A 94,595-nucleotide genomic window follows, 5' to 3' on the forward strand; every position below is an offset into this window, starting at 1 on the left:
TTCGGCTCGAAGGTTTCATTGTCCTTAGCGTCCGGAGCCGGAGCATCCAAATCAAATTTCACAGGTACTTCACGCGATACTGGATCAGCACCCTCAGCAGGGGTCCATGTGACCTTTACGAGCACCTCGTTTTCGCCTTCAACCTGCTTATCTGCAGGCCATTTAACTGCGCCGGTCTTAGGATCGATATCCAGCCCCAGTTTCTTAGCAGCAGCGGGATCCGCGAACTCGAAGGTTGCGCCTTCCGGCATTTCCTCGACGGCATCAGTATTAGGGTTGTCGAAAGAAGGCTTTGATTCAAGATCCTTTTCCTGAGCGGTTCCCTTAGTCTCGTCATATTTCACAACGGTCGGGTCAGCCAGGAATGAATCTGCCAGGAGGAGCGTGCCCGTACGCTTGCCCGAAGAATCGGCAGCGAATACCTGAGAAGAGTACACAGTCGGCTTGGATAGTTTCTCCGGGACTGTGAAGTCACAGGATTCCAACTCACCGAGCTCGTTAGCTGTGACAGTGCAAGTCTCACCGGTGGATTCACCGTCCGCAAACCACTCAATAGCATACTCCTGATTGGGAACCAGGCCGGTAGTCTTCGACTTCGCGGTATCGCCAGGAGCTGCGATAGAAGAAGTGTTGTCGTAATTGAAGACGTCGTGAATTGGGCGCGGGGTCAGCAACGCGAAGTTCTGGACAGAAATGTTCGCTCCAGCGAGCTCAATACCGAGGTTTCCGCCATGCGGGGGCTGGAACATGTTGTCCTGGTAATTACCCATCCATAGGTCACGATTATCACCGACTATCGGATACAAGTACATATAATCCGTGTTGATGTGGAAGTCACGCTTTAGTGAGGTGCCGTTCCACTGCGTTAGGTCAGTGTGCTTTTCGTCCTTTGCGGAGACGAGCGTGCCCCATTCTTCGTCAGTAGTTCTGTTGCCCTTTTGGGCGCGGCTTTCGCCATACAAACCAGCAAAAGGGAGGTAGAAAGAACCGTCGTCTTTTACGTAAGCTACGCGGGACTCTGCGATATGGGAGCCTTCACCGTGCTCAGCCTGATATTTGTCAACAATTTCTTTCTGGGCAACACGGAACTGTTCGCGACTGTAGTTCTTGTTTGCTTCCTTCCAAGCGTCAAATTGACGTGCTACTTCATCGTTAACATAGGAGCCTACGACCTTAACATCAGTAGCGGCACGATCTGAAGATCCCTTAAAGTATTGGTTGGAGAGTGAGCCCATGGCCTCATTGTTTTCCCACCAAACATTGCCCCGTGCGGTACCATAAAGACCACCCTCTGGCCACTTCTTATCAGCAGCCGGCGCCTCCGTCCACTCAGCTTCGGGCTTTGCAAGCCACCCATCTACGTTCGGACGTTCTTGGAATACGACCTTAGAACCGACAATTCGGTTAATGCCGGCTGTAAAGTCCCAGCTCTCCCATTTACGGGTCAGTCTGTCATGGAAGCGACCGCTGTACATGTCGCCACCGGCCGCTAAGGTGTACTTTGCAGGGTCCGGGTTTTCAGCCCAAGTGCGGACTTGGAACTTCGAATCGCCTGCCAATTTGAATTCGACCGGATTGCCCAGACCATCCTTCGGCGCCTTGGACAAGTCGAAGACGAATTTACCCTCGGAATCCGAGGTGGTGTAGTAAATAGGAGAAACCTGCCCCTTACCGTTAATATACTGCAAGAAGACCTTTACACCAGGCATGGCCTCGTCAGCTTCATTCTGGGCCTCTGGCCCTGAATCACGATCCAAGTAGACCGTTCCTTGGTAGCCCTTCTTCTGACCCCAAGTACCATCCGCTCGAATAGCAGTTGCTTCCGAAGTGCCCTGCGAATCAACGCTGCGATCCTGCGCAGATGCTGCATCCTGAGCAGCAGCAACCGGCGAGGAAGCCGGATTTACAACTGGATGAACAAACGGAGCTACGAGAGCTACAGAGAGAGCAGCGGCAGCGATAGTGGTGCCGCGACGGCGAGTTACGCCGTTAAAACTCTTCATTTTCATGAAAAGTCCTTCCTTATAAAAAATTAGGGAACATCAGAGAACAGGAGCATGCCCTCCACTCTTGGCCTGGGCGTACGAACATCTAATTTTTAGCTGAGTTCTGACTGTCCTCAATCTGTAACATTATTAAAATCAGCTACCTTTCACAACCGATACCTACATTTAATTTTATTATTGTCTCTGGTTAACATTGTATACATCTCTCAGGAACGGAAGATCTGCCTAGCCAGTGGCCCTTCGGATTGTTCGCGCCACTTAAACACGTGATAAATCAGGTAAATATCCGTCTTGGAGATCAGTACGCCTTCACTAAGCTGTCCGCCTTTTTCGCATGAAAAAAGCGTGTCTGGGGTCCAGACACGCTTTTTGTTGGGGCAATATTTACGGCGTTACTGCCCTCGCTTTTACCTAGAAGGTGAAGTCCTCATCCAGCGGGACAGAAGCACCGGTGAACTCACCGAAGCCGTCATCGCCGTAGATGGAATCGCCGTACGTCGGAATCGAGTATGCGGCGTTGCGCGCAGCTTCGGTCGGCTTGACGGAGATGTTGCGGTAGCGGGAAATACCGGTACCGGCCGGGATGAGCTTACCGATGATGACGTTCTCCTTGAGGCCGATGAGCTTATCGGAGCGCTTGTTAATAGCGGCGTCGGTAAGCACACGCGTGGTCTCCTGGAACGATGCAGCAGACAGCCAGGACTCGGTAGCCAAGGAGGCCTTGGTAATACCCATGATCTCCGAGCGCAGCTGAGCCGGCTCGCCGCCTTCTGCGACCTGGGCAGCATTGAGCTGCTTAGCCTCAGAGAGGTCGATGAGGTTACCCGGCAGCAAGTCCGTGGTACCAGCATCGATGACGGTGCCGCGGCGCAGCATCTGGCGGATGATGATCTCGATGTGCTTATCGTGGATAGCCACGCCCTGGGTACGGTACACAGCCTGCACCTCATTGATAAGGTGCTGCTCCACACCACGGCGGCCGAGAACCTCGAGCACGTCGTGCGGGTCAGCCGCACCACGCATCAGGCGGTCACCAGTCTCAACGTGGTCGCCATCCTTGAGGGAACGCTCAATCATGGCGTCCGGGTTGGACTCCATCGGGCGACGGACCTGTGCCAAGCCCTGACGCTTGGAGAGCTTCTCATAGACCACGTCATCAGAGCCGTCATCCGGGGTGATGGTCAAGGTCCAGAAGTTGCCCTCATCGGACAGCGACACGGTGCCGTCAACGGAGGCGATAGGAGCGCGGTTCTTCGGGTTACGGGCCTCGAAGAGCTCCTGAACACGCGGCAGACCGCCGGTAATATCGCCACCGACACCACCCTGGTGGAACGTACGCATAGTCAGCTGGGTACCCGGCTCACCAATGGACTGTGCAGCCACAATTCCGACAGCCTCGCCGATATCGACGAGCTGGCCGGAAGCCATGGACTTGCCGTAGCACTTGGCACACACGCCGGCCGGGGTCTGGCAGGTCAGCACGGAGCGGACCTTGACCTCGGTGACCTTAGCGTCAAGCAGCTTCTGGGTGAGCTCCTCGGTGAGGTCGGAGCCGGCCTCGGCCACAACCTCGCCGTCTTCGCCCTTGACATCCGTCGCAAGAACGCGGCCGGATGCAGAGGTCTCCCACAACTCGGAGAGAACAACCTTGTCACCGGAAACCTCGCCGATTGGGACGCGGACGCCCTGGCGGGTGCCACAGTCTTCTTCGCGGACGATGACGTCCTGGGCCACGTCCACCAGACGACGGGTGAGGTAGCCAGAGTCAGCGGTACGCAGCGCGGTATCGGCCAGGCCCTTACGGGAGCCGTGGGAGTTGTTGAAGTACTCCAGAACGGACAGACCTTCGCGGAAGGAGGTCTTAATCGGACGGGTGATGTAATCACCGTGCGAGTTCACAACCATGCCCTTCATACCGGCCAGCGTCCAGATCTGACGCATGTTACCGGCAGCACCAGACTTCACAATCATCGGAATCGGGTTGTGATCCGGGTACATGTTCTCGACGGCCTCACCGACGGTGTCTGTAGCGTCCTTCCATAGCTCAACCAGGCGATCGTAGCGCTCGCGCTCGGTCAGAGCGCCCTGCTCCCAGTACTTGCGCTCGATGCGTTCTGCTTCCTTCTCATAAGACTCAAGGATCTCGGTCTTATTCGGCAGAACCAGAACGTCAGACATGGTGATGGTCACGCCGGAACGGGTTGCCCAGTAGAAGCCGGCATCCTTCATGTTGTCCAGCACCTGGGCCACGGTGATCATCGGGTACTTATTGGCCAAGTCATTGACCACGTCACCGATGAGAACCTTATTGCCGGAGCCGCCGCCCTTACGGACCATGATGCCCTCGAGGTACGGGTAGTTCCACGGCAGCAGCTCGTTGAACATGACGCGGCCAATGGTGGTGTAGCCCATCCATGCCTGGCCCTTGGACCAGCCATCTGGGAACTGCTCTTCCTCGATCTCCTTCGGCGGGCGAAGGTGATCGATGCGGACCTTGATCGGAGCCTGCAGGCCAACGGTGCCGCGGTCATAGGCCATGAGGGCCTCAGCGTAGGAGGAGAAGACGCCGGTAGCCGGCTTGTCCTTCTCTGCCTCGCGGAAGCGACCATTGCCGCCGATCTCATCCTCGGACTTGTCCATGGTCAGGTAGTACAGGCCGGTAACCATGTCCAGACGTGGCATGGCCAGCGGCTTACCGGATGCCGGGGACAGAATGTTGTTGGACGCCAGCATCAGGACGCGGGCCTCTGCCTGCGCCTCAGCGGACAGCGGCAGGTGGACTGCCATCTGGTCGCCGTCGAAGTCGGCGTTGAACGCCTCACAAGCCAGCGGGTGCAGCTGAATAGCCTTACCCTCAACCAGCTTCGGCTCGAAGGCCTGGATACCTAGGCGGTGCAGCGTAGGTGCACGGTTGAGCATCACCGGGTGCTCGGAAATGGCCTGCTCCAGAACGTCCCACACCTCTGGGCGCTGGCGCTCAACCATGCGCTTGGCGGACTTGATGTTCTGGGCGTAGTCGTTTTCTACCAGGCGCTTCATAACGAACGGCTTGAATAGCTCGAGCGCCATGAGCTTCGGCAGACCACACTCGTGCAGTTTCAGCTGCGGACCAACGATAATAACGGAACGGCCGGAGTAGTCCACGCGCTTACCCAGCAGGTTCTGACGGAAGCGGCCCTGCTTGCCCTTGAGCAAGTCAGACAGGGACTTCAGCGGACGGTTGCCCGGACCAGTTACCGGACGGCCGCGGCGACCGTTATCGAAGAGCGCGTCCACAGACTCCTGCAGCATGCGCTTCTCGTTATTCACGATGATCTCTGGCGCACCCAGGTCAATCATGCGCTTCAGACGGTTATTGCGGTTGATCACGCGGCGGTAGAGATCGTTGAGGTCAGAGGTAGCAAAGCGGCCACCGTCCAGCTGCACCATCGGGCGCAGCTCTGGCGGGATAACCGGGATGGCATCCAGCACCATGCCGGCCGGATCGTTGCCGGAGCGCAGGAAGGCAGCAACAACCTTCAGGCGCTTGAGGGCACGCATCTTCTTCTGGCCCTTGCCGTTGTTGATGATCTCGCGCAGTTCCTCGGCCTCAGCCTCAAGGTCGAAGTTGCGGACCAGGGTCTGGATGGCTTCTGCACCCATGCCGCCGGTGAAGTAATCCTCGTAGCGGTCAACCAGCTCTTCGTAGATGGTCTCATCAATGATCATCTGCTTCGGAGCCAGCTTGATGAAGGTGTTCCAGATTTCATCCAGGCGGGCGATTTCGCGTTCGCCGCGCTCGCGGATGTGCTGCATCTCCTTATCGGCAGCGTTTTGTACCTTCTTGCGGGCATCGGCCTTGGCACCGGCTGCTTCCAGCTCAGCCAGGTCAGACTCCAGCTTGGAGGCGCGCTCGGCGATCTCGGACTCGGTATCGTCCTCAACGTCCTTCTTCTCCAGAAGCATTTCTGCTTCCAGGGTGGACTGATCGTTGTGGCGAGCCTCTTCATCCACGGAGGTGATGATATTGGCTGCGAAGTAGATGATGCGCTCGAGATCCTTCGGAGCCAGGTCCAGCAGGTAGCCCAGGCGGGAAGGAACGCCCTTGAAGTACCAGATGTGGGTCACCGGAGCGGCCAGCTCAATGTGGCCCATGCGCTCACGACGAACCTTGGACTTGGTCACCTCAACGCCACAGCGCTCACAGATGATGCCCTTGTAGCGGACGCGCTTGTACTTGCCACAAGCGCACTCCCAGTCACGGGTAGGGCCGAAGATGCGCTCGCAGAAGAGGCCGTCCTTCTCCGGCTTCAGGGTGCGGTAGTTAATGGTCTCGGGCTTTTTGACCTCGCCCTTGGACCAGCGACGAATATCGTCTGCGGTGGCCAGACCGATGCGGAGCTCGTCGAAGAGATTTACGTCAAACACGTAATGTCTCCCTTTCATCCTCGTTGTCGAGGAATTGATGGCTTTGTATGAATGGAACGTTTATGCCCTACCGCAGGGACTCACCCCGCGGTGGACCAAGAAACTAATTAGGCGATGTCAGCGGAGGAACCCTCATCGCGGGACAGGTTAATGCCAAGCGATGGGCTATCCATGTCATCGTCATCAGAGCCAGACAGCTCCATCGGCGTGCCGTCGGTGGAAAGAACTTCCACGTTCAGGCACAGGGACTGCAGCTCCTTGAGCAACACCTTGAAGGACTCAGGGATGCCCGGATCTGGAATATTGTCGCCCTTAACAATGGCTTCGTAGACCTTCACGCGGCCGACGACGTCATCGGACTTGATGGTCAGCAACTCCTGCAGGGTGTAGGCAGCGCCGTATGCCTGCATTGCCCACACCTCCATCTCGCCGAAGCGCTGGCCACCGAACTGGGCCTTACCACCCAGCGGCTGCTGGGTAATCATGGAGTAAGGACCGGTGGAACGGGCGTGAATCTTCTCATCGACCAAGTGGTGCAGCTTGAGCATGTACATGTAGCCGACAGAGATCGGGTACTTGTATGGCTCGCCCGAGCGGCCGTCGAAAAGCGTGGCCTTGCCATGCTCATCCACCAGCACATCGCCGTCGCGGTTAGGACGGGAGGAAGCCAGCAGGCGCTCAATCTCGTGGTTGGTAGCACCGTCGAAGACCGGGGTGGCGGTCAAGGAATTCGCAGGAACGTCGTACAGCTCTTCCGGCAGGGTCTTGAGCAGCTCGGCGTTCTTCGGGTCCTCGGTGTCAACCTTCCAGCCGGCATGTGCCAACCAGCCCAGGTGAACTTCCAGAACCTGGCCGATGTTCATACGACGTGGCACACCGTGGGTGTTCAGGAGGATGTCGACCGGGGTGCCGTCCTCCATGAACGGCATATCCTCTGGCGGGAGAATCTTGCCCACAACGCCCTTGTTGCCGTGGCGGCCGGCCATCTTATCGCCGTCCTGGATCTTGCGCTTCTGGGCCACGTAGACGCGAATCATCTCGTTGACGCCAGGAGCCAGATCGTCATCATCCTCGCGGGAGAAGCGAGCAACGCCAATGACCTTGCCCACCTCACCGTGCGGCACCTTCATGGAGGTATCGCGGACCTCGCGGGCCTTCTCGCCGAAGATGGCGCGCAGCAGGCGCTCCTCCGGGGTCAGCTCGGTCTCACCCTTCGGGGTGACCTTACCCACCAGGATATCGCCGGCACGAACGTCGGCACCGATGCGGATGATGCCGCGCTCGTCCAGGTCGCTCAGGACGTCCTCGGAGACGTTCGGGATCTCGCGGGTGATCTCCTCGGCGCCCAGCTTGGTATCGCGAGCATCGATCTCGTGCTCCTCGATGTGGACGGAGGTCAGGATGTCCTCTTCCACGATGCGCTGGTTGAGGATGATGGCGTCCTCGTAGTTGTGGCCTTCCCACGGCATGAAGGCAACCAGCAGGTTGCGGCCGAGGGACATCTCACCATTGTGGGTACCCGGGCCATCGGCCAGAACCTGGCCGGCCTCTACGCGCTCGCCCATGGAAACCAGCGGGGTCTGGTTGTAGTTGGTGCCCTGGTTGGTGCGCTCGAACTTACGCAGGATGTAGGTATCGCGCTGGCCTTCATCATCCATGATGGTGATGACATCAGCGGTGACGTTTTCGACCACACCGGCCTTCGGGGTGATAACAACGTCGCCAGCGTCGTAAGCAGCGCGCTGCTCCATACCGGTACCCACCAGTGGGGCCTCGGAGCGCACCAGCGGCACTGCCTGCTTCTGCATGTTCGCACCCATCAGAGCACGGTTAGCATCGTCGTGCTCCAAGAACGGAATCATGGCGGTACCCACGGAAACCATCTGGCGCGGGGATACGTCAACGTAGTCCACACCGGCGGCGTCGGTAAGTCCGATGTCGCCGTCCTTCAGGCGGACCTCAATACGCTCTCCGGTGAGGTTACCCTCTGCGTCCTGCTCTACCTCAGCCTGAGCAATAGCGAAGCGGTCCTCTTCATCGGCGGTGAGGTACTCCACCTGGTCGGTGATCTTGCCGTCCACAACCTTGCGGTACGGGGTCTCAATGAAGCCGAAAGCATTCACGCGGGCGTAGGACGCCAGCGCACCAATCAGGCCAATGTTCGGGCCCTCGGGAGTCTCAATCGGGCACATACGACCGTAGTGAGAAGCGTGAACGTCTCGCACCTCAATGCCGGCGCGCTCACGAGACAGGCCACCTGGGCCCAGCGCGGACAGGCGGCGCTTGTGGGTCAGGCCGGACAGCGAGTTGTTGTGGTCCATGAACTGGGACAGCTGCGAGGTACCGAAGAACTCGCGGATAGCAGCAGAGACCGGGCGCACGTTAATCAGGGAGGTCGGAGTGATGGACTCCGCGTCCTGGGTGGTCATGCGCTCGCGCACAACGCGCTCCATGCGGGACAGGCCGACGCGGACCTGGTTCTGGATGAGCTCACCCACGGTGCGCAGGCGACGGTTACCAAAGTGGTCGATGTCATCCGTGTGCAGGGAGATCATCTCACCGTTCGGTGCCTTCATCTCGCGCTCGCCTACGTGCAGGCGGACCAGGTACTCAAGGGTGACGGCAATGTCTTCCTCGGTCAGGGTCATCAGACCATCGTGGTCGCCGCCGAGCCCCAGCTTGCGGTTGACCTTGTAGCGGCCGACCTTAGCCAGGTCGTAACGCTTTGCACGGAAGAAGGAGTTATCCAGCAAGGACTGAGCCAGCTCGCGGGTGGGCTGCTCGCCCGGGCGCTGCTTGCGGTAAATCTCCAGCAGTGCCTCATCGGTGTTCGCTACACCGTCAGACTCCAGGGTGGACATCATGAGCTCGGAGAAGCCGAAGCGATCCCTGATCTGCTCCTCGCTCCAGCCCAGTGCCTTAAGCAGCACGGTTACCGGCTGGCGGCGCTTGCGGTCAATGCGCACGCCAACGGTGTCGCGCTTGTCGACGTCGAACTCCAACCATGCACCACGGGAAGGAATAACCTTCACGGAGTGCAGCGGACGCTCGGTGGACTTATCGATCGAGCGATCGAAGTACACGCCCGGGGAGCGCACCAACTGAGAGACGACGACGCGCTCGGTACCGTTCACGATGAACGTGCCCATATCCGTCATGATCGGGAAATCGCCGATGAAGACGGTCTGCGACTTAATCTCTTGGGTGTCGTTATTAATAAACTCTGCGGTCACGTACAGCGGCGCGGAGTAGTTGATGTCCTTTTCCTTGCACTCATCCACGGTGTTCTTCACCGGTTCAAAGCGCGGCTCCGACAAGGACAGGGACATATTGCCTGAGTAGTCCTCAATCGGCGAGAGCTCTTCGAGGATGTCCTCGAGGCCGCTCGTCACGCGGGCGTCATCGCCGCGCTCAGCCTGCTCGCGCTCGCGCCACTCCGGCGCGCCGACGAGCCAAGCAAAGGAATCAAGTTGTACGTCAAGGAGACCCGGCAGGGCGATAGGCTCGCTGATTTTTGCAAACGAGTATCGCTTCGGGGCTCCGGGGATATTGGCCACTGACTTGGTCTGGCGGGAGACTGCCAAGATGGGTCCTTCCAGCACCTCACGCGGATTGCCTGCTCGCCCTGGCCGACGAGCCGCAAAACCGCTGGTAATTCTAGCATTCGGTCTGCTGTGGAGTGTCTGGGTTCAGAATGCACAAAATCACCTTGTCAAGTCGGTTTTGCCATCACCGGCCTGAAAGGCTAAATGTGCACCGAAGATCCAGATTCCAGCGCAACGAAACAGCTTATAGGAAAAGACCTGCCATGTAAAGACACACCACTCTTGGGGCGTGTCGCTACCGCGCTAGGGGGCAAGCTCGTGCTCGCCGCGGCGCTAACGCGTCCATGCCGCGCCACTGTGCGCGACAACCACCGAGCACCCTACCACTAAAATCTCAATACACCGCAACCCCGGCGGCGATTTTGTTTTCCAGCTGCGCTTTTACCGGCTCGCCGGCACCGCGCTTCCACCGACGCGTCCGCGGTTATGGCGCGAGCGGGCATGCTTATTCTTGCCGCCAAATAGGCCGAGTGCGCCGATGATTCCGAGCAGAGTCAACAGTGCGCCGAGGCCGATGGCAACCCACCGCACGATCTCCGCTACGCGGTCGCGCGGGAAATCTGCCGCCTCTTTGAGCAGCGCCTGCTGGTCCTCTTCAGAGGTAGAGCCGTTAAAGACGAAAGCACGCTCGCGGCCCACGCCCTCGCGGTCCGCGTAGTAATCATCGATATCCATATCCATGCCCACCACGAGGCCGGTTTGTTGGTCCACGTAGAAGTCGCGGCTACCGGAGTGGGTCAGGTAGCCCTGCTCCTCGCCGCCGCCTTCCTTGGGCAGGCTGGTGGTATTGCCATCGGCCGCAAATAGCTGTGCCACGTTGGTCGGCTCAATTTCTTGGTGGTAGCGGTAGACCGTGCGGCCATCCATCGTGGTTTCTTCTTCAAAGACCGCATCGACGGCCTTGCGCAGCGTCGGGTCAAAGACCGGATAGTTGGTCTTTTCCGCATCCGCTGGGAACTTAAGCCAGTAGCCGTCCACAGTCACCGTGTCGGACGGGGTCGCAAGCGTGTGGCTCAACGTGGCCTCCCCCGCCGCCTCGCCGCTCAGACGGTCCACCGGGTAGCTCCATACCTGGGCCTGGCTCAGGTCATTGAGGCCTTCCCCCTCGCCGCGCATGCGGGTCTCACCGATGCGCACGGTGGCCTTCTCATCGTCCGAGGGCTCTTGGATATCCATGTTGATTTGGTAGGTCATGGGACCCGAATACGGCGTGGTGCCGTCCTTGGACAGCTGCTGCGAATCCGCAGAATCATCGTGCAGTGTCCACGTACTGTTTTTCAGGTTCAGCGGCAGCCGCGGGGAGTAATCCAAAAACGCCGGCGCCACAATACCGGCGGCGATGAGCGCGACGCCGAGGCCTAGGAGCAGGACGGAAAAAATGCGGGACTTGGGCAGCATGGGGGCTAATTCTACAGCCCTTGGCGGCGATTCCTTGTTTCTACAGGCCGCCCTGCCACGCCGGATTGGTTTTAGGCCGTCTGCGCATTCCAAGCGATGATGCTGCTAGTATCTGTGGTCTGCCGCGCACACCAGAGATCAAACTCTTCTTGCAGCCCCAGCCAAAACTCTGCCGAATTACCCAAATAGGCAGAAAGGCGGAGCGCCATTTCCGCACTAATCCCAATGCGCCCACGCACCAGCTTGGAAATTTGGGACCTGGAGCTAAAAATGTCCTTGGCCAAGCGGTATTGAGTCAGTCCGAGCGGCTCCAGAAATTCCTCGCGCAGGACCTCTCCAGGATGTGGAACGGGGACGATATCGGAGGACTCTTCCCCCTTATTTGCGATAGTCGATGAAGTCAACGTCCACAGCTCCTTTCCCTGTCCACCGGAAGACTACTCTCCACTGCGCATTAACACGGATGGAATAAAATCCGTCCCACTGCCCTTTCAGCCTTTCTAAGTGATTCGCTGGTGGAATCCTCAAATCGGCAAGAGAGGCTGCGCGGTCAATCATGATGAGTTTGCGGCGCAGTATTCTTCGCAGTTCAGGGGGCACGTACTTTGGCGCCTTACCATCAGTGTGAAAGCGCTCTAAGCTACCCCTCCTGAACTCAGCAACGCCATAGTGTCACACTTTGACACTATTGGCCATTGCTGTACTACCCGCATTGCGTCCGCGAGCATAAAACGAGGAAACCCCCAGCTCCCACCGCGCGCGGCGGTAAGAGTGGGGGTTTGAAAGCGTAAAGCTCAGTGAAATTACTTGAGCTCGACGGAAGCGCCAGCCTCTTCCAGCTTGGTCTTAGCAGCCTCAGCGTCGTCCTTGGAAGCGCCCTCGAGGATAGCCTTAGGAGCACCCTCGACCATTTCCTTAGCTTCCTTCAGGCCCAGGCCGGAGACGATCTCGCGAACAGCCTTAATAACGCCAATCTTCTTAGCGCCAGCGTCGGTCAGAACGACGTCGAACTCGGTCTTCTCCTCAGCGGCAGCAGCGCCGCCCTCAGCCGGAGCGCCAGCTGCAACAGCAGCAACCGGAGCAGCAGCCTCAACGTCGAATACCTCTTCAAATTCCTTAACGAACTCGGACAGTTCGATGAGGGTCATTTCCTTGAAAGCTTCAATGAGCTCGTCCTTGGTGAGCTTAGCCATGATGGCAAGTCCTTTCTGTGTTGTGTGTGCGCCGCGCGTGATTTATGCCGCGCACACGGTGTTGTAATTGTGCGTCTGTTGTGACGACTTAAGCTTCTGCTTCCTTCTTGTCCTGCAGGGCTGCGACGGTGCGTACAGCCTTGGTTGCAGGAGCGTTGAAGAGAGCGGCTGCCTTCGCCATAGAACCCTTCATAGCGCCAGCCAGCTTTGCGAGGGTGGTCTCGCGGTTGTCCAGCTTGGCGATGGCCTCAACCTGGTCGGCAGACAGTGCGTTGCCGTCCATGTAGCCACCCTTGATGATGAGTGCCTTGTTGTCATCAGCAAACTTGGTGATGACCTTCGCAGCATCCACTGCCTCGCCCTTGATGAACGCAATTGCGGTCGGGCCAGTCAGCAAATCATCAAGACCTTCGATGCCAGCTTCCTTGGCAGCGATCTTGAAAAGGGTGTTCTTGGCGACGGAGTATTCAACGTCAAAGCCCAGATCGTTACGCAGCTCCTGCAGCTGGGATACGGTCAGGCCGCGGTACTCGGTCAATACGACAGAGTTAGCGCCAGCCAGCTTCTCCTTCAGCTCTGCCAGGTCTGCAGTGTTCTTTGGGTTTGCCATTGTCTCTCGCCTCCTTCCAAAACATCTCTTTTATTATTCCGCCGGGGCCTTCCTCGCTTCGGTTGCCCGAAACAACAAAAGCCCCGTGCAAGAGCACAGGGCGCGCGACATAAGAGAATGCCGCGAATAATCGCAAAGTGTCTCCTGCGTGGGCCGCCTCCTAGGATGGAGAACCTTCGATCCAAATGGATGACCAACGGTCTTCGGTGAACTTTGACTCGGCCGCGAAGTGGCCGTTCAAACTTCGTGGAAAACACTACCTCCCCACCCGCGGTTTCTCCAAATCGCCGTGTGCTCCGCGTAGCATGGCCGCCATGACCTCCCTCATGTGGTTCCGCGATGACCTGCGCCTGCACGATAACCAGGCTCTTTCCCGCGCGGCCGAGGCCGCCTCGCTTGGCGACGCCCCCTTGGTCGCCGTCGTCCTCGACGAGCCCGCTTATCCCGGCACCCGCCCGCTGGGCGGCGCGACCACGTGGTGGCGCGAGCGTTCCCTCTATGCCCTCGCCCGCGACCTTGCCGACCACGGCGTAGAACTCATTCGCGCCGCCGGCGATGCCCGCACGGAAATCCCCCGCCTGGCCGCCGAACTGGGCGCCACCACCGTGACGTGGACCCGCCGCTACCACGGCCCGCTGCGCGAGGTCGATGCCACCGTCAAGGAAACCCTGGCCTCCCAGGGCATCACCGCGACGTCCTCGCCCGGTTTCACCTTGGTGGAGCCCTGGGAGGTCACCAATGGCCAAGGCCAGCCCTATAAGGTCTTTACTCCCTTCTCCAAGGCCGCCGCCTCCCAGGTGGCGGGAGATGAACCGGAGGGGGTGCCGGAGATGGGGGCGTCGGCAAGCAGTGCATCTGCCTGGCCCAAGCCCACCGAACCGGCATGGGCGGCATCGCTGGCCGAGCACTGGACGCCCGGCGAGGCTGGGGCGCGCGAGCGACTAGCCCAACTGGACCTGGCCAACTACGCCGAGGAACGCGATATCCCCGCGCTCAATGCCACCTCCCTACTCTCGCCCCACCTGCGCTTTGGCGAGGTCTCTCCGCGCGAGGTGTGGTTCGCCGCGGCCGAGGAGCCAGAGGCCGCAAAGTTTCATTCCGAGCTGCTGTGGCGCGACTTTGCCTGGCACCGCCTCTACCACCTACCCAATCTCGCCACCGAGAACGTGCGGGAGAAATTCGACCGCTTCGACTGGTCCTGGGACGACCCGCGGCTCAAGGACTGGCAGGCCGGCACTACGGGCATTCCGCTTGTCGACGCCGGAATGCGCGAGCTATGGGCCACCGGGTATATGCACAATCGCGTGCGCATGGTGGTCGGCTCCTTCCTCACCAAGAACCTGGGCATCCACTGGCGCCTGGGCGAAGAATGGTTCTGGGACACCTTGGTGGACGCCGATGCCGCCTCCAACCCGTTTAATTGGCAGTGGGTGGCCGGCTGCGGTGATGATGCCGCGCCCTTCTTCCGCATCTTCAACCCCGAAACGCAGGCCAAACGCTTCGACCCCGAAGGCGAGTACGTGCGCCGCTGGGCACCCGCGCTGTCTGCCCCACCCATCGTTGATCTGAAGGAGTCCCGCCAAGCCGCTCTCGATGCATACGCGGAGATCAAGGACTAAGCCGGCGGAAAAGGTGGACGTAAAGGCCTACCATGGGGCCAATGATGAGCCCCAGGATTCATTCTCAAGCGCACCCGCCCATTGGCAACACCCCGCTCATGCGAGTGGAGGCGATTAGCCCCCGGCCGGATGTCCACCTCTATCTCAAACTCGAACAATTCAACCTCGGCGGTTCTGCCAAAGACCGGACCGCCCGGGCCCTTATCCAGGCAGCCCTCGAAGCTGGCGATATCCGCCCGGGTTCGACGCTGGTGGAGTCTTCCTCCGGCAACCTGGGCATGGCGCTAGCTCGCCAAGCCCCGCTCCAGGGAATGAAGTTCCACTGCGTGGTGGACCCGCGGGTCAACGCCTCCACGGTAGCTACCATGCGGGCCTACGGCGCACACGTGGAATTGCTCGACCACCCCGATCCAGAAACCGGCGATTGGCTCACCGCCCGCCGCACCCGCGTGGCCGAGCTTTTGGAAGAGATCCCCGATTCTTTCAACCTCAACCAGTATTCCAATGAAGCCGCCTTCCACGCCCACGCGGAAGGCACCATGACTGAGATTCTGGACCAGCTCGGTCAGGCGCCCAGCCACCTGCTCGTGGCCATGAGCACCACCGGAACCCTTGGCGGCTGCGTACGCAAGCTCTCCGAGCTGGGTGCCGACACCCACACAATCGGCGTTGATGCGGAAGGCTCCGTGCTTTTTGGTGGTGAGCGTGGCACCCGCATGTTGCCCGGCTATGGCGCCGGAATCGTAACCGATCTATCCACCAAGTTTTCGCCTTCTTCCGTGGAGAGGGTTCCGGACCTCGATGCCATCGTTGCTGCCCGACAGCTCGCTCAAGCAGAGGGCCTGCTGCCTGGTGCTTCCGGCGGTGCCGTCATCGCCGCCTTCCAACGCCTCGCGCCCTCCCTACCGGCAGGGGCCGAGGTGGTTGCCGTGCTGCACGACGCCGGCCAGCCTTACCTCGACACCATTTATAACGACTCCTGGGTGTGCGAAAACTTCGACATTTCGCCCGCTGAACTCGCAGCGCGCATCGAGGGGTCGGCGCAGTGACTTCTGCTAGCCCTGCCCGCCGCATTGCCATCATTGGAGCTGGCCCGCGTGGCCTGTGGGCCGTCGAGGAACTCCTCGAGCGCGCCCGCGTTCCACTCGATGTCACCGTCTTTGACCCCTACCCCGCCGGTGCGGGCGCCGTCTACCGCCCGCAGCAGCCGCTGCAGTGGCGCCTCAACGTCAACTGCGCCACCGTCACCACTGCCCACGATAGTTTCAACGCCTGGCGCACCCGCCGCGGTGAAGACACCACCGATGCCTTCCCGCCGCGGGCCCAGGTGGGCCAATTCCTCGTCGATACCTGGTCCGCAGCAGTGCGCCGCGCGCCATCCCACGTTCGCATCCGGCACCTGCCGCACCGCGTGACCGAGGTAAGCGCCGACGGAGAAGGGTTCATGGTCGATGGCTCCCCCTTCGACGAGGTCCTAGTCTGTACCGGCCACGACCATCTCCACGCTGGGTCTTTGGCCTACGAGGCTTCTTGCGTACCGGTCACCGGTCTTTACTTCGGTGCCGATCTTCCGAGCTCCGCACGCCGGATCGGCGTACGCGGTGCCGCCTTAAGCTTCATCGATGTGTGCCTACTGTATGGCGACACCGCCGAAACCATCTACCCGGTTAGCCGCAGCGGGCGCTTCATGGAGGTAAAGCCCTCTCCGGAGGCACCGCTGCCGGAGGTGTCACCGCGGTGGCGGCAGGCCTGCGCGCATATCGACAGCGCTTCGGAGCTGCGTGAGATCCTCATCGGGGCTGCAGGCGAATTCGGTGACTTCTCAACTGCGGACCTCGCCGCCGTTATAGACGGTCAGGATTTCACTGGCGATGCCGTCACTGAGCTCGAGGCTTCCCTACGTGCGGCCGAAGGTACCGGTCCACTCACCCCGGCCGCGGCCGTAGGTGCGGCGTTTCGTGGGGTATTCCAAGACTGCGTCGATTGGCACAAGGCACATGGCCCCATACCCGGCTTCCGCGAGCTTTCACGCACCCTTGAGCGCGTGGCTTTTGGTCCGCCACCGGTCACAGCTAGGCGTCTGCTCGAGTTGATCCACTCCGGTGTGGTGAATACCGACTACCTAGGCATGCCTGGGCAGATAGATTCTTGGCGGGAAAAAGGCGGCGTGGACCTGCTTATCGACGCCACCGTTGCTCCCCAAGCCACCCCCTCCCCCTTCCACGACGTTGCTGGCGTGGTGGAAATTGGCCGGATGAATGAGCTCTCCCTGCCCGGCCATGACTCCCTTAACCGTTCCGTGCACGATGACATCCCCCGCTGGGCGGAGAAAGTAGGAAACCCATGACCACCACCCCTGTAGAACCCCTATCCGTCCACGGCACCGTCCCCTTGCGAGCCCGGTGGGAACGGTGGATGCGTGAGCTTGTCGAAAACCCGCAGCACGTCAGCGCATTGACCTCGCGCTACGGTTCGCCGGTGAACGTGTTGAATTCCGCGCCGTTGCGCCACAATGCCCAGGAGTTGCTCGATGCGGGCGCTTCCCACGGCGTGGACACCCAGGTATTTTTCGCACGCAAAGCCAATAAGGCGCTGTGTTTTGTCGATGCTGCACGCAACGCCGGGCTCGGGGTGGATGTAGCCAGCGAGAACGAGCTCCGCCAAGTGCTCGACCGCGGTGTCGCCCCAGAGCGCATCATCCTCAGTGCCGCTATCAAAACAGATGGGTTGCTCCACCTCGCGGTTTCCCGAGGCGTCACTATCTCTTGTGATTCTCTCGCCGAATCCCGCCGCATCGCCGCCATCGCGAGGGATTTAGACACCACCGCCCACGTGGCACCACGCCTCGCTCCAGATCCAAACTCCCTACCCCCCACCCGCTTCGGGGAGAGGCTGCCGGCATGGCGGCAAGCCGAGTGGCCAAAGGAACTTCGTGCTGTAGGCGTCCACGTGCACCTGCACGGCTATAGCGAAGCCGACCGCCGAACCGCCCTGGCAGAGGCAATTTCCTTGGTCGAGCACCTCCGCACATTGGGCCAGCCCGCTAGTTTCATCGATATCGGCGGGGGCGTGCCCATGAGCTACCTGGAATCCCGCGAGCAGTGGGAGAATTACCTCGAGCGCATCGCCTCCCAACGCGCTGGTACCGGTGAACCGTTCACGTGGAAAGCGGATCCGCTATCCAATACTTACCCCTTCTGGCAGGAGCCAACCCGCGGTCAGTGGCTGGACCAGCTCCTCTCTGGCGAGGTCCCCGGCTACGGCACCGCTGGCAAGGAGCTGCGCGAGCGGAACATCGCCCTACATCTTGAGCCCGGCCGCAGCTTGCTCGACGGCTGTGGAGTAATCCTCACCGAGGTGAGCTTCCTCAAGGAACGCTCTGATGGCCTACCCCTTATCGGCGTGGCGATGAATCGCACCCAGTGCCGGACCGCCGCAGATGACATCCTGCTCGACCCTCTCTTGGTACCTACGGCTGGCTCGGTAGAGGAAATCTCCCGCGAGCCACGCGCCGGCTTTGTGGTGGGCGCCTACTGCATTGAAGACGAGGTTATCCTGCGCCGCGAACTCGACTTCCCGGCTGGCATTGCCGTAGGAGATACCCTTGCCATTCCGAATACAGCCGGATATTTCATGCACATCCTCGAGTCTGCTTCGCACCAAATTCCTTTGGCGCGCAACGTCTACTTCGACGGCGGCGGGTGGGTGCCAGACGATATTGACGCCACATAACTACCGGCGGTTCACAACATAGAAAAAGGGCTTCGAGGAATTCCTCGAAGCCCTTTAGCTTTAAGCGCAGTGCGCTAAACCGATTTACTCGGTGTAGCCCTTAACCACGGAACCGTCAACCGGGATGCCCGGGCCGGAGGTGGTGGAGATGGTAGCGCGCTTGATGTAGATGCCCTTAGCGGAAGAAGGCTTCAGACGCTGGATCTCATCCATGAGGGCGCCGTAGTTCTCAGCCAGCTTCTCAGCGTCGAAGGATGCCTTGCCGATGATGGCGTGCAGGTTAGCAGCCTTATCAACGCGGAAGGAGATCTTGCCGCCCTTAACCTCAGAGATTGCCTTAGCAACGTCTGCGGTAACGGTGCCGGTCTTCGGGTTCGGCATCAGACCACGCGGGCCCAGGACGCGGGCAACGCGGCCGACCTTGGCCATCTGATCCGGGGTAGCGATTGCAACGTCGAAGTCGATGTTGCCTTCGTTGATCTGCTCGATCAGTTCAGCGGTGCCGACGATGTCAGCGCCAGCTTCCTGAGCGGCGGTAGCCTTCTCGCCCTCAGCGAAGACAGCAACGCGAACGTCCTTACCGGTGCCGTTAGGCAGGGAAACGGTGCCGCGAACCAGCTGGTCAGCCTTGCGCGGGTCAACGCCCAGACGGAAGACGACGTCAACGGTGGCGTCGAAGTTCTTGGAGGAGGTCTCCTTAGCCAGCTTGGTGGCCTCGATCGGACGGTACAGGCGGGACTTATCTACCAGTTCCGCAGCGGCCTTATAAGCCTTAGACTTGGTGCTCATTTAACAATTCCTTTTCTGGATTGGTGTGGTGTTTGGCGGGCCGTAGCTGGCCCTACCACATAAAGTTTTTACTTCTCCGGTGCGCCATCAACGGTGATGCCCATGGAGCGGGCGGTACCGGCGATGATGCGAGCGCCGTTCTCGATGTCACGTGCGTTCAGGTCCGCAAACTTGGTCTCTGCGATTTCCTTGCACTGATCCCAAGACACAGAACCGACCTTGTCGGTGTGTGGGACGCCGGAGCCCTTCTGGATGCCAGCGGCCTTCAGCAGCAGCTTAGCTGCCGGCGGGGTCTTCAGCTTGAAGTCGAAGGAACGGTCCTCGTAGACGGTGATCTCAACCGGAACCACGTTGCCACGCTGGTTCTCGGTAGCGGCGTTATAAGCCTTGCAGAACTCCATGATGTTGACGCCGTGGGCACCCAGTGCCGGGCCAACTGGCGGTGCCGGGTTAGCGGCGCCTGCCTCGATCTGCAGCTTGATGAAGCCGGATACCTTCTTCTTAGGAGCCATCGAATTACCTCTTTCCTGTGTTACCGGGATGTCCGCCACGATGAATAACGGGATCCCGTCCGGATGCTCACCTTCAGTGGGCCACCGGAGGATGAAACGTTTTCTTATACGCACGCCAAAGGCGCACGGCGTTCCAGTTTAGAACACCGTGCGCCCTGCACAAAATCACTTTTTAGGAGATGCGCTCGATCTCGGTCGGCGACAGCTCCACCGGGGTCTCGCGGCCGAAGATGGACACCAAGCCCTGCATCTTGCCGGTCTCCGGGTCGATCTCGGAAATGGTCGCGGATACGGCGGCCAGCGGTCCGGACAGGATGGTCACTGCCTCGCCCACCTCGAAGTCGTGCGCGTACTTCTTGGCCACTTCCTTCTCCGGCATATCCACAACCTGCTCGCCCTCTGCCTCGTTCGGGGCAGCATCGCCCTTGGTGGACGGCGCCTCGTTGGGCATGAGGAACTTAGCTACGTCGCGGGTCTTGACCGGGGTGGCGTTACCTTCGTTGCCCACGAAGGAGGTCACGCCCGGGGTTTCGCGGATGACGGACCATGCGGCGTCGTTAAGCTCAGCGCGAACCAGGACGTAGCCCGGCAGCAGCTTGCGCTTCACAATCTTCTTCTTGCCGTCCTTGGTCTCTAGGACCTGCTCAATAGGAACAACGACCTCGAAGATGGAATCTTCTACCTCGAGGGTCTGGGCGCGCATGTCCAGGTTGGTCTTTACCTTGTTTTCGTAGCCGGAGTAGCACTGAATGATGTACCACTGGCCCGGCTGCTTCTTCAGCTCGCGGGTAAAGGCGCGCAGGCGCTTGCGGTAGGCGGCATCCTCGGACTCGTCTTCGCCGGCCTCAGGGGCTGCACCCTCGGCTTCAGCTTCGGCCGCTGCCGGTTCCGCTGCGTTGGTGGACTCGGCGGACTCGCCTGCAGTGTCGGTGGACTCAGCCGTTCCTTCAGTTTCTTCCGCTGCCGGAGCGGCTGGGGTAGCGTCCTCTTGCTGTGCTTCTTCTACGGAGCTAGCGTGCTCTGCCGCCTGCTCCTGCACGTTGGACTGCATTGCCTCTTCCAGCGAGGTACCTACGGTTTCGACGTTGTTCTCGTCGCTCATAATCCTTACTCCAAATATTCCTCGGCGCGTTGCGTAGGACCAGCCTACCCGCCCGCGTATGGGCAAAAAGTATCCCGCCGTTCCTTGAAGCGGAAACAGCGGGATAAAAGGTTATGCAGCTATCTTACTTATCAGAGAGAACCTGCTCAACTCCGAGACCAGCCAGCGTGTCAACGCCCCAGACCAAAGCGGTCAGCACGATAAGGAACGCAAAGGTAATGAGGGTGTACTGCAGCATCTCCTTAGCGGTAGGCCACACCACCTTCTTCATCTCGGATGCAACCTCACCAGGGAAAGCGGCTACGCCGCCACCTGGGGTGTCATCGTGGTTCTTATCCTCTACGCGGACGACGTGCTTATCGGCGTAGTCCGCGGAGGACGTGGTAGCCGCACCAGAGAGCTGACGCTTACCGGTCGGGCGCGATGCACCCGAATTCTTCGGCTGCTGCTCATCGCTCACAGCTAACCCTCCTTGGGAACTAAATCTAATAGGGCGCTTAACGCGCACCTCCATAACTTTGTCAACCCTAGCAAAGCTTGCACAGCATGAAAAGCTGACCACGGCATTTGCAAGGCGTGGCCTTGACAACATGTGCGTGGGCCAAGCGCCACGAAGAAAATAGGGCATGAAGAAACCCCGCCACCTGATGCCAGATGACGGGGTTTACTGTGCAGGGGCGACAGGACTCGAACCTGCAACCTACGGTTTTGGAGACCGTTGCGCTACCAATTGCGCCACGCCCCTATTCTTTTATTCCTCAATGCCTAAGCATCAAGCGTTGAAGACCTTACCAGAGCCATAGTTCCAATCCGAAACTAGGCACAGCCGGGACTGCCTTCAGCGCGGTAATAAAAAAGCGCCCTGCGGGCGCCTTTCTTTCCCGGTAGCGATGGCGAGAATTGAACTCGCGACACAGCGATTATGAGTCGCTTGCTCTACCACTGAGCTACACCGCCATATTCACCTCGGAGGAGTTCCTTCCTCCAAACATGAATGGAGCCCCCTGACAGAATCGAACTGTCGACCTTTTCCTTACCATGGAAACGCTCTGCCGACTGAGCTAAGGGGGCACATCCTAGCGTTGAACACATCGCTATTTCGTTGTGCTCTCCGTTGCGGACTCCAATAATCTAACCTGCTTTCAACGTTTTACACAAATCGCCATGTCAGAGCGTAAAAATGCATAGTTCTTGTGGCACCTTTTCGCGCCTATTGAAGGCAGTTAGAGAAACGGCATGGCAGCCCACCCCTGCGGGCTGCTCGGCTCCGCCTCCTACCGTGCGCCGGCAGCCGTGCGAAGGCATGTGGATTGGGCAGTTGTAGGAAAAGGGGGCGTCGGCAAGCGTGGACTGGAGGCACTGAGGCTCTCCACGGTTGCTAAAAAGCTGCAAATAGTCCCATTGACTCGGGGTCCTGAGGGTTTAAGCTTGGTCTGTAAAATCCCCCTCCCCATACCAAGGAGCGAAGATATGTCCGCTACGGATATTGCCACCCCACACATCAATCCGCAGGGCGCGCCCATTGCGGAAACCATCCTCCTGCCCGGTGACCCGCTGCGCGCGAAGTTCATCGCCGAGAACTTCCTGGAAGATACCGTCCAGTTCAACGGTGTACGCAATATGCTGGGGTTTACCGGCACTTTTAACGGCAAGCCCATCTCCGTCATGGGCTCCGGCATGGGCATTCCCTCCATCGGCATCTATTCCTGGGAGCTCATCCACAACTACGGCGTAAAAAAGCTCATCCGCGTCGGTTCCATTGGCGCCATGCAGAAAGACATTGAGCTGCACGATGTCATCGTCGCTTCGTCCGCCTCCACCGATTCCAACTTCTTGAGCCAGTACAACCTGCCGGGCAGCTACGCCCCCACCGCCTCGTGGAAGCTCCTCAAGGCTTTGGTGGACCAGGCCGAAAAGCAGCAGGCCCACATCCACGTGGGCAATATTTTGAGCTCGGATATTTTCTACAACTTTGACCAAAGCGTTAACGAGCGCTGGGCGCACATGGGTGTGCTCGGCGTAGAGATGGAATCTGCAGCGCTTTATGCCACCGCGGCCGAGGCCGGCGTGGACGCGCTGGGGCTTTTCACCGTCTCCGACAACCTGGTGCACGATACCCACCTCTCCGCGGAGGAACGCCAGACCGCCTTCCGCACCATGATTGAACTCGCACTTCCACTCAACGCGCTCGACTAAAAGGAACCCCTCCCCCGTGACTTCCACCCACCCCACCGCTTCCCCGCAGGACAAGCGGCCAGGCTCCGCGGTAAACCCCAAGGTTGCCGTACCTATCCTGCTCTTTGTCTTCGTCTTCTCGCTGGTTATTGATAACGGCTTTAAGACGATGACCATGCCGATCGCCGAGGCGCTCGACATCTCCGATACCACCGCCTCCCTCCAAGCTTCCCTCGCCGGCGTGATCATCGGCATCGGCGCCGTGGTCTACGCCGCGCTGGCAGATTCCATCTCCATCCGCAAGCTCATGCTCACCGGCGTTGTCCTCATCGCCGTGGGCTCGCTTTTGGCCTTCGCCTTTTCCAGCTTCTGGCCCATGGTGCTCACCGGCCGCCTCATCCAGACCACTGGCCTTGCCGCCGCGGAGACGCTGTATGTCATTTACGTGACCAAGCACTTGAGCGAGGCCGATCAAAAGACCTACCTCGGCTTTTCCACCGCCGCCTTCCAGGCCGGCCTGCTCATCGGCGCGCTGACCTCCGGCTTTATTTCCACCTATGTCTCGTGGACGGCGATGTTCCTCATCCCGCTCATCCTCATCCTGGCCATCCCGCCGATTATCAAGCTGGTGCCGGAAGATGCGGCCGTGGAGGGCCACCTCGACGCCCTGGGCCTGTTTTTCATCGCGGTCTTCGCCACCGGCCTGACCATGTTTATGCAGGAATTCAACTGGGCATGGCTCATCTTCGCTCTCCTTGGCGTCGTAGGCTTCATCATCCACATCGGCCGCGCCAAGCACCCCGTGGTCACCCCGGAGTTCTTTACTAACGGCCGCTACGTGTGGACCATCCTCATGGTCTTCTTTGTCTACTCCACCCAGATGGGCTTCATCTTCCTGCTGCCGTTTGCCGCACATGACTTGCATGGCATGAACATCGATAAGGCCTCCCTGCTGATGATCCCGGGCTATATTTGCGCCATCCTCATCGGCATTTTCTCCGGCAAGATCGGTGCCGTCTTGTCCTCTCGCGCCACCATCTACACCGCCTTCGCTTTGGTTGCCGGCGCGCTGGTGGCGGCCGCGCTCTTCGTGCAGCTTCACGTTGCCGTGCTCATCCTGGCCATCGTGGCCTTTGCCTCCGGCTTTGCGCTGATGTACGCCCCGCTGGTCAACACCGCACTGCGCAATATCACCGCCGCCAAGTCCGGCATCGCCATCGGCTTTTATAACCTGACCATCAATATCGCCATCCCACTGGGCATTGCCTATACGGCAAAGCTGCAGGACCTCACCAGCTATAACACCGTGCTGTGGATCCTGGCGGCCGTCGCCGCCATCGGCATTGCCCTGTACATCGTCTCTGACCTCAAGATGGCCCGTTCCGAATCCCACCTAACCCGCTAAGGAGAACAATTATGACTTCCCGCACCGACGTTGCATCCATCATCGACCACACCCTGCTCAAGCCGGAGGCCACCCCAGAACAATTCCGCGGCTTGGTGAATGAGGCGGCCGAGCTGGGCACCTACTCCGTCTGCGTTTCCCCGTCCGCCCTGCCCATCGAGGTTCCTGATTCGCTGCATATTGCCACCGTCGTGGGCTTTCCTTCCGGTGCTGTAAAGCCGGAGATTAAGGCCGCTGAGGCAGCCCGCGCGGTTGCTGATGGCGCCGAAGAGGTAGACATGGTCATCAATATCCCGCTGGCCATCGAGGGCCGCGCCGAGGAATTGCAGGCCGAAATCCAGGCCGTGCGTGATGCTATCCCAGGCAAGGTACTCAAGGTCATCATCGAGTCTGCCGCGCTTTCCGACGACGCCATTGTCCTCGCCTGCAAGGCCGCCGCAGCCGCCCAGGCGGACTTTGTCAAGACCTCCACCGGCTTCCACCCGGCCGGCGGCGCCTCCGTACACGCCGTTAAGCTCATGCGCGAGACCGTAGGCGACAAGCTAGGCGTGAAGGCCTCTGGCGGCATCCGCACCGCCAAGGATGCCTTGGCCATGATTGAGGCCGGCGCAACCCGCCTGGGCTTGTCTTCCTCCGCCAAGATCCTCGAGGAGCTCTAAGCCATGTCAAAGGCCGCCACCGTGGATTATGACTACGCCCGCACCTGGGCCGAGCACGACCCCGATCCGGACACCGCCCGCCAGGTGATGACCTGGATTGAAGAGGGCAATACCGACGAGCTCGCCGCCGCCTTCGCCGGTCCCCTCGCCTTCGGCACCGCGGGCCTGCGCGCCGCCGTGGGCGCGGGCGAGTCCCGCATGAATCGCGCCGTGGTCATCCGCACCACCTATGGGCTAATCTCCTGGCTCAAACAGCACGTAGACACCCCAGTGGTAGCCATTGGTTGCGATGCCCGCCACGGCTCCGCGCAGTTCCAGCGCGATGCCGCACAGGTCATCTCCGCGGCCGGCGGCAAGGCCTTGGTTCTGCCAGCGCAGAACCCCACTCCGCTGACCGCCTTCACGGTCCGCTCGCTCAAGGCGGATGCCGGCATTATGGTCACTGCCTCGCATAACCCGCCGGCCGATAATGGCTACAAGGTCTACCTGGGCGGCCGCATCGCCACCGGCCCGACAGAAGGCGTACAGCTGGTTTCGCCCGCCGATGCCGAAATCGCCACCGCCATCGCCGCGGCACCCCATGCCGATGAAGTCCCGCTATCCACCGAGAACATCGCGGACGTCGATACCCGCGCCGAGTACCTCGACCGCGCCGCACAGCTCGTGGGTGCACATACCGATGTCACCATCGCGCTGACCGCCATGCACGGCGTCGGCGCCGCCTTGGGCGAAAAGCTGCTGACCCGCTGCGGGTTCCGCGTCTCCCTGGTTCCTGAGCAGGCCCAACCGGATCCTGATTTCCCTACCGTCTCCTTCCCCAACCCGGAAGAGCCTGGCGCCCTCGACTTGGGCATCCGCCACGCTGAGGAGATCGGCGCCGATATTCTTATCGCTTACGACCCCGACGCCGACCGCTGCGCCGCCGCCGTGCCCACTTCCTCTGGCACGTGGCGCCAGCTCACCGGCGATGAAACCGGCGCCCTTTTGGGCGACTATCTTGCCTGCCAGGGTGCGACAGGCAACTTCGCCAACTCGCTCGTCTCTTCCCGCCTGCTCGGGCGCATCGCCGCCCACTACGGCCTCGGCCACGAGGAGACCCTCACCGGTTTCAAGTGGATCGCCCGCACCCCGGACCTCGCCTTTGGTTATGAGGAAGCCATTGGTTTCTGCCCCGACCCCACCGCTGTCCGCGACAAGGACGGCGTCGCTACCTCCGTAGTGCTCGCCAGCCTCGCGGCCGAGTGCAAGGCCACAGGAACCACCTTGCTAGAGCGTCTAGAAGGCATCTACGCCACCGTGGGTGCCCTCTACACCCAGCCGCTGACCTTCCGCGTCGATGACCTCAGCATCATCGCCCAAGCGATGGATAAGGTCGCTTCCACCCCTCCCACTGAACTGGCTGGCTCCCCCGTAGCAAAGGTGGAGAAATTCGCCCAAGGCTCCAAGTTCTTCACCAACAACGATGACCGCGTCATCGTGCGCCCCTCCGGCACCGAGCCGAAGCTGAAATGCTACCTCGAGTCCCCCGACGCCGACCGCCTCGATGCTATTGCGGCCGACCTGCGCGCCTACTTCGGGATTTAAACCCCTCCCCGCTCCGCGCTCTCTAACTGGTCCTTCCGGGATTGCTTAGGGCCAATGAGGGTGCGGACTAGTGGGCTTGCTGCCGCCAGACCCACCGCCGCAGTACCAACTATCGATTCCGGTGGGTCAAAAAGAACGAGTATCGCCGGTATAAGGATGAGCGCGCCGAAAATGACACCTACGGTTGTAAAGAGCCGTACTTTTGATTCAAATATCGCGTACTCGAAAGATTCTGCTGTAACTTTCCTATCGAGGACAATATCTGCATGAGCGTCCTCCATAATCCGATCGCCTGCGCCCGGCTGAATGTCATTGTGCTGTTTGATTATCTGTGGATGCGGAGTTGGCCCCTGAAGCGCCCACACAGCAATTTGGTCATCAAGGTTAGAAAGCCTATTTACGCCAGGGAGCGCTCCTCCAACTGGTGGGAAATCGCTACGTTTATTTTCCGGTGCGCCCGATAACTGCGAGTCCGATTGCGCAGATGCGCTTGCTGCGCTGCCTGCGCTACTCGCTGGCTTTGAAATAGGTGAATCTCGTTTACCCCGTCCAGCATCGTTCGGATCTTCTTCATATCCCATATCCTATCGCTTAACCCCGTACCTTCATCTCTACAGTGACTTTCTGTGCCTGATGGTATGGCTACCGAGCACGCCTGTTTGTACACAGCGCCTTAGAAAGGTGTAGTTTGCTGGTCCTGAAGGCCAAAATGAGAGGAGTTAAAGATTAAAGGACCCCACCATTCATCCTTAACAGTTTTGCTAAAGATTGCAGTTGGTATTTCATCATTGCTCTGCCTCGGCTATTTCATTGGCGGTTTGAATGCGGTATACGTTGCCAAGACCCTGGCGGGATCGGATTCCACCTCATTGCCAGATATTTCTCGCAGGCTAGGAAATGGCTTTTTCTACTTCAAGCCCGTTGCCACAACATCCAGGAGTCCAATTGTTTCATGCCGATTTAGAGCACTACTTAGCCATTGTTGAGCGGGTTTATGTTGCGGTGCAGCGGAGTGGAAGGCATAAACGAGAATGTTGACATCAGGAATGATCATCGAGTACCGCCCACACAGCTTCTTTGTTGCTGAGATCAACTAGAGCCGGTCCGCCGCAATCGAAGGAGGGCAGGTTAACGGGGGTGTCTTCGGTACTGATGCGGGCTTCCTTCTTGAGGGCAGCGCGGACCGCCTCTTCGACGTATGAGCTCAAAGTGACATTGTTGGCTTTGGCTTGGATCTTCGTTTCTTCAAGGAGTTTCGGCGGGAGGTTTATCGTCGTGCGCATACCTTTAGGGTAGAAAGCATCAAGTCATCATTCAAGAGGTGCAATGATGTATCTGCCTTCAGGAAGCCGTGAAAGGTTGACTGGTGTCTTAATTCAGTGCGAGCGTCAGGATCAGTACTCCGATGGAGAATGCGAGCATGCCTAAGCAGTTGATCCAGAATGCGCTACCGAGGAAGTGGGCGCGGACATGGGCTGCTGCGGCCGCGCAGAAATAGGCGATGACTCCAATCATGGCTGTGATTCCTACGCCGGGGAACCAGAGGCCGGCAATGAGTCCTACGGCGGCGAGGCACTTGATGACAATGAGCGCCCACCACCAGTCCTTGGGGAGTTTGACGCCGCTGAGGCAGGCTTCGATGAAGGGGACTGGTTTGAGGGAGAGGGCGGCGTCGCCAAGCAGAATGGCTGCTAGTAGAAGGGAGGGCCAGGCTGGGGAAGATTCTAGGATCATTGGGTTACTCCGAATGCGGTGTTGAGGCGTTCGATCGATGAGGCGGCTTGGGATGTGAGGTGCTCGGTGTCGTAGATTCCGGCGGCCCAGCCGATGAGTAAGCCGAGGTAGACGTTGTACAGCAGGTCGGCGTACTCGGCCGCATCGGCGCTGCTGAGCCTGGTGCCGAGTCGCAGGGTGATTTCATCGGTCAGGAGCGTTTTGAGTGCGGTGAGCGCTTCGCCTTGATTGCCTTGTTGGATGAGTGCTGCGCCAAAGGCGCGGGAGAGCTCTTCGTGGCCGGTAAACATCTGGAGGAAAGGTCTCAGGACATCGAGAAGGCTATCGGATTGTCCCCGGATGTCATCGTGGAGTTCTGAAATGTGTTGGCCAATGGTGCGGATGAGCAGCGTTTGTTTGTCGCCGACTCCCATGACGGTTCCCACGCTAACGCCAGCTTCGGATGCGATAGTCCGGATGCTGGTGGTGGCGTAGCCCTGAGTGAGGAAGAGTTCGTAGGCGGTGGCTAGGACCTTGCTGACGGTGCCAGCTTTGGCGGCCGAGCGCGATGAGTGAACGTGTTCAGTGAACATGTTCAAAAGGGTAGCTCTTGATGGTTTCGAGGTCAATGACGCCGAAGTGTTGACAGTTGGCGCTAGGCCAGCGTGGGGAAGACGCGGTCGCGCAGCAGGTGTGCAAGCTCGCGGTCGGGGGCTGCTGGGTTGACCCAGGCGGTGTCGCCGATTTCGGCGGCGGCATGGGGTTCGTCGGCGGTGACGGTGCGGGTGTAGGTGAAGATGGTGCCGACGACGACCTCGCCCGGTTCGTTGGCGGCGGGAGCGTCGAAGGTGCCGAGTTTGTTGAGGCTCTCGGCGTCGAGGGTGAGGCCTACTTCTTCGGCAACTTCGCGCAGGGCGGCGTCGACAAGCGCCTCGCCCGCCTCGGGCTTGCCGCCGGGCAGTTGGTACTTGGTGGAGGACTTCTTGCGCACGGTAAGCACGTGGCCTTGTGGGTTGCGGATGACGACGGCTGCTACTTCAATCATGGCTGCTGATTGTAGGCGGCCTAGAGCAGCGGCAGGAGCACGAGGGCGAGATTGAGTGCGATGACCAGCGCGGCAAGCGTCCAGCCCACGGCCATAGACCAGGGTTTCGCGGCGAACTCACCCATGACGTCCCGGGAGCCGGCATAGCGGAAAAGCGGGATGATGGCGAAGGGGATGCCCAGGGAAAGAAGTGCCTGGCTGACCACCAGTGCCATAGTGGGGTCGACCCCGCAGCCGATGATGACCAGCGCCGGGATGAGCGTGACCAGGCGGCGGACTAGTAGGGGGACCTTGATGTGAAGCAGGCCGTCCATGATTTCGGAGCCGGCGTAGGCGCCCACTGACGTCGAGGCGAGGCCGCTGGCCAGCAGGCCGATGGCGAAGAGAACGCCGGCCAGCGGGCCGAGGTGGCTGGCAATCGCCGTGTGGGCCCCGGAGATGGTCTCTGTGCCGTCCACGCCGTAGAGGGCCGAGCCCGCCAGGACCAGCAGGCCCACGTTGACGAGCCCGGCGATGGACAGCGCCACGGCGATGTCCGCGCGGGTGCCGGCCAGCACGTGGGGGATTTCCAGGTCGGGGTAGCGCTGCTTGGTCAGGGAGGAGTGTAGGTAAATGGCGTGCGGCATGACGGTGGCGCCCAACATGGAGGCGGCCAGCAGGATGCTGTCCTTGCCCTCTAGGCGGGGGATGAGGCCGCCGGCCACGTCGGCGGGGTCGGGCGGGGCGATGGCGAGGCCGGCAAGGAAGCCGATGCAGATGACCAGGAGCAGGCCGATGACAAGCCCCTCGAACCACTGGTTCTTCTTCTGGAAGATGAGGAGAATGATGGAGACCGCGCCGATGATGAGCGCGCCCGCGAACAGGGGGAGGTTGAAGAGGAGTTGCAGGGCAATGGCGCCGCCGATGACTTCGGCGAGGTCGGTGGCCGCGGCGATGAGCTCGGCCTGGGCCCACATGCCTAGGCGCGCGCGGCGGGAGAGACGCTCGCCCATGATTTCCGGCAGGGAGCGGTGGGTGACTAGGCCCAGTTTGGCGGAGTGGTACTGGATGAACATGGCCATGAGGTTGGCCACGACGAGTACCCACACCAGGAGGTAGCCGTAGTGGGAGCCGGCGCTGATGTTGGCGGCTACGTTGCCGGGGTCGACGTAAGCCACTGCAGCAACGAAGGCGGGGCCGGTGAGGCTGATTAAGGTCTTACGCATAGGCATCTCCATACCAAAAGTTCAACTACTTGAAGTCTAGTTTTCATCGCCATATGTTCAAGCCAGGGGATCGCTGGGGTTTTCTTAGTTGTTTTCCTCGCCAGTGCTTATGCGGTGTGGCACAAGGCTAAAAGCTCCCGCACCCAGGAGCCCAGCGAGTAGATCCCGCCTCACAGCTGCAGGTACGCTTGAAACCCCGCAAGCTTTTGCTTGCGGGGTTCATTCTGTGCCAGGTAGAAGATTCGAACTTCTGAAGGCAATGCCGGCGGATTTACAGTCCGCTCCCTTTGGCCGCTCGGGCAACCTGGCATGCACTGTGTGGTGCGAGTAAGTACTTTACTACGAACCACCCTCCCACCTACAAATCGCCAGCGCATGGGGGAAGAATGGGTGGGAAAAGAGGGGGGCGTCGCCAAGCATCTAGCCCACGCGGCGCACTGTGTAATCCGCCAGTTGGCGCAGGGCCTGGCTCGCGGAGTTCTCCGGTAGCACGGCAAGCTGCTCCTCCACCGTGCGCAGGTAGGCATTGATGTCCTCCAGCGCCTTCTGACGGCCACCAGATTGGTGCAGGAGCTCGATGGCGCGCTCCACCTCGGCGTCGGAATGCAGCGGTCCAGTAAGCAGCTCACGCAGCTTGTCGCCCACTTCGCCCTCTTCCTCCAAGGCGTAGAGAACCGGCAAGGTAAAGACGCCCTCGCGCAGGTCCGTACCCGGGGTCTTACCGGACTCCTTTGGGTCAGAGAAGATATCGATGACATCGTCCACAATCTGGAAAATCATGCCGATGGCACCACCAATGCGGTGCAGAGCTGCGGCATGCTCGGCCGAGGCGCCGGAGTGGTAGGCACCCAGGTAACCAGCAGAGGCGATGAGCACCGCGGTCTTTTCACGGATAACGGCCGTGTAGTGCTCCACGGCATTGGCCTCACCCGCACCGATGGTCTCGCGCATCTGGCCGGTAACCAGCTCCTCAAAGGTATCGGCAAAGTGGCCCACGGTGTGGGTATCCAGCTCGCTCATCAGGCGGGACGCGTGCGCCAAGAGCGCATCGCCGGCGAGGATGGCCACGGAGTTATTCCACCGCGAATTGGCAGACTCCACGCCGCGGCGGCGGTCCGCCTCATCCATGACATCGTCATGATAAAGGGTGGCCACGTGCACCATCTCCACGACGGTGGCGGCCTTAACAACCTCTTCGCAGCCCGGACGCGGACCATACTCGGAGGCCAACAGCGCCATCATGGGGCGAAAGCGCTTGCCACCGGCCTGCGACAGGTGGCTGACCTTATCCTTTAAGAAGTCCTGGCCGCGGTCGATTTCACTGCGCAGCTTGTCTTCTACTGCTTTCATGCCCGCGCCAATGCGCTCATTGAGCTGCGGATCACCAAGATCCACGTGCGTGGCATGCGATTGACCGTGAGTCATTAAATAGTGTTCCTTGCAACTAAAAGCCAGAGATAATCGACTACCTACCGTAGTCCAAACTGCGCCCCTAAACACACTCGAGGGGTCGAACTCATGCAATGATAGTCCTCATGTCGGAGCAGATCGATTCCCAAACCTATGTCGAGGTCGCCATCATTGGCGCTGGGCCGGCCGGAGCCGCCGCCGCGATTCATGCCGCACGCGCCGGTTATGACACCCTCCTTATTGATTCCGCGACGTTTCCCCGCGATAAAACCTGCGGCGACGGGCTTACCCCGCGCGCGATGCACCAGCTTGCTGAGCTCGGCATTGCGGTCAACGCCTCCTACCGCAATCGCGGCCTGAAGCTGCACGGCTACGGCGGCGATGTTACCGCGCCCTGGCCGAAGACCTACCCTTCCCAGGTCGGCACGGCCCTGCCGCGCTTTCGCTTCGATGCCCTGCTTGCCGACGCCGCCCGAAAAGCCGGCGCCACCCTCCTCACCGGCACCCCCGCCACCGATCCGGTAATGGAGGGAAACCGCGTGACCTCCTTCCGCGTGGGCGAGGCCACCGTGCATGCCAAGTGGATCATCGTGGCCGATGGCGTGCGCTCTACCTTTGGCAAGAAGCTCGGCCGCACCTGGCACCGCGAGGAGGTCTATGGCATTGCCGCACGCTCCTATGCTTCCTCTACGCACGCCGATGAGCCCTGGATGCACTCCCATGTTGAGCTCAAGGACGAAGGCGGCGAGGTGCAGCCCGGCTACGGTTGGATCTTCCCGCTCGGCCCCGAGCTAGGTCAGGTCAACATCGGCCTCGGCGCGCTCTCAACCGCGCAGCGCCCAGCCAAGATCAATACCAAGAAGCTGCTCGAGTTCTACGCCGCCCAACAGCGACCCGAGTGGGGACTCGGCGAGATTGAGCACGTCACCTCTGCCCTGCTGCCCATGGGCGGCGCGGTGTCCAACGTGGCCGGCGCCAATTGGATGATCATTGGTGATGCCGCCGCCTGCATCAACCCCCTCAACGGCGAGGGCATCGATTATGGCTTGGAGACCGCCGCCCTGGCCGTAGACCTGCTCGGCCCGAAAGACTTCACCTTGGCTTGGCCTGCCGTCCTGCGCGAGCACTACGGCGAGTCCTTCCTCTTGGCCCGCACGGCCGCACGCCTGCTTACTTACCCACAGTTCCTACCGCTGGCCGGCCCACTGGCCCTGCGTGGGCCCATCGGCCGCATGCTCATGCCGGCCGCCGCGCGCCTGATGGGCAACCTCATTACTGACGATGACCGCGACCTCATCGCACGCACCTGGCGCGCCGCCGGCCGCACGGTCTCGTCCCTTCGCCGCGATACCCCCCTCTGGGATTCAACCGCGGCATAGTCCCCGCCCCCAGGAACGGGCGGAGCAGCGCCTAAGCTGGCTTTACCGCCGAGTGCAGCGCCACGATACCAAAGGTAAGGTTCTGCCAGCCGGCCTCGGCCCAACCATTGCGATTGATAACCGCGGCAAGCTCCTCCTGCCCCGGCCACGCGCGAATGGATTCCGCGAGGTAGATATAAGCCTCCGGATTAGAAGAAACCAGGCGCGCTACCGGCGGGAGCAGGCGCATCAAGTATTCCTTGTACACGGTGCCAAAAATCGGTACCACCGGGGTGGAAAATTCCGCCACCGCAAGGCGCCCGCCCGGCTTGGTCACGCGCGCCATTTCGCGCAGGCCGAGCTCAAAGTCGTGGATATTGCGCAGACCATAAGAGATGGTCACGGCATCAAAGGTGTTATCTGCAAACGGCAGCTTCATGCCATCGCCAGCCACCTTGGGCACGTCGCGCTCACGGCCGGCGGCCAGCATGCCACGGGAGAAATCACACGCCACGCACCACGCACCGGACTTGGAAAGTTCCACGGTGGACACGGCGGTACCCGCTGCGAGGTCGAGAACCTTCTCTCCCGGCTTAAGGTTCAAACGCTCGCGGGTGCGCTTGCGCCAGTGCGCGTCCTGCCCAAAGGACAGCACGGTATTGGTGAGGTCGTATTTCTCGCCCACGGCGTCAAACATGCGCGCCACATCGAAGGGCTTTTTATCCAGATCTGCCTTAGACACAAATGATCAGTCTAGGCTACGCGGGCGCCAAGGGCACGAGCCGCCCATCGCGGCAGCTCCGGACGCTGGCCCAAAATGGTTAGCGGCACCCGGCGAGTATCCTCCAATACCTCTTCGTAATAGCCCACGAGCTGCTCGCACAGTGCTTTCCACGTCTTGGAGGAAATGGACTCGCGCGCATTGTCCCGCATCTCCTGATGGATCTCCGGATTGAGCAGAGCGTCCACCGCATTGGGGAGGTCTTCCACAAAGGTCTGTACATCCAGCAGCAAGCCATTATAGCCCTCGTCGATGAGGTCTACCGGACCACCGGCCCGCGGCCCGATAGTCGGCACGCCGGAGGCCTGCGCCTCCTGGATGGACTGACAGAAGGTCTCGAACTCGCCGGCGTGGACGAAGACGTCCAAGGAAGCATAGGCGGCGGCGAGGTCTTCGCCGGACAGCGCACCGGTAAAGACGGCGCCGGGCAGCTGGGCTTCCAACAGTGGACGCTCCGGCCCATCACCCACGATGACCAGCTGAATATCCTCGCGGCCATTGAGCGCCGAAAGCCGGTGCACGCCCTTTTCCGCGGCGAGGCGACCGACAAATCCAACCACATTCTTGGTGCCGCTCGGATCCCAGCTGCGGCGCAGCTCGTCAGAGCGCTTGGACGGATGGAATAGCTCCGCGTTCACGCCGCGGCCCCAATGGCGCACATTCTTAATGTGGTGCTTTTCCAAGTCTCGGATGGTCAGCGAGGACGGTGCCAGGGTCATCTGGCAAGAGTTATGAATCGTGCGCAGCCACTCCCACACGCCATAGGCCAGCGCGGAGGCATGGTACTTGGTGGCAAAACCGGCAACATCGGTCTGGTACAACGCCACGGCGGGAACGCGCTGCTGGCGGGCGGAGAAAGCGCCAGCCGCGCCGAGTACGAAGGGGCTGGCCAGGTGGATGATATCCGGCTTGAAATCGCGCAGAGCCTCATCCACCGCCGTGGTGGGAACGCCCACCGGCAGCGAATCCACCAGCGGCACGCGCACGGTGGGCACTCGGTAGATGGGGAACCCGAGGTAGTCCGGGATTTCCTCCTGCCCCTCACGGGCGCCCGGCGCGATGACGATGGCCTCTTGGCCCGTCTCGTGCAGGTGCTCTAAAACGCGCAGCACGGAGTTGGTCACACCATTGACATTGGGGAGGAAGGATTCAGCCACGATCGCAACACGCATGCCACCATCATGGCCCATTTTCTTAAGTTTATGGTGAAGCCAGCGGAAAATCTTGGTTAATTATTTCTCCGCGCGGCGGGTAAAGAAGCTAATCAGCTTCCACATCACGGCCGCGATGAGCGTGGCAACTACCCCTACCGAGAGCGCCGGGATAATGGCCAGCGTCCATTCGCGGCCTTCAACCTTGACCAGGTCTGGGTCGTCTTGAGCGTATTGCACCCACACCTGCTGCCCCTCGCCCAGCCCACTGGGATAGAGCAGCCCGTGCTGTGGGGTGTGGTAAATCCCCTCACTGTCTTGGAAATCCACCGTGGTGCGCAGCATGCCCACATCCTTGACCGTGGCCAAAGCGCGCGCGGGGTGGCTGGCGATGGCGTGGTCATTCAGCGCCGGCCCGATGACCATGCCCACCACACCCACCAGCGCGGCTAAATACAGCGCCAGCGTCAGCTGGTGCAGGCGACGGCGATAGACCGCGGGCGTATAGCGCGGCACCACGGCCGCGTGCGACTTATGCTGCGGCGGGGCCACTTACTGGCCTACCTTTGCGGTGAGCTTCTCATTGAGCGCCCGGCGCGTGGTACGGGTGGTCTTGGCCTCCACGACGGTAATTCCGGTGGAGTATTCCTTCAGCTCCGCCAGCGTATCCAATAGCTCCTGCGGGGTGGTCACCTCGCGGTAGTCTGCTTCATAGGCTTCTGCCAGCTTGCCGACGTCCACCCCATGCGGCGTTCCAAACGCCGGCTCGAAGGACTCGCGCAGCGCATCGGCACCTTGTTCCAGGGTCTCAAAGATGCCGCCGCCATTGTCATTGGCCACCACGATGGTGAGGTTTTCCGGTCGCGCTTGGTCTTCCGGGATGAGCAGGCTATTTGCGTCATGCAGGAAGGTGACATCTCCCATGAGCGCCATCACTCGCGGGGCGCGCCAGTTGGTGGGATCCAGCGATTGCGTGGCCAGGGAAATGCCGATGGCTTGGGCGATAGTGCCGTCGATGCCGGCCGCCCCGCGCGGCGAGTAGGTATCCACGCCGTCGAAAGGCAGGCCCACCATGGAGGCATCGCGCACCGGGTTCGAAGCGCCGAGCACCAGGGTGTCGTTGACGGAGAGCGTATCACCCACCGCGGCCGCGACGTGCAGCCCGGTGAATCCCAGTTCCTCGTCCTCGAGGGTCTCGCGCACCGCTTGTCCAGCCATATCGGTTGCGCCTTCGCAGATCTTCATCCACTCGCGGCTCGGCTCACCGGTGACCTTGACGGTGGTGCCAAGCCGGGTGTCTTGGCCGCGCTGGTTGGTGAAGTCCTTGGTGCGCGAGAGCACCACTAGCTCAATATCCGGATCATTCATTAGCGCTAGCACGCCACGGTGCAGCGTCGGGTGCCCCACGACGATGACCTGCTCTACCTTGGTATTGACCACATAATCATTCGCGGAGACCTGCGCCTTGCGGAAGATATGCGCCGCCGCTGGATGCACCGGATGATACGGGCCCGGCGCGCTCGGCTCCGCGATGGTTGGCACGTCTTGGAGACCTTCTACCTCCCAGGCCTCGTCGCCCGCAATGACCAGCGTATTTTTGCTCAAATCCACGGCCACTTCCCCGTGGTCCACAAAGGCTGGTGCGGGCTCGCGCACGCCGTCGTCGGAGGTGTGGTCTGGCAGGGTGTCGTCGACAAGCGGGGCATCAAAGGCCACATTGATGTGTACTTGTAGGTCCTCGCGGAAACGCTGGGCCATAGCCTCGATATCGTCCGCGCCGGTGACCTGGGTGGTGTCCGCATAGACGCCGAAGATGCCCTGCTGCTCGATGGTCTGCGACGCCCCCGTGCCCACCAGGCGCTCCGGCCGATCCGCGCTAATGATGGCCAGCGGCGTATGGGAATAGTGTGCCTCCACCACGGCCGGCAAAGTATTGGCCACCGCAGTTCCCGAGGTCATCACCACGCCCACGTGGCGGCGCTGCACCCGCGCCATGCCCAGGGCGGTAAACGCTCCCCCGCGCTCGTCTAGGCGGGTGTGTACACGGATATCATCACGCGCCAGCAGCGCCAGCGACAGCGGCGCGTTGCGCGAACCAGGGCACAGGACGACATCCGTGAGGTGGCGCGCCAGTTGGGCGGCTACCTTCTCAGCCAACTGCATCGATTCATTCATGTCGCCCGATTTTACCTGCCCGCGCGCTATTGCCCTTACCGGGCAGGTGCTGGGCGCTTAGTTCTGGTTGGCCGGCTGCTCGCCGCCGCCCAGAAGGTCATTGAGGAGGCCCTCAATGTCCACGTCGCTGCCCTTATCCAGCTGGTCTTGTACCTCTGGTGGCAGCTCGGTCGGGATATCGGACGGCAGGTCATTCTGGAAGTCCGGCAGCTTTGGCAACTTATTGGAGTTCTCATCCTGCGTATCCGGCTCTTCGGTCTGGGTCACGGTGGTGGGAACCTCCGTGGTCAGCGTTTCCGTCACCGGCTGTGGGTCCGGCTTATCCGCCTCGTCCGCAGCATTGCGCCACAGGAAAAACAGCACCGCCGCAGCCAGCACTGCAAGTACCGCGATGGCCGCGAAGACACCGGCCATCGCGCCACCGCCGCCGCCTTTCTTCTTGCGCTTTTCCGGTTGGTCCGGATCATAGTTCGACGGCACCGGCTCGTACTCGTGCTGCTGCGCGTATTGCTGGTCATATGCCTGCCCGGCCGGCTGCTGATAGTTCTGGCCATAGCTTTGCTGCTGGCCGTAGCCCTGCTGATAGCCAGCGGCCGCATCGAATTGACGAGTTTCATTCTGCGGCTGCTGCTCGCCCGGGAAGTACTGCTTCGGGTGCTCGCGGCGCGCTTGGTCGCGGCTGGGGCCGGCGGCATTATCGGGCACGCGGCCAATCTGGCGCGTGGCATCATCCGCCGGGCTGGACCAGCTGCGGGTTTCATTATTATCGCCATGAGGGCCTTTAGTAGTCATACTCTCTACCTCTACCCCATTTTGCTGTGAGATCCCAGAGAGGTCTCCCACAGCTAACAGGGAAGCCGCGGCTCGCCGCTTAGTGCGCTTGGCGTGCGCTCAAGGCGCGGCCGGTGGCGGTGTCTTCTGCGGCAACCTGTGCCGGGGTGGCATCCGCGATGATGCGGCCGCCATCTTCGCCAGCGCCCGGGCCCATCTCGATGATGCGGTCCGCATTCGCCATGACCGAAAGATCATGCTCGACGACGATTACCGTATGGCCCGCATCCGCCAGCTTGTGCAGCTCGGTATTGAGCAGGTCGATGTCGGCTGGGTGCAGGCCCGTGGTGGGCTCGTCCAGCAGGTAGACCGTGTGGCCGCGACGCGAGTTGCGGGAGCGCTGCAGCTCCGTGGCCAGCTTGATGCGCTGGGCCTCGCCGCCGGACAGCTCCGGCGCGCCCTGGCCCAGGCGGAGGTAGCCCAAGCCGACTGCCTGCAGCGTGGCGATGGCGCGGTAAATCTTTTCTTCCTCGGCAAAGACCTCCGCGGCCTCATCCACGGTGAGCTCCAAGATGTCCGCGATGGTGCGGCCCTGCCAGGTCACCTCCAAGGTCTCGTCGTTGAAGCGAGCGCCGCCGCACTCTGGACAGGTGGTGTACGAGCCTGGCAAGAAGACCAGCTCCACCTCGATCTTGCCCGCGCCACCGCAGGTGGGGCACTGGCCTTGCTTTACGTTGTAAGAAAAGCGCGAGACCGTCCACTTGCGCTGCTTGGCCTCATCGGTGGAGGCGAAGAGCTTGCGAACGTTATCGAAAAGCCCGGTATAGGTTGCCAGTGTGGAACGCGGGGTGCGGCCGATGGGCTTCTGGGTAATCTGCACGACGCGCTTTACTCGGTCAAAGCCCTCCGTGCTTTCTACGGACCAGCCCTTGTCCTCGGTCTCCTCCTCATCGGAAACGGCCGTGGCGGACTGGCGCAGCAGGCCAGCCAGCACCGTGCTGACCAGGGTGGATTTACCCGAACCGGAGACACCGGCGACTGCCGTGAATTGACCCAAGCCAAAGTCCACATCCAGGTTGTCGATGCTGCGTGCGTTGATGCCGCGCAGGGCGAGGTGGGAGGAGGGGGTGCGGGGGTCGTCGGCAAGCGCGAGCGTGCGGTGAGCCAGCGCATTGGCGGTAGGGGTGTCCGCGTCATAGTCTGCAACCGGGCCCGAATAGACCACGTTGCCGCCGCGCTCGCCCGCCAGCGGTCCGACGTCAACGAGCCAATCCGCCTGCGCGACCAAATCCATGTCATGCTCCACCAAGAGCACGGAGTTGCCGGCCGCGATGAAACGGCGGCACATATCCATGACCGCGTCGCGCTCATCGGGGTGCAGGCCGGCCGAGGGCTCGTCGAGCACATAGGCCACGCCAAAGAGACCAGAGCGCAGCTGCGCTGCCAACCGGATGCGCTGCATCTCGCCACCGGACAGGCTCTGCGTCGGCCGATCCAGGCTGAGGTGCGCCAAGCCAAGCTCCAGCGCCGAGGTCAACGCGGGCAGAATCTGCCGCAGGAGCAAATCCTCGGCCGAATTCTCCTCCGGGTTCTGCTTGCTGAGCACCTCATGCACCTTATCCAGCGGCAGCGCGCCCAGCTCATCGATAGGCATGCCCGCATAGGTCACCTTCAGCGCGGCCGGGTTGAGGCGGCGGCCGCCACAGGTCTCGCACTCGCGGGATTCCATATAGGACAGGGTGCGTTTGCGCAGCGTATCCGATTGGGTCTCCGCCAGCGTCTTATTGAGGTAGCTGGCCACCGAGCGCCACGTGCCCTCATAATTGCGCTGAATCTGATCCTTGCCGCGTAGAGGCTTCACGGTGACGACGGGGCGCTCTTCCGTGAAGAGGATCCAGTCGCGGTCTTCTTGCGGCAGGTCCTGCCAGGGCGAATCCAGGTCATAGCCCAGATTCATCAGGATGTCGTGGAAGTTCTTGCCGGCCCAGGCACCGGGCCATGCCTGGATGGCGCCTTCCTCGATGGAGAGGGTGGGATCCGGGACCATGGAGTCCTCAGTCGGCTCGTGGACCACGCCCGTGCCGTGGCACTGCGGACACATGCCCTCCGGGGTATTCGGAGAAAAAGAATCCGAGTACAGGCCCTCCGGGTTATCACCGGCGCGCGAATAGAGCAGGCGCACGCTATTGGAGAGCGCGGAGACCGTGCCAACCGTAGAACGTGCACCGCCGCCGGAGGTGGATTGTTGCAGCGCGACCGTCGGCGGCAGGCCCTCTACCTGGCTGACCTGCGGGTCGACGGCCGAGCTAATGAGGCGGCGGGCGAAGGGCGCTACCGATTCGAGATAGCGGCGCTGGCCTTCGCCGTGGATCGTGCCGAATGCCAGCGAAGACTTGCCCGAACCAGACACACCTGTGACCGCAACGAGCTTGCCGCGGGGCATATCGACGTCGACGTTGCGCAGATTGTGCAGATGAGCATCGCGGACCTTGATAGTAGACATGTCCTCTAGCGTACGCACAGGTGACGGGCTGGGCAGCTTTAATCCTAATGGCAGTCTCCTTTAGCGATTTACTGGTTTTCGTGCGCAGGCCACCGCTTTTCAACGATTTCGTCCATACATATCGCGAAAATCGTCGACGATTTAGGTGTTTTAGATGGACGAAATCGTTGAAACGAGGAAATCGGAACCTTCCTGGAAGATTTCCAGTCCAATGAGTCATGTGGACGAGAAATGAATTACTAGTTTTAGGCCTTACTGACTATCAAATCCGCAGCAGGGTTAGTGAGGGAACGCTGTTACGCTTGCGGCGCAATTGTTACGTCGCGGCGGAGACGAGTACGAAGGATAAGCTCGCCGCGGTGGCGCAGCTTTATCCGGATGCGGTATTTACAGGGACGGCGGCGCTCGCGGCGTACGGCTTTTGTGAGGTGCAGCTGCCGGCAACGATTCGGGTGGATAACAATTGCCGGACACATGCGAATGAGCTGGTGCGTACTGTGAGGTCGCGGCCGGTGCCGGTAAATCGGGTTAAGGGCGTAAAGATGGCGTTGCCCGCGCAGGCAGTTGCAGATGCGCTGAGCTTCGAGCGCTGTGGCGAGTGGCTGCTCAAAGAGGCACTGGCGCAGGCATACCGCGGGCTCAACGGAAGAGGGAGGTTCGCGGCCGATTTAGAGATGGTGAGCAGCAAGGAAAAGGATGCAGTTCGCGAGTTGGCGGAGCAGGCACCGGTGGGGACGTCGTCGAAATGGGAGCAGCGGATGTTTCGCGAGATGCGGCGAGTGGGACTTAACCCCGTGCCGAATTTCCGGCTAGGACCATATACCTGGGATTTAGGCTTCGAAGCGGGAACGACGGTGGTGGACTTGGACTCGTTGTTCTATCACACGCCGGAGAATAATCACCGGGAATTCCTCATCGGGACATGGAAGACCAATCATGCGGTGCAACACGGATGGGCGCCATTGAAATTCACAGATGAATGCACCGACTACCACCTCAAGCTGGTGGTGGAGACGGTGCAAGAAACGGTGGCGCATCGGCGCAGTGTGCGCGGGCTAAAGAGCAGGCCGCAGAAGGTGCGCCGGGCACTGGCGACTCCGGCGTGGAGGTTTCACCAGAGCTTGCTCTAGGCCCTAGTCAGCAAGGTGCGATTCAGAAAGGTGCGGCCAGCAGGCACGAACGCGATCGAACCACCAGTCGCGACGATCGGCGGGGGCGGCGAGTGCGGCGAGGCGGTCTGGATCGGGGGCGAGGATATCGGCGGGAAGGTGGCCGTCGATAAGCGGGCGCGGGGCGGTGACATCCTCTTCGAAAAGGGAGCCGGTGGCAAGACCGGCGGCGGCCGGGGTGACGTCGATGTCCTCGTCGTCGTAGATGCGCGGAAGCGCGGCGACGGCTGCAAGGCCCATATTGATGCCAATGGAGGTATCGAGCGCGGAGGCCACTGTGATATCCATATGGCGCTGGCGCAGGTGTTGGGCCACCTCGAGGACGCGGCGCACGCCGCCGAGCGGGGCGGGCTTGACCACGGCAACATCTGCGGCCTGCAGCTCGGCGACGCGGTACGGGTCGGCGACCTTGCGAATGGATTCATCGGCGGCGACGCGCACAAAGAGACCCGCGCGCATAAGGCGGCCGCGGACCTGGGCGAGTTCCTCGGTGGTGGCGCAGGGCTGTTCCATATAATCCAGCGGCATCATCATCTGCGCGGCCTCGACCGCCTCATCGACGGTCCAGCCGCCGTTGGCGTCCACGCGCAGGATAGGGATATCGCCGCGTTGGGTGACGGCGTCGCGGACGGCGCGGACGCGAGCGGCGTCGTCGGCAAGCGTGTGCCCCTTCTCCGCTACCTTGATTTTGAAGGTGCGGCAGCCGGGGTAGCGCTCCACCACGGCCGGAACCTCGCTGGCGGGTACGGCTGGGATGGTGGCGTTGACCTCGATGGAATCGCGCACCGGCTCCGGGAAACCCTCGTAGGCGGCCTCGAGCCCGGCGCGCAGCCACGCGGCGGACTCGGCCGGGCCGTATTCCAGGAAGGGCGCGAACTCGCCCCAGCCGGCCGGGCCATCGATGAGCAAGGCTTCCCTGGTGGTAATGCCGCGGAAACGCACGGCGAGCGGGAGGGAGACTACGTGGGCGCGGTCGAGGACGTCATCGATATGCATGGCCTTCATGGTAGCGCCCGCTAGCCGTTGACCCCTCCCCCGCTCTGCGCTATTTTGGGAACCCATACCAATAGAGGAGGAATTATGCTGCTAGCTGAGGCATTGGCGGAGCGCGCCCAGGCACAGGAGCGCCTCAATAGCCTGCACGAGCGGCTGCTCACCGTGGCCCGCGTGCAGGAGGGCGATACCCCGGATGAGGATCCGCAGGCACTACTGCGCGAGCTCGACGGCGTGGCCGGGCGCATCGATGAGCTGGTGCAGGCCATCAATGCGACGAATATCGCCACCGCCTTTGATGAGAAGAGGAACTTGATGGAAGCCCTCGCGCTTCGCGACGGCCTCTTGCGCAAGCGCCGCATCTACCACGACCTAGCGCAGCGCGCGGGCACGCGCTCGGATCGTTATTCCCGCACCGAGATCAAGTTTGTCTCCACCATCCCGGTGGCGGAGCTGCGCAAGCGCGTCGATGATTTGTCTAAGCAGTACCGCGAGCTGGATACCCGCATCCAGCAGCTGAACTGGAATACCGAACTGAAAAACGGATAGTCATATCGCGCACTGCTTAAAGCGCGCGATGGTAGCCCACACACCTGCAGCGAGCAGGCCCCCACCCTGGAGGGGAAAATCCCGGGACTCAGGCCCCCTTTAGCGCTTTAAAGGGCGGGGAGTTCGAGTCTCCCCATGGCATGGAGTACCGCGCTGGTACGGCGTACACGGGTATTATGCGGGGCAACAACCTCGCAGTATCGCGTATTGATTATTACCAGCCTGCTGGGCAGCGTGTGTGGGTGAGGGTTGGGAATGGGGACTATTCTTCTTTTGCCACTAAGCTGGCCGTCATGAGCGAGCAGAAAAAATACAGCACCGATAATCCGTTCCGGCCGGAATTGTGGCATGCCGTAGAAGGTTTTGAGGACCTGACGGATATCACCTACCACCGGCTCAACGGCGAGGGCCGCAAGAACGGCATCGTGCGCATCGCCTTCGACCGCCCGGAGGTGCGCAATGCGTTTCGCCCGCATACCGTAGACGAGCTCTACCGCGCCCTCGACCACGCCCGCCGCACGCCGGATGTGGGCACGATTTTGCTCACCGGCAATGGCCCCTCCGAAAAGGACGGCGGCTGGGCGTTTTGTTCCGGCGGCGACCAGCGCATTCGCGGCCGCTCCGGATACCGATACGCCACCGAGCACGCCCACGATGATGCCACCGCGGATGAATCCACTGTGGACACCGCCCGCGAGAAGGTGGAGGGCGGCCGCCTGCATATCCTCGAGGTGCAACGCCTTATCCGCACCATGCCCAAGGTGGTCATCGCCGTGGTCAATGGTTGGGCGGCCGGCGGCGGACACTCGCTGCACGTGGTCTGCGATATGACGGTCGCCTCCCGCCAAGAAGCGCGCTTCAAGCAGACGGACGCGGACGTGGGATCCTTCGACGCCGGCTATGGCTCGGCGTACCTGGCCAAGATGGTGGGCCAGAAATTCGCCCGCGAAATCTTCTTCTTGGGCCGCACCTACGATGCCCAGCGGATGTATGAGATGGGCGCGGTCAATGAGGTTGTCGATCACGCCGACTTGGAAGACGCCGCAATCCAGATGGGCCGCGAAATCAACGGCAAGTCCCCAACAGCCCAGCGCATGCTGAAGTTCGCTTTCAACCTGACCGATGACGGCCTCATGGGCCAGCAGGTCTTCGCCGGCGAGGCGACCCGCCTGGCGTACATGACCGACGAGGCCGTCGAGGGCAAAGAAGCATTCCTCGAAAAGCGCGACCCGCAGTGGGAGCAGTTCCCGTATTACTACTAGCCAGGAGTTAGCACGATGTGGATTTTCGCCATCGGCTTGGCCACACTTGCACTGGCGGGCGTCATCGTCTCGCGAGTGTGGATGCTCAAGCGTATCAAGGATGCGCAGGACAGCGGGGAGCGTCCCTTCGATCAGGAGGACACCCCGCGCAATCCATACATGTAGCGGAGTAAATGGCGTGGGACGCCCTCGGACCGGAGTGAGACATCTCAAGCAATTGTGGACATGCCCATAGTTAATACTTAAAGTGTCGAACATGAAACTCTGCAACTCATTCGTCATGCTCGCAGCACGCGTCGCCCTGGGCGTAATTCTCATCGCCCAGGGCTGGCAAAAGTTCTCCGAATGGACCGTCGCCGTCGCGGGCCTGATGCTCGCCGCCGGCCCCGGCATACGCTCCCTGGATCAGCTCCCCTTCAGCAAAAAGGCAAAAGTAGCCAAATAAGGCCACCGCTTCCTAGCCTCTCACTTCACTCATTGAAGTGAGAGGCATTTTTAAATTTTGGCAGCTTAAGGAAGAGATAGGACCACCTAAGTTCATTACGTTGAACAATCTAGTTCAAGGGTGCTAGTGTTTGTTGAGTTCACTTCTCCTAATGCAAAGGAAGTTCATTATGAGCTCAAATCACAGCACCCCACGCCGGCCCCTACAGCGCATTCTCGCAGGCACCTGCGCCCTCGCACTCGGCGCCAGCCTCGCCGCTTGCAGCGCCTCGAAGGAATCCATCGACGCTGCAAAGCCGAAGGACGGCGACACCGTCAAGGCCGTGGCCACGACTACCCAGATCTGCGACTACCTCACCCAGGTAGCCGCCGGCGGCCTCAAGCTCCACAAGGTCGACTCCCAGGGTGCGGAGACCAACTCCGGCGAGGGCCCAGTGACCCTCGACCTCACCTGTTTGCTCGCCCCCAACGCCAGCGCCCACGAGCACGAGATGACCCCACAGCAGATGCAGGCGCTCTCCCAGGCCGACTACATGTTCGTCAACGGAGTCGACCTCGAGCACTTCCTCGACCAAGCCGTGGACTCCTCCGGCTTCCACGGCGTCATGGCCGTGACCTCGGGCGTCAAGAGCGAAGGTATGGGCGATGGCAACGGCAAGTACACCATCGACGAGGGCATCGAGCACGTGAGCCCGCGCCCGTGGCCTTTCCCGGGGGAGGACGGCGAGGCCCCAGAATTCAAGTACGACCCGCACGTGTGGACCTCCCCGAAGCAGGCCAAGATTCAGGTCGACAACATCGTCAACACGTTGTCCCAGGCCTCCCCGCAGGCCAAGGACGCCTTCACCGCCGCCGGCAAGAAGTACACCGACCAGTTGGAGGACCTCGACAAGTGGGCCAGCGATTCCATGTCCGCAGTTCCTGAGCAAGACCGCGTGCTCTTCTCTTCCCACGACGCCTTCGGCTACTTCTCAAACGCATACGGCGTGAAGTTCATCGGCTCCGCACTGTCTGACTTCAACAACCAGCAGGACGCCACCTCGCGCCACATCGACGAGCAGGCAAAGCAGGTCCGCGAGTCCGGTGCCAAGGCCATCTTTGCGGAGAATTCCAACAGCTCGAAGTCCATCGAGGCCATCGCCCGCGCCGCAGGCGTCAAGGCGGTTACATCCGACGACGCTTTGTACGGCGACTCGCTAGGTGTGCCAGGCAGTGAGGGCGAGACCTACATCGGATCCATCGTCCACAACATCAACACCCTGGTCAGCGCCTGGGACTCCGAACAGCAACCGTTGCCGGAATCGCTGCAGGCATTCGACGTCGCCAAGCGCAAGTAGCTCTATATGTCTTCCCCATTAATCACTCTGCGCAATGCCACCTGCGGCTATGGCGCCCGGGATATCCTCACCGACGTTGATCTTGAGATCCGCGCGAGCGAGGCCGTGGCGCTCCTGGGGGCCAACGGCGCGGGCAAGTCTACGCTGCTCAAGGCAATCACTGGCCTGGCTGCCTTGCGCGGCATGGCCACCATCGACGCCTCGCTCGGCTACGTCCCGCAGTACCAAGACTCCGACCTGAGTTTTCCCGTCACGGCTTACAAGGTCGTGGAAATGGGCCTTTTGCCATCAGTGAGCTGGTGGCATAGGTGCACGAGCATGCGTAGCTATCGCGGCCATGTACTCAATGCCCTGCGAGAAGTGGGGATGGAGCACCTCGCCGAGACGCGGTTTGGCCAGCTCTCGGGAGGGCAGCGCCAGCGCGTGCTCATCGCGCGCGCGTTGGTTTCGGCCCCGGAGCTGGTGCTTCTCGACGAACCCTTCAACGGGCTTGATCAAGAAAGCCGCCGAATCCTGATTCAGATCATTGCGGATCTCAAGGAAGCAGGAATCGCCCTGCTCGTCTCCACTCACGACCCCATCTTGGCGCAGCACACCTGCGACTGGGCGGCGTTTGTGCTCGACGGCAAGGTCCACACCATGGGAACCGAGGAAGCAGTGGAAACCTATATGGAGCAAGGTGCGCGACTGTAATGGAGCAGATTCTCTTCGCCCCGTACCTGCGCAATGCCTTCCTCTTCCTGCTGTGCCTATCGATTGTGGGGGCTGTCATTAGCGTCCTCGTTAATCTCCGCCGCATGGAATTTACGGTGGAAGCCCTCGTGCACTCGGTTTTTCCAGGCATCGTGGTAGGGCTCATCGTGGGCGGCATCCCGGGCATCGTGCCGGGTGCGGCCGCGGTGGCCACGGTGACGGTGCTGGTGCTGGCTTCTCTGGGTTCTGGGCGGCGCCAGTCAGCGCGGAAGCTGGATATAGAAGCCGGAACGGCCGTGGTGCTGACCTTCATGTACGGCATCGGCGTGGTCATCAGTTTGGCCTATGGCGACAAGTCCGGGCAGCTGGAGGCGCTCATGTTTGGCCGGCTTCTCGACGTCACGCAGTCCAGGCTGGCAACCTCCGTCACGCTCTGCGTGATTGCGGCACTGCTCATCCTGACAACCTGGCGCATGCAGATTCTCGTCGCTTTCGATACAGCAGCGGCCCGCGCCATGGGCGTCAACGTGGCGGCTTATGAGCTCATTGCGAATGTCGCGGTTGGCCTAATCGTGGTGGCGGCTAGCTCGGCAGTGGGTGTGTTGCTGGTTATCGGTTTTATTGTCATTCCAGGCCTCTCGGCGCGCTTGATCGCAGGATCCCCGCGCAGCATGTGCTTCTGGGCTGCGGGCTTGTCCACGCTGGCAGTGGTGGTGGGATTTGCCATCATGCTGTCCCAAACCGCGCACCAGATTTCGCCGCAGGCAATCGTCAGCTTGATGCTGGTTGTCACCGTGCCGCTAGCGGGCTTGAAGGGGGTATTTAGCTAATGGGACTGTCTCATCTTGATCCAGAGATCCTGCGGATGCCCCTCCTTGAGGCCATTGCTGTGGGATGTTTATCTGGCTTGGTTGGAACCTTGATGGTCATGGGCAAGCGCGTCTTTTTCGCCGAGAGCCTGTCGCACGGAATCTTCCCCGGCGCGGTGCTCGGCGTAGTGGTGGCCAACCTTCTGAGCTTGGATCTCTCCACGGGTTTGATGGTGGGCGCGGCACTGTTCTGCCTACCTTTGGCCTGGCTTATGCGGTGGTTGAGTACCGTCGAGGGCATTTCTTCGACCGCTGCCGCCGGCGTGACGCTCACCCTGGGATTTTCCCTGGGCATCTTGTTGCTGCGCTGGTTCCAACCGCTACCTATCCACGTGGATAGCTTTCTCGTGGGCTCGCTGACCACTGTCAATGCGCAGGATGTCTGGTTTGTCAGCGCCCTGGTGGTGGTCAGCCTTGGCGTGCTGGTAGCATTTCGCCGGACGTTGGTCTCCTTCTACTTCGACCAGACGTCCTTCCGCGCACAAGGTGGAAATCCCGGCTGCTATGACTTGCTTACCCTCACGCTTATCAGCGTGACCATGGTGGTGGTGATTCCCGCGGTGGGCACTATCTTGTCCCTGGCGCTGCTGGTAGCCCCGGCGGCGGCGTTGCAGCCGTGGATCAAGCGCCCGACCCAGCTCATGCTCGGTGCCGGTATCGCGGGCATTGCGCTGGCATGCGGCGGGCTCTGGCTGGCGGCCGCACTCAGTTTGTCGGCGGGCGGCTGCATCGCGGTGCTGGCGGGTGTGTTCTATTTGCTCAGCATGGGGCTGCGGGCCTTGCTCTAAACGCCCGGCGCGCCGCCTCCCGGGACGAGCGATATGCCCGGGTAACCTGATTATTCGTGACTCATATCCTCGCCCCACTCCCAGTCGATCCCCGCAATCCCGCAGGAATTTTGGATGACCTCGAGAAGGCCATCGCTGGGCAGACCACGCTCTTACCCCTTCCCGCAGCGGACCGCACGCGGACGGAATTGCTGCGCAACCACATGCGCGCGGGCGAATCGATTGCTGAGGACATTGCTTTGGTGGTGTCCACCTCGGGTTCCACGGGCACACCGAAGGGTGCGCAGCTAAGCCCGCTTAACCTGGTGGCGAGTGCGGATGCCACCCATTCTTTCCTGGGTGGCCCCGGCCAATGGCTACTGGCCATGCCCGCCCACCACATCGCGGGCATCCAGGTGCTCGTGCGTTCGTTGGTGGCGGGTGTGGAGCCACTGTGCCTCGACCTGTCCCAAGGCTTTAACATCACCGAGTTCGCCCGCGCAGCAGAAGAACTCGCCCACACCGAGGACCGCATGTACACCGCGCTCACACCGATGCAGCTGCACAAGGCACTCGATTCGCTGGACGGCATCCAAGCACTGCGCCGTTTCAACTCCATCCTGGTAGGTGGAGCAGCGCCACATCCCCAGCTATTGGAATCTGCGCGCAAGCTCGACATCACCGTGGTAACCACCTATGGCTCCTCGGAGACTGCGGGCGGTTGCGTCTACAACGGCACTCCCCTACCCGGCACCGAGGTGCGCATCGGGGAAGATAACCGCATTTTCCTGGGCGGGCCGACCATTGCGCAGGGCTACCGCAATGTGGAATCGCGCGACTTCGTCGGTGGCTGGTTCGCAACTTCCGACGCCGGGGAGCTCGACGCCCACGGTCAACTCACCGTCACTGGACGTCTGGACAGCATCATCAACTCGGGCGGGTTGAAGTTGCACCCAGAACAACTGGAACAGCTCTTGTTGCAGGTACCGGGCGTCGACAGTGTATGCGTGGTGGGCATCCCTGATCCACGTCTTGGCCAGATGATCGCCGCAGCTTACACCGGCTGGGCCTCGCGCACCGACATCCTCGAAGCGCTCGATGACCTGCCTCGGTGGCAGATTCCGCGCGAGATTATCCGCATTGCTGAGATGCCGCTGACCGGCCCCGGCAAGGTGGACCGTCGTGGTGTCGCAGGGCTCTTTAAGAACTGATTAGACTTCGTTAGCGCGCACCGTCACGTCGGCGGCCGCGACTTCCGCAAGAGAGAACTCCTCGTCCCCTGCGTGCAGGTTGAGCAGGCCCGCAACGCGGGAATCGACTACGACCTCGACGCCCAGGCCGACGCCATGGCTGTCGAGGTAGCGCAACAGCTCGGTGTCTCCGTCGCATACCCGCTCGATGGTGACAGGGGTGTGAAGGGGGACGTCGTCAAGCGTGAGCGTGCCAAGGTCCTCGATGCTGCCCTGCGCGTCGGGGATGGGATCGCCGTGGGGATCGCGCTGAGGATGGCCCAGGTGCTGATCGAGTCGATCGATGAAGCGATCGGAGCATGCATGCTCGAGGAGATCGGCATCCTCGTGAACCTCGTCCCAGGTGTACCCCAGCTCTTTGACCAAGAAGGTCTCGAGGAGACGATGGCGGCGGACCATGCCCATGGACAGTGCCTGGCCCTCTGGGGTCAGCGAAACGCCAGCGTAGCGCTCATGTTCCACCAGCCCTTGGGCAACGAGACGCTTTACGGCTTCCGACGCCGTGGGCACCTTTTGGTTCAATCGCCCCGCCAGCTCCTTGAGAGCGATGGGCGCGCCGCCGGAGTGCTCGGAGAGGTCCCACAGGACTTTGAGGTAGTCCTGAGTACGTTCAGGGAGATCGCTTAAATGCATGACATTCATCGTAGTAAAGGCCTTGCCCCGCGAGCGATTCACATGATAACTTTAAGAAAGTTCAACGCATTGAACTTTTGTCACGGGTGTGGCCCACAGCCGTCCTTTCTTGGGTACGTACGACGCGCTTCCGCCATACCCGTGGCTTTTATATATCCGCCGTGTGCGTCCCTTGTGCACAGCATGCCCGCGGTGGCGTGGCACAATAACTGACATGTCACTTTCTGCCTATCCCGCAACTGCCAAAGACTGGCTCCAAGGCGCACGCCCGCACACGTGGGCTAATGCCTTCGCCCCAGTCATCGCTGGTACTGGTGCCGCAGCGGCTGCCGACGGCGCGCACTTCGGCCGCGCGCTTCTCGCCCTCGTGGTGGCGTGGGCGCTCATCATCGGTGTCAATTACGCCAACGATTACTCGGATGGCATCCGCGGCACCGACGACGACCGCACCGGTCCGCAGCGCCTCACCGGCGGCGGCTTGGCCCGCCCGGAGCACGTAAAGCTCGCCGCCTTCGCTGCCTTCGCCGTGGCCGGGATCGCCGGCATCGCGCTGTCCTTCGCGGCGCATGCGTGGTGGCTCATCCTCGTCGGCGCGCTATGCATCGCCGGCGCCTGGTTTTATACCGGCGGCAAGAACCCGTATGGCTACCGCGGGCTCGGCGAGGTCGCCGTGTTCGTCTTTTTCGGCCTCGTCGCCGTGCTCGGTACGGAATTTACCCAGGCCGGCAGGCTGTCGTGGTCGGGCCTCGCACTGGCCGTGGGCATCGGCGCGATGAGCTCCGGCGTCAACCTGGTCAACAATATCCGCGATATTCCTTCCGACGCCGAGACCGGCAAGATTACCCTCGCCGTGCGCCTCGGCAACGAGAAGGCGCGCCTGCTCTTTACGGTGCTGCTCCTGCTGCCATTCCTGCTGACCATCGGCATCGCCTTCGGCAGCTGGCTCGCGCTCGCTGGCTTGGTTTACTTCCCCTTCGCGCTGCGCGCCATCCGCACCGTCAACCGCGGCGCCCAAGGCCCAGAGCTTATCCCGGTGCTCGGCCTGACCGGCCGCGCGATGCTGCTGTGGGCCGTTATCGAGGCCGCCGCACTCATCATCGTCTAGTCCTGGGCGGCGCGGCCTTCCAGCTCCGCCTGAACCCAGCGCTTGTGGGCCTTGCGCTGGGCGGAGTACTCGGCCAGCGTCTGAGTGGCCTCGATGCGCCACTTTTTAAAGATCAGCATCGATAGCGGCAGCGCCACAAAGAGCGCCAGCAGCGCCGCGACGAGCACTGGAATGGGAAAACCGATGGCGATGGCCAAAATCTCGATCACCGCGGTCAAAGCGATAAAAAGCACTACGCGGGCGAGCCCGTACTTCCACAGCGCCGCGCGCGAACGGCGGCGCAGTTCTGGGTCCGGCTTGGGTGGCTCAGGGTTATGCGTCATGGGGGTTGATTGTACGCGGTGCAGGTAGAATCGCACGCATGGGCCGAATAATCCTCCTCCTACTCTTTGTCCTCGCCGCCTACCTCGTCTGGAAGGCCTTCGGGCCCTCGACATGGAAAAAGCGCGAGGTGGAACAACCCCGCGCTATCAAAGGCCCCGATGATGACGAGGAATTCCTCTGGAAACTGGAAAAGGAGCGCTTCAAGCAGCGCCGCGCACAGGAGGCAGAAGAAGAAAAGCGCCGCCAGCGCCGCAAACGCGACGCCGACGGCGAGAAGGACTAGGCTTCCTTCGGCACGAAGCGCATCTCTAGGCCTAAGGCCTCGGCCACTGCCGTGATCTTTTCCCACCGCACGCCCGCACCACCGTGCTCGATGGTGTGGAGGGTGGAGCGGGAGATACCGGCGGCGTCGGCAAGCTGCTGCTGCAAAATGCCCAACTCGCGGCGCCGCTCGGCAAATTGGGCGCCAAGGCCCAAAATCACGGCATTATCGCCGGCCGGCTTGCCCTGCTTATGGCGCGGGCTCGTATGCTCCGCCATCTAGTTCAGCCCCGCGTAGGAGTGCAGGCCGGAGACGACCATATTGATAAAGAACAGGTTGAAGACCATCAGCGCCATCGCCATGACATTGATCCACGGCGCAGCCTTGCGGAACGCCGGCGTCGCACGCGCGTGCAGGTAGGCGGCATAAAGAATCCAGGTAGCGAAAGACACGGTTTCCTTCGGGTCCCAGCCCCAGAAGCGGCCCCAAGCGGACTCGGCCCAGATGGCACCCAGGATGATGCCCAGGCCCAAGGTCGGCAGGGTAATAACAGCCAGGCGGTAGGCCAGCTGGTCAATCTTCGCGGCAGAAGGCAACGGGCGGGCTACAGCACCGAGGAGGCCATGCTCGGCATGCTTTGGCTGTGCCATACGCAAAAGAGTCAGCAGCGAGACAATGCCGGAGATAATACCGATGGACGCGCCCAAAGAAACCACGGTGACGTGGATGGGCAGCCAGTGCGACTGCAGCGCCGGCACCACCGGGGCGGACTCGGCATAGAGCTTGGTGGAGCCATAAAACATCAGCGCGAGGGTCGGGGTGAGCAGCCACGGCCACACGGTGCGCCATTCCTTGCGCTGCATGGCCATATTGCCCACCAGCAGCACACCGAAGCTCACCATCAGCACGTACTCGTACAGGTTGCCAAACGGGAAGCGGCCGGTAGCCAGGCCGCGCAGCACAATCGCCGCGGCGTGCAACGCAATGCCCACCCACATCAGCGCGCTGGTCATGCCGCCGAGCTTATCGGCCTTGCGCTCCTTTTCCTTCAGCTCATCGGCCGTGATTCCGGAAGAAGACTGGGCAACCTCGCCGGCATAGCTCTGCTTGTCGACGCCCCCAGCGCCCGCCCCCACCAAGACCTTCGCGGCCTCGGACTTCACGGCGCGGCGGCCCTCGATGATGCCCTGCATGCGTCCGTAATAGAACAGGGACATAAAGAGCGCGACGCAGTACACCACAAAGGCGGTCTGCACCGCGATATCCGAGAAATTAGACAGATTCTGATCGATCTGCATGCATGCTCCTAGCCTTCACACGTGCGGGGTAAGTGCTGATTACCTTACTCAGCGAAACGACCCAATCCAACTTTTGTTGGATCGGGCCGGGGCGCTAATCGTCGGTATAAAGTTCGTCTTCTTCGACCTCGTCTGGGTCGGGCAGCTCCAGCAGCGCGCGGTGCAGCTCGTGGAACTCCTCGGACCAGCCGGCGCGGTCGGTGCGGGCAAGCCCGCCCATTTCCACGTCGGTGCCGCCTGCCACATTCGGCCGCAGGCGGATGTAGACGCGGCGGCGCTTAATCACCAGCGATCCCACCAAAGAAATGAGCATCACCAGCGCGGAGGCCAGCACCCACTTCTGGAAAGGATCATAAGAGACCTGGTAGTTGGCGAACTCGCTGGCGCCGTCGAAGGTGATCTTCGTGCCATCGTCCAGGGTGACATCCTCGCCCTGGTTGAGGTTCACGCGGTCAATCTTTTGCAGCTGGCCGGACTGCACCAGGTTCGGGTCCAGCGAGAAGAAGGACTGCGGGGTGCCGGTGTCCAGGCCGGCATCGCCGCGGTAGATATCGATGGCCATCGCCGGATCCTGCAGCCCGGGGTATGCGGACTGCAGCAGCTTGCCGTTCTCGCCGGACCACTCGGCCGTGGGCGCGAAGAGGCCCTGGATGGCGATCTGGTTCTGGCGGCGGTCATAGAGATCCGGGTGCATGCCGGCCGGTGGGTCAAAGCGCATCGCACCAGAAGACAGGAAGAAGGTCGTGTCATTCGGCTGGAACTGAATGGTCTGGGTGCGCTTTTCGCCATTGGGCCATTCCACCGTGACCGTCGGTGCGTAGCCGTGGCCCTGCAAGTAGACGCGGTTGTGCGCTAGGCGCAGCGGGTGGTTGACCTTAAGCTCATAATCCTTCCACTCGGAGTCATCCTTGTAGATGTCTTCGTCCTCCGCGTAGGAAACGTTGGAGGTAAACATTTCCGCCTGGCCGTTGGGCAGGTATTCGGCCGCGAAGTCATGAGCGATGAGGCAGAAGGGGTGGAGACCGGTGCCGTCGAAAAGCGGGCCGGCGCGGAAGGAGTCAAAGTTTGACGTGGAGGTATTACAGAACTCCGTGGACTGGTCCAGGGTCTGGCCGCCGCCCTGCGAGCCGGACTCGGTGACCACGATGACCTGGCCCTCATAGTTGACCAAGCGGCCGGCGGCGACGGTAACCAAGATGGCCACCAGCGCCACGTGGAAAATGAGATTCGCCAGTTCGCGGCCGTAGCCGCGCTCTGCGGAAAAGGTGTGCACGCCGGCTCGGTCTTCTTCGGGGGAGTACTCGGCCACGCGCCACTTCTTCAGGCGCTTTTTAATTTCCGCGGATAGCTCTTCCTCGCTCTTATCCGAGTGCCCCTCGGCCGCCAGCGGCAGCTTGTGGAGGTACTTCGGCGCGCGCGTTGGCGGGGTCTTCCACGCCTTGTAGTGATCCCAGGAGCGCGGCAGGATGCAGCCCACCAGGGAAATGGCCAAGAGGATGAAGATGGCCTGGAACCAGACGGACGAAAAGACGTCGAAAAGCTGCAGCTTGTCGTAGATCTTCGCCACGTTGCCGTTGGACTCGATGAAGTCCTGCACGTTCTGCTCGTTGAGGTCGCGCTGCGGCAGCAAGGAACCGGGAATCGCGGCCAGCGCCAGCAAGAAAAGCAGCGCCAGCGCCGTGCGCATGCTGGTCAGCCAATGCCAGGCTTTGCGGAAATATTTCACGTCTCTCCTAAATCAGGGTTGCGCCAAAGTTGCCGGTCCACTGGCGGATGAGGCTAATAAACTCGCCCCACAGACCGGTTACCAGGGCCAGGCCGACGAGGATCATGGCCACGCCGCCGATGACCTGGATGGTATGCGAGTGCTTACGGGCCCACGAAATCGAACGCATCGCCCGCGCGGAGCCCAGCGCCACCAGCAGGAACGGCAGGCCCAAGCCCAGGCAATAAAAGATGATGAGCAGCACGCCGCGCGCGGCCGTCATGCCTTCGGTGCCGGCCGATACGGAAATAATGGCGGTCAGCGTTGGGCCCAGGCACGGCGTCCAGCCCAGCGCGAAAATCCCGCCCAGCAGCGGCGCGCCCAGCCAGGTGGTCCAGCGCTTCGGTGCCATGCGGGTGTCTTTTTGCAGCGCCGGGATCGCGCCGAGGAAAACCACACCCATCAGGATGGTCACGCCGCCGCCTACCCGCATGAGCGTCTCCTCATTGAGCCGGAGCGCGGAAATCGCGCCGAATACGGAGACCGTCGCCAGCAGGAAAACCACGGTAAAGCCCAGGATGAACAAGGCGGCGGCCAGTACCACGGCCCATTGCCTACGCTTGCCGACGCCCACCCCCAACTCACCGTCAAACGTAACCTCGCCGCCCACTACGCCGGCTAGGTAGGAAATATAGCCGGGCACCAGTGGGATCACGCACGGGCTAGCGAAACTCACCAGCCCCGCCACGGCGGCCGCGAGCAGGCCCAGAATCAGTGGGCCGGAGGTCGCGGCCTCGGCAAAGGAGTTGCCGATGCTCGCTGCGTTGTCCATTTATTCCTTTTCTAGTTTGTCCACTACGTCCATCACATCTTGGGCGGTGATGGACCGCAAAAAGACCGTAGCCGGGCGGTGCTGTTTATCCAAGACGATGGTGGTCGGGACCACGGAGGTGGGCACGCCGCCCAAGGCCGCCGCGGTCTTAAACGGTGGATCGTAGATGGAGGGATACTCCAGACCGTTATCTTCGAGGAAGTCATTGGACACCTGCGGGTTATAGTCGCGCACATTGATGCCCAGGACCGTACCGATCTGGCGTTTTTGCAGCTCGGAGTGGACCTCTTGGAGGTCATCGGCCTCGGCGCGGCACGGAGCGCACCACTGGCCCCAGGAGTTGAGCACGACGATTTCGCCCTCATAATCCTCCAGAGAAATGGTCTTATCCCTATCGCGCACATCCTCGCCGGAGAACGTGCGCAGCGGCTTGCGCTCGGATTCCTCGTAATTGATGACCTTTTCGCCGCCGGGCGTGATGAACTCGAAGTTTCCGCCGGTAGCAACCGCGTTTTGCGCGTTATCGGCGTCCTGCGAGCACCCGGCAAGCGGCAGCGCGATGGCTGCCGCCGCCAACACCGCGCCGACTGCGCGTCTGCGTTGTGCTGCCATTAAATCTCCTGGGCCGGCGAGGAGTAGAAGATGTCGGTGACCTGGTTATCCTCAAAAAGCAGGGAGGTAACCGAGGCCAAGTCGCATTCGCGGTTCCACGGCGCGTGCGGCAGGCGCTGGCCCAGCACGGTGCGCTGCACCATCACGATGGGCAACTGGTGGCTAACCAAGATCGCCTCGTGGCCGGCCGCGGCGGTGCGGGCGCGCTCGATGGAGCCCAGCATGCGCTCGGCAATCTGCTCATAGGGCTCGCCCCACGAGGGCTCCAGCGGGTTGACCAGCAGCGGCCAGCGGCGCGGGTTCCACAGCGCGGAACGCAGGCCCTTGGTGCGCAGGCCCTCGAAACGGTTGCCGGACTCGATGAGCGTCTTATCGACGTCCACGTCTAGCCCCGTTACCTGCGCAATCGGCCGCGCAGTTTCCTGGGTGCGCTGCAACGGCGAGGCCGCCAGGTAGGTCACGTCATGGTCGCGAAAGGATTCCGCGGTGCGCGCCGCCATGGAATGCCCGCGCGAGGACAGGTGATAGCCCGGGATGCGCCCGTAGAGGATCTTCTCCGGGTTGTGGACCTCGCCGTGGCGCACGAGGTGAACGATGGTGCGTGTCATGTCTCTCCTTGGTGTGCGGGACTTAATGTGCGGGACGCGCGGCGGCCGCTGCCTGGGCGGCGGGCTTGAGGGCGGCTTCGATGAGTTCAAAGTCGGCGTCGGTAAGAGCATCCGAGACAAACCAGGTCTCGAACGGGCTCGGCGCGACGTAGATGCCGTTATCCAGCAGGGCGTGGAAGAACGGGGTGAAGCGGAAGGTCTCGGCCGCCTGCATATCGGCAAAGTTGCGGCCCTCGCCCTCGGCAAAGCGGATGGAGAACATCGAAGACGCCCGCTGGATGTGGTGCGCTACGCCCTCGGCCGACAGTGCAGAAGAAATCATGCCGGTCAGGCGGTCCGCGTTGGCCTGTAGGCGCTCGTAGAGCGATTCATCGGCCAACTCCAAAGACTTCAGGCCGGAGGCCATGGCCACCGGGTTACCGGACAGCGTACCGGCCTGGTAGACCGGACCGTCCGGGGCGAGGTAGTCCATGACCTCGGCGCGGCCGCCGAAAGCAGCGGCCGGCAGGCCACCGGAGACGACCTTGCCAAAGGTCACCAGGTCCGCCGCCACGCCGTCGACGCCGTACCAGCCCTTATAGGAGGTGCGGAAGCCGGTCATGACCTCGTCGAGGATGAGGAGGGCGCCGTCGCTATGGGCGACGTCGGCAAGCGCGGCATTGAAACCCTCTTCTGGTGCCACGGTGCCCATGTTGCCGGCCGAAGCCTCCGCGATAATGCAGGCAATCTCGCCCGGGTGCTGCGCAAATGCCTCGCGCACGGCCTCGATATCGTTATAAGGAACGACGATGGTATCGGCCGCCGTCGCGCCCGTAACGCCCGGGGAATCCGGCAGCGCAAAGGTCGCCACACCGGAGCCGGCCGAGGCCAACAGCGCATCCACATGGCCGTGGTAGCAACCCTCGAACTTCAGCACCTTGGCGCGGCCGGTGTAGCCGCGGGCCAGGCGCACCGCAGACATGGTGGCCTCGGTGCCGGAGTTGACCATGCGCACCTTATCGGCCGCGGTGCGCGACACAATGGCCTCCGCCAGCAAGGCCTCGCCCTCGGTGGGCGAGCCGAAGCTCAAGCCGCCCGCAGCGGCCTGCTGCACGGCCTCCACAATCTCTGGGTGCGCATTGCCGTGAATCATCGGGCCATAGGAGCTGACCAGGTCAACGTACTCGTTGCCGTCGGCATCCCACAGGCGCGAGCCCGCACCGCGCTCAATCACGCGGGCCTGGCCGCCCACGGAGCCAAACGCGCGCACCGGCGAGTTCACCCCGCCCGGAATCACCTTGGAGGAACGCTCAAACCACTGTTGCGACTGGGAAGTATTAGGCATGTCTGACATTCTAGCGATTCGCGCGCTATACAAAAGTTGGAGTGCGCGATTCACAGTCAGCCGCTAAACTTCGGGGCGTTGCACTTTTCAATTCGGGGGGATTTTCAATGCAGCGCACTCTCATTTTCGCCATCCTGGCCGCTTTCTGCCTCGCCGGTTGCGCTCAGCCCAGGCCCGAGCGGCCGCTGCCTACCTCGGTGGGTGCTACCCCGCTTGCCGACGCCCCCTCCTGGCAGCCCCCTCCCCGCCCACTCGCCCCGCGCGACCTTCCTCGGGAGGACAAGCCGGCCCCTCCCTCACCGCCGGCCGAGCGGCCTTCGCCATCGACCGCGGCGCTGGCGCCTGAGTCTGGTTCGCACCCCGGCCCGACTGCCGCGCCTCAGCAGCGGCCCGCACCAGCGCCCGCACCCGCACCGCGTCCGCAACCTGCGGTGCCGGCCCCACGCCCACCTGCGCGGGACAAAAGCGGCCTGCCGAACCTGAATATTCCGCCGCACGAGGTGCGCGGGCGCATCGAGGACGCGGTGCCTGATGTGCCGGCAGTGCCCGCTATGCCCGCGCCCGCCCCACCACCTGCGCCGCCGCTGCCGCCTGCGCCGCGGATTCCGGGCCTCTAACTCACCGCTTTCAGCCCCACGATGCCGCCGATGATCATGGCGAGGAATAGCACCTTCCACACCGTGGCGGCCTCGTGTCCGGCGGCGAAAGAATAGATAACCGCCACCGACGCGCCAACGCCCGCCCACACCGCATAGGCCGTGCCCACCGGGATGCTGCGCATCGCCCACGCCAGCCCGCCCATGGAAATCGCGCAGGCCACGAGGAAAATAAGCGAGGGCCACAGGCGCGTAAAACCTGCGGACTTATCCAGCGCCGCCGCCCACACGGCCTCGAATGCGCCGGAGAAAATCAAGATAAACCACGCCATAACTGCTTCCTGGCCGTCTTGTCGCGTTTCCGGGTACGGCTCCCTCGTCCGGGGCTCGCGCAAGTCGCGGCGAACCTGCACCCAATGATGGCACACTAGGAAACCATGAAGATTGCATTTCTTGGAACTGGCCGCATGGGAACCGAACTAGCCCGCCGCCTGCTCAACGAGCAAGACGGCATCGAATTGACCGTCTGGAACCGCACCGCCGAGCGCGCCCAACCGCTGGCGGAGGAAGGCGCCGAGCTTGCCGCCTCGCCTACCGAGGCCGTAGCGAACGCTGAGGTCATTATTACCTCTCTCTTCGGGCCCGACGATGTCCGCGAGGTCGTCGTCGAGCCGCAGCTCATCCCCGCCGGCGTGACGTGGATTGACACCACCACCGTCTCGCCCAACGATGCCCGCGAGTTCGCCGCCGCCGTGGAAACCTACGTCCACGCCCCGGTCGTCGGCACGCTTGGCCCGGCCCGCGAGGGCAAGCTCGGCGTCTATGTGGGCACGCCTAACGACGCCCGCCGTGAGCAAGCCATGTCCCTCGCCGAGTCCTGGGCAGGCGAAGACAAGCTCATCGGAGTGGAGACGGCGGCCACGGCGGCCATCGGAAAGCTGCTGGCAAACCTCGCGCTCGCCGTCACCGCCGAGGGCCTGCTCGAAGCCCTGCAGCTCGGCGAGTCCGAGGGCCTAGACTCCGAGGTGGTGCTGCAGATGCTCGATATCACCGGCCTGTCCTTCATCGCCAATATGAAGGCGCCGTTTATCACCGGCGAGCGCAATACCGACCCGGGCGATTTCACCGTCGACGCCCTGGCCAAGGACGCCAAGCTCATGGAGATGACCTCCACCAAGCCACTGCCCGCCCTGACCGCCGCCATCGGCCGCTTCGAGGAAATGCAGGCCATGGGCCACGGTGATCAGGACTTCTCCTCCATCTTCGTCTTCCGCAATAAGGGCTAGTTATCCACAGGCCTGCCGGGCATGCGGGCCGAAATTCGCCCTGTGGGCCCTAGTTATCCACAGGTTCGCGCGCTCGCCCTCGCACAGGTTGCGCGCCGTAGCTTAGGCTGCGGGGCATGACAGCTCTTCAGACCTATCTCGCGGCCCTGGCGCCCGGCATCGACATCGTTGCCGGGTGCGCCGGTATGTCTGAAGACCAGCTGCGCGCTGCCGGTGCGCCCAATAAAACGGCCCGCACTTTGCTCACGCTTGCCGACGCCCTCTTTGCCCCCACCTCCTTTACCCGCTTGCAGCGCCAGGCGGTTACCGCAGCCCGCGACCGCGCCCACCCGCTGCCCACGCTGGAGGTAATCGAGCGCTACGCATCCCGCGCCAAGACCAAGCGCGATGCCTGGCGCCTGCGCGTGGAGCTGTGCCGCACCGCCGCCGATACCGATGAGATGGAAAAGCTGGCGCGCAAAAAGCTGCGCGAGCTCAATCCCCCAGCCCCGCCGCGCCCCGGCGTGCGCATCCGCCGCCGCAAGGACGCACCGTGGACCCTCGCGATTACCGGGCCCTCTTCGCTCATCGCGGACTTAGAATCCAGTCTGGATGAGGATGCTCCCCTCGACTCCGTAGCGGAGCTCTTCTCCCCTTCCGGCGCCTCACCGGCTGCCCGCCCGACCATTACGACCAACGCGATCATCACGCTCGACGAGCTTGACCGCATCATCGATGGCGACGGCGAGGAAATCACCATCCAGCTCACCAACGGTGCCCGCCTCACTGGCGCGGAACTCGTCTCGCGCACGCTGGCAGAGCGCGGCCTTATCACCCTCGTTCACCCCTTCGAGGGCGCGGTCAACCTCTACCGCACGGAGCGCATGGCCAGCGAAAAGCAGCGTCTCATGGCAGCCGCGGAAAATCCGGTATGCCCGTGGGCCGAATGCAACTATCCGGCCGATAAATGCCAGGTGCACCACTTGCGGGCGTGGCGGCACGGCGGCGATACCAATATGGCAAACCTCGCCACTTGTTGCCCGTACCACAACGGCGTCAACGACGATGACCCGAATGCCCCACCGGTGCGCGGGCGCCTCGTGCGACGCCGAGGCCGCGTGGTGTGGCAGCCGCCCTGGGCTGACACCGCGCCAGCACCGCCATCGTCCCTCTAGCCCCTAAACCGTCAGGCAGCAGGATGCCCTGCTGCCGCATTGGCATGCCCGCAGCTAGCGAGCGATACGAGCCGCAGCAGCGCGGGCATCCGCGATGACATTAGGTACGCCAACCCCGCCGGCCCAAGCGCCGGTGGCATCGATGCCCGGCGTCGCCGCGAGGGCACCGCGCGCACCGGCCACGGTTTCCAGGTGGCCAGCATCAAAGCGCGGCAAACCGCCGAACCAACGTTGGGTGAAAATCTCGGCAACGCCCGCGGCGCGGCCGTCGAAGCCGGTGAGCCGCTGAAGGTCGTCGAGAGCATAGTCCACCAGGTCGTCTTCCTCGGCGCGGACGATGGCGTCGTCGCCAAATCGGCCGAAAGAGGCGCGCACCAAAGCACCACCGCGCTCGGCCAAGTGCGGCCACTTGCGCGAGGACAGCGTGAAGGCCTTGGCGTGCACGTCGTCTTGGTCAGTGGCCACGAGGATGCCAGAGTTCTGCGGCAATGCGTTGCCGGCCGGGTCCGTGTCAGACTCGAACTTCAGGCCCACGACTGCCGACGCCGCTAGCTTCACGCTCTTCAACCGCTCCGCCGCCCGCGGGGACACCTTGGGCAGCAGGCGCGCTGCGGTCGGTGCCGGGGTGGCCACCAGTACGCGGTCAAAGGGAGCGGTATCTCCGGGTGCGCCGGCTAGGCGGAATTTCTCGCCTTCTCGAGTGATGCCGGAGATGAAGGTATCGAGGTAGATCTTGGCACGGGATTTATCGGCCAGCGCCTCGTAGAGTTCTGCGTAGCCGCCGCGGAAGGTCTGAAAGACGGGGCCGCCGTTGCTCGGCTTGGCCGCGCGGGCTTCTTCCAGCGAGCGGACCGCGGCCGAGAGGGTGACTGGGCCGCGCTCGGACAGCGCGTCGAGGGTCTCGGCCAGCGCTGGGATGGTCGCGCGTAACCCCAGGTCATCGGCCGAGCAAGAGTACACGCCGCCGAGGAGGGCGGAGATAACGTGGTCGACGAGGTCGTCGCCAAACTGCTGGCGCACCAAGCGGCCGACGGAGACGTCGCTGCCTGCCGTCCACTCGAAAGGCTCCTCGTTATCGATGCGGCGCGCAGTCTCGGCCGAGACCAAGTGAGCGACCGGCTCCGAGTGCGAAGGAATGCCCATCATCCCGCCGCGCGGTAGCGGCTTAAGCTCGCCGGAGTACACCAGCGAATGCAGGCCGGAGGGCTCAACCAAGCTCCCGCCTAGGCCGAGGGATTCGATGAATTCCACGGCATCGTGGCGGCGGGCGAGGAAGGCCTCGGCGCCCATGTCGGTGGGGCCGTCATTAAACGGCACGGAGTACAGCTTGCCGCCGATGCGGCCGGCGGCCTCGAAAACCTCAACGTCGTGGTCGCGCAGCTCGTAGGCGGCCGTCAAGCCCGCCAGACCGGCACCAATAATCGCAATACGCATTTAGCCCTCCTCGTGAATGATGGATACGGCGCGGGTGATGGCCTCCGCGTCGGTAGTTGGCAAGACCCCATGGCCGAGGTTCCAGATATGGCCGTCGATATCGCCGCGCTCGCGGGCCCGATCGACCTCGCCGCGGATGGTGCGCACGGCTTGGCGCACGGCGTCGTCGCCGGCAAAAAGCATGGCCGGGTCGAGGTTGCCCTGCAACACGCGGGCGCTCACGCGCTCGGCCGCGGCGTCCATCGGCACGCGATAATCGACGCCCATAACTTCCGACCCCGCCTCCGACATGGCCGGCAATAGCTCACCGGTGCCGACGCCGAAGTGGATGCGCGGGATATCCACGCCGGCCAGGATTTCCCGGGAGTACGGCAGCACGAACTCGCGGTAGTCGCGCTCGTTGAGGTAGCCGGCCCAGGAATCAAAGAGCTGCATGGCGTCAATGCCGGCGTCGACCTGCACCTGCAGGAAGCGGGTGATGGTCGGCACCAAGCGGCGCATGAGCAGGTGCCAGGTCTCCGGCTCTGCGTGCATGAGGGCCTTGGTGCGCTCGTGGTTCTTGGATGGCCCGCCCTCAACAAGGTAGCTGGCCAGCGTGAACGGCGCGCCAACGAAGCCGATGAGCGCTTGGGTTTCGGTGAGCTCGGCCAGGATGCGGGCGATACCTTCGGTAACTTCGGGGACGTCAGTCTCCAGCAGCGGCAGCTTGCCGACGTCCTCCCTACTCCGCACCGCCTGCTCCATCACCGGCCCACGACCGGGCACGATATCGACCTTGACGCCCGCCGCCTTGAGCGGGACGACGATATCGGAGAATAAAATGGCGGCGTCGACGTCGTGGCGGCGCACCGGCTGCAGTGTAATCTCGGCTAGCAGCTCCGGCATGAAGCAGGAATCGAGCATGCTAATCCCCTCGCGGGCGGCGCGGTACTCCGGCAGCGAGCGGCCGGCCTGGCGCATGAACCAGACTGGGGGTCGGGAGGGGGTGCGGCCGAGGGCGGCTTCGATAAGCGGGGCACGATTGAGTCGAGACATGCCCCAATTATGAATCAAAAGTTGGAGTGAGGGCTAATTAGCCACGCAAGCTGCGGTCCTTGATGAAGCGGTTGGACTGCGGCTGGAAAAGCAGCGCGAGGGCGACGATCAAGGTGATGGGGATAATCAGCAGCCCGAGCCCGCCGATGCCGAGCGCGAGGGCGGCGATATTGGTAAACAGCGCGAACGCGATGACCGCGGTGATGATGCGGCGCGCCCACTTGGACCCGCTGGCCAGCTGCGCCGCGAAGAGCGCAAGCAGGATGGCGCCGACGGCATTGGTCACCGCGACAAATAGGCGATTGGAATGGAGGTACTCCGCGACCTGCGCATTCTGTGGCTCCACCTGTGGCCCTCCCGAGCCGAAGATGCCCACCATGCCGCTCACCAGCATGATCACGGCGCTGACGACGAGCACCCAATAGGCCCAGCGCAGCTGTCGCGGCCACGCATCGAGGTTCTCCTTGGCGGAGGTGTTTCGGGCCGCCCGGTTATAGTCCCGGGGCCCGGGCCGCTCGGTATTATTCATCGCTTGTTCTCCCGGTCAGTGCGGCTGGCACCGTCGGCACGGTTGGTGCGGTCGGGGCGTTCGCGCTTGCCGCCGTCATGCTTGCCGCGCTGGTCATCCTTGGAGCGCTTGCGCTCTTCTTCGGCGCGCTTCTTCTCGCGCTGCGCTTGCTCGAGTTCTTTTTCCAGCTCGCGCATCTGCTCGAGTTCGCCGGTGTAGTCCAAGGTCTCGGCCCGCACGGAGAAAATCAGGCCGAGCACCGCCGCGACGCCGACGAGGATCTGCACCATGCCATCGGCGGCAAAGAGCCAATCGGGCACGTCCGCGCCGGCCGGGGTGACCATGAAGGCCAGCAGGATGCGGAATCCGAAGTACAGCGAGAAGGCAAACCACACGCGGCGCGAAGTACCGGCCCGCTTGCTGCGGTCAGCAAGGGACCGCAACAGAAAGGCCAGCAGCACAATAATCGCAAGCGAAATGGCCGCCGAAAGAGCGACGGAGCCGTAGGCGGCGGTGCGGAGGAAGGCGTCGGAAAGCTGAGCTTCATCCACGCCGGCCGGTGCGGACTTCGCCATCTCCTTGGCCTGCGACATGAGTACGTCGTGGTTGAGCAGCGTGAGCACCACGTTGAGCACCTGGTGCACGGCCTCGCCGCATAGCGCGCCCAGCCACAGCCACAGCATGTACGTCACGGACTCCGGCCGCTGCTGCTGCCGCGGCGGGCGTTGCGTGTGTGGCGGGCGCGGAGCAGGGGCGGGCGACGGGGGCGTAGCAGTCACAGGGGTCCTTTACTTGAGCAGGCGGGCGGCTTCGGTAGCGAAGTAGGTCAGAATCTGGCCGGCGCCGGCGCGCTTGAATGCGGTCAGCGACTCGAGCATGATGGCTTCGCCGTCGATCCACCCGTTGGCGGCCGCGGCCTTGACCATCGCGTACTCGCCGGAGACCTGGTAGACCGCGACCGGCACGGGAGAAGTCTCCGCCACGGCCGAGAGCACGTCCAGGTAGGGCAGGCCGGGCTTGACCATAACGAAGTCCGCGCCCTCTTCGATGTCGAGCTCGGCCTCGAGAAGGGACTCGCGGAAGTTGCGCGGATCCTGCTGGTAGGTGCGGCGATCGCCTTCGAGGGAGGAGCTGACGGCATCGCGGAACGGGCCGAAGAAGGCGGAGGCGTACTTGGCGGAATAGGCCATGATGGCCACGTCCTCGTGGCCGGCCTCGTCGAGATCGGCGCGGATGGCGGCAACCTGGCCGTCCATCATGCCCGACGGGGAGACGATCTGCGCGCCGGCGCGGGCTTGGGAGCGGGCCATGTCTTGGTAGAGCTTGACGGATTCGTCGTTAAGCACGCGGCCTTTGTCATCTAATACGCCGCAGTGGCCGTGGGAGGTGAACTCGTCGAGGCAGGTATCGGCCATAACGATGAGGTCATCGCCGAATTCCTCGTGCAGGCAGGAAATACCGCGGTTCAAAATGCCCTGCGGGTCCCAGGCGACGGAGCCGGTATCGTCCTTGTCCTCATCGAGCGGCACGCCGAAAAGGTCGATACACCCCACGCCGGCCTCCAACGCCTCTTCGGCCGCGCGGCGCAGGGAATCGAAGGTGTGCTGGTAGACGCCCGGCATGGAGGGAATCTCGCGCGGTGCGTCGAGGCCGTCCACGATGAACATGGGCAGAATCAGGTCCGAGGGGCGGACCTCGGTTTCGGCCACGAGGTTGCGCATCTGCGGGGTGGTGCGCAGGCGGCGTGGGCGGCGGGCTGGGAAGGTGCTCATTGGGTACTCCTTAGAGCGAGACTAAAACTTATGCCTTGTCGACCTTAGTAGCCTTCTTGCGCGAGCGGCGTTTCTTGCGCGGCGCGGGCAGGTTTCCGGCGGCGCGGAGGGCGGCGACGTGGTCTGCGAGGGCGTCGACAAGCGCGGGCACATCGGCGACTTCGGGCACGACATCGACGCGCAGGCCCATCTCTTCCGCGGCCGCTCTTGCCGACGGCCCGATACACGCAATGATCGTCCGCTGGTGCGGTTTGCCCGCAATGCCCACCAGATTGCGCACGGTGGACCCGGAGGTGAAGGCGACGGCGTCGAAGCCGCCGGTCTTGATCATGTCGCGGATCTCGGCCGAAGGCGGGGCGGCGCGGACGGTGCGGTAGGCCACGACGTCGTCGACCTCCCAGTCGAGGGCCTTGAGTCCGTCAACCAGGGTGTCGGCCGCGATATCGGCGCGCGGGAGCAGGACGCGGCCGACGGCGTCGATGTCTTCTACGAAGTTGGGGAAGACATCGAGCAGGCCCTCGGCGTTCTGCTTCTTCTTGTGCGGCAAAAGCTCTGGGACCATGCCCTTGGAGCGAATGGCGGCCGCGGTTTTGGTGCCCACGGCCGCGAGGTGGACGCCGGCGAAATCGCGGGCGTCGAGGCCGAGCTGGGCGATCTTGTCCCACACCGCGGTCACGGCGTTGACGGAGGTGAACACGATCCACTTATAGCGGCCCTCGACGATGCCCTTGATGGCGCGGTCCATCTGCGCCGGGTTGCGCGGCGGCTCGATGGAGATGGTGGGCACGTTTTGCGGGATGGCGCCGTAGCCGGCCAGACGCGCGGACATCGGGCCGGCCTGCTCCTTGGTACGCGGGACGAGCACGCGCCAGCCGTAAAGCGGGCGGTTTTCCCACCAGGAGTACTTGGTGCGGTCGTCGATGCTGCGGCCGAGAGTAACGACGAGCGGGCCGGTGAGGTCCGCGTCGAGCTTGCCCATGGTGCCCAGCGTGGTCTCGTAGGTGCGCTGCAGGCGGGTGGTGCCGTGGACGGTGACAAATGCCTCGGTCTCGGCCGGCATGCCGCGCTGCTGCAGCTCATCGGAGATGACCAGCAGGTCTTCCTTGGTGGCCTGCAGGACGATGGGCTGGGTGGCGTTGGCCAACGCGTCCCAATCGGCGCCGTCGGTGACGTCGGCCTCGGTATAGGTCGAGCCGAGGGCAATGCCGGCAAAGGACGGCACGGTAGACGGCAGGGACATGCCCGGCACTACCTGGAATTCCAGGCCGGCAGACGCCACGGCGTTAATCTCGGCCTTGATGGACTCGCGGTGCAGCGGGTTGCCGGTGACCAGGCGGATGACATCCTCGCCATCGGCCTCGACCAAGCACTCGCGCAGCTGGCCCACGATATCTTCGGCCGGCTCGTACAACACCGCGGCCGTTGGCGGCGCAGGGCGCGGCGGTTTGCGGCGTGCGCCCTTGGCTTTGGCATCGGCGCACATTTGGGCGTATTCGGCCTCGGCGGCGTCGAGAAGCTCCTGCGGAACGGGCAGCGCGGCGGCGACGGCATCGCGCACGCCCTGCATGACCTGCGGATCGGTCACGGCGATGGCACTATTTGCCAGAACCTCGCGGGCGCGCACGGTCAGCAGGTCGGGATTACCTGGACCAGCGCCCACAAAGACGATCTTGCCCAATTGGGTGTCTGGCGCGGCATTGCTCATAAAGTTCTTTTCTAAAATCGGGCGCGCGGCACCGCGCACGGACATGATCGCATGCGGTGTGGTTCCCCGCGCCGGCGGTGGGTGACACGGTCTTAACGGCCAAAATCCCAGGCCTTGCGTCCTGGGATGCCCTTAAAGGGGGCCGGATCATTGCGGAACAATGATCTGTGGTATCTACACCTTAAATTATTAGCGCCTAAAGGCGAAATTACTTGCCCAGCAGCTCGGCCGCGCCACCGGCGAAAAGCTCGTCCGAGATGCGCGCGCCAAGATCGGCGGCTTCGGCAGCGGAGCCGGAAGCGGTGGCGGTGAGCTGGCGGGATCCGTCGAGCGCGAAGACGCCGCCGCGCACGGTGAGCTGGTCGCCGTCCCAGCGCGAGGTGGCGGCCACCGGCGCGGTGCAGCCGGCCTCGAGGCGGGCCAGCACGGCACGCTCACCAGCAGCGGCGGCCGAGGCGCGGTCATCGACAATGGCGTCTAGGGCCGCGGCAGCCTCAGTACCGGCCACGGCCTCGATCGCGAGAGCACCCTGGGCCGGCGCCGGCATGAAGACGGAAGGCTCAAAGATTTCGGTGGCGCGGTCCGCATAGCCGCCGCGCAGCAGGCCGGCGTAGGCCAGCAGGACGGCGTCGAGCTCGCCGTCGGTGACCTTGGACATGCGGGTATCGATATTGCCGCGCAGCGGGCGAATCTCCAGGTCCGGGCGGAGGGCGGCGAGCTGGGAGATGCGGCGCGGGGCGGAGGTGCCCACGCGCGCGCCCTGCGGCAGCTGCTCCAGGCTCAGGCCATCGCGGGCGACGAGCGCCTCGCGGGAATCCTGACGCTGCGGCACGACGAGGCGGAAGCGATCATCGGGCGCGGTGGGCAGGTCCTTAAACGAGTGCACGGCAATATCGCATTCACCGGCATAGAGCGCCTCACGCAGCGCCTGGGTAAATACGCCGACGCCGATGCGCTCGACGGGCGCCATATTGACGTCGCCGGCGGTGGTCACGATGTGGAGTTGGGAGTCAAAGCCGGCGTCGATAAGCCAATCGCGCACATGACCCGCCTGGGTGGTGGCGAGCTTGGAGCCGCGGGTACCAATCTGAAACATTTAGGCCTCCTTTGCCATGGTGGGCAGTTCATTGACGGCCACGGACACACCGGAGCCTTCCAGCTGCAGGCCAAAGAGCTCCTGCAGGGCGTTTTCGCTGCTGACGCTGCTTTCCGACGCCGCCAGCTTCTTCGCCCTAACCGTCGGTTCATGCAGCAGTTTATCGGCCACACGCTTGAGCGCGCGCTGAACGTCCTCGAGCTGCTTGCCCGCGAGCTCGGGGTGCTTGTGCTGCAGGCGCGCGGCCTCGCACTCGACGAGATCGGCCGCGCGGCGGTGCAGGGCGCTTACGGCCGGGGCGACGTCGCGCACGCGCTGGGCCGAGGTATAGGCCGCCAGCTCTTCGTCGACGATGTGGCGGGCCTGCACGTGCGGGCTGGTCCCGGCCGCGACATCGGTATCGGCGGCCGAAAGCGACTTGCTCAGGCGCTCGATATTGACCAAATCCACGCCCTCGGACGCGGCGGCGGCATCTTCGATATCGCGCGGCAGGGAGAGATCGATGAGCATGAGATCGCGGCCGGCGGGGAGGTCGGCGGCCTCGATGGTGAAGTTATCGGCGCCGGTGGCGGAAATGGCAAGGTCGACGTCGGAAAGCGCGGCGGCGCGCTCGGAAAAGTCTACGACGCGGGTGGCAACGCCCGCCTCCTCGGCGTGGCTGGCCAGGCGCTCGGCGCGCTCGCGGGTGCGGTTGGCCAACACCAGCTCCTTAACCCCCAGCCGGCCGGCGTGGGTGGCGGCGAGGGACGCCATGGCGCCCGCACCAAGGATCAGCGCAGTCTTGCCGGTCAGGTCCCCGGCGTCGAGGCGCTGCAAGGCCTGGTCGAAGGCGAAAGACACCATGGAGGCGCCGGCCTCGTCGATATCGGTCTCGGAGTGCACGCGCTTGCCCGCCCGCAGCGCGGCCTGCGCCAGCGCGTGGATGCGCGGGCCGACCGTGCCCTGCTCGGAGGCGGACTGGTAGGCGCTGCGCACCTGGCCGATGATCTGCTGCTCGCCCACCACCATGGAATCTAGGCCGGAGGTCACGGACATGAGGTGCTCGGCCGCGGCGTCGGCATAACGCACATAGAGGTAGTTGCGCAGCTCCTGCTCGCCCACGCCCGAAACCTGGGTGAGCACGCGCACGACTTCCTGCACGCCAGCGTGGAAGGAGTTGGTGACGGTGTAGACCTCCATGCGGTTGCAGGTGGAGATAATCATGGCCTCTGAAAGTGGCTCGGCCGCCACGAGTTGCCCGCAGGCGGAATCCTGGACCGCACTATCCATGCTCAGCTTTTCCAGCAGCGCCACCGGCGCCGACTGGTGGGACATGCCCACAACGAGCACGCTCATGCACAACACTCCTCAACCCTTTGATTGATTTTAATCCTCCAAAAGACTACCCGTCGGTGTCGCGGATCCCGAATCAACCGGCTAGCTCGGCCGCTAACTCCTCGTTGTCTACTTCCCAGCAGGCAAACTCTTCGCCGTCGATAACCACAACGGGCACGCGGTCACCGAACTCCATGGCCAGCTCCGCGTCCTCATCCACGTTACGCACGGCAAGCTCCGCGCCTGCCCGCTTGACGACGGGGGTGATCTGCTCCCTCACGCGCGCGCAAGAACCGCAGGTGGTGCGCACCATGAGCTCGACGAGATGCTGGGACATATTCTCCTCACAAGGACGGCGGCGGTGGAAACCATTACTATGGACACGTTAGTCCACCCCGCGTTTGCGAAAGCTGTTTGTCTCACTCGTGTCCGCTACCACTCCCCCAGGGTTCCCCGAATCCCCCCGCGACTTCTTGGCCAATTGGACCGCCTCGCGCGGTAACCTGCGTAATTTCTTGGAGACCCAAGCGCTCGCCCCACTGGACGAGGAATCGCAGCGCACCGCCGGTGAGGCCGCGGCCGCCGCGGCGCTGGAGGAATTTGGGCTGGAGTTGGAGGATTTCGCCTCCGGCGTGGACTCGGTAACCGGCTCCTATGACGCGGCTGGCGCGCAGCGAATCACCGCCCAGGACCCGGACGTGCCGGTGGATGTGGGCGCGGCAGCGTTTTTCGACGTCGACAACACCCTCATCCAAGGCTCTTCCCTCGTGGAATTCGCCTTCGGCTTGGCGCGCAAGCGCTACTTCCGGCTTTCTGAAATCCTCCCGATTGCGTGGAAGCAGCTCAAGTTCCGCGTCTCCGGCAGCGAAAATGCCAAGGACGTGGCCGTCGGCCGCGCGCAGGCACTGGAGTTTGTCAAAGGCCGCAGCGTCGACGAGCTGGTGGAACTATGCGAAGAAATCGTGGACGCCTCTCTGGCCCGCCGCGCCTACCCCGGCACCACCCAGCTGGCAGAGATGCACCTAGCCGCCGGCCAGCAGGTATGGCTGGTGACGGCCACCCCGGTCCAGCTGGCGCAGGTGCTCGCCCGGCGCTTCGGGTTTACCGGCGCGCTCGGCACCGTCGCGGAGGTCAAGGACGGCAAGTTCACCGGCCGGCTGGTCGGCGATATCCTCCACGGGCCCGGCAAAAAGCACGCCGTGGCCGCGCTCGCGACCATCGAAGGCCTCGACCTCTCGCGCTGCACTGCGTATTCGGATTCCGCCAACGACGTGCCCATGTTGTCCATGGTCGGCACCGCCGTGGCCATTAACCCAGACCGCAAGCTGCGCGATATCGCTGGCGACCGCGGCTGGCTCGTGCGCGACTATCGCTCCGTGCGCCGCGCCATCCGCACCTATGGCCTGCCGGCGCTGGCCACCGCCGCCTTTTCCTATGGCGGCTGGCGCTACTACCGGCGGTAGCAAGGGCGGTAGGGGGCGCTGGGGGACGTCGGCAAGCATGCAAAAACCCTCCGCACAATGGCGGAGGGCAAGAAGCGGGCTGGGTTTACTTGCCCAGCTTACGACGCTGCACGCGGGTGCGGCGCAGCATCTTGCGGTGCTTCTTCTTGGACATGCGCTTGCGGCGCTTCTTAATGACGGAACCCATGGAGTCCTCACTTTCGTGTAGTACGTACTGTCAAACTTGTCAGCGCTAAAACGGCGAAGGTGCACTCTTGCCGCCGTGGCCACACGGACCGCGGGCCACATCAGCGAGCCGACACGAATGCACACCATCTTACCCAGCACCCAGCCCGTGACCAAAAAGGGCCCGCGACAACAACAGTGAGAAACAACAGCGCCCACCACCGCTGGCCACGAGGGCCAACAGAGGTGGGCGCTGTCTGTGCGGCGCGAGCCTAGGCTCCGTAGACGGAAGCCTCCAGGTACTCGTTGACGGCAGACTCGTGAACGCGGAAGGAGCGTCCGACGCGAACAGCCGGCATCTCGCCTGCATGAACCAAACGGTAGACGGTCATCTTGGAGACGCGCATAATCTCGGCGACCTCCGCGATCGTCAGAAAGGTTCCCTTTTCTTCATTTGCCATATATATCTAACCCTTCAGCTCGTTACGCGCTGTAGGCTTCCCCTCCCACAGGACTTCACGCACGTGCTTGCCCTAGCCTATCGTGAAACATGTGACTAATGCGACCCAAGTGCCAAATTTTTTCACAGCATTCATTAGGGTTTCCCCTAAAAGCGCTGCTTAACACCCGCCCCAACACTCCCGGGTGGGTACACCCCCACCACGGGGAGGTCGCACACGGCGGCGCTAGCCGAGCTCCTTGGCCTTATCGGAGCAGGCCTCTGCCGCGCGGTAGAACGCGCCGCGCAAGCCGGACTCCTCCAGCTCGCGGACGGCGGCGGCGGTGGTGCCGCCCGGCGAGGTTACGCCAGCGCGCAGCTGGGTGGCCGAGCGGCCGGAGCTAGCCAGCATCTCACCAGAGCCGGCTGCGGCCTGGGCGGCAAGCTTCTCGGCGACGTCGCGGGGAAGGCCGAGCTGTACGCCGGCGTCGACAAGCGCTTCTGCTACAAGGAAGAAGTAGGCCGGGGAGGAACCTGCCAGTGCGGTGGCGGCGTCGATATTCTTCTCCGGGATGACCGCTACCTCGCCGACGGCTTCCAGCAGCTCACGCACGCCATCCATCTGGGCCTCGCTCACGTGCTCACCGGCCGCGCAGGTGCACATGCCGCGGCGCACCAACATGGGGGTATTGGGCATAACGCGCACCACCGGCACGCCTTCGCCCGCCGCACCCTGCAGCTGCTCTAGCGTCAGGCCCGCGGCCATAGACACAACCACGGCATCCTTGGCCGGCTCAAGGTCTTCGAGCAGGTCCAGGATGGCGTAGGGCTTCACGCACGCGAAGATATAGTCCGCTCCGTCTACCGCCGCTGCATTATCGCTGGTGGTGGTGACGCCATAGGCATCCTGAAGTTCTTTACTACGGGATTCGGTGCGGTTGGTGACCGTGATATCAGAGCCTGCAAAGCCCGATGCTACGAGTCCCGAGGTCAAAGCCTCACCGATTTGTCCGCCGCCTAAAATTGCAATCTTTGTCATAGTCTCCACCATGCCAAAAATGCGGAACCCCGGCTACCACGTGGGGTAACCGGGGCGTCGACAAGCGGGGGCTTAGAGCATCACCAACAGCAGCGGGCCGAAGGTCAGGATAAGGCCAGTAAAGCCGGCCAGGAACATGGAGAATCCATCGCGCGCGGTGCGCAGGGCGTGCGTCACGCCCACCATAATTGCGGTGACGCACAGCGCGAGGATGGCGACGACCAGGCGCGGGAAGCTATCCCACAGAATCTCAAAGCCCTTGAAGATGACAATCGCCAGCAGGATGCCCGCGACAATCATCAGCAGGATGGACACTGGGTTGAGCTTCTCGTGCTCTTCCTCGATCCACTCTTCGTCGTCCTCGACCTTGGGAAGGTTGCCGGTTTCCTCTGCACTCTTAGCGACGCCCGCTTTCTTCGACGCCGGCACCGCCGCCGCAGCGGCCGCTCCAGCGCCAGCTGCCGCAGCTCCCGCTCCGGCCGCGTTTGCGCCCTTGTCGGCCTTCGGCTTTTCAGCAACGGGCTTCGCTGCGGTGGCCTTGTCCGCGCCGGCCTTGTCTGTGGTCGGCTTCTCCGCTGCGGCCTTCGCCGCCGCAGGCTTGGCGTCATCCGCCTTCGCCTTATCCACGCGCTGGATTACCGCGGTGTCATCGGCAGAAGGCTGCTTCTTCTTCGCCGCCTCCTGTGCCGCGCCGGCAGCGGCAGGCTTCTTTGCGGTGGACTGTGCAGCCGACGGGGCGGACGCAGCAGGCTTTGCGGCAGCCTTGGCTGCAGGCTTGTCGGTGGACTTCTTTGCGGAGTCGGCATCGGTCGCGTCGGCAGCCTTGGGGGCGCGGATGACAGGAGCGTCCTCGTCGATAGAGACGGAGGTGTGCTTGGCCTCGGCAGGCGAAGCTTCGACCTTCTTAAGATTGCCGGTTAACTCGGCAACGGAAATGCCGCCTTCATCGAGGCTGCGGCGGTGGCGGCGCGAACGCTTGTCATCCTTGCCGCCCTTCTCGCCGCGGGCCTTTTTATCGCGAGCCAGCAGCTCTGCCACGGTCAACTTGTTCTTGTCAGCCATGATCTCTTCCTATTCCAATCCCTTGTCGGTCCGGCGCAAAATGACGCCCTCACGCAGCGCCCATGGGCAGATTTCCAGCTTCTCGATGTCCAAGGCTCGCATGGATGCCTCGGCCACCAGAGCGCCGGCAACGATTTGGTGCGATCGGTTAGAACTTACACCTTCTAGGTCCGCTCTGTCTGCCGCAGTCATGCGAGAGATGAAGGAAATCAACTGGCGCAGACCCGGTGCAGTCAACGTGCGCTTGACGTATGGGCCGGCAGACGACGGGGCGGACCCCGTCAGGCGCGCCAGCGTGCGGAAGGTTTTGGAGGTACCCACGGCAAGGCCAGCGGGGCCCATAGCCTTCATCTGCTGGGCGGCGTCTTCCAGCTCCGCATCAATAAAATCGCGCAGCGCGCTTACCTTCTTTTTCTCCGGTGGGTCGGTGTCGAACCAGTTATGGGTCAACCGGCCAGCGCCCAGGTCGAGGGAGAAGGCAAGGTCGGGGTGCTCATCGGTACCGGTGGACAGCTCCAGCGAGCCGCCGCCGATGTCCAGGTTGGTAATGCGGCCGGCGGACCAGCCGTACCAGCGACGGGCGGAGAGGAAGGTCAGTTGGGCTTCTTCCACGCCGGAGAGGATCTGCAGGCGCACGCCGGTCTGCTTTTCCACCTCATCGAGCACGGCCTCCGAATTATGCGCAGAGCGCACCGCCGAGGTAGCAAAGGCGATAAATTCCGCGCAGCCCAGCTTATCGCCCAGCTCGCTCGCCTCCGCTACGGCGCTGACCAGCTTCTTTACACCCTTTTCATGGATGTTACCCTTCTTGTCCAGCTGTTCTACCAGCCGGAGCGGGGTCTTCCAATCGCTCATCGGAGTGGGCCGCCCGCCCGTCGCGGCATCGACCGCAACGAGGTGGACGGTATTGCTTCCGACGTCTAATACACCTAATCGCACACTAATAGCGTAGTAGGTCTACCGTGGTTAGGTGTGAATCGCCCAAAATCTGACACGGTATACCTAGGTTTTCCCGCGAGCTCGCCCGCGGCGGCGTCGATAAGAGCAGGCCGCGAAGAGGCCCCCGATTTCCCGCGGGAGTGGTTCGAATTTACCAACCCGAACGACCCACACCACGTCTTTTCCATCGACCTGACATGGGTGGAATCGCACTACAGCTGCCAATTTGGGACGTCGGCATGCCGTGGCATCGATAAGAGCCAGCCCGACGTGGGCTGCTGCGTGCATGGCGCCTATATGGCCGATGAGGAAGACCGCGACCAGCTTTACGACGCCGTCTCGCGCATGCCCGCCAAGTATTGGCAGCTGCGCCCAGCGGGGGTAGATGAGTTCCTCGCGCAGGACGCTACGGATGAGTTGGAGCCATGGCTGGAGTGGGACGAGCTCGACGGCGAGGACGGCGAACCGGAACCGGCGCTGAAGACCCCCATTGTGGATGGCGCGTGCATTTTTGCCAATCGCGCCGGCTGGGCAACGGGTACGGGCTGCGCGCTGCACCAGTGGGCGGTCGATACCGGCGAGGAGCTCACCGTGGTCAAACCCGAGGTATGCTGGCAGCTACCGCTGCGCCGATACGAGGATTATGAAGAGCGCCCGGATGGGCAGGAGATTTTGCGCACCCAGATTGGCGAGTATGACCGCCGCGGTTGGGGCAATGGCGGCGAAGACTTTGATTGGTATTGCTCGGCCGATGCCGCCTGCCACGCCAACCCGCTACCGATGTGGCAATCGCACGAGGACGAGCTGGTAGCGCTCATGGGCCGGGAGTCCTATGACATCCTGGCCGCGTACTGCAAGGCACGCGCCGCGGCGGCCGAGCACGGCGTCCAGCTCACGCAGCACCCGGCCAGCGTGAAGGCTGGGAGCCTGCAGGCAGGAGGCCAGCAGGCGGAGAGCTAGAGCTCGAATTTATAGCCCAGGCCGCGCACCGTAACCAGGTGCTTCGGGCGGGAGGGCTGCTCCTCGATCTTGGAGCGCAGGCGCTTGACGTGGACGTCGAGCGTCTTGGTGTCGCCAACATAATCGGCACCCCAGATGCGGTCAATGAGCTGGCCACGGGTGAGCACGCGGCCGGCGTTGCGCAGCAGGTACTCCAGGAGGTCGAACTCTTTAAGAGGCATAGATACCGGCTCATCCGCAACGGTAACGGTGTGGCGTTCCACGTCCATCTTGACGCGGCCGCCCTCGAGGATCTGCTCGGCTACTTCTTCCTCCGCCTCGGTATCGGCACCGGCGCCGGAATCGTGGCCGCGGCGCAGGACCGCGCGGATGCGCGCGATGAGCTCGCGGGAGGAATAAGGCTTGGTCACGTAATCATCGGCGCCCAGCTCGAGGCCGACGACCTTGTCGATCTCGGAATCGCGCGCGGTCACCATGATGACCGGCACGGACGATGTGGTGCGCAGCTGCTTGCATACCTCGGTGCCGGACATGCCGGGCAGCATGAGGTCTAGAAGGACGATATCGATGTCGTTAGCGGCAAACTTTTCCAGCGCGGTGGGGCCATCGTGCGCGATGATCGGCTCGAAGCCCTCCTTGCGGAGGAGAAATGCCAGCGGATCTGCCAGCGACTCTTCATCTTCAACGATGAGGATGGTGGTCATTGTGCTTTATCCTTTCGACGTGCTGCAACGCGTGCTACTGCACGCGGGAGCCCAGGCGCCGCCGCGTCGACGGCATCCTTTTTCTCATTATCCTTCATGCCAGCTTCCTGCGCTGGCTTTTCTTCCCTGTAGATGGGCAATTCGATGGTGAATGTAGAACCCGTACCGGGCCGGGACCACAGTTTGATGTTGCCGCCATGGTTGGCCACCACGTGTTTAACAATTGCTAATCCTAGGCCAGTGCCTCCGGTCTGCCGCGACCGGGCTTGGTCTACGCGGAAGAAGCGCTCGAAGACGCGCTTTTGATCATCCGGTGCGATACCGATTCCGCGGTCCGTGACGCGGATGAGCACGACCCCGCCATCCACCACTTTTTGGGAGACCGATACCGGCATCTTCTCCGGCGAATAGTTAATCGCGTTGGAGATGAGGTTAGATAGTGCGGTAACCAGCAGGGACCTATCTCCTTTGACCTGCACGCCGACGGAGGCGCCCCGATTAAGCTCGATGGAGCGAGCCTCCGCAGCCAGTTGGTTGCGCGAGAGCGCTTCCTCGATGAGGTCATCGACGGCCAACGGTTCCATCTCCGGCAGCGCCTCGGCGCCTTGCAGCTTGGACAAGGAAATAAGCTCGCTGACCATATCGGCCATGCGGTTGGCTTCCTTGTAAACCTTATTGCCAAAGTACTCCACGGTTTCCTGGTCACCGGGGTCTTGTAGCAAGGCCTCGGCCAGCAGGGCAATGCCGCCGACGGGCGTCTTGAGCTCGTGGGAGACGTTTGCCACGAAGTCGCGGCGGGCGGATTCCATGCGGACGTTTTCGCTCTCATCGGTGCCGTAGATGATGACAAAGCGGCCGTCGTTAAGCGTCAGCGGCTTAATGACCGCCTTGACCTGTGTGACGCGGTGGCCCGTGCGGCGCTTGGGAATGGCCAGGTCGACGGTGCGGGTCTCCTTATCCTCGAAGACCTCCTGCGCGGTCTGCCACACGTCCGGGTTCACGGCGCGATCATGCACCAGGGACATCTCGTGGGCGGCGGAATTAGACATGACGATTTCTTGGCTGCGGTCCAACACCGCCAGGGCCGTCGGCGAGCCTTGCACGGCCAAGTGCAGTACCTGGCTGACCGTCGTGACCTGGTTGGCCTCGGCATCGCTGGCTTGGCGGTAGTGCGCAATGCGCCCGCGCAGCCAAGAAATCGCCGGTAGCGCCAGCCCGCAGGCCACCACGCCGGCGGCAAAGGAAAGAATTAATTCCACGTGTCTACCCTATCCACCACAAAGTCCCCAGGGAATACTCCCCGGGGACTGTGGCGCAGTTTCTTATTTACCGCCCTGCGCAGCAACGGCGGCAGCACCGGCAGCGGCGGCTTCCGGATCCAGGTAGGTGCCACCTGGGTTTACTACGGAGCCATCCTCGGTGATCTCATACACCAGCGGGATGCCGGTCGGAATATTCAGGCCGGCAATATCATCATCGGAGATATTGTCCAGGTGCTTGACCAGAGCGCGCAGGGAGTTGCCGTGCGCGGCGATGAGTACGGTTTCACCCTTCTTGGCGCGTGGGAGGATTTCCTCCTCGAAGTACGGAACGAAGCGGGCGACGACGTCCTTCAGGCACTCGGTCTGCGGGACCTTTTCCAGGTCGGCGTAGCGCGGGTCATTGGTCTGGGAGTACTCGGAGTCATCGGCCAGCTCCGGCGGGCGCGTGTCATAGGAGCGGCGCCATGCCATGAACTTTTCCTCACCGTATTCTTCCTTGGTCTCGGCCTTGTTCAGACCCTGCAGGGCGCCGTAGTGGCGCTCGTTGAGGCGCCAGTCGCGCACCACTGGGATCCAGTGGCGGTCGGCGGCGTTGAGTGCGATGTTCGCGGTGCGGATAGCACGGCGAAGAAGAGAGGTATAGAGGACATCGGGCAGAACGCCTTCCTGCGCGAGCAGCTCACCGCCGCGCTTGGCTTCCGCCTCGCCCTTCTCGGTCAGATCTACATCGACCCAGCCAGTGAACTGGTTGGACTCGTTCCACTTGGATTGGCCATGGCGAAGAAGAATCAGCTTTCCGTTAGTCATGTCTCCAGCATGCCACGAAATTATTACCGGCGTCAGGGTTTAATCCCCAATCGCCCGCCGTTGATGGCAATCCGGGACCTCGATGCGGCTGGCCTCGTCATAAATTTCTGCGAGCGCGGCGGCGGAGCTGGCCCAGCTAAAGCGCGCAGCGTGGGCGACGGCGGCTTCGCCCATGGCGATGCGCATGGGGTCGTCGTCAAGCAGGCGGGCTAGAGCATCGGCCCAGTCGGATGGGTCATGCGAGTGCACCAGCAAGCCGGTCTCCCCTTCGGCCACGGCTATGGGTAGCCCGCCGACGGCCGCGGCTACCACCGGCGTGCCCGAGGCCTGGGCCTCCAGCGACACCAGGCCGAAGGACTCGTTATAGCTAGGCACCGCCACAATATCGGCCGCGCGGTAGACCCCCACCAGCTCCTCTGGCGGGCGGGCGCCCAAAAAGCGCACGCGCTTATCGACGCCCAACTCACGCGCCAATTCCCTATAGGACTCCGGCGCCGTATTGGCTCCCGATGGTCCACCACAGATGACCACGCGCAGGTTGCGGGCCGGTTCGCGGCGGAAGAGCTCGGCCGTGGCGCGAATGAGGACCTCTGGGCCCTTGAATTTTTGCAGTCGCCCCACAAAGGCCACCACCTTGGTGTGCAGTGGAATGCCCAGCTCGCGGCGGGAGCGCTCGGTATTGCGGTCCGTGCCTGGGGTAAATAGCTCGACGTCGGCGCCGGGCGAGACCACGCGAATGATGTCGCACTCGGCGTCGTAGTGCTCGGCCAAGTCGCGGGCCTCTTGCTCGGTATTGACCACGAGCAGGTCCGCGTTATCCACCAATTGCTGCTCGCAAATGCGGCGGGCCTCGGACTCCAAGGTGTCATCCGCGGTCCGGGAGGCGTTCTTCACCGCGGCGAGGGTATGGGCCGTGTGGATGAGCGGGATGCCCCAAAGATCCCGCAGTAGCCAGCCCACCTGGCCGGAGAGCCAGTAGTGGGAGTGAATAAGGTCATATTTCTTGCCCTGCCACTTGGCAAATTGCACCATGCCGCCTGCGAAAGCGGCCAGCTGGGTGGGCAGATCCTCTTTATCCAGGCCCTCGTACGGCCCGGCGACGATATTAATAACGCGCAGGTGGGGTTCAACCTCAATGATTTCGCCCTGGCTCGGCCGAGTGGCGCGAGTGTAGACGTCCACCTCTATTCCCCGGCGAGCCAGTTGGCGCGCACTATTGAGGACGTAGACGTTCATGCCGCCGGCGTCCCCCGAGCCGGGCTGTTCAATCGGCGAGGTATGCATAGAGATCATGGCGATGCGCATGGCGCTCAATTCTACCGGCGCTATACTGGCCACTGCCAGAAACCTACGCCACCGAAAGGTAAAGTTTTGTCCGCATACGAATCACAGGCTTGGCTCCAGTATTACCCGGAATGGACACCGCACCACCTCGAGTACGGCAACACCACGTTGTTGGATATCTACGACAATAACCTTGAGGTCAACGCCGATAAACCGGCCACCTACTTCTTCGGCCGCACCCAAAAGTATGCGGAACTGGACCGGCAGGTTCGCGCTGCCGCCGCCGGCCTGAAGGCCTTCGGTGTGCGCCCCGGTGACCGCGTAGCCATCGTGGCACCAAACTCGCCGCAGTACATCGCGGCGTTCTACGCCATCTTGAAGCTGGGCGCCCAGGTGGTGCTGCACAACCCGCTCTACACCGCCCACGAGCTGGAGGGTCTCTTCCAGGATCACGGCGCGCGCATTGCCATCGCCTGGGATAAGGCAGCGCCGACCTTGGAGAAGCTGCGCGCGACCACCAACCTGGAAACGGTCGTGTCCATCAACATGATCAACGCCATGCCCACCCTGCAGCGCGCCGCCCTGCGCCTGCCCATCCCGCCGCTGAAGTCCAAGCGCGAGCAGCTCTCGTCCCCGGCGCCAAATACCGTGCCGTGGGAGACCTTGGTGGGCAACGCCATCGGCGGCGATGGTAGCGATATCACCACGCCGGAGGACGTGGACAAGGACACCATCGCGCTGATTATGTACACCTCTGGCACCACCGGCGCCCCGAAGGGCGCCATGCTCTCGCACGGCAACCTGTTTTCTAACCTGATGCAGGGCAAGGCGTGGGTACCAGGTTTGGGCGATAAGCCGGAGCGCATGCTGGCAGCCCTCCCCTTCTTCCACGCTTATGGCCTGACCATGAACGTGACCTTGGCGCAGTTCATCGGCGGCGAGCTGGTCATCCTGCCAAAGCCAGATATGTCGCTCATCATGCAGTTGATGAAGAAGCACACGCCGACCTGGGTTCCGGGCGTGCCGACGCTCTACGAGCGCATCGTGAAGGCCGCCGAGGATCAGGAAATCCCCATCAAGGGTGTGCGCGCAGCCTTCTCCGGCGCGTCTACCCTGCCTTCGGACACGGTCAACAAGTGGGAGAACTACACCGGCGGCCTCTTGGTGGAGGGCTATGGCCTCACCGAGTGCTCGCCGATTATCGTGGGCAACCCCATGAGCACCGACCGCCGCCCGGGCTACGTGGGCATTCCGTTCCCAGATACACAGGTGCGCATTGCCAACCCGGATAATCTGGACGAGACCCAGCCGGACGGCGTCGAAGGCGAGGTTCTGGCCCGCGGCCCGCAGATCTTCAAGGGCTACCTCAACAATGAAGAGGCCACCGAGGCCGCCTTCCACGGCGAGTGGTTCCGCACCGGCGATATGGGCGTCATGGAAGAAGACGGTTTTATCCGCCTGGTCAGCCGCATCAAGGAAATCATCATCACCGGCGGCTTCAACGTGTATCCGGGCGAGGTGGAAGAAATCCTGCGCGAGCACCCGAGCATCGATGACGTCGCCGTGGTCGGCCGCCCGCGCGAGGATGGCTCCGAGGACGTCGTGGCCTGCCTCGATCTCGCCGATGGCGCCGCCCTCGACCCGGAGGGACTCAAGGACTACTGCCGCGAGCGCCTGACCCGCTACAAGGTCCCGCGCACCTTCTACCACTTTGAGGAGCTGGCCAAGGACCAGATGGGCAAGATCCGTCGCCGCGAGGTCCAGGCAGACCTCATCCGCCGCCTCGAGACCGAACAGAACTAACATGTTCCGCCTTATCGATAGCCCCCTCGGACCCCTGCGCTTGCAGGCAAGCCCGCGGGGGCTTTCCCGCGTGGACATCACCGCGGCCAGCACCCTGCAGGAAGCGGTGGGCGGTGTGGAAGAAGGGGGCGTCGAAAAGCGCAGCGCGGACGTGCTCGACGCCGCCCAGGCACAGCTCGCGGAGTATTTCGCCGGCCAGCGCCGCGCCTTCGAGTTGCCCCTCGACCCGCCTGCGACGACCGACTTTCGCGCCGCGGTGCATGCGCGGCTGGCCGAGATTGGCTATGGGGAGACGGTCACCTACCGCGACGTCGCCAAGCTGCTGGGCCGGCCCGGCGCGACGCGGGCCGTGGGCAGTGCGTGCGGCGCCAATCCCCTGCTCATCGTGCGGCCATGCCACCGTGTGCTGCGCAGCGATGGCGGTCTCGGCGGCTATGCGGGTGGTCTGGAAGACAAACGTTTTTTGCTGACACTGGAAGAAAACTAGAGGGATTCCTCATGTTTGGGATATGCTATCCCCTCAGAAATAGTTTTTGTAGCCAAACGAAAGGTTTTCCGCGTGTCCGCTTCCACCTCCCGAGCCTGGCTCGAGCACTACAGCGATTGGACCCCACACACGTTGGACTACGGCGATAAAACCATCGTCGACTACTACCGCAATAACCTGCGGGTCAATGCCAATAAATCCGCCACCTACTTCTTCGGAAAGACACAGACCTACGCGGAGCTCGATACCCAAGTGTGCGCCGCTGCGGCTGGTCTCAAGGCTTTTGGCATTCGCCCCGGCGACAAGGTGGCCATCGTGCTGCCTAACTGCCCCCAGCACGTCGCGGCCTTCTACGCGGTGCAATTGCTTGGCGCCACCGTGGTCGAGCACAACCCGCTCTATACCGCCCCGGAGCTGGAAGGGCTGCTCAATGACCATGGGGCGCGCGTGGTCATCTCCTGGGATAAAACCGCCTCCACACTGGAAAAGCTACGCTCGACCACCCCGCTGGAGACCATCGTCTCCGTCAATATGGTCGATGCCATGCCACCACTCAAGCGCCTCGCGCTGCGCCTGCCCATCCCGCCGTTGGCCGCCAAGCGCGAGCAGCTCACCAGCCCCGCACCCAATACCGTGGAATGGTCCACCCTCATCGGCGCGGCCATTGGCGGCGATGGCTCGGACCTCGATATCCCTGAGATCTCCCAGGACGATATCGCGCTCATCCTCTATACCTCCGGCACCACCGGAAAGCCCAAGGGTGCCCTGCTCTCTCACGGCAACCTCATTGCTAACGCCATTCAGGGCAAGGCCTGGGTGCCACAGATGGGCAAGCAACAAGAGCGCTTCCTCGCAGCACTGCCCATCTTCCACGCCTACGGCATGACCACGCTGTGTATCTTCAGCATCTACCTTGGCGCCGAGCTCATCCTGGTCCCCTCCCCGCAGATGCCGCTGATTATGGACATCGTGAAGAAGCGCACGCCTACTTGGCTGCCGGGCGTGCCCACGTTGTATCAGAAGATCATGGACGCGGCGGAAGAAAAGGACGTCGACTTAAGCGGCATCCGCAATGCTTTCTCCGGCGCCGCCACACTACCCGTAGAGATTGTGGAGCGCTGGGAAGCCCTGACCGGCGGCCGGCTGGTGGAGGGCTTCGGCATGACGGAGACTTCCCCGGTTCTTACGGCCAATCCCATGAACGGCAAGCACCGCCCCGGCTATGTGGGCGTGCCCTTCCCGGATACGGAGGTGCGCATCGCCAACCCTGAGAACCTGGATGAGACCCAGCCCGATGGCCAACCGGGCGAGATGCTCGCGCGCGGCCCGCAGATTTTCCAGGGTTACTCTGGCAATGCCGCCGCTACCGAAAAGACCTTCCACAATGGCTGGTTCCGCACCGGTGATATGGCACTCATGGAACCGGATGGCTATATCAAGCTGGTCAGCCGCATCAAAGAAATCATCATCACCGGCGGCTTCAACGTCTACCCCGCTGAGGTGGAAGAGGCGATTGCCCAGCACCCCGACGTCGTGGATGTCGCCGCCGTGGGCCGCCCGCGCCAAGATGGCTCCGAGGATGTCGTCGGCTGCGTTACCCTGCGCGATGGCGCCGTGCTCGATCCAGAAGGCTTGAAGGAATTCTGCCGCGAGCGCCTGACCCGCTATAAGGTGCCGCGCACCTTCTACCACTTCGAAGATCTGGCGCGCGACCACCTGGGCAAAATCCGCCGCCACCAGGTGCGCAAGGACCTACTCGAGCTGCTGGAGGCAAAGGCCTAAACTTAGCGGCTATGGCAGATATTCATTATGGCGCTACCTTGACGGATTTCCTCGCGTCCGCCGTCGCGAGGTTTCCGCAGCGCCCCGCCACCTACTTCGCCGGCCAGACACTGACCTATGGCGAGCTCGATGCCCAGGTGGCGGCCGCGGCCGGTGCCCTGCGTGAGATGGGCGTGCGCCCCGGCGACCGCGTGGCGATTCTGCTGCCTAATTGCCCGCAGCATGTGGTGGCATTCTTCGCCATCCTGCGCCTGGGCGCAGTGGTGGTGGAGCACAATCCGCGCTATACCGCGCACGAGCTCACCCCGCTGCTCGCCCACCATGGCGCCCGTGTGGCGATTGCCTGGGAGGACATCGCCCCCACCGTGTCCGCGCAGGTAGAGACCACCATTACCGTTTCCCTCAGCGAGCCGCTTCCCCTCAGCGGCGCCCCGGCGGAGCCGCACCCCGCCGCGCTTTCCGACGCCGCCCTTATCCTCTACACCTCCGGCACCACCGCTCGCCCCAAGGGCGTGGTCTTAACCCACGGCAACCTCGCGGCCAACTGCCTGCAGCTGGAAACCCAGGCCCCGTTGCGCCCCGGACACGAGCGCTTTCTGGCCGCGCTGCCCATGTTCCATGCCTATGGCCTGACGATGAGCGTGCTCCTCGCGGTGCGCTGTGCGGCCGAGATCATCCTGCTGCCTGCCCCACACACCGACGCGGTGACCAAGGCGCTTGCCGCCCGCCGTCCCACCTGGATGCCGGGCGTGCCCACCATCTACGAGCGCGCCATGGCATCCACACCCGCGGCCGCAGACACAGCCGCGTCCGACGCGCCCACGGATCTCGGCGGGGTACGCTACTCCATCTCGGGCGCGGCCTCGCTCCCCTCGCGCATCATCGAGCCATGGGAGGCGCGCACCGGCGGCATGCTGGTGGAAGGATACGGGCTTACGGAAACCTCTCCCGTGCTGACTATCAACCCCCTCGATGACTCTCGGCGCGCCGGCACCATCGGCCTGCCACTGCCGGATACGCAGCTGCGCATCGGCGATCCTCACGATCTCAGCCGCACCCAGCCGGATGGCGAGGCCGGCGAGATCCTCGCCCGCGGCCCGCAGGTCTTTAGCGGCTACCTTGCCGACGCCCCCGCCACCGCCGCCGCCTTCCATGACGGCTGGTTCCGCACCGGAGACATGGGCGTTCGCGAGCCCGATGGCCATATCAGGTTGGTGGGCCGCATCAAGGAAATCATCATCACCGGTGGCTTCAATGTCTATCCCGGCGAGGTTGAGGAGGCCTTAACCTCCCATCCTGATATTGCCCAGGCCGCAGTCGTGGGCGTTCCTCGCTCCGATGGTTCAGAGGATGTCGCCGCTTGCGTGGTGCTTGCCCCCGGCGCGCAACTCGACGAGTCTGCCTTGCGCGACCATTGCCGCGGGTTGTTGGCGCGCTATAAGGTCCCGCAGCGCTTCTTTGCCATGGAGACGCTCGCCGCCGACCAGCTGGGCAAGCTGCGCCGCCGCGATGTCCAGCGCGATCTCCTCGCCCTGCTCAACCAGGGCTAGCCTTGTTCACGCGCTTCCCGGCGCACCGCCTGTTCGTAGATGCGCTCGGATCGTTCCTCAAGGTCGTGCTGGGCGCGGGCTTGGGCTTTAGCGGCGGCGTCGGAACGCGGCGGAGCCTGAATATGCCGCGCGGCGTGCAGGCCCAATTGCAGTTCTTTGGCGCGCAGAACCTCCGCATCGATTTTGATGCCCAAAATGAGCATCGTATTAGATAGCCACACGGCCATGAATACGGCCATAATGAGGCTGAAGGCGCCGTAGACGCTGGCTCCGGCAAAGCGCTGGGTATACAGCGCAAATGCTCCCCACACCGCAACATTGGTGCTCAACGCTACGACGGAGCCTAGGGTTATCCACCGAAAGCGCGCCGGCCGCACGTTCGGGGAAAAGTGATACAAGATAGCGATCAAGCTCAGCACGATCACCACGGTGAGCGGGAAGCGCAGCCAATTCCACACTGGCATGAAGATCCCACCCAAAAAGTCCGCGGTGCCCTGCATCTCCAGCTTGCCCGCGAGCGGATTGATAACGCCGCTCACAATCGTATCGCGCAGCAGGTTGGCAAAAAGCACGATGACCGCGCCGATGACCAAGATGATGGTAAGCCCCCACATGAGCGCCCAAGTGCGGATAATCCCGCGGCCTTCTACCCGCCCGTAAACGGTATTGGCGGTGCGGGAGAAGGCACGCACGTAGGCCGAGGCGGCAAAAAGAGAAACCAGCACGGATACCACCAGCGCGAAGGTGCCTTGTGCCGTGGAACCAATGATGGAGCCAACCAGTTTTTCGGCCTGCTCCGTCATCGAACTGGGCACGTAGTCTGCAATGAACTGCGAAGTTAATTCGTGTACCTCGGCGCGCCGAGAGGAAAAGATGAGCGTCGCTATCGAATAGGCCGCGAGCACCGTAGGGGCAAAGGCCATAAGCGTGAAGTACGTCATCGTGGCGGCGCGATCCATCAAGGCATCATGGAAGAAATCGGCCCACACGCGGCGGAGCACCAGCCCCCAGCTTTCCTTGCGCAGGCGGTTGCCGCGGGCCAACGGATCGACATTTTCGGTGTGGCCTTCAATCTTGACCACGGTGGGCGCAGTGCTCGGCACGATTTTATCCGCGCCCTCATAGACGGATTTGCCCACCGGAGTAGCCGCAGCGCTCGGCGGTTCGCCGGAAGACGAATTGCCAGGGGTGCGTGCGGCGCCAGAAACCTCGGCGGAATCGTCCAGTGTGCTCATATTATCCCAGCGTATGCGGTAAAGAATCTATTTCAGGAAGTGACACTCAGCTGTGATTACACTGGAGAAGCATGACTGAACAGAATGAAAAGAAGCTCAACGTGAAATCCTTCGAACTCGACCACCGCCTAGTCAGCGCGCCATATATCCGCGTGGCCGACCGCACGGATTTGGGCGGCGGCGTCGAAATCATCAAGTATGACCTGCGCTTCTGCCAGCCGAACCAGGACCACCTGGATACCAAGGCGCTGCATTCGGTGGAGCACATGATGGCCAACTTCATGCGCAATTACACCGATAAGCTCATCGGTTTTGCCCCGATGGGCTGCCGCACTGGCTTCTACGCCATCACCAACGGCATGGAGCAAGATGAGCTGCTGCGCGCGGTGGAAGGCGCGCTTAACGATATTCTTAACGCTACCGAGGTACCGGCCGCCAACGAAGAGCAGTGCGGCTGGGGTGCGCACCACAGCTTGGAGGGCGCGCAGGAGGCGGCCCGCGCATTCTTGGGCGCTAAGGATGAGTGGCTCCAAGTCATGGCCGCCTAAGCTAAGCGGATCCACCGGCACGGTAGGTGCCGAACTGAAAAAGCGGCCACGATAGACCCGAAAACCGTGTGGTTAAGGGCGCTATCGTGGCTGCTTTGTAGGTTTTAGGCCCTAGAGCCCGGAGCGAAAAGCAGTCGCGTGCTACTCGTCGAGGGCGAGGCCAATCCAGACGGGTTCGGGCACGAGTTCCACACCGAAGGTCTCATGGACGCCGTCGCGGATGGTGCGGGCGAGGTCCACGATATCGGCGGCCGTGGCCTCGCCGCGGTTGGTCAGCGCCAGCGTGTGCTTCGTCGAGAGCGTGGCCCGGCCGGAGCCCGGGTAGCCCTTGGCAAACCCGGCGCGGTCAATGAGCCAGGCGGCGGAGAGCTTTTCCCGGCCGGTCTCTGCAGAGGGGTGGCGGGGCATGGAGTCTGCGGTGGCGTCGCCAAGCGAGGCACGGACCTTGGCCTGGACGGCGTCGGCAAGAGCGGAGTCCACCACCGGGTTGGTAAAGAAAGAGCCAGCGGACCAGGTGTCATGGTCGGTGGGGTCGAGCACCATGCCCTTGCCACGGCGCAGCTTGAGGACCTGCTCGCGGACCTCGGCCACGGGGCGGCGCTCGCCCGGATTCTGGGTGAGCTGGCCAAAGCGCAGCGGGCGGGAAAGGCCCTCGGTATCGAGCTGGAGCTCCACCTCAAGGACCACGGCGCGGCCGGTGAATTTCAGGTTGGAATAGCGATACGCTAGCTCCAGGTCGGAGGCGGGAACCCATTCATCGGTATCGGTGCGGCGGTTATAGAGGCGCACGCGGGTAAGGACCTCAGAGATCTCCGCGCCATAGGCACCCACATTCTGCACGGGGACCGCGCCCACGGTGCCGGGAATGCCGGAGAGGCACTCTATGCCGCCCAGGCCGAGCTGCACGGAGCGGGCTACCACGTCATCCCAGACGGCGCCCGCCTGTGCGCGCACCACTCCGGTCTCGGTGTCCATAGAGACCTCATCGAAGTCGAGGATAACCGCGACGAGATCCACTGCGCCATCGGCCACCAAAAGGTTAGAGCCGCCGCCAACGACGATGAATTTCACTTCGGCGTGATCAAGGGCACGCACCACGGCGACGGCAGCCTCTGGCTGCGAACAGCGCAGTGCGGCCTGCGGTTTTCCGCCCACACGCAGCGTAGTCAGGTCCGCGAAGGTGGCGGTGGGGTCCAGTTCTACCCCGTCGATCTCTGTGAGCTGTTGCGTCAAAGATTTATCAAGCACGCCTACCAAGGTAGTCTGTTAGGCATGTCAACCCGTAGTGAAAACACCGTAACCATCAATCAGCCCATCGAAAAGGTTCACAAGGCGCTGCTCACCAAGGAATACTGGGAGTACATCGTGGCCAACCTCTCCCCTGAGGCGGGCCAGGTGCACGACTTCAGCGATAACGTAGCCACCCTCTTCGAGGTTCTGCCGACCACCCTGCTGCCAGAGGCAGTGCGCGCCATGGTCTCCCAGGACCTGAAGGTCAAGCGCGTGGTTACCGTGGGCGAGCTCAGCGGCGAGGCTGCTGACGTTAACTACACCGCGGATGTCAAGGGCACCCCGGTTGATTTCAAGGGCGATATCTCCCTGGCTGGCGAGGGCGAGATGACCAAGCTGTCCTACGTCAACGAGATTTCCGTCAATATCCCGATGATGGGCGCCGCCATCGAGCCGAAGGTGGGCGAGTCCCTGGGCGAGCTCTTCGATAACGAGGGCAAGCTGACCGAACAGTGGATCTCTGAGAACGCCTAAGTTCTACAGAACCGAAATTTATGGCCGACCACGCACATAATCTGCGCGCTAGCGCAGCTGCGGGTCGGCCTTTTGGCGTTATCACCCGCGGCACCACCAACCACAACCGGCTGCGGCGCTGCGATAGGTGGATGCTCGCGCACCCGGAGATTTCCGCGCTGCTGCGGCATGTAGATACCCCGCTGGCGCTCGACGTGGGCTACGGGGCCTCGCATGCGACCACCGTGGAGTGGGCGGGGTGGCTGCGCCGGGCGAATCCGCAGGTAGACGTGCGCGGGCTGGAAATCCACCCGGACCGGGTGCTGCCGCCGCGCGATGGCGTGCGCTTCGAGCTGGGCGGTTTTGAGCTGGCCGGGTACCGGCCTCAGCTAGTGCGCGCGTTTAATGTGCTGCGCCAGTATGACGTGGACCAGGTGGAAGAGGCCTGGCAGACGGTATGTTCCCGCCTCGCCCCAGGCGGTTTCTTTGTGGAGGGCACCTGCGATGAGCTCGGCCGGCGCGCGGCCTGGTTGCTGCTCGATGCCCATGGTCCGCGGACGCTCACCCTGGCGTGGGACCCGTTTGACGTGGCGCGTCCCTCCGATATTGCCGAGCGCCTGCCCAAAATCCTCATCCACCGCAATGTGCCCGGCGAGCCCATCCACGAGCTGCTTCAGGCCGCCGACGAAGCTTGGGATCGCGCTGCCGGCTGGGCGCCTTACGGCCCGCGCGTGCGCTGGCGTAGGGCACGAGCCATGCTTGCCGACGCCCCCTTTGACATCCACCCCATCCGCCGGCGCCTGCGCGATAATGTGCTCACCGTGGACTGGGAATCGGTGGCGCCGCAAGGTTAAAAATGTGCTGCTAACTTCGCCGTAGACTTTGCCCCGCGCCGTCTCATGCGCCACACTGGTACGCATGGCTTCGAAGAAATCGGCGGGTTCACTCGCCTGGAAAATCATCATTGGCATCCTCGTAGCACTTCTCGTGCTCATTCTGCTGGCTGAGTTTGGCCTGCGCTGGTTCATCGGCAACCAGATGACCTCGCAGTTCAACGAGGCCGCTGAGCAAGAGGGCATCCAGGTCAAAGAAGACCCCTCCGTCAGCTTCGGCGGCAGCCCGCTCCTGTGGGGCCTGTTTCAGGGCTCCATTTCCCAGATGGATATGACCACGCCGTCCACCCTGCAAATCGATGGCACCGAGATCAAGGGCCAACCTGCCTCCGAGATCCACGTGGAAGATATGAGCACGGATCAGGACAACCCGGTGGCCGGCAAGCTGCGCGCTTCTACCACCGTGCCGGATGACTACCTGCTGGCCTCCTTCCAGAAGGGTATTTCCGAGCAAGCCGGCAGCGACAAGGTGGGCAATATGGTGGTCACGGAGATTACCGCCAATGAGCAGGACCATGTGCTGGACGTGAAGTTCGCCGGCGGCCTAGCCAACCTCTCGCTGGAGCCCACTGCCCACGATGGAAAGCTCGATATCCGCGCCACCGAGGCCTCCATCTTCGGCCTTGAGCTGCCGGATCAGGCCACCGAAGCCATCTCCTCCGCGCTGCAAAACGGCATGTCGGATCAGTTCGTGGGCTCGGACATGAACGTCGATTCCGTGGAGGTGCTCGATGGCGAGCTCAAGCTCACCATCACCGGCACCGATGTTCCGATGAACGACATGGATAAGCTGGCCGGCGGCGAGGGCACCACCGGCAATGGTGGGGCCAACAATGGCGCGCCGCAGCAGGACGCGCAGAAGGAAGCCGCCTAAACCAAAGCTGCGGGAAATTCGAGGACCGGAAGCGTGGCAGCCGCCAACTCCGGTCCTTTTTTCATGCCTTCTTCACCGGCACCGGATTCCGCGCGGTCCAGGGCCGCGGCCGCGGAGCTGCGCACAATGAGGCGCTGGTAGCCGGCTTGGTGGGCGGCGTTGAGGGCGGCGTCGGCAAGCGGGGCGTCTGGGACGATGAGGCCCAAGCGGGCCGGATCCGGGCAGGCCTCGCGGATGGCGATGAGCTCGGAGAGCACGGCATTGGCATCCGACACGGTCTCATCGAGGCTGACCCACACCTCGCTGGCGCCCGATTGGATGGCTAAGCGCGCCTCAGAGGCCTTGATAAGCGTGTGGTGGCGGCCGGTGGGATAGCCGGCGACGGAGATGATATCGGTCGCGCCGGCCCCCGCGGCGAGGGAAACATGGTGCGGGGAGACCACGACGGTATTATCGGCGGCGCGGTCCTTGACCGTCGCGGCCGGGGCAGCAAGCAGGTTAAGCATTAGTAGCTGTAATCGCCGTTGATGATGGCCTTGAGCTGCGGGCGCACATCAAACCAGTACACGCCGGTAATGACCGTGCCGATCCACGACAAGAAAAGCATGCCGGTGGCCATCGCTACCGCCGAGCCCGCCAGCAGGCCAACCCACACCCACTTGCCCTGACGGTCGCCGGCGCGGAAGGCGTCCTCGCGCGTGGAGGCGGCAAGCACCGCACCGACGATGGCGGTCAGGGTGAGGATTTGGAAGATGTAGCTGTCTAGATTCAGGGCAAGTTCATAAAGGAAATTCATGCAGATTAATTCTGTGGGTCGTCGGTGTCGATTACTTCGCCATCGATAATATTATCGCCCTGCGAAGGAGCCGAATTCTGGCCGGGGCGCGGGCCATTCTTCTTTTCCGCGCGGCGGGCCTGGGCGGAGTTATAGGCGTCTACGACGCCCTCGCGGGTCTCGTTATAGGCGGTGGAGAACTTGCCCTTGGCGTCAGCGAAAGACGCGGACTCGCGGGTGCCGTCTGCGGCCTTCTTTAAGGAAGCACCAAATTCCTTCGCGGTGGCGGTGGCCTTATCTACTAGGCCGTCCTTGCCAGTGCTGCCATAGGGGCTCTCTGCCTGCGCGCCTTGAGCGTGCTGGGCACGCTCTTCTTGCAGGCGGCCGCCGAAGTCCTTGGCTACCTCAAAAGCAGCGCTGCCGGCATCTTTCAGGGAATCGAAAATCTTCTTATTATCGCTCATTGCTCATCACTCCTTTTGTTTAAGCACCAAAGATCAGGTGGTTGATCGCGAATATCACCAATCCTGCCAGGGAACCGACGATAGTGCCGTTCAAACGAATAAATTGCAGGTCCTTGCCCACCATGAGCTCGATATTGTGGGAGGCTTCCTCCGCATCCCAGCGCTTGATGGTCTCCGGGATAATCGCGATAATTTCCGGCGCGAATTTCTCCACCGCGTAGCGCGCGGCCTTATCCACGAGGGCATTGGCTTGGGCCAGGAATTCGGAGTCCTCGAGCAGACGGTGCGCCAGCTCCTTCACCTTCGCCGTAATCTTCTGGCGCAGGAAAGACTCTGGGTCATTGAGCTGGTCAATGAGCGTGGTGGACACCGTGCGCCACATGGCCGCCGGTGCCTGCTGGGCTTGATCGGAGGCGAGCATCTCTTGCTTGATGCCCTCGATGCGCCCGCGCATGTCCGCATCCCACTGCAGATCCGAGGCCAGCTTGGACAGGTTGCGGCGAATGGCCAGACGGGCCTCGTGGTTGCCATTGCGGCGCACCTCATCGGCGAATTCCACGAGCTCGGTATAGACCTTCTCCCCCACCATCTCGCGGGCAAAGCGCGGCGCCCATCCTGGCATGCGTTCGTCGATGGCGGTGACCACGGTGGGCTCCATGCTCAGAATCTTGCCGTGCGCCCACTCAATGAGGTCGTCTTCCAGCGGACGAGCCTTGCCGTCAGCAATATAGCCCTCCAGCAACCTACCCAGCGGCGGGCCCCACTCGGGCTCGGCCAGGCGGTCCATGACTTGGGTGCGGATGAATTGCTCTGCCTCAGCTGGGTCGAGATCCTCCACCACGCTGGCGGCACGCTCGCCAATCCACGCGGAGACCTCCTCCGCCTTGCCGGGCTCCACACCCTGGCGTGCCAGCCATAGCGGCAGCTCCGCCTCCCGGACCTTGGCGCTAAGTGCATCCGCGGTCAGGAAGTTCTCCTCCACGAAGTCCTTCAAGGCATCGCCCACGCGGTCCTTATTATTCGGAATCAACGCCGTATGCGGGATGGGCAGGCCCATCGGCCGGCGGAATAACGCGGTCACCGCAAACCAATCCGCCAGGCCACCCACCATGCCGGCCTCCGCCGCGGCACGCACGTAGCCCACCCATACCGGAGCCCCGCTTTCCGACGCCTGCCACCACGAACACCCCAAAAAGATCACCGCCGCACCAATCAGGAATGACAGCGCAATCGCTTTCCACCGGCGCAGATCCGCACGACGGGCCTCCTGGTTGCCAGCCTGCGGCACGGGAGCAGCACCCGACGATGCCGATGCCGTAGCCGTTTCGAGGCCTTCCTCCGCGCGGTGCGTCATGAGTTCTCCTTGAGGTTGTGAAGGTGTATTCGGGCTTCGACCATTAAGACTAGTGCGTACTTAAAAGCACTCGACCTCTGCCTTCAGTAATTAAACTTATGAACGCCAAAGAATCTGAA

The 94,595-nt window shown here is 62.5% G+C and carries 93 protein-coding genes, 4 tRNA genes and 1 riboswitch; of the genes, 33 read left to right on the top strand and 64 right to left on the bottom strand.

Features of this window, described 5'->3' with window-relative positions:
* From QKD99_RS05715 to rplJ, 8 genes are all read right to left on the bottom strand, one after another.
* Nucleotides 1-2,009, bottom strand: a 2,009-nt coding sequence (locus QKD99_RS05715; RefSeq protein ID WP_347950945.1) for a Rib/alpha-like domain-containing protein, incomplete at its 3' end; no start/stop codon positions are given.
* A 408-nt stretch (nt 2,010-2,417) separates the two neighbouring features.
* Nucleotides 2,418-6,413 (bottom strand): DNA-directed RNA polymerase subunit beta', encoded by a 3,996-nt coding sequence (locus tag QKD99_RS05720; protein ID WP_337888930.1) that lies wholly within the window; start codon nt 6,411-6,413, stop codon nt 2,418-2,420.
* A gap of 107 nt (nt 6,414-6,520) precedes the next feature.
* Nucleotides 6,521-10,015 carry a DNA-directed RNA polymerase subunit beta gene (locus tag QKD99_RS05725; RefSeq protein WP_347950946.1) on the bottom strand — a complete coding sequence of 1,165 codons (3,495 nt, stop codon included), beginning with the start codon at nt 10,013-10,015 and terminating at the stop codon, nt 6,521-6,523.
* A 384-nt stretch (nt 10,016-10,399) separates the two neighbouring features.
* Nucleotides 10,400-11,416, bottom strand: coding sequence for a DUF3068 domain-containing protein (locus QKD99_RS05730; RefSeq protein WP_284814242.1), 1,017 nt, complete (start codon nt 11,414-11,416; stop codon nt 10,400-10,402).
* Nucleotides 11,417-11,487: 71 nt separating this feature from the next.
* Nucleotides 11,488-11,820 (bottom strand): HigA family addiction module antitoxin, encoded by a 333-nt coding sequence (locus QKD99_RS05735; protein ID WP_284814240.1) that lies wholly within the window; start codon nt 11,818-11,820, stop codon nt 11,488-11,490.
* The gene (locus QKD99_RS05740; protein WP_284814238.1) at nt 11,795-12,016 is read right to left on the bottom strand and encodes a type II toxin-antitoxin system RelE/ParE family toxin; all 222 of its coding nucleotides are present in this window, start codon (nt 12,014-12,016) and stop codon (nt 11,795-11,797) included. Before QKD99_RS05740 ends, QKD99_RS05735 begins: the two co-directional genes overlap by 26 nt.
* A 203-nt stretch (nt 12,017-12,219) precedes the next feature.
* Complete coding sequence (gene rplL, locus QKD99_RS05745; protein WP_023020528.1) at nt 12,220-12,609, bottom strand: 50S ribosomal protein L7/L12; 390 nt, start codon at nt 12,607-12,609, stop codon at nt 12,220-12,222.
* An 88-nt stretch (nt 12,610-12,697) separates the two neighbouring features.
* The gene (gene rplJ, locus QKD99_RS05750) at nt 12,698-13,219 is read right to left on the bottom strand and encodes a 50S ribosomal protein L10 (protein WP_005322886.1); all 522 of its coding nucleotides are present in this window, start codon (nt 13,217-13,219) and stop codon (nt 12,698-12,700) included.
* A 314-nt stretch (nt 13,220-13,533) separates the two neighbouring features.
* Between rplJ and QKD99_RS05755 the strand changes: the two genes are divergently transcribed.
* The 4 genes from QKD99_RS05755 to QKD99_RS05770 are packed head-to-tail and all read left to right on the top strand — an operon-like array spanning nt 13,534 to nt 18,570.
* Nucleotides 13,534-14,838 carry a deoxyribodipyrimidine photo-lyase gene (locus QKD99_RS05755; RefSeq protein ID WP_347950947.1) on the top strand — a complete coding sequence of 435 codons (1,305 nt, stop codon included), beginning with the start codon at nt 13,534-13,536 and terminating at the stop codon, nt 14,836-14,838.
* 32 nt (nt 14,839-14,870) lie between these two features.
* Entirely contained in the window at nt 14,871-15,887 is a 1,017-nt protein-coding gene (locus QKD99_RS05760) for a pyridoxal-phosphate dependent enzyme (protein WP_347950948.1), read from the top strand.
* Nucleotides 15,884-17,185: an FAD/NAD(P)-binding protein gene (locus QKD99_RS05765; RefSeq protein ID WP_347950949.1), complete on the top strand. Its 1,302-nt coding sequence runs from the start codon at nt 15,884-15,886 to the stop codon at nt 17,183-17,185. The genes QKD99_RS05760 and QKD99_RS05765 overlap by 4 nt, the downstream gene beginning before the upstream one ends.
* The gene (locus QKD99_RS05770) at nt 17,182-18,570 is read left to right on the top strand and encodes a Y4yA family PLP-dependent enzyme (protein ID WP_347950950.1); all 1,389 of its coding nucleotides are present in this window, start codon (nt 17,182-17,184) and stop codon (nt 18,568-18,570) included. Before QKD99_RS05765 ends, QKD99_RS05770 begins: the two co-directional genes overlap by 4 nt.
* An 84-nt stretch (nt 18,571-18,654) precedes the next feature.
* Here QKD99_RS05770 and rplA read toward each other — a convergent pair whose 3' ends face one another.
* The 7 genes from rplA to QKD99_RS05805 form a co-directional block, all read right to left on the bottom strand.
* A complete protein-coding gene (gene rplA, locus QKD99_RS05775; RefSeq protein WP_049383568.1) occupies nt 18,655-19,359 on the bottom strand; it encodes a 50S ribosomal protein L1 in 705 nt (234 codons plus the stop codon).
* A gap of 68 nt (nt 19,360-19,427) precedes the next feature.
* A complete protein-coding gene (gene rplK / locus QKD99_RS05780; protein WP_049358678.1) occupies nt 19,428-19,871 on the bottom strand; it encodes a 50S ribosomal protein L11 in 444 nt (147 codons plus the stop codon).
* A gap of 172 nt (nt 19,872-20,043) precedes the next feature.
* Entirely contained in the window at nt 20,044-20,973 is a 930-nt protein-coding gene (nusG, locus tag QKD99_RS05785; RefSeq protein WP_347950951.1) for a transcription termination/antitermination protein NusG, read from the bottom strand.
* Between the two features lie 124 nt (nt 20,974-21,097).
* A complete protein-coding gene (secE, locus tag QKD99_RS05790) occupies nt 21,098-21,433 on the bottom strand; it encodes a preprotein translocase subunit SecE (protein WP_049378843.1) in 336 nt (111 codons plus the stop codon).
* A gap of 212 nt (nt 21,434-21,645) precedes the next feature.
* Nucleotides 21,646-21,718 (bottom strand) — tRNA-Trp (locus QKD99_RS05795).
* A 140-nt stretch (nt 21,719-21,858) separates the two neighbouring features.
* Nucleotides 21,859-21,930, bottom strand: a tRNA-Met gene (locus tag QKD99_RS05800).
* Nucleotides 21,931-21,968: 38 nt separating this feature from the next.
* Nucleotides 21,969-22,044, bottom strand: a tRNA-Thr gene (locus QKD99_RS05805).
* Between the two features lie 399 nt (nt 22,045-22,443).
* Here QKD99_RS05805 and deoD point away from each other — a divergent pair.
* The 4 genes from deoD to QKD99_RS05825 are packed head-to-tail and all read left to right on the top strand — an operon-like array spanning nt 22,444 to nt 26,796.
* On the top strand, nt 22,444-23,169 hold the full coding sequence (gene deoD / locus QKD99_RS05810; RefSeq protein ID WP_340419737.1) for a purine-nucleoside phosphorylase: 726 nt from the start codon (nt 22,444-22,446) through the stop codon (nt 23,167-23,169).
* A 16-nt stretch (nt 23,170-23,185) separates the two neighbouring features.
* Complete coding sequence (locus QKD99_RS05815; RefSeq protein ID WP_347950952.1) at nt 23,186-24,553, top strand: MFS transporter; 1,368 nt, start codon at nt 23,186-23,188, stop codon at nt 24,551-24,553.
* A gap of 11 nt (nt 24,554-24,564) precedes the next feature.
* The gene (gene deoC / locus QKD99_RS05820; RefSeq protein ID WP_347950953.1) at nt 24,565-25,212 is read left to right on the top strand and encodes a deoxyribose-phosphate aldolase; all 648 of its coding nucleotides are present in this window, start codon (nt 24,565-24,567) and stop codon (nt 25,210-25,212) included.
* Between the two features lie 3 nt (nt 25,213-25,215).
* A complete protein-coding gene (locus tag QKD99_RS05825) occupies nt 25,216-26,796 on the top strand; it encodes a phospho-sugar mutase (RefSeq protein WP_347950954.1) in 1,581 nt (526 codons plus the stop codon).
* On the opposite strand, the gene QKD99_RS05830 is transcribed toward QKD99_RS05825, so the two are convergent.
* The 8 genes from QKD99_RS05830 to QKD99_RS05865 all read right to left on the bottom strand — a co-directional run bounded on the left by QKD99_RS05830 (nt 26,793) and on the right by QKD99_RS05865 (nt 32,184).
* Nucleotides 26,793-27,377 carry a DUF2335 domain-containing protein gene (locus tag QKD99_RS05830; RefSeq protein WP_284844352.1) on the bottom strand — a complete coding sequence of 195 codons (585 nt, stop codon included), beginning with the start codon at nt 27,375-27,377 and terminating at the stop codon, nt 26,793-26,795. The genes QKD99_RS05825 and QKD99_RS05830 overlap by 4 nt on opposite strands.
* 459 nt (nt 27,378-27,836) lie before the next feature.
* Entirely contained in the window at nt 27,837-28,004 is a 168-nt protein-coding gene (locus QKD99_RS05835) for a hypothetical protein (protein WP_227909767.1), read from the bottom strand.
* A gap of 163 nt (nt 28,005-28,167) precedes the next feature.
* Nucleotides 28,168-28,530 (bottom strand): DoxX family protein, encoded by a 363-nt coding sequence (locus QKD99_RS05840; RefSeq protein WP_005292602.1) that lies wholly within the window; start codon nt 28,528-28,530, stop codon nt 28,168-28,170.
* Entirely contained in the window at nt 28,527-29,102 is a 576-nt protein-coding gene (locus QKD99_RS05845; RefSeq protein ID WP_005292598.1) for a TetR/AcrR family transcriptional regulator, read from the bottom strand. The genes QKD99_RS05840 and QKD99_RS05845 overlap by 4 nt, the downstream gene beginning before the upstream one ends.
* 62 nt (nt 29,103-29,164) lie before the next feature.
* Complete coding sequence (locus tag QKD99_RS05850; protein ID WP_005292595.1) at nt 29,165-29,554, bottom strand: NUDIX domain-containing protein; 390 nt, start codon at nt 29,552-29,554, stop codon at nt 29,165-29,167.
* Nucleotides 29,555-29,574: 20 nt separating this feature from the next.
* On the bottom strand, nt 29,575-30,759 hold the full coding sequence (locus QKD99_RS05855) for an Nramp family divalent metal transporter (protein WP_011272788.1): 1,185 nt from the start codon (nt 30,757-30,759) through the stop codon (nt 29,575-29,577).
* Between the two features lie 227 nt (nt 30,760-30,986).
* Nucleotides 30,987-31,068 (bottom strand) — tRNA-Tyr (locus QKD99_RS05860).
* 111 nt (nt 31,069-31,179) lie between these two features.
* Entirely contained in the window at nt 31,180-32,184 is a 1,005-nt protein-coding gene (locus QKD99_RS05865) for a polyprenyl synthetase family protein (protein WP_297846702.1), read from the bottom strand.
* A gap of 98 nt (nt 32,185-32,282) precedes the next feature.
* On the opposite strand from QKD99_RS05865, the gene QKD99_RS05870 reads away from it, so the two are divergent.
* Nucleotides 32,283-33,548 carry a geranylgeranyl reductase family protein gene (locus tag QKD99_RS05870; RefSeq protein WP_347950955.1) on the top strand — a complete coding sequence of 422 codons (1,266 nt, stop codon included), beginning with the start codon at nt 32,283-32,285 and terminating at the stop codon, nt 33,546-33,548.
* A gap of 31 nt (nt 33,549-33,579) precedes the next feature.
* Here the strand turns inward: QKD99_RS05870 and QKD99_RS05875 are convergent, their stop codons facing one another.
* From QKD99_RS05875 to QKD99_RS05900, 6 genes are all read right to left on the bottom strand, one after another.
* Nucleotides 33,580-34,269: a demethylmenaquinone methyltransferase gene (locus QKD99_RS05875; RefSeq protein ID WP_005322922.1), complete on the bottom strand. Its 690-nt coding sequence runs from the start codon at nt 34,267-34,269 to the stop codon at nt 33,580-33,582.
* Between the two features lie 11 nt (nt 34,270-34,280).
* Nucleotides 34,281-35,480, bottom strand: coding sequence for a glycosyltransferase family 1 protein (locus QKD99_RS05880; protein ID WP_049377884.1), 1,200 nt, complete (start codon nt 35,478-35,480; stop codon nt 34,281-34,283).
* 60 nt (nt 35,481-35,540) lie between these two features.
* Entirely contained in the window at nt 35,541-36,011 is a 471-nt protein-coding gene (locus tag QKD99_RS05885) for a DUF3592 domain-containing protein (RefSeq protein WP_347950956.1), read from the bottom strand.
* Nucleotides 36,012-37,634 carry a 2-succinyl-5-enolpyruvyl-6-hydroxy-3-cyclohexene-1-carboxylic-acid synthase gene (menD, locus tag QKD99_RS05890; RefSeq protein WP_347950957.1) on the bottom strand — a complete coding sequence of 541 codons (1,623 nt, stop codon included), beginning with the start codon at nt 37,632-37,634 and terminating at the stop codon, nt 36,012-36,014.
* A 57-nt stretch (nt 37,635-37,691) separates the two neighbouring features.
* Nucleotides 37,692-38,426: a hypothetical protein gene (locus QKD99_RS05895; protein WP_347950958.1), complete on the bottom strand. Its 735-nt coding sequence runs from the start codon at nt 38,424-38,426 to the stop codon at nt 37,692-37,694.
* A 79-nt stretch (nt 38,427-38,505) separates the two neighbouring features.
* The gene (locus QKD99_RS05900) at nt 38,506-40,908 is read right to left on the bottom strand and encodes an excinuclease ABC subunit UvrA (RefSeq protein ID WP_347950959.1); all 2,403 of its coding nucleotides are present in this window, start codon (nt 40,906-40,908) and stop codon (nt 38,506-38,508) included.
* A 359-nt stretch (nt 40,909-41,267) separates the two neighbouring features.
* Here QKD99_RS05900 and QKD99_RS05905 point away from each other — a divergent pair, with 359 nt between their 5' ends.
* Nucleotides 41,268-42,038 (top strand): hypothetical protein, encoded by a 771-nt coding sequence (locus QKD99_RS05905; protein WP_347950960.1) that lies wholly within the window; start codon nt 41,268-41,270, stop codon nt 42,036-42,038.
* 3 nt (nt 42,039-42,041) lie between these two features.
* Here the strand turns inward: QKD99_RS05905 and QKD99_RS05910 are convergent, their stop codons facing one another.
* Nucleotides 42,042-43,073 (bottom strand): o-succinylbenzoate synthase, encoded by a 1,032-nt coding sequence (locus QKD99_RS05910; protein ID WP_347950961.1) that lies wholly within the window; start codon nt 43,071-43,073, stop codon nt 42,042-42,044.
* An 84-nt stretch (nt 43,074-43,157) separates the two neighbouring features.
* On the opposite strand from QKD99_RS05910, the gene QKD99_RS05915 reads away from it, so the two are divergent.
* The 9 genes from QKD99_RS05915 to menE all read left to right on the top strand — a co-directional run bounded on the left by QKD99_RS05915 (nt 43,158) and on the right by menE (nt 50,202).
* Nucleotides 43,158-43,619: a DIP1984 family protein gene (locus QKD99_RS05915; protein WP_049377868.1), complete on the top strand. Its 462-nt coding sequence runs from the start codon at nt 43,158-43,160 to the stop codon at nt 43,617-43,619.
* A 293-nt stretch (nt 43,620-43,912) separates the two neighbouring features.
* Nucleotides 43,913-44,881, top strand: a complete 969-nt coding sequence (locus QKD99_RS05920; RefSeq protein ID WP_034656212.1) for a 1,4-dihydroxy-2-naphthoyl-CoA synthase — start codon at nt 43,913-43,915, stop codon at nt 44,879-44,881.
* Nucleotides 44,882-44,896: 15 nt separating this feature from the next.
* A complete protein-coding gene (locus QKD99_RS05925) occupies nt 44,897-45,046 on the top strand; it encodes a hypothetical protein (RefSeq protein ID WP_005322953.1) in 150 nt (49 codons plus the stop codon).
* A 91-nt stretch (nt 45,047-45,137) separates the two neighbouring features.
* Nucleotides 45,138-45,326 carry a hypothetical protein gene (locus QKD99_RS05930; protein ID WP_005322954.1) on the top strand — a complete coding sequence of 63 codons (189 nt, stop codon included), beginning with the start codon at nt 45,138-45,140 and terminating at the stop codon, nt 45,324-45,326.
* Nucleotides 45,327-45,495: 169 nt separating this feature from the next.
* On the top strand, nt 45,496-46,662 hold the full coding sequence (locus QKD99_RS05935; protein WP_347950962.1) for a metal ABC transporter substrate-binding protein: 1,167 nt from the start codon (nt 45,496-45,498) through the stop codon (nt 46,660-46,662).
* 6 nt (nt 46,663-46,668) lie between these two features.
* Nucleotides 46,669-47,355, top strand: a complete 687-nt coding sequence (locus QKD99_RS05940; protein WP_347950963.1) for a metal ABC transporter ATP-binding protein — start codon at nt 46,669-46,671, stop codon at nt 47,353-47,355.
* A complete protein-coding gene (locus tag QKD99_RS05945) occupies nt 47,355-48,185 on the top strand; it encodes a metal ABC transporter permease (protein ID WP_049377866.1) in 831 nt (276 codons plus the stop codon). The genes QKD99_RS05940 and QKD99_RS05945 overlap by 1 nt, the downstream gene beginning before the upstream one ends.
* Nucleotides 48,185-49,012 (top strand): metal ABC transporter permease, encoded by an 828-nt coding sequence (locus tag QKD99_RS05950; protein ID WP_005322960.1) that lies wholly within the window; start codon nt 48,185-48,187, stop codon nt 49,010-49,012. Before QKD99_RS05945 ends, QKD99_RS05950 begins: the two co-directional genes overlap by 1 nt.
* 56 nt (nt 49,013-49,068) lie before the next feature.
* Nucleotides 49,069-50,202 (top strand): o-succinylbenzoate--CoA ligase, encoded by a 1,134-nt coding sequence (gene menE / locus QKD99_RS05955; protein WP_005322961.1) that lies wholly within the window; start codon nt 49,069-49,071, stop codon nt 50,200-50,202.
* Here menE and QKD99_RS05960 read toward each other — a convergent pair whose 3' ends face one another.
* Entirely contained in the window at nt 50,203-50,874 is a 672-nt protein-coding gene (locus QKD99_RS05960) for a metal-dependent transcriptional regulator (protein WP_034656208.1), read from the bottom strand. It lies immediately after the preceding gene.
* Between the two features lie 214 nt (nt 50,875-51,088).
* Here QKD99_RS05960 and QKD99_RS05965 point away from each other — a divergent pair, with 214 nt between their 5' ends.
* Nucleotides 51,089-51,979 carry a 1,4-dihydroxy-2-naphthoate polyprenyltransferase gene (locus QKD99_RS05965; protein WP_347950964.1) on the top strand — a complete coding sequence of 297 codons (891 nt, stop codon included), beginning with the start codon at nt 51,089-51,091 and terminating at the stop codon, nt 51,977-51,979.
* Here QKD99_RS05965 and QKD99_RS05970 read toward each other — a convergent pair.
* Entirely contained in the window at nt 51,976-52,302 is a 327-nt protein-coding gene (locus tag QKD99_RS05970; RefSeq protein WP_296183521.1) for a DUF4229 domain-containing protein, read from the bottom strand. The genes QKD99_RS05965 and QKD99_RS05970 overlap by 4 nt on opposite strands.
* Nucleotides 52,303-52,340: 38 nt before the next feature.
* Between QKD99_RS05970 and QKD99_RS05975 the strand changes: the two genes are divergently transcribed.
* Entirely contained in the window at nt 52,341-52,586 is a 246-nt protein-coding gene (locus tag QKD99_RS05975) for a hypothetical protein (protein ID WP_179387346.1), read from the top strand.
* On the opposite strand, the gene QKD99_RS05980 is transcribed toward QKD99_RS05975, so the two are convergent.
* The 8 genes from QKD99_RS05980 to QKD99_RS06015 all read right to left on the bottom strand — a co-directional run bounded on the left by QKD99_RS05980 (nt 52,583) and on the right by QKD99_RS06015 (nt 59,872).
* Nucleotides 52,583-52,843, bottom strand: coding sequence for a helix-turn-helix domain-containing protein (locus QKD99_RS05980; protein ID WP_005327923.1), 261 nt, complete (start codon nt 52,841-52,843; stop codon nt 52,583-52,585). The two genes, QKD99_RS05975 and QKD99_RS05980, sit on opposite strands and share 4 nt — an antisense overlap.
* Nucleotides 52,844-53,863, bottom strand: coding sequence for a c-type cytochrome biogenesis protein CcsB (gene ccsB / locus QKD99_RS05985; RefSeq protein ID WP_347950965.1), 1,020 nt, complete (start codon nt 53,861-53,863; stop codon nt 52,844-52,846).
* A 94-nt stretch (nt 53,864-53,957) separates the two neighbouring features.
* The gene (locus tag QKD99_RS05990; RefSeq protein ID WP_284768350.1) at nt 53,958-55,589 is read right to left on the bottom strand and encodes a cytochrome c biogenesis protein ResB; all 1,632 of its coding nucleotides are present in this window, start codon (nt 55,587-55,589) and stop codon (nt 53,958-53,960) included.
* Between the two features lie 7 nt (nt 55,590-55,596).
* Nucleotides 55,597-56,400 (bottom strand): cytochrome c biogenesis CcdA family protein, encoded by an 804-nt coding sequence (locus QKD99_RS05995; protein WP_347950966.1) that lies wholly within the window; start codon nt 56,398-56,400, stop codon nt 55,597-55,599.
* Nucleotides 56,401-57,012 carry a TlpA disulfide reductase family protein gene (locus QKD99_RS06000; protein WP_284844341.1) on the bottom strand — a complete coding sequence of 204 codons (612 nt, stop codon included), beginning with the start codon at nt 57,010-57,012 and terminating at the stop codon, nt 56,401-56,403.
* Nucleotides 57,012-57,620: a histidine phosphatase family protein gene (locus QKD99_RS06005; RefSeq protein ID WP_284766066.1), complete on the bottom strand. Its 609-nt coding sequence runs from the start codon at nt 57,618-57,620 to the stop codon at nt 57,012-57,014. The genes QKD99_RS06000 and QKD99_RS06005 overlap by 1 nt, the downstream gene beginning before the upstream one ends.
* Before the next feature lie 22 nt (nt 57,621-57,642).
* Nucleotides 57,643-58,953, bottom strand: a complete 1,311-nt coding sequence (gene hemL, locus QKD99_RS06010) for a glutamate-1-semialdehyde 2,1-aminomutase (protein WP_347950967.1) — start codon at nt 58,951-58,953, stop codon at nt 57,643-57,645.
* Nucleotides 58,954-59,557: 604 nt separating this feature from the next.
* A complete protein-coding gene (locus tag QKD99_RS06015) occupies nt 59,558-59,872 on the bottom strand; it encodes an SMR family transporter (protein ID WP_005327239.1) in 315 nt (104 codons plus the stop codon).
* Between the two features lie 8 nt (nt 59,873-59,880).
* A riboswitch (guanidine-III (ykkC-III) riboswitch) is annotated at nt 59,881-59,951 on the bottom strand.
* Between the two features lie 26 nt (nt 59,952-59,977).
* Between QKD99_RS06015 and QKD99_RS06020 the strand changes: the two genes are divergently transcribed.
* Nucleotides 59,978-60,826: an NAD(P)-dependent oxidoreductase gene (locus QKD99_RS06020; protein ID WP_347950968.1), complete on the top strand. Its 849-nt coding sequence runs from the start codon at nt 59,978-59,980 to the stop codon at nt 60,824-60,826.
* 116 nt (nt 60,827-60,942) lie between these two features.
* On the top strand, nt 60,943-61,980 hold the full coding sequence (locus QKD99_RS06025; protein ID WP_347950969.1) for an HNH endonuclease signature motif containing protein: 1,038 nt from the start codon (nt 60,943-60,945) through the stop codon (nt 61,978-61,980).
* Nucleotides 61,981-62,034: 54 nt separating this feature from the next.
* Here the strand turns inward: QKD99_RS06025 and QKD99_RS06030 are convergent, their stop codons facing one another.
* The 9 genes from QKD99_RS06030 to QKD99_RS06070 form a co-directional block, all read right to left on the bottom strand.
* Nucleotides 62,035-63,414: a protoporphyrinogen oxidase gene (locus tag QKD99_RS06030; RefSeq protein WP_294165843.1), complete on the bottom strand. Its 1,380-nt coding sequence runs from the start codon at nt 63,412-63,414 to the stop codon at nt 62,035-62,037.
* On the bottom strand, nt 63,415-64,449 hold the full coding sequence (hemE, locus tag QKD99_RS06035) for a uroporphyrinogen decarboxylase (protein ID WP_284768363.1): 1,035 nt from the start codon (nt 64,447-64,449) through the stop codon (nt 63,415-63,417).
* Between the two features lie 37 nt (nt 64,450-64,486).
* On the bottom strand, nt 64,487-64,978 hold the full coding sequence (locus tag QKD99_RS06040; protein WP_297845637.1) for a tellurium resistance protein TerC: 492 nt from the start codon (nt 64,976-64,978) through the stop codon (nt 64,487-64,489).
* On the bottom strand, nt 64,975-65,736 hold the full coding sequence (locus QKD99_RS06045; protein WP_347950970.1) for a hypothetical protein: 762 nt from the start codon (nt 65,734-65,736) through the stop codon (nt 64,975-64,977). Before QKD99_RS06045 ends, QKD99_RS06040 begins: the two co-directional genes overlap by 4 nt.
* A 9-nt stretch (nt 65,737-65,745) precedes the next feature.
* Entirely contained in the window at nt 65,746-66,729 is a 984-nt protein-coding gene (hemB, locus tag QKD99_RS06050) for a porphobilinogen synthase (protein WP_347950971.1), read from the bottom strand.
* 28 nt (nt 66,730-66,757) lie between these two features.
* The gene (locus tag QKD99_RS06055) at nt 66,758-68,434 is read right to left on the bottom strand and encodes a uroporphyrinogen-III synthase (RefSeq protein WP_347950972.1); all 1,677 of its coding nucleotides are present in this window, start codon (nt 68,432-68,434) and stop codon (nt 66,758-66,760) included.
* 208 nt (nt 68,435-68,642) lie between these two features.
* Complete coding sequence (hemC, locus tag QKD99_RS06060; protein ID WP_347950973.1) at nt 68,643-69,530, bottom strand: hydroxymethylbilane synthase; 888 nt, start codon at nt 69,528-69,530, stop codon at nt 68,643-68,645.
* Nucleotides 69,531-70,865 carry a glutamyl-tRNA reductase gene (locus tag QKD99_RS06065; RefSeq protein WP_347950974.1) on the bottom strand — a complete coding sequence of 445 codons (1,335 nt, stop codon included), beginning with the start codon at nt 70,863-70,865 and terminating at the stop codon, nt 69,531-69,533.
* A 73-nt stretch (nt 70,866-70,938) separates the two neighbouring features.
* Nucleotides 70,939-71,181 carry a glutaredoxin family protein gene (locus tag QKD99_RS06070; protein WP_198492452.1) on the bottom strand — a complete coding sequence of 81 codons (243 nt, stop codon included), beginning with the start codon at nt 71,179-71,181 and terminating at the stop codon, nt 70,939-70,941.
* 88 nt (nt 71,182-71,269) lie between these two features.
* Here QKD99_RS06070 and QKD99_RS06075 point away from each other — a divergent pair, with 88 nt between their 5' ends.
* Nucleotides 71,270-72,307: an HAD-IB family hydrolase gene (locus tag QKD99_RS06075; protein ID WP_284766078.1), complete on the top strand. Its 1,038-nt coding sequence runs from the start codon at nt 71,270-71,272 to the stop codon at nt 72,305-72,307.
* 85 nt (nt 72,308-72,392) lie between these two features.
* On the opposite strand, the gene QKD99_RS06080 is transcribed toward QKD99_RS06075, so the two are convergent.
* The 5 genes from QKD99_RS06080 to QKD99_RS06100 form a co-directional block, all read right to left on the bottom strand.
* On the bottom strand, nt 72,393-72,494 hold the full coding sequence (locus QKD99_RS06080; protein ID WP_003855542.1) for an AURKAIP1/COX24 domain-containing protein: 102 nt from the start codon (nt 72,492-72,494) through the stop codon (nt 72,393-72,395).
* A 250-nt stretch (nt 72,495-72,744) separates the two neighbouring features.
* Entirely contained in the window at nt 72,745-72,933 is a 189-nt protein-coding gene (locus QKD99_RS06085; RefSeq protein ID WP_005276651.1) for a helix-turn-helix domain-containing protein, read from the bottom strand.
* A gap of 225 nt (nt 72,934-73,158) precedes the next feature.
* Nucleotides 73,159-73,950, bottom strand: a complete 792-nt coding sequence (gene proC, locus QKD99_RS06090; RefSeq protein ID WP_347950975.1) for a pyrroline-5-carboxylate reductase — start codon at nt 73,948-73,950, stop codon at nt 73,159-73,161.
* A gap of 72 nt (nt 73,951-74,022) precedes the next feature.
* Nucleotides 74,023-75,012, bottom strand: a complete 990-nt coding sequence (locus QKD99_RS06095) for a tripartite tricarboxylate transporter TctB family protein (RefSeq protein ID WP_347950976.1) — start codon at nt 75,010-75,012, stop codon at nt 74,023-74,025.
* A 9-nt stretch (nt 75,013-75,021) separates the two neighbouring features.
* Nucleotides 75,022-75,951: a Ppx/GppA phosphatase family protein gene (locus tag QKD99_RS06100; RefSeq protein WP_284844329.1), complete on the bottom strand. Its 930-nt coding sequence runs from the start codon at nt 75,949-75,951 to the stop codon at nt 75,022-75,024.
* 33 nt (nt 75,952-75,984) lie between these two features.
* On the opposite strand from QKD99_RS06100, the gene QKD99_RS06105 reads away from it, so the two are divergent.
* On the top strand, nt 75,985-76,911 hold the full coding sequence (locus QKD99_RS06105; RefSeq protein ID WP_347950977.1) for a hypothetical protein: 927 nt from the start codon (nt 75,985-75,987) through the stop codon (nt 76,909-76,911).
* Here the strand turns inward: QKD99_RS06105 and QKD99_RS06110 are convergent.
* The 4 genes from QKD99_RS06110 to mshA all read right to left on the bottom strand — a co-directional run bounded on the left by QKD99_RS06110 (nt 76,908) and on the right by mshA (nt 80,989).
* Complete coding sequence (locus QKD99_RS06110; protein ID WP_005327214.1) at nt 76,908-77,615, bottom strand: response regulator transcription factor; 708 nt, start codon at nt 77,613-77,615, stop codon at nt 76,908-76,910. The two genes, QKD99_RS06105 and QKD99_RS06110, sit on opposite strands and share 4 nt — an antisense overlap.
* Nucleotides 77,612-78,874, bottom strand: a complete 1,263-nt coding sequence (locus tag QKD99_RS06115) for an ATP-binding protein (RefSeq protein WP_347950978.1) — start codon at nt 78,872-78,874, stop codon at nt 77,612-77,614. The genes QKD99_RS06110 and QKD99_RS06115 overlap by 4 nt, the downstream gene beginning before the upstream one ends.
* Nucleotides 78,875-78,937: 63 nt before the next feature.
* Nucleotides 78,938-79,684, bottom strand: coding sequence for a phosphoglyceromutase (locus QKD99_RS06120; RefSeq protein ID WP_238800529.1), 747 nt, complete (start codon nt 79,682-79,684; stop codon nt 78,938-78,940).
* A 39-nt stretch (nt 79,685-79,723) separates the two neighbouring features.
* Nucleotides 79,724-80,989 carry a D-inositol-3-phosphate glycosyltransferase gene (mshA, locus tag QKD99_RS06125; RefSeq protein WP_347950979.1) on the bottom strand — a complete coding sequence of 422 codons (1,266 nt, stop codon included), beginning with the start codon at nt 80,987-80,989 and terminating at the stop codon, nt 79,724-79,726.
* 66 nt (nt 80,990-81,055) lie between these two features.
* On the opposite strand from mshA, the gene QKD99_RS06130 reads away from it, so the two are divergent.
* The 4 genes from QKD99_RS06130 to QKD99_RS06145 all read left to right on the top strand — a co-directional run bounded on the left by QKD99_RS06130 (nt 81,056) and on the right by QKD99_RS06145 (nt 86,590).
* Nucleotides 81,056-82,771 carry a long-chain-fatty-acid--CoA ligase gene (locus QKD99_RS06130; RefSeq protein WP_347950980.1) on the top strand — a complete coding sequence of 572 codons (1,716 nt, stop codon included), beginning with the start codon at nt 81,056-81,058 and terminating at the stop codon, nt 82,769-82,771.
* A gap of 1 nt (nt 82,772) precedes the next feature.
* Nucleotides 82,773-83,258, top strand: a complete 486-nt coding sequence (locus tag QKD99_RS06135) for a methylated-DNA--[protein]-cysteine S-methyltransferase (protein WP_347950981.1) — start codon at nt 82,773-82,775, stop codon at nt 83,256-83,258.
* A gap of 72 nt (nt 83,259-83,330) precedes the next feature.
* Complete coding sequence (locus QKD99_RS06140; protein WP_347950982.1) at nt 83,331-85,040, top strand: long-chain-fatty-acid--CoA ligase; 1,710 nt, start codon at nt 83,331-83,333, stop codon at nt 85,038-85,040.
* A gap of 11 nt (nt 85,041-85,051) precedes the next feature.
* Nucleotides 85,052-86,590: an AMP-binding protein gene (locus QKD99_RS06145; protein ID WP_347950983.1), complete on the top strand. Its 1,539-nt coding sequence runs from the start codon at nt 85,052-85,054 to the stop codon at nt 86,588-86,590.
* Here the strand turns inward: QKD99_RS06145 and QKD99_RS06150 are convergent.
* Nucleotides 86,587-87,825, bottom strand: a complete 1,239-nt coding sequence (locus QKD99_RS06150) for a YihY/virulence factor BrkB family protein (RefSeq protein WP_347950984.1) — start codon at nt 87,823-87,825, stop codon at nt 86,587-86,589. The genes QKD99_RS06145 and QKD99_RS06150 overlap by 4 nt on opposite strands.
* 71 nt (nt 87,826-87,896) lie before the next feature.
* Here QKD99_RS06150 and QKD99_RS06155 point away from each other — a divergent pair, with 71 nt between their 5' ends.
* On the top strand, nt 87,897-88,373 hold the full coding sequence (locus QKD99_RS06155) for an S-ribosylhomocysteine lyase (protein WP_238800542.1): 477 nt from the start codon (nt 87,897-87,899) through the stop codon (nt 88,371-88,373).
* Nucleotides 88,374-88,514: 141 nt separating this feature from the next.
* Here QKD99_RS06155 and QKD99_RS06160 read toward each other — a convergent pair whose 3' ends face one another.
* On the bottom strand, nt 88,515-89,621 hold the full coding sequence (locus tag QKD99_RS06160) for a UDP-N-acetylmuramate dehydrogenase (RefSeq protein WP_347950985.1): 1,107 nt from the start codon (nt 89,619-89,621) through the stop codon (nt 88,515-88,517).
* A gap of 24 nt (nt 89,622-89,645) precedes the next feature.
* Here QKD99_RS06160 and QKD99_RS06165 point away from each other — a divergent pair, with 24 nt between their 5' ends.
* The 3 genes from QKD99_RS06165 to QKD99_RS06175 all read left to right on the top strand — a co-directional run bounded on the left by QKD99_RS06165 (nt 89,646) and on the right by QKD99_RS06175 (nt 91,883).
* Complete coding sequence (locus tag QKD99_RS06165) at nt 89,646-90,137, top strand: DUF2505 domain-containing protein (protein ID WP_049377830.1); 492 nt, start codon at nt 89,646-89,648, stop codon at nt 90,135-90,137.
* Between the two features lie 20 nt (nt 90,138-90,157).
* Nucleotides 90,158-90,970 carry a class I SAM-dependent methyltransferase gene (locus tag QKD99_RS06170; RefSeq protein WP_347950986.1) on the top strand — a complete coding sequence of 271 codons (813 nt, stop codon included), beginning with the start codon at nt 90,158-90,160 and terminating at the stop codon, nt 90,968-90,970.
* A gap of 64 nt (nt 90,971-91,034) precedes the next feature.
* On the top strand, nt 91,035-91,883 hold the full coding sequence (locus QKD99_RS06175; protein ID WP_347950987.1) for a DUF2993 domain-containing protein: 849 nt from the start codon (nt 91,035-91,037) through the stop codon (nt 91,881-91,883).
* Here QKD99_RS06175 and QKD99_RS06180 read toward each other — a convergent pair.
* Genes QKD99_RS06180 through QKD99_RS06195 form a run of 4 tightly spaced genes read right to left on the bottom strand, consistent with a single transcriptional unit; the run spans nt 91,880 to nt 94,476 of the window.
* A complete protein-coding gene (locus QKD99_RS06180) occupies nt 91,880-92,389 on the bottom strand; it encodes a deoxyribose-phosphate aldolase (RefSeq protein WP_347950988.1) in 510 nt (169 codons plus the stop codon). The two genes, QKD99_RS06175 and QKD99_RS06180, sit on opposite strands and share 4 nt — an antisense overlap.
* On the bottom strand, nt 92,389-92,679 hold the full coding sequence (locus tag QKD99_RS06185) for a DUF2516 family protein (protein WP_347950989.1): 291 nt from the start codon (nt 92,677-92,679) through the stop codon (nt 92,389-92,391). Before QKD99_RS06185 ends, QKD99_RS06180 begins: the two co-directional genes overlap by 1 nt.
* Before the next feature lie 5 nt (nt 92,680-92,684).
* Complete coding sequence (locus QKD99_RS06190; RefSeq protein ID WP_347950990.1) at nt 92,685-93,122, bottom strand: CGLAU_01105 family protein; 438 nt, start codon at nt 93,120-93,122, stop codon at nt 92,685-92,687.
* 19 nt (nt 93,123-93,141) lie between these two features.
* Complete coding sequence (locus QKD99_RS06195; protein WP_347950991.1) at nt 93,142-94,476, bottom strand: DUF445 family protein; 1,335 nt, start codon at nt 94,474-94,476, stop codon at nt 93,142-93,144.
* Between the last annotated feature and the right edge of the window lie 119 nt (nt 94,477-94,595).

The sequence above is a fragment of the Corynebacterium sp. c3Ub_189 genome (assembly GCF_039907195.1).
Taxonomy (GTDB): Bacteria; Actinomycetota; Actinomycetes; order Mycobacteriales; family Mycobacteriaceae; genus Corynebacterium.

Bases quoted from the DNA above. Each gene is read 5' to 3' on its own strand.
- QKD99_RS05940 (WP_347950963.1), top strand. From the start codon at position 46,669: ATGTCTTCCCCATTAATCACTCTGCGCAATGCCACCTGCGGCTATGGC.
- QKD99_RS05970 (WP_296183521.1), bottom strand. From the start codon at position 52,302: ATGACGCATAACCCTGAGCCACCCAAGCCGGACCCAGAACTGCGCCGC.
- QKD99_RS06065 (WP_347950974.1), bottom strand. From the start codon at position 70,865: ATGAGCGTGCTCGTTGTGGGCATGTCCCACCAGTCGGCGCCGGTGGCG.
- nusG (WP_347950951.1), bottom strand. From the start codon at position 20,973: ATGAGCGACGAGAACAACGTCGAAACCGTAGGTACCTCGCTGGAAGAG.
- QKD99_RS06040 (WP_297845637.1), bottom strand. From the start codon at position 64,978: ATGAATAATACCGAGCGGCCCGGGCCCCGGGACTATAACCGGGCGGCC.
- QKD99_RS05880 (WP_049377884.1), bottom strand. From the start codon at position 35,480: ATGCGTGTTGCGATCGTGGCTGAATCCTTCCTCCCCAATGTCAATGGT.
- QKD99_RS05825 (WP_347950954.1), top strand. From the start codon at position 25,216: ATGTCAAAGGCCGCCACCGTGGATTATGACTACGCCCGCACCTGGGCC.
- QKD99_RS06170 (WP_347950986.1), top strand. From the start codon at position 90,158: ATGGCCGACCACGCACATAATCTGCGCGCTAGCGCAGCTGCGGGTCGG.
- QKD99_RS05865 (WP_297846702.1), bottom strand. From the start codon at position 32,184: ATGACTCACGGTCAATCGCATGCCACGCACGTGGATCTTGGTGATCCG.
- proC (WP_347950975.1), bottom strand. From the start codon at position 73,950: ATGACAAAGATTGCAATTTTAGGCGGCGGACAAATCGGTGAGGCTTTG.
- QKD99_RS06000 (WP_284844341.1), bottom strand. From the start codon at position 57,012: ATGGCAGCACAACGCAGACGCGCAGTCGGCGCGGTGTTGGCGGCGGCA.
- QKD99_RS05770 (WP_347950950.1), top strand. From the start codon at position 17,182: ATGACCACCACCCCTGTAGAACCCCTATCCGTCCACGGCACCGTCCCC.
- QKD99_RS05995 (WP_347950966.1), bottom strand. From the start codon at position 56,400: ATGGACAACGCAGCGAGCATCGGCAACTCCTTTGCCGAGGCCGCGACC.
- QKD99_RS05900 (WP_347950959.1), bottom strand. From the start codon at position 40,908: ATGTCTACTATCAAGGTCCGCGATGCTCATCTGCACAATCTGCGCAAC.
- QKD99_RS06015 (WP_005327239.1), bottom strand. From the start codon at position 59,872: ATGGCGTGGTTTATCTTGATTTTCTCCGGCGCATTCGAGGCCGTGTGG.
- QKD99_RS06145 (WP_347950983.1), top strand. From the start codon at position 85,052: ATGGCAGATATTCATTATGGCGCTACCTTGACGGATTTCCTCGCGTCC.
- QKD99_RS05910 (WP_347950961.1), bottom strand. From the start codon at position 43,073: ATGCATATCGATGACGTCCTCGACCGCGCCCACGTAGTCTCCCTCCCG.
- QKD99_RS05760 (WP_347950948.1), top strand. From the start codon at position 14,871: ATGGGGCCAATGATGAGCCCCAGGATTCATTCTCAAGCGCACCCGCCC.
- QKD99_RS06175 (WP_347950987.1), top strand. From the start codon at position 91,035: ATGGCTTCGAAGAAATCGGCGGGTTCACTCGCCTGGAAAATCATCATT.
- QKD99_RS06110 (WP_005327214.1), bottom strand. From the start codon at position 77,615: ATGACCACCATCCTCATCGTTGAAGATGAAGAGTCGCTGGCAGATCCG.
- QKD99_RS06165 (WP_049377830.1), top strand. From the start codon at position 89,646: ATGTCAACCCGTAGTGAAAACACCGTAACCATCAATCAGCCCATCGAA.
- QKD99_RS05925 (WP_005322953.1), top strand. From the start codon at position 44,897: ATGTGGATTTTCGCCATCGGCTTGGCCACACTTGCACTGGCGGGCGTC.
- QKD99_RS05980 (WP_005327923.1), bottom strand. From the start codon at position 52,843: ATGGCGGAGCATACGAGCCCGCGCCATAAGCAGGGCAAGCCGGCCGGC.
- QKD99_RS06095 (WP_347950976.1), bottom strand. From the start codon at position 75,012: ATGGCTGACAAGAACAAGTTGACCGTGGCAGAGCTGCTGGCTCGCGAT.
- QKD99_RS05730 (WP_284814242.1), bottom strand. From the start codon at position 11,416: ATGCTGCCCAAGTCCCGCATTTTTTCCGTCCTGCTCCTAGGCCTCGGC.
- QKD99_RS06120 (WP_238800529.1), bottom strand. From the start codon at position 79,684: ATGACTAACGGAAAGCTGATTCTTCTTCGCCATGGCCAATCCAAGTGG.
- QKD99_RS05960 (WP_034656208.1), bottom strand. From the start codon at position 50,874: ATGCATTTAAGCGATCTCCCTGAACGTACTCAGGACTACCTCAAAGTC.
- QKD99_RS05920 (WP_034656212.1), top strand. From the start codon at position 43,913: ATGAGCGAGCAGAAAAAATACAGCACCGATAATCCGTTCCGGCCGGAA.
- QKD99_RS05930 (WP_005322954.1), top strand. From the start codon at position 45,138: ATGAAACTCTGCAACTCATTCGTCATGCTCGCAGCACGCGTCGCCCTG.
- QKD99_RS06055 (WP_347950972.1), bottom strand. From the start codon at position 68,434: ATGAGCAATGCCGCGCCAGACACCCAATTGGGCAAGATCGTCTTTGTG.
- QKD99_RS06085 (WP_005276651.1), bottom strand. From the start codon at position 72,933: ATGGCAAATGAAGAAAAGGGAACCTTTCTGACGATCGCGGAGGTCGCC.
- QKD99_RS06025 (WP_347950969.1), top strand. From the start codon at position 60,943: ATGACAGCTCTTCAGACCTATCTCGCGGCCCTGGCGCCCGGCATCGAC.
- hemC (WP_347950973.1), bottom strand. From the start codon at position 69,530: ATGTTTCAGATTGGTACCCGCGGCTCCAAGCTCGCCACCACCCAGGCG.
- QKD99_RS05950 (WP_005322960.1), top strand. From the start codon at position 48,185: ATGGGACTGTCTCATCTTGATCCAGAGATCCTGCGGATGCCCCTCCTT.
- QKD99_RS06190 (WP_347950990.1), bottom strand. From the start codon at position 93,122: ATGAGCGATAATAAGAAGATTTTCGATTCCCTGAAAGATGCCGGCAGC.
- QKD99_RS06185 (WP_347950989.1), bottom strand. From the start codon at position 92,679: ATGAATTTCCTTTATGAACTTGCCCTGAATCTAGACAGCTACATCTTC.
- QKD99_RS05845 (WP_005292598.1), bottom strand. From the start codon at position 29,102: ATGTTCACTGAACACGTTCACTCATCGCGCTCGGCCGCCAAAGCTGGC.
- QKD99_RS06030 (WP_294165843.1), bottom strand. From the start codon at position 63,414: ATGCGTATTGCGATTATTGGTGCCGGTCTGGCGGGCTTGACGGCCGCC.
- QKD99_RS05830 (WP_284844352.1), bottom strand. From the start codon at position 27,377: ATGGGATATGAAGAAGATCCGAACGATGCTGGACGGGGTAAACGAGAT.
- QKD99_RS05965 (WP_347950964.1), top strand. From the start codon at position 51,089: ATGTCACTTTCTGCCTATCCCGCAACTGCCAAAGACTGGCTCCAAGGC.
- QKD99_RS05935 (WP_347950962.1), top strand. From the start codon at position 45,496: ATGAGCTCAAATCACAGCACCCCACGCCGGCCCCTACAGCGCATTCTC.
- rplL (WP_023020528.1), bottom strand. From the start codon at position 12,609: ATGGCTAAGCTCACCAAGGACGAGCTCATTGAAGCTTTCAAGGAAATG.
- QKD99_RS06155 (WP_238800542.1), top strand. From the start codon at position 87,897: ATGACTGAACAGAATGAAAAGAAGCTCAACGTGAAATCCTTCGAACTC.
- menD (WP_347950957.1), bottom strand. From the start codon at position 37,634: ATGAATGAATCGATGCAGTTGGCTGAGAAGGTAGCCGCCCAACTGGCG.
- QKD99_RS05840 (WP_005292602.1), bottom strand. From the start codon at position 28,530: ATGATCCTAGAATCTTCCCCAGCCTGGCCCTCCCTTCTACTAGCAGCC.
- QKD99_RS05915 (WP_049377868.1), top strand. From the start codon at position 43,158: ATGCTGCTAGCTGAGGCATTGGCGGAGCGCGCCCAGGCACAGGAGCGC.
- QKD99_RS05975 (WP_179387346.1), top strand. From the start codon at position 52,341: ATGGGCCGAATAATCCTCCTCCTACTCTTTGTCCTCGCCGCCTACCTC.
- QKD99_RS06005 (WP_284766066.1), bottom strand. From the start codon at position 57,620: ATGACACGCACCATCGTTCACCTCGTGCGCCACGGCGAGGTCCACAAC.
- QKD99_RS06070 (WP_198492452.1), bottom strand. From the start codon at position 71,181: ATGTCCCAGCATCTCGTCGAGCTCATGGTGCGCACCACCTGCGGTTCT.
- QKD99_RS05755 (WP_347950947.1), top strand. From the start codon at position 13,534: ATGACCTCCCTCATGTGGTTCCGCGATGACCTGCGCCTGCACGATAAC.
- QKD99_RS06150 (WP_347950984.1), bottom strand. From the start codon at position 87,825: ATGAGCACACTGGACGATTCCGCCGAGGTTTCTGGCGCCGCACGCACC.
- QKD99_RS06180 (WP_347950988.1), bottom strand. From the start codon at position 92,389: ATGCTTAACCTGCTTGCTGCCCCGGCCGCGACGGTCAAGGACCGCGCC.
- QKD99_RS06020 (WP_347950968.1), top strand. From the start codon at position 59,978: ATGAAGATTGCATTTCTTGGAACTGGCCGCATGGGAACCGAACTAGCC.
- hemE (WP_284768363.1), bottom strand. From the start codon at position 64,449: ATGTCTCGACTCAATCGTGCCCCGCTTATCGAAGCCGCCCTCGGCCGC.
- mshA (WP_347950979.1), bottom strand. From the start codon at position 80,989: ATGCGCATCGCCATGATCTCTATGCATACCTCGCCGATTGAACAGCCC.
- QKD99_RS05855 (WP_011272788.1), bottom strand. From the start codon at position 30,759: ATGCGTAAGACCTTAATCAGCCTCACCGGCCCCGCCTTCGTTGCTGCA.
- deoD (WP_340419737.1), top strand. From the start codon at position 22,444: ATGTCCGCTACGGATATTGCCACCCCACACATCAATCCGCAGGGCGCG.
- QKD99_RS05895 (WP_347950958.1), bottom strand. From the start codon at position 38,426: ATGACTACTAAAGGCCCTCATGGCGATAATAATGAAACCCGCAGCTGG.
- QKD99_RS05870 (WP_347950955.1), top strand. From the start codon at position 32,283: ATGATAGTCCTCATGTCGGAGCAGATCGATTCCCAAACCTATGTCGAG.
- QKD99_RS06135 (WP_347950981.1), top strand. From the start codon at position 82,773: ATGTTCCGCCTTATCGATAGCCCCCTCGGACCCCTGCGCTTGCAGGCA.
- ccsB (WP_347950965.1), bottom strand. From the start codon at position 53,863: ATGCAGATCGATCAGAATCTGTCTAATTTCTCGGATATCGCGGTGCAG.
- rplJ (WP_005322886.1), bottom strand. From the start codon at position 13,219: ATGGCAAACCCAAAGAACACTGCAGACCTGGCAGAGCTGAAGGAGAAG.
- QKD99_RS06080 (WP_003855542.1), bottom strand. From the start codon at position 72,494: ATGGGTTCCGTCATTAAGAAGCGCCGCAAGCGCATGTCCAAGAAGAAG.
- hemB (WP_347950971.1), bottom strand. From the start codon at position 66,729: ATGAGCACCTTCCCAGCCCGCCGCCCACGCCGCCTGCGCACCACCCCG.
- QKD99_RS05945 (WP_049377866.1), top strand. From the start codon at position 47,355: ATGGAGCAGATTCTCTTCGCCCCGTACCTGCGCAATGCCTTCCTCTTC.
- QKD99_RS05850 (WP_005292595.1), bottom strand. From the start codon at position 29,554: ATGATTGAAGTAGCAGCCGTCGTCATCCGCAACCCACAAGGCCACGTG.
- deoC (WP_347950953.1), top strand. From the start codon at position 24,565: ATGACTTCCCGCACCGACGTTGCATCCATCATCGACCACACCCTGCTC.
- QKD99_RS06195 (WP_347950991.1), bottom strand. From the start codon at position 94,476: ATGACGCACCGCGCGGAGGAAGGCCTCGAAACGGCTACGGCATCGGCA.
- rplA (WP_049383568.1), bottom strand. From the start codon at position 19,359: ATGAGCACCAAGTCTAAGGCTTATAAGGCCGCTGCGGAACTGGTAGAT.
- hemL (WP_347950967.1), bottom strand. From the start codon at position 58,953: ATGTCAGACATGCCTAATACTTCCCAGTCGCAACAGTGGTTTGAGCGT.
- rplK (WP_049358678.1), bottom strand. From the start codon at position 19,871: ATGGCTCCTAAGAAGAAGGTATCCGGCTTCATCAAGCTGCAGATCGAG.